Consider the following 89638-nt stretch of genomic DNA (forward strand, 5'->3'; position numbering starts at 1 on the left):
GACGCGCCACCCCTCCGGCGGCGCCGGAGGGCCGACCTCACCTGATCAGACGCGGGCGGTAACCCGGTCCGGGTCGAGCGGGTCGGTGAGGCGGCCCCGGTCGTCGAGCAGGCCCTGCGCCAGCCGGGTCGCCTTCGCGGGAGCCGGTGGCTTCAGACCTGCGACAACATCGAGCGCGCCCAACACGTCGTCGGGCCGAACGGCGGGTGTCGTCTGCCGTACGACCGCGGTCATTATCGCACAGTCCGTCGCGTCGGGGGCAGACGTCGACCCGGGCGTGGGCTTCGGTGTCGACACCGTCACACCGACGAGCGCGGCCCGCACGTCGATCTGCCGCCGCCCCGACGGCGTCACCCGCTCCACGACGACGGTGTCCGCCGCCTCCAACGCGGCGGCGGCACGGCGCAAATCGTCGGAGGAGACGCCGGGCAGCTCGATGCGCCACTCGCTGGCCTCGATGCGCTCCACCAGCGGCGTGCCCTCCGCCACGGTCGCGGCGAGCACGTCGAGACCGTCGGGCAGCGCGGCGTCCAGTGCGGCGGCGAGGTCTGCGGGGTCGAGCGGGCGGGTGAGCCCGATCTCCAGGTATTCGGCCTCGCTCGCAGCCCCGGTGGGCGCGGCCCCGATCCACGACAGCCGTGGGTGCGGGGAGAACCCGTGCGAGTGCGCGACCGGGATCGCCGCCCGCCGCACGGCACGTTCGACGCTGCGCGCGACGTCGCGGTGGGACAGGAACCGCAGCCGACCGCGCTTGGCGAAGCGGATGCGGATGCGCTGGACCGTGGGAGGTGCCGGGTTCGCCGCTTCTCCGGGCCGGACGCGTGCCATGTCAGCAGCCTACGGGTGCTCCTCAGTCGGCGACGGCCAGCGGGTCGAGGACCAGCAGCGAGTCGCCCGCCGCGTCGAACCCGGCGCGCCTGTAGAACGACGCGCTGCTGCCCGTCGGCGCCAGCACCAGGCGCCGGTAGCGCCGCTCGCGGGCGTGCCGGACCGCATGGGCGAGCAGCGCGCCCGCGACCCCGCGGTCGGCGAAGGCACTGAGCACGAACGCGCTCCCGACCTGCCCGATCCGTCCGCTGCGGGCTCCGGGGCGAGGCATGTGCACGATCTCGACGACGTTGATCGAGCCCACCGGTGTCCAACCGCTCTGCTCCGACCCCGCCTCGGCCAGCCAGAACGTCCGCCGCGGCAGCTCAAGACGCCACCACTGCGCGAACGCGGCCTCGAACCCCGGGTCGTCGACCGGACGTCCGGCGCGTTCCTCCAGCCAGGCGCGGCGCAGCCCGGCGAGGGCGGCCTCGTCGCGCTCGTCGGCCATCCGTACGACGAGGTCGGACTCAGGCACCCGGCCTGGGCCCGGTGTTCGCCGGAACGGTCTTCACCGGAGTCAGCGGCAGCAGCGTGGTCCCGCTCGGCCCGACCTCGATGTCCGTGCCCGTCGACGGGCACACGCCGCAGTCGAAGCACGGCGTCCAGCGGCAGTCGTCCTGCTCGCGGGCGGCCAGCGCGTCCTGCCAGTCGTCCCAGAGCCAGTCGCGCTCCAGCCCGGAGTCGAGGTGGTCCCAGGGCAGCACCTCGTCGCGGTCGCGCTCGCGGGTGGTGTACCAGTCGAGCGAGATCCCGAGCGGCTCCAGCTCGGCGGTGCACGCGTCGACCCACCGCTGGTAGGAGAAGTGCTCGGTCCAGCCGTCGAACCGGCCGCCCTCGCGCCACACCCGCTCGATCACCCGGCCGACCCGGCGGTCGCCGCGGGCGAGCAGACCTTCGATCAGCGACGGCTGCCCGTCGTGGTAGCGCATACCGATTTGACGCGAGCTGCGGCCCAACTTGTTCACGGCCCGGCGCAGCTTCCGCAACCGGGCGTCGACGACGTCCGGATGGGCCTGTGCCGCCCACTGGAACGGCGTGTGCGGCTTGGGCACGAACCCGCCGATCGAGATCGTGCAGCGCACGTCGTTGCTGCCCGAGGCGGCCCGGCCGGCGCGGATGACGTTGTGCGCCATGTCCGCGATCTGGACGACGTCGTCGTCCTCCTCGGTCGGCAGCCCGCACATGAAGTAGAGCTTGACCTGCCGCCAGCCCTGTGCGAACGCCTCGGAGACGGTGCGGATGAGGTCTTCCTCCGACACCATCTTGTTGATCACGCGCCGGATCCGCTCGGAGCCACCCTCCGGGGCGAAGGTGAGCCCGGAGCGGCGGCCGTTGCGGCTGATCTCGTTGGCGAGGTCGATGTTGAACGCGTCGACGCGGGTGCTGGGCAGCGAGAGCGAGGTGTTCGTGCCCTCGTACCGGTCGGCCAGGCCCTTGGTGATCTCGGCGATCTCCGAGTGGTCCGCCGACGACAGCGACAGGAGCCCGACCTCGTCGAACCCGGACGTGCGGACCGCCGCGTCGACCATCTCGCCGATCCCGCGCAGTGACCGCTCCCGGACCGGGCGGGTGATCATCCCGGCCTGGCAGAACCGGCAGCCGCGCGTGCAGCCGCGGAAGATCTCGACGCTCGCACGCTCGTGCACCGTCTCGGCCATCGGCACCAGCGGGGTCTTCGGGTAGGGCCAGGCGTCGAGGTCGACGGTGGTGCGCTTCTGCACGGTGCGCGGGACGCGCGGGTTCGTCGGGGCCACCTCGGCGATCGCGCCGTCCGCGTCGTAGACGACCCGGTGCAGCGACGGGACGTAGCAGCCCGGTGTCTCGGCCAGGCGGAGCAGCAACTCTGCGCGACCGCCCGGGCGCCCGGCGGCCTTCCAGGCCTTCACGACGTCGGTGATGTCGCCGACGACCTCCTCGCCGTCGCCGATCGCCGCCACGTCGACGAAGTCCGCGATCGGCTCCGGGTTGAACGCCGCGTGCCCACCGGCGACGACGACCGGGTGGTGCTCGTCGCGGTCGGCGGCGTGCAGCGGGATCCCGGCGAGGTCCAGCGCGGTGAGCATGTTCGTGTAGCCGAGCTCGGTGGAGAAGCTGATGCCGAGCACGTCGAAGGCACCGAGCGGACGGTGCTGGTCGACGGTGAACGCCGGCACGCCCTCCTCGCGCATCAGCGCCTCGAGGTCCGGCCAGACCGCGTAGCAGCGCTCGGCCAACGCGTCCGGCCGCTCGTTGAGGACCTCGTAGAGGATCTGGATGCCCTGGTTGGGCAGGCCCACCTCGTAGGCGTCGGGGTACATCAGCGCCCACCGGACCTGCGCGCCGTCCCAGGGCCTCACCCGGGCGTTCAGCTCACCGCCGACGTACTGCACGGGCTTCGCGACACGCGGTAGCAGTGCCTCGAGTGCGGGGAAGACGGACGGGGCCGCCCCGGTGCTGCTCAGGTCGCCGGTCACGCTGCACCAGCGTAGCCCCGCCGTCGCCCGGGCGTGTCGGGCCCCGTGATCGGTGCACTGCTCGACGCCGGGGAGCGGCGGTGGGACCCTGGCGGCACCGCCTCTCGAGGAATCCGAGATGACCACGTCCGACGCCCGACGGCCCGTGCTTCCCGTCGCGGTGCCGGTCGCGTTCGCCGTGACGGCGGCAGGCGCGGCGCTGCTCCCGTGGTGGCGGGCGGACCGCGGCGCCGTACTGCTCGGCGCGGGACCGCTGCGCGAGTTGCCGCCGGACACCTGGACGGGCGTCGCAGTGAGCGGATGGTGGACCGCCGCGATCGCGGTACCGGCGGGTGTCGCGGTGGTGGCCGCCGCGCTCGCCTTCGGCCGGTCCGCCCGGGCCCGCCAGTTCTCGGACGCCGCCCGGTGGGCTGCGGCGGTCGCCGGCCTCGCGGCCGTCGCTCTCGCGGTGCATGCGCTCGCGGGGTGGGGCACGTCGGGTGCGCCCGGGGCCTGGGTGGCGCTCGCGGCCGGGCTCGCCTCCGTGGCCACCACCTCCGGCGAGTTGCGCGTTCCTGCCCGGCGCGTTGCGCGTTCCTGCCCGTCGAGTCGCGCGTCTCGGCGCACCACGTTCCGCGTCGGCGCCGCGGTGGCCGTCGTCGCCACCGTCGCCGTCCCGCTCGTCGTGGCCCCGACCGGCACCGCGGCGTCGGGCCGGGACGCCGTCGGACCGTTCGTGCCGGTCGCCGCCGTCGGCGCCTTTCCTCTGCGCAGCGGCGAGGCGGGCCTCGCCGCGTCCGACGATCCACGTCCTGTCGTCGCCGACGGTGCGCCGGGCGTGGTCAGCCGGGCCGGCGTCGTCGTCACGGGAGCGCACGGCCGTGCCCGCGTGCTCGCCCGGTCCGACCGCGGCGCTCCGGCGCCGATCGGGGTGGTGGGTGACCGGGTCGTGCGCTGGATCTCATCCGATGCCGTGGCGGTCACCGAGCTACGGGTCGGATCGACGGTGGACGTCGTGGTGCGCGGTGTCTCCGAGGCCGGGCCGCTGGGGGCCGACGGTTCGGTGTGGCTGCGGACGGACGCCGACCCGCTGGGCACCGTGCGCCGCCTCGACGTGGCCGGGCTCGACGGGGAGCAGCGGCTCGCCGCCACCTACCTCCCGGTGGTCACGATCCAGGAACCCGTGCCCCCGGTCGACGTCCGCTCGGTCCTGCCGGTGCGCGGCGGCGGCCTGCGGACCGTCGGGGGCGACCAGCTCGAGATGCTGACCGGCACGGCGAGCGGAATCGCCACGACCCCGTTGGCCGGGTCGCGGTGCGGCACGGCCGGCACCGCAGGCCTGGCGATGGCCGCCCCTGACGGCACCGGGCTGTGGTTCGTCCTGCACGGGCGCGACGGCGCCCGGCTCGCCCTGCTCGATCCGGCCGCGCGCGCTGCGGTGCGGGTCGTTCCCACGGTGCTCCCGGGCGACGTGACCGGGCTGGTCGCACCCGGCGACGGGTCCGTCCTCTTCGTCGCGCAAGACCCGCGTGGAGCAACGCTGTGGCGGCTGGGCGACGCGAAGGCCGCGCTGGCCGGACTGGCTGAGCCACCGGTGAGCTGCCCGCCCACGTTCTGACCGGTGCTCAGCCCCAGGCAGCGCGGCGGGGGTCGCCGGACGTGCTCACCCGGCGCGCCGTCGCGAAGAGCACGACGACCGCGGCGATGGCCGCGGCGACGCCGACGGCCGCGGGAGGCCCGTTCAACGCGATGCCGACCAGAGCCCACAACGCGGCGACGGCATACCCGACGACGGCCGTGGCGTAGGTGACCACGCTGGCGACGATCCCCGCCGCCGCGATCAGGATCAACACCGCCGCGATCGCGGCGAGCGCTCCGTCGCCCGGGAGGCCGAGCCGGACCCCGGTCGCGGCCGTCCCGGCCACGACGGCCAGCGACACCCACCCCGTGTAGAGAGCGACCGGCAGGCGGAACGCGATCCGCTCCGTCGCGTTCGCGGCCCGCTCGCGGCTCAACCGGCCGTACACCCGCGCCAGCACCACGAGCAGCGCCAGGATCAGCACCTCGGCGAGCAGCACGTACCGGGCGGAGAAGGCGAGGATCCACGCCATGTTCAGCACCGCCGAGACCGCGAGCCACCAACCCGTCGCCCGGTGCACGTCACGTGTCCGCTGGGCGGGCAGCAGCTGGTAGACCGCGTAGCCGAGGAAGGCCAGATAGATGGGCCCCCAGATGGCGAACGTCCATCCCGCGGGGAGCACCGGGCTCGGATACGAACGCGCGACGGTCCCGACGTCCTCCCCCGTCGCACCGCTCCCGCCCAGACCGGCGACGACGATCTGGATCACCGCCAGTGCCACCACCGCCAGGCCACGGGTGAGGTCGGTCGAGGCGGAGCGGCGGGTCGTGACGGGCATGCCCCCATTGTCGTGCCGCGCGTCGAGCCGCGGCCACTCCACGTTCCGTTCGCCGGAGTGGTTACCTCAGAAGCAGGATGTCGAGCCGCCTGCTGGCCACCACCATGCCGCCGACGATCATCACCAGGAAGTAGCAGAGGTGGCCGAGCATGCCGAGGTGGACCGCCCCGGTGGTCAGGCCGCGCATCAGTTCGACGGCGTGGAAGAGCGGCAGGACCTCGACGACGAGCTGCAGCCACCGCGGGTAGACCGACAGCGGGTAGAAGGTGGTGGCGAACAGGAACATCGGCAGGATCGCCAGCGTGACGAGGTCGAAGTCCTGCCACGAGCGCATGTAGGTGGTGGCCGCCATGCCGACCGCGGCGAAGCCGAACGCCACCACGAGCGCCGCCGGCAGCGCCAGTAGCGCCCACGGCGACAGGAGCAGCCCGAAGCCGCCCATGACGGCGAGGAACGCGACCGCGTACACCCCACCGCGCACGAGTGCCCAGGCGATCTCGCCCAGCGCGATGTCGATCGGCCCGAGCGGCGTGGCCAGCACCGCGTCGTAGAAGCGGTTGTACTTGAGCTTGAAGAACACGTTGTACGTGGAGTCGAACACCGCGCCGTTCATGGCCGCCGCGGCGAGCAGACCCGGTGCGATGAAGGCGGAGTAGGAGATCGCAGTGCCGTCCGGCCCGGGCAGGGCACCGACCAGCGAACCGAGCCCCTGCCCCATCGCGACCAGGTAGAACACCGGCTCGAAGATCCCGGACACGATCGCCAGCCACGTGCGCCGGGCCGCGGTGGCCGACCGCAGCACCAGGGCGCGTGACCGGCCGGCGTAGCTGCCGGCCGGCAGGAGCCGGGCGAACATCGGTAGCGGCGGCGCGTCCGGGGCGGCCGTACGGCCTCCGACGTCCACCGCGCCGGGTTCGCGCCCGCTCATCGGTACAACCTCCGCCGGAAGCGCACGACCGCGACGGCCGAGCCGACCGCCACGAGCGCGACGAGCACCGCCGTGTGGCCGAGGGCGGGCAGCCACGCCCCACCGCCGAGCGCGGCCGCGCGGGCCAGCTCGGTGCCGTGCCACAACGGCGACAGCCACGTGATCGGCTGCACCCACGCCGGCAAGCGATCGACCGGGAAGAACGTGCCGGAGAACAGCGTCATCGGGATCAGCACGAGCCGGAAGAGCACGGTGAAGGCCGATCCCTCGTCCTCCACCCCGGCGGTGAAGGCCGTGACCGGCGCCCCCACCGCCGCGCCGGCGAGCATCGCGACGAGCAGCGCCAGGACGATCCCGGGCGACCGCACGCCGCCGAAGAACGCGATCACTGCCACGTAGACCGCGCCACAGCCACCGATCTTGATCGTCATCCAGGTGAGGTGCCCGGCCACGACCTGGCCGGGGCCGATCGGCGTGGCCGTCATGGCGAGGTAGTGCCGCTGCCACTTGAGACCGGAGAGCACCGGGTACGTCGAGTCGAACACCGCCGTCTGCACCGCAGAGACGCAGAGCAGGGCCGGCGCGAGCCACACGAGGTAGTCGAGGCCCCCGGTGGCCTGCGCCGCCCGGCCCGTGCCGTCGATGAGCGTGCCGAACCCGACACCGAAGGCGAGCAGGAACAGCAGCGGTTGCAGGATCGACGAGACGGCCGTCGCCCGCCAGTTGCGCCGGTACCACGTCCAGTGGTGCTCGAGGACGAGCAGAACTCCGGCGAGCGGGCCCGAGGCACGGCCGCCGGGAGCTCGCGTGCGGGGCAGGTCGGTGTGCGTCACGGTCGTTCCACCCGTCAGTCCACCAGGCTCCGGCCGGTCAACCGCAGGAACACGTCTTCCAGCGACGACCTCCGGACGAGCGCCGACAGCGGCGTCAGGCCCCGGCGCGCGAGCTCGGCCTGCAGGTGGTCGCCGTGTGAGGTGTAGAGCAGCAGCCGGTCGGGGAGCACCTCGACCCGATCGGCCAGCTGCTCCACGGTCTCCACCGGCGCCGCGGTGCCGGGCGGGAACCGGAGCTCCAGCACCTCGCGCGTGGAGTACCGGGCGATCAGCTCACCCGGCGATCCCTCGGCGACGATCACCCCGGCGTCCATCACCACCAGCCGGTCGCACAGCTGCTCGGCCTCGTCCATGTAGTGCGTGGTGACGATCTGGGTGACGCCCTCGCCCTTCAGCCGGTACAGCCGGTCCCACAGCAGGTGCCGCGCCTGCGGGTCGAGCCCCGTGGTCGGCTCGTCGAGCAGCAGGAGCTCGGGGTCGTTCACCAGCGACCGCGCGATCGTCAACCGGCGCTTCATGCCGCCCGACAGCGACTCGACCGCGGCGTCGCCCCGGTCGCCGAGCTGCGCGAGCTCCAGCAGCTCGACCGCCTTGCGCCGCACGTGCGCCCTGGAGAGCCCGAAGTAGCGGCCGTAGATCTCGAGGTTCTCCCGGACCGTCAGCTCCGTGTCGAGGTTGTCGAGCTGCGGGACGACCCCGATTCGGGCCCGGATCCGCGGGCCGTCGACGTCGGGATCCATCCCCAGCACCGACAACTCGCCGCCCGAGCGCGGCGACACACAGGCGATCATCCGCATCGTGGACGACTTGCCGGCACCGTTCGGGCCCAGGAAGCCGAAGATCTCGCCGGGCGCGACGTCGACGTCGACACCCCGCACCGCTTCGAACCCGCCGAAGCTCTTGCGCAGGCCGCGAGCCTGAACGAGTCCGTCCCCCATACAGGCACGCTAACCCGGGACACCGACAATCAGCGCGGGCGATCCGGCCGTCGGGGCGCCGCGAGCGGACGGTTCAGAGGTTCGGGAACCAGAGCTTGATCTCCCGCGCGGCCGACTCCGGGCTGTCCGAGCCGTGGACGAGGTTGAACTGCGTCTCGAGGCCGAAGTCGCCGCGGATCGTTCCCGGGGTGGCCTTCTCGACGGGGTCGGTACCCCCGGCGAGCTGCCGGAACGCGGCGATCGCCCGCGGGCCCTCGACGACGGCCGCGAGCACGTTGCCCGAGGTGATGAACTCCAGCAGCGACTCGAAGAAGGGCTTGCCGTCGTGCTCGGCGTAGTGCTGCTCGGCGAGCTCGCGGTCCACCGTGCGCAGCTCGAGCGCGACGAGGTCGAGCCCCTTGCGCTCGATCCGGGACAGGACCTCGCCGATCAGCTTGCGCCCGACGCCGTCGGGCTTGACCAGGACCAGGGTGCGTTCAGTCACCCGCGCAGCGTAGCGACGGCCTCGACGCGGCCTCGCCCCGCGTGCATCACGACTCCGATCTGCGCTGCTCGTCGCGAGCGGCCTGCTGGGCGGGAAGCTGGCCGCGCTCGTAGCGGCGCCGGACGTCGCGCGCCATGAGCAGGATCCCGGCCCAGACCGCTGCGAAGATCAGGCCCACGAGCGCCAGCGCGGGAACCAGCAGCCCGCAGGCGATGGTGGCGACCTGCAGCGTCAACGCGACGGGCAGGCCCCACGGGCGACGCTGCACCCCGGACGCGAGCACCATGGCGACCGCCAACCCGCCGATCAGGGTGACACCCAGCGGGGTCGCGCCCGCCCCGAACTTGGGCAGGACGAGCAGCGCGAGCCCGACCACGATGCCTTCCAGCACGAGCACCGCGGCGTACACACCCCGCAGCCCCTTCTTGGTCGGGTCCGGGACCTCCGGGGCAGGCGTGGTCATGCCGGCTCCAGGCCGAACAGCCGCCGCGCCTCCCCCGCCGTGACGACCGAGCCGGTGACGACGACCCCTGCCCCGGAAGCGCCCTCCTCCTCGGCCAGTTCCCGGGCCTGCTCGATCGCCTGGGCCAGCACCGGCTCGACGCTCACCCGGTCCGAGTCGAACACCGACACGGCGAGCGCGCCCAGCTCGTCCGGGTCCATCGTCCGCGACGAGGAGTTCGTCGTGACCACGATCTCCGCGACCACCGGCTCCAGCTCGGCGAGGATCCCGCGCACGTCCTTGTCGCGCATCACCGCGACGACCGCGATCAACCGGGTGAAGCGGAACTCCGTGGTCAACGCTCCGGCCAGCGCCCGGGCGCCGTGAGGGTTGTGCGCGGCGTCGACGAGCACGGTGGCGACGTCCGCGCCGGCGGCGACCCGCTCCAGCCGGCCGGGCGAGCGGACCCCCGCGAACGCCGCGCGTACGGCGTCCGGATCCAGCGGTGACTTCGGACCGGCCCCGGTCAGCGCCTCCACGGCCGCCAGCGCGAGCGCCGCGTTCGACGCCTGGTGCTCGCCGTGCAGCGGCAGGAAGACCTCGTCGTACGAGCCGGACAGCCCCTGCAGGACCATCCGCTGACCGCCGACGGCGATCTCGCGGTCGCGGACGCCGAACTCGGCGCCCTCGCGCGCGACCTGTGCCCCCACCTCGACGCAACGCTCGATCAGCACCTCGGCGACGGCCTTGTCCTGCGCGGCCAGCACCGCCACGGCACCGGGTTTGATGATCCCGGCCTTCTCCCGGGCGATCCCGAGGATGTCCGTGCCCAGGTACTCGGCGTGGTCGAGGCCGATGGGCGTGATGACGGCGACCGTCCCGTCGACGACGTTCGTGGCGTCCCACCGACCGCCCAGACCGACCTCGACGATCCCCGCCTCCACCGGGGCGTCGGCGAACGCCGCGAACCCCATGGCCGTGAGCACCTCGAACTTGCTCAGCGGCACCTCGTTGCCAGCTTCCCTACTACGCGCGTCGACGAGATCGACGAACGGCGCCACGTCGCGGTAGACCTCGACGTAGCGCTCCGGGGTGATCGGCCGGTTGTCGATGTTGATCCGCTCGGTGGCGCTCTGCAGGTGCGGGCTCGTGTACCGGCCCGTGCGCAGCCCGATCTCGCTGAGCAGGGCGTCGACCATGCGCGCCGTCGAGGTCTTGCCGTTCGTACCGGTCAGGTGCACGACGGGGTAGCCGCGCTGCGGGTCGCCCAGCAGCTCGACGAGGTCCGCGATGCGGTCGAGCGAGGGCTCCATCCGTGTCTCGGGCCAGCGCTTGTCGAGCACCGCCTCGACCGCGAGGAACTCCGCGAAACCGGCCACCGACGAGCTGGCCGGCACGACGTCCGGGGTGTCGCCGCCGCGGACGGCGTCGAGGACGTGCCGCAGCACGGCGTCCTCGGCGGCCTCGTCCGGGGCGAGCACGGGCCCCTCCCCCTCGGGCACCTCCTCGCCGGCATCCCGGCGCCCGGAAGCCTGCTCCTCGAAATCCGGATCGCCGAGGTCTCGGCCATGGGAATCTTCGCTGTCGTAGTCGCCGCCGCCGAAGTCCGGGTCGCCGAACCCTCCGTCGCCCCTGCTCATGACGGGCCGGTTCCCGACGGCCCGGTTCCCGACGGTAAGGCCGCCAGCCGCGCCGAGACCCGCTCGATGTCGGCGGCCGCGGCCTCCCGGCGCGCGCGGATGCCGTCGACGATCGCGGCGGGCGCCTTGTCGACGAACTTCGGGTTGCCCAGCTTCTTGTCGGCGGCGTCGAGCTCCTTCTGCGCCGCAGCCAGGTCGCGACCCAGGCGGGCGCGCTCGGCGGAGACGTCGATCGCCCCCGACGTGTCGAGCTCCACGTGCACCGGGCCCCCCGAGAGCACGACCTCCACGGTGGCCGTCGGCGTGAAGCTCTCACCCGGTGGGTCCAGCCGGGCCAGCGACCGTAGTGCCATCTCCGACGCCGCCACGCCGAGCCCGGCGACCCGGGCGGCGACCCGTCGGCTGTCCGGGATGCCCTGCTCGGTGCGGAACCGGCGGACCTCGGTGACCAGCTTCTGCAGGTCGACGATCCGCGTCGCCGCGGTGGTGTCGACCGGCAGACCGACCTCGACCGGCCACGGGGCCACGACCACCGACTCGCCGCCGGTCAGGGCCGTCCACAGCGTGTCGGTGATGAACGGCGCGACCGGGTGCAGCAGTTTCAGCAGCGCGTCCAGGACGTGCCCGAGCACCGCCCGCGTGCCCTCCGCCGTGGCCTCGTCGCGCAGTTGCGGCTTCGCCAGCTCGACGTACCAGTCGCAGAACTCGCCCCACGTGAAGTGGTAGAGCGCCTCGGTGGCCTTGGCGAACTGGAAGTCCTCCAGCAGCGCGTCGACCTGGCCGCGGACCTCCCGCAGCCGCCCGAGGATCCAGCGGTCGGCGTCCGTCGGCTCGGCGGGCAGGGCCGGCTCCGTCGACGCCCCGTTGGCCAGCGCGAAGCGCGTGGCGTTCCACAGCTTGGTGGTGAAGTTACGGGCCGCGAGCACGGCGTCTTCGCCCAACGGCATGTCCGTGCCCGGGTTGGCACCGCGGGCGAGCGCGAACCGCACGGCGTCGGCGCCGAAGCGGTCGAGCCACGCCAGCGCGTCGACGGTGTTGCCCGCCGACTTCGACATCTTCTTGCCGTGCTCGTCGCGCACCATGCCGTGCAGCGCGATGGTGTGGAACGGTGGCGCGCCGTCCATCGCGTACAGGCCGAACATCATCATCCGGGCGACCCAGAAGAACAGGATGTCGTAGCCCGTGACCAGCACGGACGTCGGGTAGTAGCGGCGCAGGTCCACGGTGTCGTCCGGCCAGCCGAGCGTGGAGAACGGCCAGAGCCCGGAGGAGAACCAGGTGTCGAGGACGTCGTCGTCCTGGGTCCAGCCGGCGGGCGGCTCCTCGTCCGGCCCCAGGCAGACGATCTCGCCTTCCGGGCCGTACCAGACCGGGATGCGGTGGCCCCACCACAGCTGCCGGGAGATCGTCCAGTCGTACATGTTGTCGACCCAGGCGAACCAGCGCGGCTCCAGCTCCTTCGGGTGGACGACGACGCGACCCTCGCGCACGGCGTCGCCCGCCGCCTTCGCCAGCGGCGTGACCTTGACGAACCACTGCAGCGACAGCCGCGGCTCGATCGGCTCGTACGGGGCGCGCGAGGAGTGTCCGACGCTGTGCCGGTACGGACGCTTCTCCGCGACGATCCGGCCCTGCGCCCGCAACGCCTCGCGGACGGCGACGCGCGCCTCGAACCGGTCCATCCCGTCGAACTCGGTGCCGGTGCCGGCGATGACGCCGCTCTCGTCCATGATCGAGGGCATCGGCAGGCCGTGCCTGCGGCCGATCTCGAAGTCGTTGGGGTCGTGTGCGGGCGTCACCTTCACCGCGCCGGTGCCGAACTCGGGGTCGACGTGGTCGTCGGCCAGGATCGGGATGCGGCGCCCGACCAGCGGCAGCTCGATCTCCCGCCCGACCAGGTGCCGGTAGCGGTCGTCGTCCGGGTGCACGACGACGGCCGTGTCGCCGAGCATGGTCTCGACGCGGGTGGTGGCCACCACGATCGAGTCGGGGTCCCCCTCGTCCAAGGAGCCGTAGCGGATCGAGACGAGCTCGCCGTCGACCTCCTTGTGCTCCACCTCGATGTCGGAGAGCACGCTGCGCAGGGCGGGCGACCAGTTCACCATCCGCTCGGCGCGGTAGATCAGGCCGTCGTCGAACAGCCGCTTGAACATGGTGCGGACGGCGCGGTTGCTGCCCTCGTCCATGGTGAAGCGCTCGCGCGTCCAGTCGACGCTCTCGCCGAGCCGGCGCATCTGCGACAGGATCGCGCCGCCGTGCTCGGCCTTCCACTCCCACGTGCGCTCGAGGAACGCCTCGCGCCCCAGCTCGCGGCGGCTGGTGCCCTCGGCGACGAGCGCCTTCTCCACCAGCGCGTGCACCGCGATCGAGGCGTGGTCCATGCCCGGCAGGTAGAGGGTGTCGTAGCCCTGCATCCGGCGGCGGCGGATCAACACGTCGATCAGCGTGTGCTCGAAGGCGTGCCCGATGTGCAGGCTGCCGGTGACGTTCGGCGGCGGGATGACGATGGAGAACGGCGGCCTGTCGCTCTTCGGGTCCGCCTCGAAGTAGCCGCGCTCGACCCACCGCTCGTACAGCCCGGCCTCTACCTCGCCCGGGACGAACTGGGCGGGGAGGTCGGTACGCGCGGCGGGGGTGCTGGTCACAGCCCCGAGTCTACGAGCCGGGTACGACAGGTCTGCCTGAGGTCACGACGGGAGCAGGACCGCGTGCAGGCGGTCGAAGCCGAGCACCGGCGCCAGCCGCCGCTCGCGCACCACCGCCAGGTCCAGCAGCCGCACCTCCCCGCTCGTCGGCTCGTACACCCGCCACCCTCCCCCGTCGCGCCGCAGCGCGAGCACGTAGTGCCGCGGGACGAACGACCCGACGAGCAGCGGCACCGGCCGTCTCCGGGTCAGCGCGGCATCCACGTCGTCGATCACCTGCTCGACGTCCGCCGCGGAGGTGTCGTCGACCAGCCGCACCCGGTGGCGTCCGGTCGCCGGCGCGTGGTCGCGCAGCCACCGCACCGCTCCCCACGGGGTCGTGCCCAGGGACTGCGGCCAGAACCGGTTGGTCTCGCCGTGCACCTGCTTTTGACGGGCGTCGTAGCGCGCACCGAAGCCCGCGCCGAGCAGCGACTGCCCCGCGCCGGGCGCCTCCAGCCGCGTCAGCTCCGCAGGGTCCGCCCACGCGGCGAGCGCCAGGAGGACCGCGCTGCCGCAGGTCGTGCCGTCGACCTGATCCAGGACCGCACCGGCGTGCCGCTGCTCGCCGAGCCGGTCCGACAGCAGCGGGCGGCGCTCCACGGTGGACGACTCGCTCGCGACGAGCGCCACGGACCTCGACCGGCGGGGCCGGATCCGCGACAACCCTCTCCCGACCTGCCGCCCGAACCCGGACACCGTGCGCATGGCGCCAACCTAACGTCCGTCGGTCCGCGGCGGACTAGCGTGCGACGTGTGGATCACTTGACCCCGGAGGTCGTCGACTTCCTCTCGGCAGGCACGCGCACCGGCAAGCTCGCGTGGACGGCCGCGGACGGGCGGCCGCTCGTGGCGCCGGTCTGGTTCGTCGTCGACGACGGCGCGGTGCTGTTCAACACGGGCAAGGAAACGGCCAAGGGGCGGGCGATCCGGCGCGACCCCCGGCTGGCGCTCTGCGTCGACCTCGAGGAGCCGCCGTTCGCGTTCGTGCAGGTGCAGGGCATCGCCACGATCAGCGAGGACCCCGAGGACCTGTTGCGCAGCGCGACCGCGATCGGCGGGCGCTACATGGGCCCGGAGCGTGCCGAGGAGTTCGGCAGACGCAACGGCGTGCCCGGCGAGCTGCTGGTGCGGCTCCGGCCGACGAAGGTGATCGCCGTGATGGACATGACGGCCTGACCGCCAGTCGCTCGCGTCAGGGGGAGTTCAGCCCCGGCGCGACTGGTCGTTCGCGGGCTCCCCGCGCTCGTCGTCCGAGCCCCAGCCCTCGGCCAGCTTGCTGATCTTCCCCGCGTAGTCGCGGGCCGCCACCGCCGGGTCGTCCGCCCGACCTGCGGCGACACCCAGGAGGAAGGCCGTCACCGGCGCCCCCGGCCTGCTGACGCCGTGCGCGACGTCCGAGGCCATGTCCAGGACGAGGTCCACGACACCCAGGCTGTCGAGGGTTTCCTCCAGCCCCAGCTCGCGGGTCACGCCCGTGACCCACTCGGACAGGGCTTTCGCATCGCTGCTCGGCATACGACGAACCCTATGCGCGCCCGGCGGTCGGCGCTCGATGCGGACCGCCGGCCCGCCGGTTTCAGTGCCCGAACAGCGCCGGGATCTTGAGCACCAGCTGGTAGAGCCCGTAGCCGAACGGCACCAGCACCCACAGCCAGGCCAGCACCACCACGGCGGGACTGATCGGCCGTCCGGTGTTCTCGGTGTGCGTGGTCATGCGCGCGCCTCCGTCCTGGTGCCGGGCTGCTCCTGAGCCGGCTCGTGGTAGCGCTCGGACACCGGCCGGATCAGTTCGTTGCAGACGAACCCGACGACCAGCAGCCCGACCATGATCGTGAACGACAGCGTGTACCGGCCCGGTCCCGCCACCCCGGCCGCGATCCGGGCGTCGGCGATCGCGTTCACGATCACCGGGCCGAGCACTCCGGCGGTCGACCACGCGGTGAGCAGGCGCCCGTGGATGGCCCCGACCTGGTAGGTGCCGAACAGGTCGCGCAGGTAGGCCGGGACGGTGGCGAAGCCCGCGCCGTAGAACGACAGCAGCAGGATCGCGATGAGCAGGAACAGCACCTTGTTCGTGTTCGTCAGCAGCGTCAGGCCCAGGTAGAGCAGCGCGCCGACGCCGAGGTAGATCCGGTACATGTTCTTTCGGCCGAGGAAGTCCGACGTCGTGGACCAGAGGATGCGGCCCGCGGAGTTGGCCAGCGAGAGCATCGCGACGAACCCGGCGGCGGCCGCGGCCAGCGCCTGCGGGCTCGTGGCGTCGGGGAAGAAGTCGGAGTAGATCGGCGCCGCCCGCTCGAGGATCCCGATGCCGGCGGTGACGTTGAAGCACAGGACGACCCACAGCAGCCAGAACTGCGGGGTGCGGATCGCGTTGCGGGCCGAGACGTTCGCCGTGGTGATGAGCGAGCCGGTCTTGGCGTGCGCCGGGTCCCACCCGGCGGGCTTCCAGTCGGGTGCGGGCACGCGGATGAGCAGCCAGCCGACCGACATGAACACGGCGTAGATCAGACCCATCACCAGGAAGGTCTGACCGATCCCGTCGGGATTGGGATTCGCTCCCGATCCGCCGAACGCGGACAGCAGCTGGTTGGTCAGCGGCGACGCGATCAGTGCACCGCCGCCGAAGCCCATGATCGCGATGCCGGTCGACAGGCCGGGGCGGTCCGGGAACCACTTGATCAGCGTCGAGACCGGCGAGATGTAGCCGATGCCCAGCCCGATCCCGCCGACGAACCCGTACCCCACGACGACCAGCCAGTACTGCCGCAGGTAGAGCCCCAGCGCCGAGATCAGGAACCCGGCGACGAAGCACGACGACGAGACGACCATCGCCCACCGCGGCCCCTTGGAGTCGACGCGCGTCCCGAACAGCGCCGCCGAGAGGCCGAGCATGATGATCCCGAGGGTGAACGGCAGCGCGCTGGCGACCCCGGAGATGCCCAGACCCTTCTCGAGCGGCGGCTTGAACACGCTCCAGGCGTAGGCCTGACCGATCGCCAGGTGGATCGACAGGGCGGCGGGTGGCACGAGCCACCGGCTCCACCCGGGTGGCGCGACGATCCGCTCCCGTTCCAGGAACCCTGCCATCTCGACTCCCGCGATCCTCGACGACCCGATGAACGCGGCTTTACCCTAATGGGTGTGCCGTCAACCACCGGGAAACGCGGGGCGTGACGAACACACGGACGCCGGCCCTGCCTGAGCAGGACCGGCGTCCGGTGTGATGCGGTGTCGGCTACGCAGAGCGCTCGCGGCGCTCGCGACGGGCGGGCTGACGCGGGACGATCGTCGGGTTCACGTTCTCGCGCACCGTCTGCTCGGTGACGACCACCTTGGCCACGTCGTCGCGGCTCGGGATGTCGTACATGACGGGGAGGAGGACCTCCTCCATGATCGCCCGCAGGCCGCGGGCACCGGTGCCGCGCAGGATGGCCTGGTCCGCCACGGCCTCCAGCGCGTCGTCCGTGAACTCCAGCTCCACGCCGTCCATCTCGAACAGCTTGCGGTACTGCTTGACCAGCGCGTTCCGCGGCTCGGTGAGGATCTTGACAAGGGCGTCCTTGTCGAGCGACGTCACCGACGCCACGACCGGGAGCCGGCCGATGAACTCGGGGATCAGCCCGAACTTGATCAAGTCTTCGGGCATCGTGTCGCCGAAGCTCTCCGCCGACTCGAGGTCGTGCTTCGAGCGGATCTCGGCCCCGAACCCCAGCCCGCGGCGGCCGACCCGGTCGCCGATGATCTTCTCGAGACCGGCGAAGGCACCTGCCACGATGAACAGGACGTTCGTGGTGTCGATCTGGATGAACTCCTGGTGCGGGTGCTTGCGGCCGCCCTGCGGGGGTACCGACGCCGTGGTCCCCTCCAGGATCTTCAGCAGCGCCTGCTGGACACCCTCACCGGAGACGTCGCGTGTGATCGACGGGTTCTCCGACTTACGGGCGATCTTGTCGACCTCGTCGATGTAGATGATGCCGGTCTCGGCGCGCTTGACGTCGTAGTCGGCGGCCTGGATCAGCTTGAGGAGGATGTTCTCGACGTCCTCGCCCACGTAGCCCGCCTCGGTCAGCGCCGTGGCGTCGGCGATCGCGAACGGCACGTTGAGCAGCTTCGCCAGCGTCTGCGCGAGGTAGGTCTTGCCACAGCCCGTGGGGCCGAGCATGAGGATGTTCGACTTCGCCAGCTCGACGCCGTCGCCGTCGGCACCTCGGCCCTTGTCGCCGGCCTGGATGCGCTTGTAGTGGTTGTAGACCGCCACCGACAGCGTGCGCTTGGTCTGGGACTGCCCGACCACGTACTGGTCGAGGAACTCGTGGATCTCGGCGGGTTTGGGCAGCTCGTCGAGCTTGACCTCACCGGCCTCGGCCAGCTCTTCCTCGATGATCTCGTTGCAGAGATCGATGCACTCGTCGCAGATGTAGACGCCGGGGCCCGCGATGAGTTTCTTTACCTGCTTCTGGCTCTTCCCGCAGAAGGAGCACTTCAGCAGGTCACCGCCGTCACCGATGCGTGCCATGAGTGCAGACCCCAGTCCCATCCGGCACACCCGATCCGGTGTGCCTGTCGTGACGGTACCCGCCGAACGCGCCCACCGGGGAGCAGACAACTGCTCCGAATCGGCGACGTGTCGGTAGGCGGTCGCCGCCGGAGCCGAACTGCCCCGGCGGCGGTCGAACCGCTCAGCTGACCGGCGTGAGCTTCCGGCTCTGGATGATCTCGTCGATGATCCCGTACTCCTTGGCTTCCTCGGAGGTCAGGATCTTGTCGCGCTCGATGTCGAGGCGGACCTGCTCCGGGGTCTTGCCGCTGTGCTTGGCCAGCGTCGCCTCCAGCAGCTTGCGCATGCGGGAGATCTCGGCCGCCTGGATCTCCAGGTCCGACACTTGGCCGTAGATGCCCTCGGTGGCCGGCTGGTGGATGAGGATCCGCGCGTTGGGCACGGCGAGGCGCTTGCCGGGCGTGCCCGCGGCCAGCAGCACCGCTGCGGCCGAGGCGGCCTGCCCGAGGCAGACCGTGGTGATCTCCGGACGCACGTACTGCATCGTGTCGTAGATGGCCATCAGCGAGGTGAACGAGCCACCCGGCGAGTTGATGTACATCAGGATGTCGCGGTCCGGGTCCGTCGACTCCAGCACGAGCAGCTGGGCCATCACGTCGTTGGCCGACGCGTCGTCGATCTGCACGCCGAGGAAGATGATGCGCTCCTCGAAGAGCTTGTTGTACGGGTTGGACTCCTTGACCCCGTAGCTCGTCCGCTCGACGAAGGACGGCAGCACGTACCGCGACTGCGGCGGCTGGAAACTCATCAGACGCTCCCGTTCCCGTTCGTGCTGGGGCTGGTGGCGTCGGGCAGCTGCCCGGCGCGGTTGATCACGTGGTCCACGAAGCCGTAGTCCTTCGCCTCCTGCGCGGAGAACCAGCGGTCGCGGTCGAAGTCGGCCGTGATCCGCTCGACCGTCTGCCCGGTGTGCTGGGCGATCAGCTCGGCCATCTCACGCTTGTGCCGGCGGAACAGCTCCGCCTGGATCGCGATGTCCGACTCCGTGCCGCCGACGCCCGCCGACGGCTGGTGCATGAGGATCTGGCAGTGCGGCAGCGCGTACCGCTTGCCGGGCGTCCCCGCGGAGAGCAGGAACTGGCCCATCGAGGCGGCCAGGCCCATCGCGTATGTGGCCACGTCGCACTCGATGAACTCCATCGTGTCGAAGATGGCCATTCCGGCCGTGACCGAGCCGCCCGGGGAGTTGATGTAGAGCGCGATGTCGGCCGTGGGGTCCTCCGCCGACAGCAGCAGCATCTGTGCGGCGATCCGGTTGGCGATCTCGTCGTCGACCTGCTGCCCGAGCACCACGATCCGCTGCTGGAGCAGCCGCTCGAACACCGAGTCGCTCAGCGTCATGGACGTCGGCGCGCCGCGCCGCATGCTTACGCCCGCGCCCCGCGGCATCCCGGCGGTCGTGTCCTGCTGGCTCACTTCACCCTGCCTTCTGTGGTGTTCATCGCCGGTTGTCCTGTCCATGCCGACCCTACGCGGACGGCCCGGTCACCGACCGCGCACGGAGGCGTTGTTCGCTGTCGGCAGTACCGCCCGGCATCCCGGGCCCGGTACGTCACGCGTCGGACGCCGCCCGGCCGCCTTCGGGCTGGACGGGCGCCTCCGCCTCGGTCGCGCCGGCACCGTCGGTGCCCGCAGCGTCGTCGGCGGTCTGGTCCGCGTCGGCGGACTCCTCGGCCGTCTCCACGGCAGCGGCGTCGGCCTCCGAGGCGCCCTCGGTGTCGACCTGCTCGGCGTCAGCCTGCTCGGCGTCGGACTCGTCGGACTCGTCGGACTCGTCGGCAGAACCGATCAGGTCCGACAGGTCGACGGGCCCGCCCGACTCGTCGGTGACCGTGGCCGCCGCGACGGCGGCGATCAGCGCCTTGCTCCGGCGCACGTCCGAGTAGACCGCCCCGAGCTGGCCCGCCTCCTGGATGCGCCGGACGAACTCCTCCGGGGGCATCTGGTACTGCTGGGCCTGGTAGATGATCCGCTCGGTCAGCTCCTGGTCGTTGACCGACACCTGCTCCTGCTCGGCGAGGGCGTCGAGGACGAGGCGGGTCTTGACGTTGCGCTCGGCCTCGGTGCGGACGTCCGCGTCGAACTCCTCGCGCGACTTGCCCTGGGCGTCGAGGAACTGGGTGAACCGGTCGTCGTCGTGGTCGAAGGCGTGCACGGCGTCGTGGACGCGCGACTCGACCTCGGCGGTGACGACGCTCTCCGGCAGCGGGACGTCCGTGGCGTCGACGAGCGCCTCGAGGACCTTGTCGCGGGCCTGCGTGACCTGCTCCATGCGCCTGACCTGGCCGAGCCGGGTGCGCAGGTCGTCCGTCAGCTCGTCGAGGGTGTCGAACTCGCTGGCGAGCTGGGCGAACTCGTCGTCCGCCTCGGGGAGCTCGCGCTCCTTGACCGCCGTGACGGCCGCGGTGATCTCGGCGTCCTTGCCCGCGAACTCTCCGGCCACGAGCTGGGAGGTGAACGTCGCCGACTCGCCGGCCGAGAGGCCGCGCACGGCCTCGTCGAGGCCGTCGATCAGCCCGCCCTGGCCCACCTGGTAGGAGAAGCCGCTGGTGGAGGCCTCCTCCACGGGCTCGCCGTCGACGGTCGCCGACAGGTCGAGCAGCACGAAGTCGTCGTCGCCCGCGGGGCGCTCGACGCCGGACAGGGTGCCGAAGCGGCCCCGCAGGTTGTCGAGCTCCTCCTTGACGGCCGCCTCGTCGACCTCGACGTCGTCCACGGTGACCGTGATGCCGTCGAGGTCGGGGAGCGAGATCTCCGGGCGGACGTCGACCTCGGCGGTGAACGCGAGGTGGTCGCCGTCCGCGATCTCGGTGACCTCGATGTCCGGGCGACCGATCGGGTTGACCTCGTCCGCGGAGGTGACGGCCTCCGAGTACTTGGCGGGGATCGCGGCGTTCACGACCTCGTCGAGCACGACGCCGCGACCGAGACGCGCCTCGAGGATGCGGGCGGGCGCCTTGCCCGGCCGGAAGCCGGGGATGCGGACCTGCTGGGCGATCTTGCGATACGCCCGGTCGAAGTCGGGCTTGAGCTCGTCGAACGGCACCTCGACGTTGATGCGGACGCGCGTCGGACTGAGGCGCTCGACGGTGCTCTTCACGGGGGACACTCCTCGGAACTGGTGCAGCGTGGGTCGCGGCCGCGGACGCGCTGCGGCGACGACCACCGACCGGGTAGGTCGCCGGAGCAGGACGCGAGCGCCACCGCCGGCCGGTTTGGTGGCGAGTCTAGGCGGTGTCCTGTGCGCCCCGGTCGGCGGTGCGGCGTTCGCCGCGGGGCCCGCGCAGCACGCAGTCGCCGCAGAGCCCACCGCCGGGGACGCGGTGGAACAGACAGCACGAGCGGCGCCGGAAGGACCACCCGACGTCGGGCGCTTCCGGGGCGCGCACCGTCGCCGTGGCCGCGAGCGGGGGCGTCGCGAGCAGGTGCCGGGCGACCTCGGCGGCGCGCGGAGCGGCGTCGGGGCGGCCGGCGGCGACCAGCTGTCGGGCACTCGCCACGGCCGACGCGACGTTGCCCCACAGCACCCGTTCCGCGACCGGCACGCGTGCCCGGACGGCGACGACCACCGGAGCGAGCACGCCGGTGAGCAGCGTCCGAAGTCCCGACGGTTCCGGGCACGGCTCGACCCGGTCCGCGTCGCCCGGCCACCACAGCCACGGGCCGGCACCGCCGGGGCGCCAGTGCAGGGTCGCGGCGAAGGCCTCAGCGAATGCCTCAGCGAATGCCTCAGCACGATCGCCGGGTCGTCCGGGTGGCGCGGACGCCTCCGGCAGCACCCCGTGCACGGCGACGGCGGCGAAGAGCGGTGCGACGACCTGGGCCGCGAACCCCTGGAAGGCGATCGACGCCGCAACCCGCCCGTCGGTGCCCAGCGCCGTACCGACCGCGGCGATCCGGTCCGCCAGCGGATCGCCCGGGTCCGCGAGCGCGCCGACCGGCACCCACCCCTCCCCCGGCGCGATTCGACCGGTGTCCACGGCGAAGAACGGCCCGATGCCCGCGACGTCGGCGAGCAGGGCGCGCACGTCGGTCACCTCCGTCACACCCCCAGCCTGCCCGGCCACACCGGTGACGGCACGGCCGTTCGGGTGATTGCCTTTCCCCACGCTGCTCTACGCCGGGTACTTGCACATCACGTGCCCCGGTGCGACGTCGCCTCGCTCACTCGTCTTGCGCTGGCCTTTCCGCGTCACTGCATGCGACGCTTGTGGGCGCGAAAACCGCACGCGACGGTGCGTGCGGTCGGACCCGTACCAGGCCTGGCGACATCCCACCGAGGGGTCGTCGGCTGACCTCCGGCCGTCCGGAGGCGGCTCGCCCGCTCGGAAGGCTCGGTAAACCGGGCTCCCCCGATCGGACGAGTTGCTCGGTACACGGGTGCATCCGACACTTCGCACCAACTACACGTCGTCCCGATGCAGGCGTCGGGGTGCACCGAGACGACAGGAGGAACTCTTGGCTGCCACGAGCGACCGGGCCGTTGCCGCGACCGCCGGTATGTACTCCGCCGAGAACGAGCACGACGCATGCGGCGTGGCCCTGGTGGCCGACCTCGCCGGACGACGCGATCATTCGATCGTCCGGAGAGGCCTCACGGCGCTGCTGCGGCTCGAGCACCGCGGTGCCCGCGGCGCCGAGTACAACACCGGCGACGGTGTGGGCATCCTGATCCAGGTCCCCGACGAGTTCCTGCGCGGCGTCGTCGACTTCGCGCTGCCGCCGTCCGGGGAGTACGCGGTGGGCACCGCGTTCCTGCCCACGGACGACGAGCAGGCCGCGACCGCCGTCGCGCGGATCGAGAAGCTCGCCGCCGAGGAGAGCCTGCGGGTGCTCGGCTGGCGCGACGTCCCGACGGACGTCGACAAGGCCGATATCGGCCCCAGCGCACGGGCGGCGATGCCACGGTTCCGTCAGCTGTTCGTCACCGCGGACGGCGACCCGGCGGATGCGCCGCTCACCGGGATCGCGCTCGAACGACGCACGTACTGCCTGCGCAAGCGCACGGAGCACGAGACGGGGATCTACTTCCCCAGCCTGTCGCCCCGCACGCTGGTCTACAAGGGCATGCTGGCCGAGCCGCAGCTCGAGGCCTTCTACCCCGACCTCGCGGACGAGCGGGTCACGAGCGCGCTGGCGCTGGTGCACTCCCGGTTCTCGACGAACACGTTCCCCTCGTGGTCGCTGGCGCACCCCTACCGCTACGTCGCGCACAACGGCGAGATCAACACCCTGCGCGGCAACCGCAACTGGATGGCCGCTCGCGAGGCGCTGCTGGCCACCGACCTCATCCCGGGCGACCTGGCGCGGCTCTCGCCGATCGTCACCCCGGACGCGAGCGACTCGGCGACCTTCGACGAGGTGCTCGAACTGCTGCACCTGGGCGGGCGCAGCCTGCCGCACGCGGTGCTGATGATGATCCCGGAGGCGTGGGAGAACCACGGGGAGATGGACCCGGCACGCCGGGCCTTCTACGAGTTCCACTCCACCCTCATGGAGCCCTGGGACGGCCCCGCGCTGGTCAGCTTCACCGACGGCACCGTCATCGGCGCCGTGCTCGACCGCAACGGCCTGCGCCCGGCCCGCTACTGGGTCACGGAGGACGGGCTGGTCGGGCTGGCCTCCGAGGTCGGAGTGCTGGACGTGCCCCCGGGCGCGGTCGTCAAGAAGGGGCGGCTGGAGCCGGGCCGCATGTTCCTCGTCGACACCGAGGCCGGCCGCATCGTCGACGACGCCGAGATCAAGGGCGCGCTGGCCGCCGAGCACCCGTACGAGGACTGGCTGCACGCCGGCCTGCTGCACCTCGACGACCTGCCCGTGCGCGACCGCGAGGTCTACTCGCACGCGGCACTGAGCCAGCGCCAGCAATCCTTCGGCTACACGGAGGAGGAGCTCAACGTCATCCTCAAGCCGATGGCCACCGCGGGCGCGGAGCCGATCGGCTCGATGGGCAACGACGCGGCGCTCGCCTTCCTCTCGGAGCGGTCGCGCGCGCTCTACGACTACTTCATCCAGCTCTTCGCCCAGGTGACCAACCCTCCGCTGGACGCGATCCGCGAAGAGCTGGTGACCTCGCTGCTCTGTCAGATCGGCTCCGAGCAGAACCTGCTCGCGCCGGGGCCTGCGAGCTGCCGCAAGGTCGTCCTGCCGTTCCCGGTGCTCGGCAACGACGAGCTCGCCAAGATCATCCACATCAACGACGACGGGAACCACCCCGGCTTCGCCTCCTACACCGTCCGCGGGGTCTTCCCGGCCGACGGGGGCGGCGAGGGGCTCGTGCGGCGCCTCGAGGAGATCAACGAAGAGGTCTCCGCGGCGATCGACGACGGCGCGCGGCTGATCGTGCTGTCGAGCCGCGGCGTCGACAAGGACAACGCCCCGATCCCGTCGCTGCTGCTGACCGGAGCGGTGCACCAGTACCTGGTCAGGGCGAAGACGCGCACCCGGGTCGGGCTGATCGCCGAGGCCGGCGACGCCCGCGAGGTGCACCACATCGCGCTGCTGCTCGGCTACGGCGCCGCCGCCGTCAACCCGTACCTGGCCATGGCGACCGTCGAGGATCTCGCGGCCCGCGGCGACATCCCCGGCGTCGACCCGGCGAACGCCGCGAAGAACCTGGTCAAGGCGCTGGGCAAGGGCGTCCGCAAGACCATGTCGAAGATGGGCGTGTCCACGGTCGCCTCCTACACCGGCGCGCAGATCTTCGAGGCCGTCGGGCTCGGCAAGGACGTCATCGACGCCTGCTTCACCGGCACGTCGTCGCGGCTGGGCGGCGTCGGCTTCGACGTCCTCGCCGAGGAGGTGCTGGCCCACCACCGCCGCGCCTACCCGGCCGACGGCGTGCGTGCCAACCACCGCTCGCTGATCACCGGCGGCGAGTACCAGTGGCGCCGCGAGGGCGAGATCCACCTGTTCAACCCGCAGACGGTCTTCCGCCTGCAGCACTCCACCCGCGCGGGCCGCTACGACATCTTCAAGCAGTACACCGAGGCCGTCGACAAGCAGGCGCACCGGCTGGCCACCCTGCGCGGGCTGTTCACCTTCAAGACCGGGCTCCGCCCGCCGGTGCCGATCGAGGAGGTCGAGCCGGTCGAGGAGATCGTCAAGCGGTTCGGCACAGGCGCGATCTCCTACGGCTCGATCAGCCAGGAGATGCACGAGACCCTCGCGATCGCGATGAACCGCCTCGGCGGCCGGTCGAACACGGGTGAGGGCGGCGAGGACTCCGACCGCTACACCCGCGACGCGAACGGCGACCTCCGGCGCAGCGCGGTCAAGCAGGTCGCATCCGGGCGCTTCGGCGTCACCAGCGAGTACCTGGTGAACTCCGACGACATCCAGATCAAGATCAGCCAGGGCGCCAAGCCCGGCGAGGGTGGCCAGCTGCCCGGCAGCAAGGTCTACCCGTGGATCGCCAAGACCCGTGGATCGACCCCGGGTGTCGGCCTGATCTCGCCGCCGCCGCACCACGACATCTACTCGATCGAAGACATCAAGCAGCTCATCCACGACCTCAAGAACGCGAACCCGAGGGCGCGCATCCACGTCAAGCTGGTCAGCGAGCTCGGCGTCGGCACGGTCGCGGCGGGCGTGGCGAAGGCGTACTCCGACGTCGTGCTCATCTCCGGGCACGACGGCGGCACGGGTGCCTCGCCGCTGAGCTCGATCAAGCACGCGGGTGGCCCATGGGAGCTGGGCTTGGCCGAGACCCAGCAGACCCTGCTGGTCAACGGCTTGCGCGACCGGATCGTCGTGCAGACCGACGGCCAGCTCAAGACCGGTCGCGACGTCGTGATCGCCGCGCTGCTCGGCGCGGAGGAGTTCGGCTTCGCGACGGCCCCGCTCGTGGTGTCGGGCTGCATCATGATGCGCGTCTGCCACCTCGACACCTGCCCCGTGGGTGTCGCCACGCAGAACCCGGAGCTGCGCAAGCGGTTCGACGGGCGGCCGGAGTACGTCGTCAACTTCATGCGCTTCATCGCGCAGGAGGTCCGCGAGTACCTCGCCGAGCTGGGCTTCCGGTCGATCGAGGAGGCCGTCGGGCAGAGCGAGGTCCTCGACGTCGACGCCGCCGTGCACCACTGGAAGACCGAGGGGCTGGACCTGCGGCCGATCTTCCACAAGCCCGAGCTGCCCGAGGGCGCGTCCCGGCACTGCACCACGAGCCAGGACCACGGGCTGGAGAAGGCCCTGGACAACACCCTGATCCAGCTCAGCGAGGGCGCGCTGAAGTCGGGCGACGCCGTCCGGCTGGATCTGCCCGTGCGCAACGTCAACCGCACGGTCGGCACCATGCTCGGCTACGAGGTGACCCGGAACTGGGGCGCCGACGGTCTGCCGGACAACACGATCGACGTCACGCTGACCGGCTCGGCAGGCCAGAGCTTCGGCGCGTTCCTGCCGCGCGGGGTAACCCTGCGGCTGGTCGGCGACAGCAACGACTTCGTCGGCAAGGGGCTGTCCGGCGGGCGCATCACGCTGCGCCCTGACCCGGAGGCGTCGTTCGTGGCGGAGGAGAACGTGATCGCCGGCAACGTGCTGCTCTACGGCGCGACGTCCGGGGAGCTGTTCGTCCGCGGCATCGTCGGCGAGCGGTTCTGCGTGCGGAACTCGGGCGCGCTGGCCGTCGTCGAGGGCGTGGGCGACCACGGCTGCGAGTACATGACCGGCGGCACGGCCGTCGTGCTCGGCCGGGTCGGCCGCAACTTCGCGGCCGGCATGTCCGGTGGCGTGGCGTACCTGCTCGACGCCACCCCAGGAATCGATGTGGGCCACCGCGTCAACCTCGAGATGGTGGACATCGACACGCTGGACGAAGACGACCGCAAGGTGCTGCGCGACGCCGTCGAGCGGCACCACGCGGAGACCGGCTCGGCGGTGGCCCACGGGCTGCTCACCGACTGGGACGACGCGGTCGACCGCTTCGTCAAGATCATGCCGAAGGACTTCAAGCGGGTCCTGCAGGCGCGCGAGGCGGCCGAGCGCGACGGCCGCGACCCCAACGTGGCGATCATGGAGGCCGCACATGGGTGACCCGAGAGGGTTCCTCACCACCACCCGGGAGGCGCCCACGCGCCGTCCGGTCGATCTGCGCCTGATGGACTGGCGCGAGGTCTACGAGGAGTTCCCCGACCAGAAGCTGGAGAAGCAGGCCGGGCGCTGCATGAACTGCGGCATCCCGTTCTGTCACCAGGGCTGCCCGCTGGGCAACCTCATCCCCGAGTGGAACGACCTCGTCTACCGCGACGAGTGGCGTGAGGCGATCGAGCGGCTGCACGCCACCAACAACTTCCCGGAGTTCACCGGCACGCTGTGCCCGGCGCCGTGCGAGGCCGCCTGCGTGCTGGCGATCAACAGCGACGCGGTGACGATCAAGCAGGTCGAGCTGCAGATCGTGGACCACGCGTGGCGGGAGGGCTGGGTCGTCCCCCAGCCCCCGCCGGTGAAGACGGGCAAGAAGGTCGCGGTCGTCGGGTCGGGCCCGTCGGGGCTCGCCGCGGCCCAGCAGCTCACCCGCGTCGGGCACGACGTCACGGTGTTCGAACGGGCCGACCGGATCGGTGGGCTGCTCCGCTACGGCATCCCCGAGTTCAAGATGGAGAAGTTCCGTCTGGACCGGCGCATCGCCCAGATGGAGGCCGAAGGCACCGTGTTCCGGCCGGGCACGAACGTCGGCACGGACGTCACCGTCGAGCAGCTGAAGACCGAGTTCGACGCGGTCGTGCTCGCCGGCGGTGCCACGGCGGCCCGCGACCTGCCCGCGCCCGGCCGCGAGTTCACCGGCATCTACCAGGCGATGGAGTACCTCCCGTGGGCCAACCGGGTCCAGCAGGGCGACCTGGACGAGCCGCCGATCACCGCGGCGGGCAAGCACGTGGTGATCGTCGGCGGCGGTGACACCGGCGCCGACTGCCTCGGCACCGCGCACCGGCAGGGCGCGGCGTCGGTCACGCAGCTGGAGATCATGCCGACCCCGCCGGAGAAGCGGACCGAGAACATGCCCTGGCCGACCTACCCCATGGTCTACCGGGTGGCCTCGGCGCACGAGGAGGGCGGCGAGCGGCGCTACGCGGTGAACACCGTCGAGTTCACCGGCGACGCCGACGGCAACGTCGCGACGCAGCGGCTCGTGGAGGTCACCCGCGACGCGAACGGCCGGTTCGTCGCCGTGGAGGGCACCGAGCACGAGATCCCGGCGCAGCTGGTGCTCCTCGCGATGGGCTTCGTCGGCCCGGAGAAGGGCCCGCTGCTCGAGGGCCTGGGCGTGGACCTCGACCCGCGCGGCAACGTCGCGCGCGACGAGAACTTCATGACCAGCGTCCCGGGGGTGTTCACGGCGGGTGACATGGGCCGGGGGCAGTCGCTGATCGTGTGGGCGATCTCGGAGGGCCGCGCCGCGGCGGCAGGGGTCGACGAGTACCTCACCGGACGCACGGTGCTGCCGCGCCCGATCGCCCCGACGGACCGCCCGCTGGTGGCCTGACCGAGAAGGACGACGCGAGGGCCCGGCCGCAGTGCGCGGCCGGGCCCTCGTCGCCGCTACGGGTGGCGCGGGGGATTGCAGCATGGTGGCTTTGCTGCACTCCGACCGCAGCAAAGCCACCATGCTGCGAACACCGACCGGCCCCCACACAGGCGCGCTGGCTCAGCCGTCGCGCTGCAACCCCGTCCGCAGGCGCTCCGCGCCCGCCGTCCCGTAGCGGTCGAGCACCCGCGCACGGATCGCCTTGTCCGTACGCGGGACCGGCTCGACGAAGATCTCGGCGATGTCCGGGAACCGCTCGCGCAGGTCGGCGTCGATCGCCGCGCAGGCCCGTTCCAGCGAAGCCGCGTCCAGGGCGTCGTCGAAGTCGAGGCGGGCGCACAGCAGGATCTGGTCGGTGCCCAGCGTCATCGTCAGCAGGTCGACCACCTGCTCGACCTCCTGCCGCTCGGCCAGAGCGTCGCGCAGGGCGTAGACGGTCTTCCGGTCGGCCTGGCGGCCGATCAGCAGACCCTTGTTCGTGCCACCCAGGATGTAGGCGACGACCGTCAGCAGCACGGCGATCAGCACCGATGCCAGCCCGTCCCAGAACGCGGATCCGGTGAGCTGGTGCAGCCCGACTCCCCCGAACGCGAGCAGCAGGCCGATCAGCGCGGCGCTGTCCTCGAAGAACACAGTCTTGACCGTGGGGTCGTCGGTCTCGCGCAGCCAGCGCAACGGCGTGGTCTCGTCGTTCCGCGCCTCGTTGCGCAGCTGCCGGACGGCTTGGAGCCACGACGTCCCCTCGAGGACGAAGGAGACGCCGAGCACGGCGTAGGCGATCCACGCCAGCGTCTGCTCCTCGCTCTCGCCGAACATCGTCCGGATGCCCTCGTACGCGGCGAAGACGGCACCGGAGACGAAGATGCTGACCGCGGCGATGAGGGCCCAGAAGAAGCGCTCCTTGCCGTACCCGAAGGGATGCTGCCGGTCCGGCTTGCGGTCGGAGCGCCTGAGAGCGGTCAGCAGCAGCACCTCGGTCGCCGTGTCCGCCACGCTGTGCGCGGCCTCGGCGTACATGGCCGCCGAGCCGGTGAAGATCGCTGCGACCAGCTTGAGCACGCCGATCCCGGCGTTGGCTCCCATCGCCACGAGAACGGTCAGCGTGCTCTCGCCGCCGCCCTTCGCGTCCTGCTCGTCCTTCTCGTCCACCACTTGCGAAGGCTAAGTTCGCCGGTGCGACGTCGCACGATCGATGTCCCGAACGGATGAAGATGTCGCCTTTCGGGCGGTCCGCCAACCTTGGGCACAACCACAGGGCGACTCGAGCGTTGATCGTGATGACCGGTGTCGGGGGAACGGGGAGCCTCCCCCGACACCGGTCGACGTTCTCCAGCCGCGACGGGTTCATCGTCGCCTCGCCGGGTATCCGCGGCACATGACGCCGGGCGACGACGTGAATCAGGATCCCACGACGCTGGACTCGGCGATGGACACGGGCAGCGACGTCGGAGAACCGGGCGATCGGCCGGACGACGGGCCGCTGACCGAGGACGAGCGCGATCTGCTCGACCAGCTCACCCACGACCACCGGCCCGACGTCGTCACCGACGCCCCCGAGGACTCGCCTGCCGCTGCTCAGGCGGCCGTCGACGACACGGTTCTGCCGGGCATCGAGCCGACTCCCGGAGCAGATCCCGACGACCCGGCGTTCCGGGCCCCCGACATCAGGGAGTGACGAGAGCGGGGGCCACCGGCGCCGTGGCGACCGGCAGGACGACCGCGACGGGTGCCGGAGCCGGCGCCTCCGTGACCGCGACGACCACCGGACGGCGGCGGGCCCGCAGCCGCTGGACGAGCGCGAATCCACCGGCCGTCAGCACGGCCATGGCCACGCCGGCGGCCAGGCTCAGGAACGGGTTGCCCCCGACGATCGGGCCCAGCAGCATGCCGACGGCGAGCATGTACAGGCTCCACACCGACGAGCTGACCAGCGAACCTGCCACGAAGCGGCGCAGCGGTAGGCCGACGCGGCCGGCGGCCGCGGTGCTCACCAGGCGCCCGCCGGGCAGCAGCCGGGCGCCGACGAGAGCGACGACGGGACGCCGGAAGAGGTTGGCCTTGACCCACTGCGTCAAGCTGCACTCCGCGCGGGCAGCGGCCGGCAGGAAGCGGTTCGAGCTCCGGCCGAGCCAGAAGCAGATCATGTCGCCCGCGACGGATCCAACGACCGCGGCCGCGAAGAGTCCGATGATGCCGCGGACATCGTGGGTCCCGAAGGCGGCGGCGGCGGCGGACATGAGGATGGTCTCGCTGGGCAGGACGGGGACGGGGCCGTCGGCAGCGATCATCACGGCGAGGACGGGCAGAAGCCAGAGGCTGTGCAGACAGGCGTCGAACAGCCTCACGAGATCCACCGTGTGGTCCTCCTCGGTCCGGCCCACCGACGCGGAGCCGGGGGACGTGCGGTGCCGGGTGTGGCGCTTGAAGCGTGACAGACGCTCTTCGGGCGGCACATGGGGGCTTCCCCTGCTTCCACCCTGAGGAAGTCCACCCCTACCCGAGGTGTCTCGCCCGTGACATCTGCAGCGTTACCGTAGCGTTATTTCTTCCCGGGTCTGAGCCGGGGGTCCACACGTTGCCCGGCACAGTCGGCGGCGTCCGACCGTCCCGGATCACCCTGAGCAGGCGCGACGTCCACCGGCGCGTCGACACAGCAGTGTGTGATCCCCACATGAATTAGTGGCGAAGTATGGAGGTCCGGTCTACAGACGTGCCGGGTGACCGGGCTTACGGTCTTCCACCATGGCAAACCAGTCCGACGGCCCGCTGACCGGCCGCACCGCCCTCGTCACCGGCGCCGCCAGCGGGATCGGTGCAGTGGTGGCCAGGCGGATGGCCGCAGACGGCGCCACCGTGCTGGCCGTCGACCGCGACGAGACCGGGGTCAAGGCGCTGGCCCGCGACGTGGCCGGGATCGAAGCCGTCGTTTGCGACCTGTCCGACCTCGCCGCGGTGGACGCGCTGCCCGGCGAGGTGGACGTGCTGGTCAACAACGCCGGGCTGCAGCACGTCTCGCCGGTGCACGAGTTCGACCCCGAACGGTTCTCCCTGATCCTCAAGATCATGTTGGAGGCACCGTTCCGCCTGTCCCGGCGGGTCCTGCCGCACATGTACGACCGCGGCTGGGGCCGGATCATCAACATCTCGAGCGTGCACGGCCTGCGGGCGAGCGCGTTCAAGTCGGCCTACGTCACGGCCAAGCACGGCCTCGAGGGGCTGTCGAAGGTGATCGCCCTGGAAGGCGCACCGCACGGCGTCACGAGCAACTGCGTCAGCCCGGCATACGTGCGGACGCCCCTGGTCGAGAAGCAGATCGCCGACCAGGCGGCCCGGCACGGGATCGGCGAGGACGAGGTCATCGAGAAGATCATGTTGACCCCGGTCGCCGTGAAGCGGCTGGTCGAGCCCGATGAGGTGGCCGAACTGGCTGCGGTGTTCTACGGGCCGGCGTCGGCGTCGATCTCCGGGGCGTCGCTCTCGCTCGACGGGGGCTGGACGGCGCACTAACCGCGATACAGGGCGGATGAACCAGCCCGGGTGCGAGGGGTTCCCGGGCAACATCGGCGAGGCGATCGGGAGAAACGATGACGCGCGCAGCAGGACGACCCGGACCCGACACGGGCTCCGGCACGAACATCGTCAAGGTCGTGGCCGCCAGCATGGCCGGCACGACCGTCGAGTGGTACGACTTCTTCCTCTACGGCGTCGCGGCGGCGCTCGTGTTCCCGGCGGTGTTCTTCCCGGCGAGCGATCCCGCCGTGGGGACGCTCGCCTCGCTCGGCACCTTCGCGATCGGGTTCATCGCCCGCCCGGTCGGAGGTCTGGTCTTCGGGCACTACGGCGACAAGATCGGCCGCAAGAAACTGCTGGTCTTCAGCCTGTTGCTGATGGGTGCGGCGACGTTCGCCATCGGGCTCCTGCCCGGTTACGCGACGATCGGGATCTGGGCACCGACGCTGCTCGTCGTGCTGCGCCTGATCCAGGGGTTCGCCCTCGGTGGCGAGTGGGGCGGGGCCGTCCTGATCGTGAGCGAGCACGGTGACCCCGCCCGCCGCGGGTACTGGGCGAGCTGGCCGCAGGCCGGAGTGCCGCTGGGACAGCTGCTGGCGAACGGGCTGCTCTTCCTACTCGCCGCGGTCCAGACGGACGAGGCGTTCGCGGCGTGGGGCTGGCGGGTCGCGTTCCTCGCCTCCGCGCTGCTGGTGCTGATCGGGCTCTGGATCCGGCTCGCCGTCGAGGAGTCGCCGGTGTTCCGCGAGGCACAGGCCCAGGCGGCCGAGCGGGCAGCTTCGGGCGAGAAGGACTCGATGCCGATCCTCGAGGTGTTCCGGCGCTACCCGCGCGAGGTGTTCACCGCGATGGGCGCCCGGTTCGCCGAGAACGTCTCGTACTACATCTTCACGATCGTCATCTCCACCTACGCGACGCAGCGCCTCGGCCTGTCGAGCCGGTTCGTGCTGGGCGCGGTGCTCATCGGTGCCGTGGTGCACCTGATCACGATCCCGATCTGGGGCGCGCTGTCCGACCGCTACGGGCGCAAGCCGCTCTACCTTCTCGGTGCCGGCGGTGTCGGGGTGTGGGCGTTCGCGTTCATCTGGCTCGTCGACACGAAGAACTTCGCCCTCATCGCGATCGCGGTGGTCGTCGGGCTGGTGCTGCACGGGGCCATGTACGGCCCGCAGGCGGCGTTCCTGTCCGAGCTGTTCGGGACGAAGGTGCGCTACTCGGGCGTCTCGATCGGCTACCAGCTCGCGTCCATCTTCGCCGGGGGCATCGCACCGCTCGTCGCGGTGTACCTCTACACGACCTTCGACAGCGGCTACGCCGTGGCTGTCTACGTGGCGGTCTGCGCGCTGGTCACGATCCTGGCGGTGGCCACGTACACCGAGACCAGCCGTCGTGACCTCGCCGAGGACCACGGCATCGGCGACTCCAAGCCATGGAGCGGCACCCGCTGAGCGCCTCCCCCGCCGACGACCTGAGCGAGAGCGGCCTTCGCCGCTCTCGCTCGGCCGCGGAGCACGTCGATGGCAGGATCGACATCGTGCCCCGCACCGCCCTCGAGCTGCTCCGGTTGCTCGCGGCGGACGCGCCGGCCGAGCAGATCGAGGAGAAGGCCAGGGCGCTGGCCGCGGCCGATCCCGACGACGGCGACGCCGCCCGCGACCTCGCGCTGCGGGTGCGCGCCGGGCTCGACGCGTTCCGGCGGCGCGAAGCCGAGCTGTCCGCGCTCGTCGACACCGCACGTGATCTGGCCTCGCTGCCCGACCCCGGCGACGTCCTCGACGCGATCGTGCGCCGCGCCCGCACGTTGCTGCGCGCGGACGTCGCCTACCTGACCCTGCACGATCCCGAACGCGGCGACACCTACATGCGGGCGACGGCCGGCTCGGTGTCGGCGCGGTTCCAGGCGCTGCGGCTGCCGCTGGGCGCCGGGCTGGGCGGGCTCGTCGCGCAGACCCGCCGCCCGTACTGGAGCGCCGACTACCCCGCGGACGAGCAGTTCCGGCACACGAACGAGATCGACGCGGCGGTCGACGACGAGGGCCTGATCGGGATCTGCGGCACGCCCCTGCTGGTCGGCGACGAGTTCGTGGGCGTGCTGTTCGCCTCGAACCGGACCCGTCGCCGGTTCCACCACGACGAGGTGGCCCTGCTGGGTTCGCTGGCCGCACTCGCCGCCGTCTCGCTGGTCCAGTCCCGCCGCGCCGCCGCGACGGCCGCGACGCTGGCCGCGCTGTCGACCGCGCACGAGGGCATCGCCCAGGCCGCGGCGGCACACGACCGGTTCGTCGGGGTCGTCCTGGCAGGGGGCGGTGTCGACGACATCACGGCGGTGCTCGGCGAGGTGCTGGCCTGCTGGGTGGCGGTGCTCGACGTCGACGGGAGCCGGCTCGCAGCCCACGGCCCGGTGCCGGACAGGCTCGGCCGGAACCCGTCGAACGGGAGCGCGAACGGCAGCGCGGAGGGGTTCGCCGATCCTCTCGCCGACGCGCCCGCGGTCCGGCGCTCCGCGGAGACGGGCCGGCTCGCCGAGGCGGACGGCATGTGGGCGGTCGCCGTGACCGCTGCGGGCCAGCGGCTGGGCACGCTGGTCCTCGGCGGCCGCGGGGGTCTCGACGCGGGGCAGGGCCGCACCGTCGAGCGCGCAGCGATGGTCACCGCGGTGGTGCTGGCGTTCCGGTTGCGGGCGGCCGAGACGGACCAACGGGTCCGCACCGACCTGCTCACGGAGCTCCTCAGCCGCATTCCGGGGGCGGAGCAGACCGCGGTGGACCGGGGCCTCGTCGAGCGTGGCCGGGTGCTGGGCCTGCGGCTGCAGACCCCCCATGTCCTGGCGGTGTGCCGGTGCGACGAACCCCGCCGCCGGGGCATCGCGCTGGCCGCGGGCGCACTCGGCGACGGGCGGGCGTTGGTCGCCGAGCACGGCGACGGCGTCGTCGTGCTGCTGCCCGGCCGCGACGCCTCGGCCGCGGCGACCGACCTCGTCCGGCGTGTCGGCGGTCCCGCGGCGAGCGGGACCGTGACGGTCGGCGCGAGCGGTCCGTTGACGCCGGCGCGCGGACTCGCCACCGCCTACGCCGAGGCGGGACGGACGGCGGACGCGCTCGTTGCGCTGGGGTTGGCGGGAACAGGCGGCTCGGCCAGGGACCTCGGCTTCGCCGGCCTGGTGCTGGGCGCGGGCGCGGACGTCGAGGGCTACCTGGCGCGGGTCCTCGGTCCCCTGCTCGACTACGACGTCCGCCGCGGCAGCGACCTCGCCGGCACGCTGGCGGCGTACTTCTCCGCGGGCGCGAGCCCCCGACGGGCGGCCTCCGCCTTGCACGTGCACGTCAACACCGTGAGCCAGCGCCTCGACCGCGTGGCCTCCCTGCTCGGTGACGACTGGCAGTCCCCGGAGCGCGCGCTCGAGATCCAGCTCGCCCTGCGCCTGCATCGGCTGCGTACCACGCGGCAGGGGTAGCCCTGCACCACGGTGAGGGTCGGCCCTCTGCCCCGGAACGCCCCGGCAGCGAACACTCGCCGGTGCCCGGGAGGAGCAGCACATGGCCGAGTCATCGCATCCACCGCAGTCATCGCCGCTGGCACGGCACGCAGGCGCCGTCGCGCTCACCGCAGGCGTCTTCTTCGCCGTCACCGATCTCGGCCGGTTCCCCCTGGTCGACGACCGCCTGGTGCTCGCCACTGACCCCGTGGTGCTGACGGTCAACGCCGCGTTCTTCTTCGCCTTCGTCGGATTGCTGGTCGCACTCGTCGCCCTGCACGAGCGGCTGGGCCCCGCATGCGGGCGGTTCGGCCTGTTCGCCTTCCTCGTCGCCCTGCTCGGCACGATGACGCAGGGCGGGAACATGTGGTTCGACGCCTTCGCTGCACCCTGGCTCGCGGAGGTGCTGCCGCAGGCCTTCGTCGTTTCGAAGACGACGATCCTGCAGGTCGGCGGGTTGCTCAGCTACGTGCTGCTCGCGCTCGGCTGGGCGCTGCAGGGCGTCGCCTGGCTGCGGGCGCGGGTCGTCCCCGTCGCGGTGTCGGTCGCGGTCGTCGTCGGCGGCTTACTCGCCTACAACTCGGGGATGCCGCCCTACGGCACCCCGCTGGGCCTCGCGGTAGCCGCGCTCGGCGGCTGGCTGATCACCCAGGACCGGCAGCACGCGCGAGCACAGACGCAAGACTCGCGCACACAGACGCAAGACTCGCGTACCTGAGCGCAAGACTCGCGGGACGTACGTGACGACGTGGCGCGAGTCTTGCGTTCCTGCACGCGAGTCTTGCGTTCCTGCACGCGAGTCTTGCGTTTCGGTACGCCTGGGGTCAGGACGTCGGCAGCTCCGCGGCGACGACCGTCCCGCCGCCCGGCGGGCTCGTCACCCGCAGCCGGCCGCCGAGGGCCTCCACACGGTCGGCGAGGCCGCGCAGGCCGGTGCCCGCGGAGGGGTCGGCGCCGCCCACCCCGTCGTCGGCGATCTCGACCCCCGCACCGGTCGCGCTACGGGTGAGCCGGACGGTCACCGCCGTGGCGCCGGCGTACTTCGCCACGTTCGCCAGCGCCTCCGACGCCACAAAGTACGCCGCGAACTCGACCGGCCTCGGCAGTCGGGGGCCGGGCTCGACGACCAGCTCCGTCGGGACCGCCGAGCGTAAGACCAGCGCCTGGAGCGCCGGTTCGAGGCCCTGCTCGAGCGCCGCCGGGTGGATCCCCCGCGCAAGTTCGCGCAGTTCGGCCAGGGACATGGCGAGTTCGGCGCTCGCACCGGCGACCAGTTGCTCGGCGGCGCCCGGGTCGTCCCGGATGCGCCGTTGGATCAGCGAGAGCTGCAGTGCCAAGGTGACCAGCCGCTGCTGGGCGCCGTCGTGGAGGTCGCGCTCGATGCGACGCCGTTCGGTGTCGGCGGCGGTGACGAGCCGCTGCCGGGAGGCCTGGAGCTCGGCGAGCCGCGCGTCGGACTGCGCCTGCAGCAGTCGGTTCTCCAGTGCGATCGTCGCCGCCCCACCGACGGCCTCGACCAGCTCGGGGTCGTCGTCGAGCGACCGGTCGTACACGAGCGCGGCGACCGCCACGCCGTCGCGCGACATCCGCGACACCGATCGGCCGGACGCCGACCTGGGGAGTTCGACCGGCGCGCCGTCGACGTCGACGAATCCGCCGTCCGGCACGGCGTAGGCGATCGCGAACGCCGGGTCGTGCAGCACCCGTGCCAGTGCCGTCTGCAGGTCGGCGGGATGCATCGTGGCGAGCCCGCCGAACAGGTCGGCCAGACCGCCGCGCGCCAGCCGGGACCGCAACAGGCCCGTGAGGAACGCGACCGGCACGAGCACGATCGAGCACACCGTGATCCACAGGAGGAGCGGGTGACGCGTGCCGCCCCAGACGAGGTCGACGGTCAGCAGCACCGACCACAGGAGCAGGCAGAGCGCACCCGCGACGCTCGGCAGCATCGCGCGGCGCCCCGGAGTCGAGGACGCGCGCCAACGCACGGCGACGACGACGGCCGTGCCCACCGAGAGCGCGAGGTAGAGGCCACGCTGCACCGTGTCGACGACCTGGGCGATCTCCGCGTCCGGGACGACGAGCAGGAACGTGGCGGGGTCGTCGGCGAAGACCAGCCAGAGCGGGGCGAGAACGACGATCTCGACGACCACCGCGCCGACGAGCACGCGATCGACGGTCGTCGGCAACCGGCCGCCCGTGCGGTAGGTCAGGAGCAGCGGGATGAAGAAGAGCGTCCACAGGTCGGAGAGCCAGCTCGCGACGGTCGCCGCGAACAGGGACTCATGCTCGGAGAAGAGCGCCGGCAGGAGGAACGCGAAGCCGGTGGCCGTCATCAACATGCCGCTGCGGCTGTCCGGGCGGCGTTGCCAGGCGACCAGGCCACAGGCGGTGAAGGACCCGCCGACCAGGCGCAGGACGACCTCGATGGGATTCACCGGGCCACCGCGGAGCACGAGGGGCGCGAGTACGGCCACCTCGGCCACCGCTGCGGCGGACCAGAGCGCGACCCGGACGCCGCGCCGATGGATCGCCACGGCGACGCGGTCGAACAGCTCGGAACCGCTCCCGGTCCGGGGCCGAACGACCGTGTCGCCCGCCATCGCTCCCGCCGATCGTCGCGAGGCCAGCCGGCCGGCGGCCGGTCCGGCTGGCGGCCGACTCTAGACCGCGCGACGGCCGGGTCGAAAGGCCCGAGGGAGCCGACCGACCGCGCTCAGCGTGCGGCCGGCTCCACCTGACCCGCCGCCTTCGAGGCCGCCGGGGCGGCCCGCCACGCTCCGGGGTCGAGAACGATCACACCGAGGGCGAGGGCGAACCAGAGCACCCCGGTCAGCCAGTCCATGCGCGCGGCGTCCGCACCGGTGAACCCGAGCGCGCCGTAGTGCACACCCTGGGCGATGTGGAACACCAGCGTCATGAGGACGCTGCCGCCGGTGCGGTTGAACAGCCACACGTAGACCAGCGTGATCGCGAAGGTGATCGGGAGAGCGACGGCGGCGAGCTGGCCGGTCACCACCAGCGGCAGGTGCCACAGGGCCACGAAGACGGCCAGGACGAGGCCGGACGCCAGCGGTGAGCGCTGTGCCTGGAGCTGCGGGAGCGCGTAGCCCCGCCAGCCGGGCTCCTCCCCCAGCGGTCCGTCGAGCGGGTTGACGAACCGGACCGCCGCGCCGAGCGCGAGCTGCGACCAGGCCATCGTGGCCAGAACGGGTGCCGGTGCGCCCCAGATCGCCACGTTGGCGACCGCAGCGACGGCCAGGACGGCGAGCGGCGTGCCCACGGCGACCAGCCACCACGTCCAGCCGACCCGCCAGCGGATCATCCGGGCGCCCAGGTCCCGGTAGCCGGCCCGACCCTCCGCGATGCCGATGACGATCAGCGCCGCGACCAGCGGACCGCACGGGAAGAACGCCGTGGGGGCCAGGTCGACCGCGTAGAACGGCCACGACCACCACGACAGGAGGAACGTGAGGCCGAAGAACGCGACGAGACGGTGCCGCCGGGTCCAGGTGACGATGGCTGACATGGCGGCTCCTCTGTTGCGGGACGGTCGCCATGAACTGTCTGGCGGGACGGCGGCCGGCAGTAGCGGGCGGACCCGGGGAACGCGGCAGGGTTGACCCTGTGGTGCGTGCGCCGACGATCGGCGGAGCATCGGGGCATGGCAGTGCGGGTGCTCATCGTCGACGACCACGCGCCGTTCCGGGCGCTCGCGCGCATGGTGCTGGTCGCCGACGGGTTCGACGTCGTGGGCGAGGCCGGCGACGGTCCCGACGCCCTCGTCGCGGCCCACGACCTGCACCCGGACGTCGTGCTGCTCGACGTGCAACTACCTGGGGCCGACGGGTTCGCCGTCGCCGAGGAACTCGCGGCGCATCCGCCCGCCCCGGCGGTCGTGCTGGTGTCGAGCCGGTCGCGGAGCGACTACGGCAACCGGGTCGCCGAGAACGTTGCGCGCGGCTTCATCGCCAAGGACGAACTGAGTGGCGCGGCGCTGCGTCTGGTGCTCGGCGAGGAGACGCGGGCGCCGTAAGCGGGAGAACCGTGCTTGACAGGGCCACAGCGGCTCCCCGACGTTGTCGCCATGTCGCAGACGACCGCTTCCCGGCCGGCCCTCCGGGTTGCGCTCGCCGACGACGCCGCGCTGTTCCGGCAAGGTCTGGCCCTGTTGCTCGCCGACGCCGGCTTCACCGTCACCGCGCGAGCCGCCGACGCGCAGGCACTGCTCCGCGCCGTGCACGCCGACCCGCCCGACGCCGTCGTGGTCGACATCCGGATGCCGCCGACCCACACCACGGAGGGGCTCGACGCCGCCCGGACGCTCGCCTCGACCCACCCCGCCGTCGGGGTCCTCGTCCTCTCCGCACATGTCGAGCCGGGTTACGCGCTCGAACTGCTCGAGTCGGGTGCGCGCGGGGCCGGCTACCTCCTGAAGGAGCGGGTGGCCGACGTCGACGAGTTGGGCGACGCCGTCCGGCGCGTCGCGGCGGGCGGCCTCGTCGTCGACCCCTCCGTGGTCGCCGAACTCGTCGGCCGTCGACGGGCGCACAACCCGCTCGACGACCTGACCGAGCGAGAACGCGAGGTCCTGACCCTCATGGCGGAAGGCCGGTCGAACCAGGCCATCTGCCGACGGCTGTTCCTCAGCCCGAAGACGGTGGAGGCCTACGTGCGGACCATGTTCACCAAGCTCGGGCTCGACGCCGCACCCGACGACAACCGGCGCGTGTTGGCGGTGCTCGCCTTCCTGCGCCGCTGACGGGCAGCGACCCGTGGACGAGGGTTTTCCCTGGACAGCTCGCGGGTCGGCCCGGTGCCGCGGCAGCACCGGGCCGTCGATTCTCGACGGGTCACCCCGAGGAGGAGACCGATGGCCGACTGGCTCGCCGATGTGGCGTCGTGGGCGTGGGCGCGCCACCACAACGTCCTCAGCTGGTACGTGCGCCCCCTGTTCTTCCTGCCCTTCTGCTGGTTCGCCTACCGGCGGAGCGCGACGGGCATGGTGCTCACGTTGATCGCACTGGCCACGTCGATGGCCTGGTTCCCGGCCCCGGCGCGTCCTGACCCCGCGGTCGTCCACTTCCTCCAGGTCGAGCGCGACTACCTGCTCGGGGAGTGGACGCCCGCGAAGATCGCGATATCGCTGATCGTCCCCCTGACCTTCTGCGCACTCGCGGCCGCGATCTGGCGGCGCTCGCTGGTCTGGGCGTTCGTCGTCGTCAACGCGGCGCTGCTGTTCAAGATCGGCTGGAGTTACTGGTTCGACGAGAGCGGAACGGGCGCCGACGCGCTCGTCGTCCCCGCCCTGACGGGCCTCGTCGTCGTCGATTTCGGGCTGCTGGTGGCCGCCCGCCTGCGCCGTCGGAACCGCGCGAGCGACCCGACCGTCGCCCACGGCTAGACCCGGACGCGCCGCGCACAGCGGCCTCCGGACTCCCACCCAACCGCGATCATGTGTGTAGCTGCGGGACGGCCGGGTACCGTCGGGAGAGACGGAGACGATGGTGGGCGCATACGTGGATGCACCTCGTGACGACAGGTCCGGCGGCGACACACCCCGGAACGGGCTTCCTCGAGGCACGACCGCGCGCACGGCCCGGATCGCGGCCCTGCCGCTGGCTTTCGGCGGCCGTGCGGTCGCAGGCTGGGGACGGCGGCTCGCCGGCGCGGATGCCGACGCCGTATCCGCCGCGATGATGGAACGCAACGCCGAGCAGCTGTTCGCCGTGCTCGGCCAGTTGCGCGGCGGCGCGATGAAGGTCGGCCAGGCGCTGGCCGTCTACGAGTCGATGATGCCCGCCGAGCTGGCGGAGCCCTACCGCCGCGCTCTCGTGCGCCTGCAGGCACAGGGGCCGCCGCTGCCTGCGCGCGACGTGCACCGCATGCTCGACGAACAGCTGGGCCGGCAGTGGCGCACCCGGTTGCCCGAGTTCGACGACGTGCCCACGGCCGCGGCGAGCATCGGGCAGGTGCACCGGGCGCGGACCGCGCAGGGGCGGCCCGTCGCGGTCAAGGTCCAGTACCCGGGCGCCGACCAGGCCCTGGAGACGGACCTGCGGGTGCTCGAGCGGTTCGCCCGGCTGTTCACGCTGATCGTCCCGGGGCTCGACGCGCGGGCGGTGATGCGGGAGCTGCGGGCCCGCACGCTGGAGGAGCTCGACTACCGCGCCGAGGCCGACCACCAGCGCGCCTTCGCCGCCGAGTACGGCGGCGGCGAGCACCTGCACGTGCCGGCCGTGATCGCCTCGGCGCCCAAGGTGCTGGTGTCGGAGTGGCTCGACGGGACGTCGCTGGCGAGGATCATCGGGCAGCCGGCCGAGGAAGGCGCCGATCTCCACGCCCACGACCGGCACGGGCACACGATCGTCGAGACGATGTTCTCCTCGCCGGTACGGATCGGATTGCTGCACGCCGACCCGCACCCCGGCAACTTCCTGCTCCTGACCGACGGCCGGCTGGGGATGGTCGACTTCGGTGCGACCGCGGCGATGCCCGGGGGGATACCGCCGGTGCTGGCCCGGACGCTGCGTCACATGGCGGACGGCGAGCGGGAGCAGATGATGGCGCTGCTGCGCGCCGAGGGTTTCATCCACGGCGACATCGGGCCGGACGACGTGCTCGCCTACATCGGGGCGTTGGCCGACCCGCTCCGGGTACCGCGGTTCCGCTTCGACCGGGCGTGGATGGCGGCCCAGGGAGCGCGCGTGGCGGACCTGCGGGGCGCGGCGTACCGGGAGACCGGACGGGCGCTGACCCTGCCGGCGGACCACCTCGTGTTCCTGCGGGTGCTGACCGGCTGGATGAACGTGCTGGCCCAGCTCGACTGCACGGTCGCGGTCCGCGGGATCGTCGAGAAATGGGTGCCGGCGTTCGCCGAAGGGTGATCCTCCGGGTGCAGGGGTAGTCGGGGACATGAGCGACCCGACCGACGACGACCGCACCGACGAGGGCACGATCGACGAGGACAGGGACATCTCCGACGTCGGCCTGGCCCACGCAGGTGACGACGTGCGGACCGGCCAGACCGCCGACGGCTCGGACGCCGACGAGGCCGCCCTCGACGAGGTCTTCCCGGCCGCCGACGACGCCTCGTGACCGGACGGCGTCGCAGCCGCCCGTCACTGGCCCGTTAGTGTGCACCCATGACCGACGGACCCCTCATGTCGGCAGACACCGCACGCGTCGGGTCGGCGGTCGTCCTGACCGTCGGTGGCGAGGTGGACCTGCACACCGCGCCCCAGCTCGTCGACACGGTGGTCGCCGCCCTGCACCCTCCCGGCGGGGGTGTCCCCGACGGTGTCCCGGTCGAGTCGGTCATCGCCGACCTCACCCGAGTGGCCTTCCTCAGCTCCGCAGGGCTCGGCACGCTCGCCGCGCTGGCCACGCGCCTGGGCGACGACGGGATCGCGCTACGGCTGGTCGCCGGCGAGAACAAGGCCGTCACCCGTCCCTGGACGGCCATGCACCTGGGCGACCTGCTGCGCCTCTACCCGGATCTGGACACCGCGCTGAAGAACTGAGCCCGCGCCGCGGGGGTCAGCGGGCCGACTCGAGCGGCAGCGCCTTCGTCGCGATCACGCCGACGACGCACGGCCACGAGACCGGCACCGTCAGGCAGCCCGCACACTGGCCGTCGTCGCGGCGGTGGTGCTCGAGCAAGATCCGACGGGCCCCACCAGGCTGTTCGGCCACGAACCGGATGGCGGCCTCCACCGCGTTGCCGATCTCGTACCCCTCGATCGTCGCCACACCCATGACCGTTGCCCCCATCCTTTGCGACACCGTCGCCGTCTCCGACCCCGACACTGAGGTCCAACGAGCGAGAAGCCCGTTGGCAGCGCCGATCGGTACGCTCGGCGCTATCGACCTTCTGTTGGGTGAGATCGGCGTTGAGGGCTTGACGTCCGTGCGGAGTTACGCCATACCGCTGCACACGCGGTTCCGCGGCATCACCTCCCGGGAGGGCCTGGTCGTCGAGGGCCCGGCGGGATGGGGCGAGTTCTGCCCGTTCCCCGAGTACGGCGACGCCGAGGCGACCGCCTGGCTCGCCGCGGCCGTCGAGCAGGCCACCGTCGGGTGGCCCGCGCCCGTCCGCGACGCGGTGCCGGTGAACGCGATCGTGCCGGCGGTCGGCCCGGAGCAGGCCCACGCGGCTGCGGCCCGGTCGGGCTGCCGCACCGCGAAGGTCAAGGTCGCCGACCACCCGGGGTCGCTGGCCGACGACATCGCCCGGGTGGAGGCGGTCCGCGACGCGCTGGGTCCCGGCGGCGCCGTGCGCGTCGACGCCAACGGGGCCTGGGACGTCGACACCGCCGTCGCGGCCCTCCGCGCGCTGGACCGGGCCGCGGGCGGCCTCGAGTACGCCGAGCAGCCCTGCCGCACGATCGACGAGCTCGCCGCCGTCCGCAGGCGGGTGGACGTGCGGATCGCGGCCGACGAGTCGATCCGGCGCGCCGACGACCCGCTGCGAGTGGCGGTCGCGGGCGCCGCGGACGTCGCGGTGCTCAAGTGCACGCCGCTGGGCGGGGTCGCCCGGGCCCTGCAGGTCGCCGAGGCCGCCGGCCTGCCGTGCGTCGTGTCGTCGGCGTTGGAGACCAGCGTCGGCTTGGCGGCCGAGCTCGCACTGGCGGCTGCACTGCCGGAGCTGGAGTTCGCGTGCGGGCTCGGGACCCTGGCGCTGCTCGACGGCGATCTCGTGCCCGACACGGCCGCGCTGCGTCCGGTGGACGGATGGCTGGCGGTCCCCCGCACTCCCCCGGTCCCCGACCCGGCCCTGCTCGACGCCCACGCGATGACCGATCCCGAGCGGGCTCGGTGGTGGCGCGACCGGCTCACTCGGGTCGCCGAGTTGTCGGCACTGAAAAAATCCTGATCGGTTGCCACAATGCGCCGTGGCTCCGAGCGCGGATCGGCGGGTGTTCTTCGTGGGCGACTCCTTCGTCGCCGGAGTCGGCGACCCCCAGCACCGGGGATGGGTGGGCCGGCTGGCCGAGCGGGCGCACCGGATCGGAGCGCCGATCACGGCCTACAACCTCGGGGTCCGGCGTGACACGAGCGACGACATCATCCGCCGCTGGGCGGACGAGGTCGCGGTGCGTCGGGGCGCGGGCGCCCAGGAGCGGCTGGTCGTCTCGTTCGGGGTGAACGACACGACGGACGACGGCCGGGCCACGCGGGTCGCCCCGGAGTACAGCGTCGCGAACCTGCACACACTGCTCGCCGACGCTGCTGCGGCGGGCCTGCCGGTGCTGATGGTCGGGCCCCCGCCGGTGGCCGACCCGGTGCAGAACCGGCGGATCGCGGCGTTGGACGAGCAGTTCGCCGCGGTCTGCGCGGAGACCGGGGCGCCGTTCGTGACGGTGTTCGCGCCCCTGCGGGACGCACCGGTGTGGATGGACGAGGTCGCGGCAGGCGCCGGCGCGCACCCCGCGGCGGCGGGCTACGACCTGCTCGCGGACCTCGTGGAGCCGGTGTGGCAGGAGTGGCTGCTCTCGGACTGATCACGCCTTGGTGGGCCGTCGCGCCCGCGAGGCCGTGGGTCAGGCGCGACGGCCCCCGCCGAGCAGTCCGCCCAGCAGATCGCCGAGGGGCCCGTTGAGCATGTCACCCAGCCCGCCCTGCTGCTGGCCACCCTGCTGCGGCCGGCCCTGCTGGCCGCCCATCCCCCCGAGGACGCTGCCGAGCAGGTCGCCGATCCCGCCCTGCTGCTGCCCGCCCGCGGCCGCTCCGCCGCCGAGCCGCTTCGCGAGGTAGGCCATGACGATCGGCGCGAGGATGGGCAGGAGCTTGCCCATGAGGTCCTGCGTGGTGGACGACCCGCCGGTCGTGCCGAGCTGCTGGACGACCTGCTGCTGCTGGGCGCCGAAGACGTGGCCGACGATCCGCTCGCCGTCCTTCTCGTCGACCCCGTCGAGGTTCACCCCACCCTCGACCAGGTCGTTGTCGTGCTGGCGGACGGCGGAGGCGAAGGACTCGGCGCCGCCCGGATCCGCGGTGTTGGCCTGGATCCCCCCGAGCAGCGCGGGCAACGCCTGCCGGGTGGCCTCCTCGGCGGTGCCCTCGTCCACGCCGAGGCGGTTGGCGAGGTCGGCCAGCGGAATCCGGGAAAGAATGTCGTCGACAGCAGTCATGAACGTCACGCTAGCGGTTCCGGCTTTCCGGATCGTCGAAAGATCAATTCTCGGTGCCTTCGGTTGCGCCGGGGGTCGAACCATGTGGACCACCCGTCACCCTTCCGCGAAGGAGTAATCACCCGATCGCACTATGCGCACTGTTACCCTTTGCCACAACGAGCGGCGTCGAGCGAGCGGCAATGGCTTGCGAGGAGGCGGTGACGGCGCGTGCGTGAGCAGTTCCGGGTCGACCTTCGCGGCATCGTCGACGTCATCGGGCACCACCTCTACAGCAGCGAGCGCGTGTATCTGCGCGAGCTGGTGCAGAACGCCCGCGACGCCGTCACCGCCCGGGCCGAGCTCGGCCACGACGTCGAGGGCCTCATCGAGATCGAGCCGGCGTGGGGGACGTATCCGCTGATCGTCCGCGACAACGGCATCGGACTCACGGCGGACGACATGCGCAATCTGCTCTCGATGATCGGCAGCACGTCGAAGCGCGACGACTTCGCGATGGCGCGGCGCGACTTCCTGGGGCAGTTCGGGATCGGCCTGCTGTCCGCTTTTCTCGTTGCCGACTCCATCGAGGTCGTGTCGCGCTCGGCCCGCACTCCCGACGCGCCCACGATGCGCTGGGTCGGGTCGAGCGACGGGACCTTCACCATCCAGGAGACCGCACGACAGCTGCCCGGACCGGGTACGGAGGTGTGGTTGCACCCGCGCTACCGCGCCCACCGGTGGTGCGACGACGACGCGGTCCGCGGCTTCGCGAGCGAGTTCTTCGCGTTGCTCGACGTTCCCGTGTGGGTCGGCGACACGCTCGTCTCCCAGCAGGTGCCGCCGTGGAAGCTCACGCCCGACGAGCAGTTCGCCTGGTGCCAGGAGAACTTCGGCTTCGACCCGATGGGCGTCATCCCGCTGGGTTCGTCGTCGACCGACGTGACGGGGGCGGCCTTCGTCCTGCCCTATACGGCCCAGCCCGGCTACCGCACCGGCGACCGGATCTACTCCAAGGGCATGCTCGTCGCCGACACGGACGATCTCGTCGTTCCCCGGTGGGCGTTCTTCTGCCGCGCCGTGATCGATGTCGGCGAGCTGCCGCTGACGGCGGCACGGGAGGGCCTCCAGGAGTCGCGCGCGCTGGAGTTCGCGCGCAGGCGGATCGGGTTCCGGCTGCTCAGCGAGCTGATCCTGGTCCACGGCATGTACCCGAAGGTCTACCGCGACATCGTCTCCCTGCACGCCGACGGACTGAAGGCACTGGCGGTCCAGGAGTCCGACGTCCGCGAGCTGCTGCGTTCCACGCTGCCCTACCGCACCACGATCGGCGACCGCACCATCCAGCAACTCCTCGACAGTCCCGGCCCCGTCCGCTACGTCCGCGAGACGGACACCTACCACGCTCTGCGTGACGTCGCGGTCCACGCGGGCGTGCTGCTCGTCGACGCGAGCGGTGCGCACGAGGCCGATCTGCTGCGGGTCGTCGACGAGGACAAGCACTTCCGTGAGGTCACGGCGCACGACGTGATCGCCCTGGCCCGTCCCGTGCCGCTGGCGGATCAGCGGGCGGTGGCGTTGATCATGAAGGCCGACCGGGCGTTGTACGACGAGAGCGTGTCCGTCCAGGTGGCGAGCTTCGAGCCGGCCGACCGGGCCGCCCTGTGGTGGCCTGCCGACGAGCGCTCCCCCGTCGACGTGCGCGGGGTGCTGGTACTGAACGCGTCGAGCACGGCGGTGAAGCGGCTGCTCGACGCTCGCGCCGACACCGACATCACCGCGCCGCTCAACGCCCTCTTCGTCACCGCCCTGCTGCTCGGTCGCGTCCCACCGACGGACGCGCACCTGGCGCTGCTCCGGACAGCCGTCGCCGACATGATCGAAGCGCGTCCTACCTGATCTCGGCTCTTGTACAATTGTTGACAACCGGACCGCTATGCTCGGTGATGAGCAAGGAGGTCCACCCCGTGACTGCCGAACCCCTCGTCAACCTGGACCGCAGCACTCTGCGGGAACGCGCGCTGGAGGCACTGCGGTCGGCGATCACGTCAGGCCAGTACCGGCCGGGCGATCACCTCGGCGAGGTGGAGCTGGCGACCAACCTGGGGATCAGCCGGGGCACGGTGCGCGAAGCACTGCGGCACCTGCAGCAAGAGGGGCTGGTGACCGCGAGCAACCGCAACATGCTGCGCGTCAGCACGATCTCCCCGCGAGACGTCCGTGAACTGTTCCGCGTGCGCGCAGCGCTGGAGGGGCTCGCCCTCTCGGAGATCATCGCCTCGCCGCAGCGCAAGAAGGCCGTTCTGGCATTGCGTGAGGCGCTGTCCCGCCTCGCCGACACCGACGACGCCGGCGACTTCACGACCCGACTGGAGGCCGACCTCGGCTTCCACCTCCTGCTGTGCGAACTCTCCGGCAACGCGGTGCTCGTCGAGGCATGGCGCTACCTCGAGGGCCGCATCCGCGTCACGATCATGAATTGCGAATCCGTCGACACACCGTCGATGATGGCGCGAACCCGGCACGCCCCGATCGTCGACGCCATCGAGCGCGGCGACGTGGAGGCGGCCAGATCGGTGATCGAGCACCACATGGCGGCGGCGGCTCAGCAGTATGCACCGTCGGACGACGACGCCTGATCGAGCCGCTGGACGCTTGACGTCGGTGGCGATAGTCGATCACTGAGGCGCTGACCTGCGACAACGCCGAGGCGGGTACGAAGCCGCCGTTCGGGTGAGCGTCGCGCAGGGGCGTTGACACCTCTACCGCCATGCCTCACTCTTCTCGTCATCGGTCGACTGTTAACAGTCAACTGTTGGGGATCAGCCGCAGTCGCGCCTTCTTCCCCCGTCCGAGTCCTCCTGATCACCGGAGATCATCATGACCGAACAACAGCCTCCACTGAGGGACCCGCATCTCGCGGAAGTGGCCCAGTGGCACCCCATCGAGGGCACGCCGATGAAGAAGCGGGTCGCGGCCGGCTCCTCGATCGGGGCAATGATCGAGACCTACGACTTCATCGGCTTCGGCATCGCCGCGGCGCTGTACTTCAACACGGTCTTCTTCCCGGCGAACGACCCGCTGTCGGGGACGCTGCTGTCGTTCGCGACCCTGGGCATCGGGTTCGCGGTGCGCCCGCTCGGCGGGATCATCGGCGGCATCCTCGGCGACAAGATCGGCCGCAAGCCCGTGCTCGTCGGCTCGCTGCTCCTGATGGGCGCGGCGACGGTGCTGATCGGCGCGTTGCCCACCTACCAGCAGGTCGGCGTGTGGGCCGGGATCCTGCTGGTGATCGTCCGCGTCATCCAGGGCCTCGCCTTCGGCGCCGAGTGGGGCGGGGCGATCCTGATGACCTTCGAACACGCCCCCTGGCGCAAGAAGGGCCTCTACACCGGGGTCACGCAGGCCGGGTTCCCGGTCGGGCTGCTGCTGGCCAACTTCGCGTTCCTGATCAGCGTCCCGCTCGGTGAGCAGTGGGCCTGGCGCGTGCCGTTCCTGCTGTCCGCGGTGCTGATCATCGTCGGCATCTTCATCCGGCTCAAGGTCGAGGAGTCCCCGGAGTTCGAGGAGCTCAAGGAAGAGGGCGACCTGTCGAAGAACCCGCTCAAGGAGGTTCTGCGCGACGACTGGAAGAACATCCTGCGTGCGTTCTGCCTGCGGATCGCCGAGACCGCCGGCTACGCGGTGTCGGTCACCTTCATGTTGTCCTACATCAACGAGGAGAAGCTGGCCGGGCGGTCGACCACGCTGACCGCCACGATGATCGCCGCCGCGATCGGCATCTTCGCCACCACCTTCTTCGGCGCCTGGACCGACAAGATCGGCCGTCGCCCCGTGTACATCCTGGGCACCGTGATCATGATCGCCTGGGGCATCCCGATGTTCCTGGTGGTCAACACCGGATCCGCGGTCCTGATCATCGTCGCGTTCGTCATCAGCTACTCGGTCTGCCAGAACTCGCTGGCCGGGGTGCAGGGCGCCTGGTTCTGCGAGCTGTTCAACGCCAACACCCGCACCACCGGCGCCTCGCTGGCCTACCAGATGTCCGCGGTCGTCTCCGGGTTCACCCCGCTGATCGCGACCGCGCTCTACATCAGCACCGGCTGGATCGGCCCGGCCGTCCTGTTCAGCTTCTACGGGCTGCTCGGCCTGGTCGCCGCACTGGTGACCCGGGAGACCTGGGGTCGCGCCGAGCGCGACGAGGTCGCCGCCCTCGAGCGCGCTCTCAAGGCCGACGGCGTCGAGCCGGCCCGCCGCACGACCGATTCGACCAGCGGGAGCTGACATGACCACGACCACTTCCCAGGAGACCACCGTGACCACCGCCGTGACCGACCGGGCGCAGCGGATCGAGAAGCTCCGCGCCGCGGCCTACCGGATCCGGTTGAACGCGCTGAACATGGGCGAGGTGCAGGGCCAGGGCTACATCGGCCAGGCACTGGGCGTCGCCGACGTCCTCGCCGTCGCCTACACCGACCAGCTCAACCACCGCCCGGAGGACCCGCACTGGGACGGCCGCGACCGGTTCCTGCTCTCGATCGGGCACTACGCGATCGCCCTGTACGCCGCGCTGGCCGAGGCCGGGATCATCCCGGTCGAGGAGCTGGAGACCTACGGGTCCGACGAGTCGCGGCTGCCGATGTCGGGCATGGCGTCCTACACCCCGGGCATGGAGATCTCCGGCGGCTCGCTGGGCCACGGCCTGACCGTCGCCACCGGGATGGCGCTCGGGCTGCGCCACCTGGGCAACCCCGCCCGTGTCTACAACCTGCTCTCCGACGGCGAGCTCGACGAGGGCTCGACGTGGGAGGCGGCCATGCAGATCGCCCACCACGGCCTCGACAACGTCACCGCGATCGTCGACGTCAACGCCCTGCAGGCCGACGGGCCCACCGAAGGCATCCTGCGCACCGAGCCGGTCACAGACAAGTGGCGGGCCTTCGGCTGGCACGCGATCCGCGTGGACGGCAACGACATCGAAGCCCTCGTCGACGCCTTCGACGAGGCCCGCGCCCACAAGGGCGCACCCTCGGTGATCATCTGCGACACCCGCATCGGCCGCGGGGTGCCGCTGCTGGAGACCAGGGAGAAGGCGCACTTCATGCGGGTCGGCGCCGAGGAGTGGCAGACCACCCGCGACCAGCTCGCCGAGGGATTCAACGCCGCAGGCTCCGCCACCGACACCGAGGGATCCGACCGATGACCACCACCAGCGCCGCTCCGCAGAAGAAGCGGCTGACCACGTCGGCGATGATCGCCTCCTTCGCCGACCCCGGCCAGAAGACCGCGAGCGCCCCGTTCGGGCACGCTCTCGCCAAGCTGGCCCAGGAGCGACCGGAGATCGTCGGGCTCTCTGCGGACCTGGCCAAGTACACCGACATGCACATCTTCCGCGACGCCCACCCGGAGCGGTTCTTCCAGATGGGCATGGCCGAGCAGGCGATGTTCGGCGCCGCAGCCGGCCTCGCCGAGGTCGGGCTCGTGCCCTTCGCGTCCACCTACTCGGTGTTCGCGACCCGCCGCGCCTACGACTTCCTCTGCCTGGACATCGCCGAGCCCAACCTCAACGTCAACATCGTCGGGGCGCTGCCCGGCCTGACCACCGGCTACGGACCCAGCCACCAGGCCACCGAAGACCTCGCGATCCTGCGCGGCTGCCCCAACCTGACCATCGTCGACCCCTGCGACTCGGTCGACATCAGCCAAGCCGTGCCGCAGCTGGCCGACCACAACGGGCCGACCTACCTGCGACTGCTCCGCGGGCAGGTGCCCACGGTGCTCGACGAGTACGGCTACCGTTTCCAGCTCGGCAAGGCCGCCGAGCTGCGCACCGGCCGCGACGTCGTGTTCATCTCCACCGGCCTGATGACGATGCGGGCCCTGCAGGCCGCCGCCCGCCTCGAGGCCGACCACGTCGACGTCGCCGTGCTGCACGTGCCCACGATCAAGCCGCTGGACCGCGAGGCGATCCTGCGCGTGGCCCGCACGGACCGGCTCGTCGTCACCCTGGAGAACCACACCGTCATCGGCGGGCTCTCCGAAGCCGTCGCGTCGACCATCGCCTACGCCGGAGTCGGTTCCCGGGTGGTCCCGATCGCGCTGCCCGACGAGTTCCTCGCCGCCGGCGCCCTGCCCACCCTGCACGACCGCTACGGGTTGTCGACCGACGCGATCGTCAGCAAGGTCAAGGCCGAGCTCGGCGGACTCACCGCCTCGGTCGATCCCGCTCCGCCCACCGTCTGACCGGCCACCGATCAGAGCCGATCGAAGGAGTCGACAATGCACCCCCAGGACGCAGCCGTGCCGGTCCGGTCGATCGACGGCCGGCTCGGCTGCTCCACCATCTCGTTCCGGGCGTGGGACCTGCCCGGAGCGCTAGCCGAGATCTCCGCGCTCGGATTCGGGGAGACCGACCTCGGGTCGCTGCCGGGCACCTGCCAGCACGTTCCCACACCGCTGCCGCCCGAGCTGGTCGACGTGCTCGCCGGGCAGATCCGCGACAGCGGCGTGGCCGTGCGGCTGATCAACGCCGACGTCGCCGACATGGACGACCCGGAGCTCGACGAACCGGAGCTGCGTCGCCGGCTCGGGACCCTCGTGGAGCTGGCACACGCGGTGGGCACGTCGACGATCATGCTGCCCAGCGGTCGGAAGGGCACGACCCCGCGCACCGAGCTGCGCCAAGACATCGCCACAGTGGCCCGCACGGTCAGCACCGCGGCCGGGATCGTCGGCGAGGCGGGCCTGTCGCTGCTGGTGGAGGCTCCGTACTCGAACCGGTTGTGCCGTGATCTCGACCGGGCCGAGATGCTCTACGAGGCCCTCGATCGCGTCGCCGGAGCGGCGCCGGTCGGGGCGGTGCTGGACCTCAGTCACGTCGTCGCCGTGGGCGACGACGAGGTCGACGCAGTCCGCCGGCTCGGCGACCGCATCCGTCACGTGCACCTGCGCGATGCGCTACCCGGCCAGATCAACATCAGCATCGGTCGCGGAAAGGTCGACTTCCCGGCGGCCGTCGATGCGCTGACCGCCGCCGGCTACACCGGCCACTACAGCCTCGAGCTGGAAACCCGCGACATCGACGACGCCGACCGCCCGGCTGAGGCCGGCCGGGCCGGCCGCTACATCACCGCGCTGCTTCAGGCCGCCTGACAGCCCGATCCTGCTCGACCACACCCCTTTCTGGAGGAGACCCATGTCCGTCTCGGACAAGACCGCCGTCGTCACCGGCGCCGGATCGAAGCGCGGCATCGGCCGCGCCACCGCCCACGCCCTCGCCGCCGCCGGCTGGAACATCGCCGTCCTGGACCTCGACGAGGCGGGCGCCAAGGACGTCGCCACCGAGATCGCCGAGCAGCACGGCGTCCAGGCCGTCGGTGTCGGCTGCGACGTCACCGACGCCGCGTCGGTCGAGGCCGCGCTCGCCGTCGTCGAGGGCGCCGTCCCGCCGGTCGGCGCGGTGGTCAACAACGCCGGAATCACCTCGCCGACGCCGTTCCTGGAGGTCACCTCCGAGGAGTGGGAGCGCATCTTCGCGGTCAACGTCCGCGGCTCCTACAACGTCACCCGCCGCCTCGCGCCGGGCCTGGTCGAGCGCGGCTTCGGCCGGATCGTGTTCCTGTCGTCGGTCTCGGCCGAGCGCGGTGGCGGCGTGTTCGGCGGCGTCGCCTACTCGGCGGCGAAGGCCGGCCAGCTCGGGTTCGCCCGCGCACTGGCCCGCGAGCTGGGCCCGAACGGCGTGACGGTCAACTCCGTCGCACCCGGGCTGATCGACACCGACATCACCGCAGGCAAGCTCGTCGGCGAGAAGGAGAAGCAGGTCCTCGCGGGGGTTCCGGTGGGCCGCAAGGGTCGGGCGGCGGACGTCGCCGACCTGATCACCTACCTGTGCCGGGAGGAGTCGGGCTACATCACCGGCGCCACCTACGACGTCAACGGCGGAGCGCACATCCACTGATGCAGAAGCCGGCGCGGCCGACATCCCGTTCGTGGGATGCCGGCCGCGTTCGTGCGCTCGGAGCAATCACTCCGTCACGACCGGATGAACGCGAGCAGGTCGGCGTTGATGGTGTCGGCCTGCGTCGTCGGCATGCCGTGCGGGAAGCCCGCGTACGTCTTGAGGGTCCCGTTCTGGACGAGCTTCGCGGACAGCGGCCCGGAGTCGGCGTAGGGCACGATCTGGTCGTCGTCGCCGTGCATCACCAGGACGGGCACGGTGATCTTCTTGAGGTCCTCGGTGAAGTCGGTCTGCGAGAAGGCGACGATGCCGTCGTAGTGGGCCTTCGCGCCGCCCATCATCCCCTGGCGCCACCAGTTCTCGATGATCGCTTCCGACGGCTCGACACCCGGCCGGTTGAACCCGTAGAACGGCCCCGACGCCAGCGCCCGGTAGAACTCCGAACGGTTCGCGGCCAGCTGGGCCTGCAGGCCGTCGAACACGCTCTTCGGCAGCCCACCGGGGTTGGACTCGGTCTGCACCATCAGCGGCGGCACCGCGCTGATCAGCACGGCCTTCGCCACGCGGGCCTCACCGTGGCGGCCGATGTAGTGCGCCACCTCGCCGCCGCCGGTCGAGTGGCCGACGTGTACCGCGTCGTGGAGGTCCAGGTGCGCGGTCAGCGCGGCCAGGTCGTCGGCGTAGTGATCCATGTCGTGACCGTCGCCGGTCTGGGTCGAACGGCCGTGCCCCCGCCGGTCGTGGGCGACGACCCGGTACCCGTGCTGCAGGAAGAACAGCATCTGCGTGTCCCAGTCGTCGGCGGACAGCGGCCCAGCCGTGGCTGAACACGATCGGCTGACCCGAACCCCAGTCCTTGTAGAAGATCTCCGTGCCGTCGGTGGTCGACACCATGTCGATCAGCAGGTCGGGCCCGTGCCGTTCGCCTGACGACCGCTACGGGGAGCGACGCGCATCGCCACCGAGACCGTGTCGCCCTCGTCGACCCGTTCCGCCTTGCGCACCGCATCTTTGACGGGCAGGACGTAACCGCCGTCCTTGGGCAGCAGCGAGGTCTCCCACTCCGTGCGCCCGATGCGGGCACGCACCGGGACCGCCCCCCAGCCGTACGACGTCCCGGCGGCCTCGGCGCGGACATGGGCGCAGCCGTCCTCGGGGACGGTCAACCAGTAGAACGGAGCCGGCCCCCGCCATTCCCACAACTCGGCGCTGAACTCCAGGTCCACGAGATCACGCTATCGCCCGGCCGCGTTCGCGCACGTCAGTAGGACGCGACGTAGCCGCCGTCGCAACGGACCTGCTCGCCGGTCAGGTAGGAGGCGGGGCCGCTGCACAGGAAGGCTGCGACAGCGCCGAACTCCGCGGGGTCCCCGTAGCGCCCGACGGGGATCGACCGCTGCGACTCGTCGCGGACCTCCTCGAGCGACATGCCCTCCCGTTCCGCTCGCCCGCCGTCGATGGCGGTGGAGCGGTCGGTGTCGAACCGGCCGGGGAGCAGCATGTTGACGGTCACCCCGTCGGCCGCGACCTCGCTCGCGAGGGTCTTGAGGTAGCCGGCGAGGCCCGCGCGCCCGATGTTGGACAGCACAAGGCCGGGCAGCGGGGCCTGAACCCCGCTCGACCCGATGGCGAGGATCCGGCCCCACCCCCGGCTCCGCATTCCCGGCAGGACGGCCGCGACCAGCTCGACCTGCCGCAGTAGCAGGGTCTCCACCGCCGCGCGGACGGCGTCCGTGCTCAGGCCGACGGCGCCACCCGGCGGGGGTCCGCCGGAGTTGAGCACGACGATGTCGAGCGGCCCGACCGCGGCCTCCGCATCGGCGACCAACCCGTCGACCCCGTCGCGGGTCAGGTCGACCGCGAGCCCGGCCGCCCCGGGCAGATCTGCCGCCAGCTCTCGGGCCCGCTCACCCCGCCGCCCGCACAACACGACCCGGGCATCCTCGTGCGCGAGCGCGGTCGCCACCGCGAGCCCCAGCCCGCCGGTGGAGCCCAGAACCAGCGCACGCCGTCCGGTCAGTCGGAGATCCATCAGCCCAGCGTCCCTTCATCGACGTCCGCCGCCAAGACGTACTGGACGACTTCTGCCGATTCAAGAAGAAGGAGGAATTCTCAGTGCACCGCAAGCGCAGTTTGCTTCTCGCCGAGCATATTCCGGCTGCTCAGCGGCATGGAGCGGGCGACGGGAATCGAACCCGCGTAGCCAGTTTGGAAGGCCGCCAACACTCGCCTCTACGTCCTCTACGAGCGTCGACCTGCTCGCGGCCTGGGATCGCGGCAACCAGGAACGCGAGATGGAGAAGCGGACGTGCTCGCTTCGCTTCTCGCCCTGTCGGTCAAGGACTCCGAGGAGATACTTGCCGCCGCCCAGCCGGACGCAGTTGACGCTGACACGCTCGGGGAGAGTGTGGCGTCGTTGAGTGTCGCCTACTCGTATGAGGATCTGCCCCGTTCGGTCCGTGCCAGTAGCCTTCACCGTTGAACGGTCGACGAATCAGGAAGACCATGAAGCTGCGCGCCCACTGGAAGGCCTATCTCGTCGGTGCGGTGGTGCTGGTCGCCGTGCTGGCGATCGGCGGCCCCTTCGTCTACGCCCGCTGGATCGCCCCGGAGGCGGCGGCACCGCTGTCGGTGGGCCCGCCCCCGACCGGGGTGTCGACTGCCGCGCCGGTCGACGACCTGGCGAACGCCTTCACCGTCGGGCCGGGCTCGGAGGCCGGGTACCGGGTCGGCGAGCTGCTGAGCGGGCAGCGGGTCGACGCCGTCGGCCGCACGCCGGACGTGACCGGCTCGGTCCAGCTCGCGGACACCCGGGTCACGGCCGGGGAGATCACCGTCGACATTCGCACCGTGACCAGCGACCAGAGCCGCCGGGACGACTACTTCACCGCGAACATCATGGAGACCACCCGGTACCCGAACGCGGTGTTCACCCTTACGCGGCCCGTCGACCTGGGCGCGGAGTTCGTGCGCGGCGCCCCGGTCACGGTGGACGCGACGGGCACGCTCACGGTGAAGGACGTGACCCGGGAGGTCACCTTCCCTCTCACCGCCTTACGGGACGGCGACACCATCGACGTCAGCGGCGCGGTCCCGGTGACGTTCACCGACTTCGGGATCGAGCCGCCGAACTTCGGCAACGTCGTGCGGGTGGACCCGACGGGCGAGATCGAGTTCCTGCTGATGCTGAGCCCTACAAGCTGAGCGCCGTCCGCAGCCCGGCGATCCCCCGGCGTACACGCCGTCGGCGAACGTGGTGTTCAGCTCCGCCTCACGGTCGCCGTCGGCGCCCTACTCCGCCCACCACACCAAGCACCTGCGCGGAGATTCTTGTCAGCGAGAATGTGCCCAAGAGCCGGCTCGATGGTTCGGCGCGCGTAGCCGCGGTAGCCCCACGTTCCCAGGACCGTCCTCGCCGCCGCCGTTGTCCCCCCGTCCTCGGTGCGGGCAACCAGCCCGCCGTCGCCAAGCTGAAGACCGCTGCCGACTACCGCGGCGTCGGGGCCGCACCGAACGCCGACATGAACCGGTCACGGAACGCATCCATCGGCCAGACCGGGGTCTGGGGGCCGGGCTTGAGGCCCTCGGCCCATCGCCAGTCCGCGATCCGGTCCAGCACCGCACGGTCGCGGGTGACGATCGTGATCGGTACGTCGTGGCTCGGGTTCTCCCCGGTGATGATCGACGCCGGCTGGTGGTCGCCGAGGAACACCATGACGAGCCGGTCGTCCCCGTAGCGCTCGACGTAGGAGAGCACCGTCTCCAGCGAGTACACGGTGGAGTCGCGGTAGGCCTGACGCATCCGGTCGTCGTTCTTCCAGATCTTCTCGGGCGGCTCGCCGCCCTCGACCTGCGCGCGGAAGATCGAGCCGTCGCCGATGGCGTCCCAGTCGACGAGCTTCGGGTACGGCCACCACGGCACGTGGCTCGAGGTCAGCTCGAGCTGCGCCATCAGCGGGCCGCGGTCGGTGCGCCCGTGCTCCCGGTGCTGGAACTGGGCCAGCGCGTACTGGTCGGGCATCGGCGACCAGGCGAAGTCGAGGCCCTGGTAGCCCAGGCCCGGCCCGTCGTGCACGCGGTCGAAGCCGAAGTAGGCGGCCTCGGGCCATGCCCGGTCCGTGCCCGGCATGACGTTCGCGGTCTCCCAGCCGGAGCTCTGGAACGCCTTGGACAGCGTGAGGCGGTCACTGGACACCAGGCTGCGGTAGCGCTGCTGGTTGTCGATCCGCAGGCCGGACACCAGCGTCGCGTGGGCCAGCCAGCTGCTGCCCCCGGAGACCGGGGAGGTGAGCCAGCCGCTGCGCGCCGCGTACCCGCCCGCGGCCAGACGCGCCATGCCGGCCTGCAGCGTGGCGTCGACCTGCGGGGCGTAGCGCGGGTCCTCCACGGCGTTGCGGCCGTAGCTCTCGATGAACGTCAGCAGGACGTCCTTGCCGCGCAGCCCCGCCAGCATCTCCTCCTGCGCAGCGACGGCGGCGGGGGCCAGCGAGTCGCTCGCCGCTTGCGCGGCGAACTCGCGCTCGTCGCGCAGGCTCACGGGGACCTGCTTCGCCTTCTCGTACACCAGCGCCGCCGCGCTGCGGGAGGCCACCGGGACCGGCTCGACGATCTGCAGGCTCAGCGCGAACGCGGCGAGCCAGACGACGGACAGCACGGCGGCCGCGCGGGTCGCGCCGCTGCGGTACCGACCGACGACCCGGCTCAGCCGTCGTGCGGCCAGCGCCATGAGCGCGACGGCGAGGACGGCCAGCAGCACGGCGGCGACCGTGGCGCCGATCGCCCCGGTCGGGCCGAAGGAGCCGTGGAGGAACTCCCGGGCGTTGTCGAGCAGCACCCAGTCGAGGACCGGGTCGAACGGTCGCCCGAGCACGGACAGGAAGCCCACGTCGAGCGCCTTGAGGATCAGCACCACGCCGAGCACGGCGCCGCAGGCGCCGGCGACCCAGGACCGCAGGCGCCGGGGCAGCGCGAGCACGAGGACGACGCCGACGATCGCCTCGACCGGGATGCGTAGCAGGGCCCACGGTGTGATCATCGCGAGCTCGCGAGGGATGACGAGCGCGACGAACACGACCAGCGCGGCCAGGACGGTGAGCACGCGGCCCCCGACGCGACGGAGGGTCGCGACGCGCAGCACATGCAGGCGCTTGAGGAGCCGCGTCCCGCGGTTCCTCGGTGCGTCCGGTGGAGCCGGGGGCTCCTCGATGTGGACGGCGGTCATCGGGCCGGCTCGGACCGCGGTGCGGGCAGGGGGCCGGACAACGCGACCGGTGCGACGGCGCCGTCGTCGGCGCGCACACCGCGTGCCCGCCACAGCCAAGCCACGCCGTGCCCGAACGACCAGCTCACCGCGCCCAGCGTGGCGAGCACCAGCACCACCGCCAGGGTGTGCGGCAGCAGCCCGGCCGCGACGACGACGAGGTTGACTCCCGCGGATGCCGCCACGACCTTCGCCGAGTACCGCGTCGGCAGGGCTCCGCGCAGCCACGGCCGCATCCAGCTCGCGGCGACGTACACGTAGCGCATGGCGCCGATCGCCAGCGCCCACGGAGTCACCGACGCGGTCACGTGGATGCTCAGCACGAGCACCAGGAACGAGTCGACCTCCATGTCGAACCGGGCCCCGAGCGCCGACACCGTCTTGGTTCGCCGGGCCACCTGGCCATCCACGCCGTCGAGGGCCAACGCCACCGCGGCGAGCACGACCAGGGTGACCACTGGTGTGACGCCGCCGGCGATCCCCTGGGCGACGAGCGCGGCCACCCCGCCGACGAGCACCGACCGCGCCAGCGTGATCAGGTCCGCAGGACCCAGGGTCGTCGACCCGGCCCGGCGGGCGGCGCCGGCGAGCAGGATCCACAGCGCCGCCATGTAGGCGGTCCCCACCAGCCATCCCAAGGGGCCGAGGCCAGCGGTGGCGCCCAGCGAGGCGAGCACGGTGAGCTGCGCGGCGGCGCCCAGGGCCAGCTGCCGGTCGACCCGGTGGCGAAGCGGCGGCGTCGGGATCATGAATACCCTTCGTCCAACGGGATGCGATGGGATGGGGGTTAAGGTCAGCGCGGACGATGAGATGCGGCACAGCGTCAGGGCCTACTGAATGGATCGTCCCGGAGCGGGGGTCATTCAGCGAGTCGACATCGACCCGCCGGGACCCGACGACGCGATCGTCCGCACGCTCTACTCCGCACGGCGGTGGCCGGAACCACGTAGCGGGTCTGGTGCGGGAACAGGCAGAACACCGGCCGCCCACGCAGCGCCTCCGAGCCGTGCTCCACGAGACCCACGTTGAGGTAGCCGTACTTGACCGGTCCGGCAAATTTGCCGTCGTGGAAAGGCGCTCGCATCCGCGCGTACTGGCTCGCCGGTGTAGCTCCATGGAAGACCAGGCTCTCGGTCCCACGGCCTCAGATTCGACGCGTGCGGTAGCTGGAGCAGCTGTCGGGACCGTCCTGGCAGCCTGATCATCTGGCTCAAGTCATGATCCAGGAGACAGGGTCTAGCGGTGGGGTGGTCACGCCCTGCTCGCGCTGGTCGCCGCCCTCGCTGGGGCCGTGCTCGGCGGACTGGCCGGGATGCGGTTCCACCGCAAGGTCGACCGTGTGGATGGCGAGGACCGAACCTAGCCCGTGCCCGAACGTATTCCGGCCGGCCGGGGCCGCACTACGGTTCCCCGGTGCTCCCGCAGGCGCTGGTCGACTGGTCGCAGCTGTCAGCGCGGTCCTGAGCCTGGTCGCACTCGTCGTGGCGCTCGCCGCGATTGTCAAGTCCAACCGAGACATCGTCCGCGAGCGGCGGACCACCCACGAGCTCGACGTCCTGCGCGGCATCGCCGAGTCGCTCAAGTTACGAGCGCCGCCGGGCCGGGGCCACGCGCAGCGCCGCCATGTCGTTCAGCGAAAGATAACCACGCCACGATTTGGTGTCATGACTAGTGGTCACCTTTGACTCTGACCACAGCATCTTACGTACTTGCGGGACAAAACCGCAGGTCAACGGCCTGAGCGGGCGACGGGAATCGAACCCGCGTAGCCAGTTTGGAAGGCCGCCAACACCTGTCACTGTGGCCTCTACCTGCGACAGCAGTACCGGCGTCGACGTCACCAGCCGCCTCCGGCCGCTCCGGCCGACTCTATTTCGTGTCACAAGTCGTGTCACGACTCCGCCAAGCGCTGGCCGAGCTCGAGGCCTTCCCTGTCGGGGCCCTCCCCCACCGAGACACCCCGTGTCCAAGCCCTCCCTCCTTGGTCAAGGCGGCGCCCTCCGGGCGCCGCGCGGCCCTGCGCCTGATGCAGTCGCAAGCGCCCACGCGGGGCGTGCGGCCTGCCGTCCGGTCCCTGCGCGGCGCGCGGCTTGCAAGATCTGCCGCCCCTACTGCGCATCCTTGTTCTTGCCAGGATCAACTTTTCTAGCCATTGCTCCGAACGCGGGTGCAACGGCAATTGCGAGAGCAACAAGACTAGCAAGTTCCACAAACTTCGTACGACTCTCGGCGTTAATCTCAGCCGCTATAGCCCATGAAATCACGAGCACTTCGAGGACCAGTAGCGGCCCGCCGTATAGCAAGACTCCAGTAAGGACTCCGCGAAACCACTGAGTCAGATCGACGTCTTCACCGTCGGACGCCTCGACAAGCTCAGCCTCTCGCAGCAGCTCCTCAGGCTCGATGCGGTCAATTAAGTCGAGAACGTCCGAGGGGAGCACGACGTCGTCGACGAGCTTGTCGGATGTCGGCATCTGCAGCGTGGAGAGCTGCGTCGAGTGGCCGCGGAGCTGTCCGGCGAACTCGGTAAAGTTCGAGGTCTGTGTCTCTTGAAGCTCTGTGACCAGCCTGGCGAACGGCGCCGTATCCATCTCATGGAGCTGCTTAGCCAACTCGGCGAGCGGCGCCGTCTGCATATCCTGAAGCTGCTTAGCCAACCCGGCAAACGGCGCCGCCTGCATTCCATTCAGCTGCTTAGCCAATCCGGTGAGCGGCCCCGTCTGCATATCCTGAAGCTGCTTAGCCAACCCGGCGAACGGCGCCGAATCCATTTCACGGAGCTGCTTGGCTACCCCAACCGCCAGCGCCGTCTCCGTCTCCCGGAGCTGCTTAGCCAACCCGGCGAACGGCGCCGAATCCATTTCACGGAGCTGCTTGGCTACCCCAACCGCCAGCGCCGTCTCCGTCTCCCGGAGCTGCTTAGCCAACCCCGCGAACGGCGCCGTCTGCATCTCCTGGAGCTGCTTGGCTAACCCGGAAAACGGCGACCGTCGGGCCACGATCTTCCGCCGGGTGGAGTCCTCGTCCTTGGTCACCCGTTCATGATGCCAACACGCCCTCGCCGGGCGGGCAGGTCTCCGTGATGGCCGGAGCGCATCGCCGGGCGCACGAGTCCGCTGTCGCTGCCCGTGCAGCGCGACCTGTGCAAGGTGCTCGTCGGTGCTGGCAAGAAGCACCCATGGCCAGAAGTGATCCCGTCGAGCCGCTTCGGCCAGCGACCGAGCCAGCCGGTCGCGTACACCCGCGTGGTCCCGTCCCTCGTCGTCGAACTCGACGTCGACACAGCGTTCGAACAGCACCGGTGGCGTCACGCAGCCCGGCTTGTTCGCATGCGGCGCGACCTCACCATGGCTGATCTACGACCCGCACCCTCGACGTAGGTGTCGCACAGCCGGTGCGCAGCCATACACGAGCCGTAACACCTCTAGGGGTCAACGCGAACCACATGCGAGACGGGGCATCGGACGAGAGGCGGGCGCTGTGCAGAGGTCGCCCTTGCCGAAGCTCCTGGAGCGTCCGACATGGTGCTGAAAGACGCTGTCGACGTCTTCCTCTTCGGGCCCGACAACGAAGTCGAGTACGCAAGGCTGCGGCGACCCGAACGTATCTACGCCAGCAAGAGCTTTCCCATGGGTCTACCGCAGTCACGGGACTACGGCCAGCCGACGCGGTGCCTGCGCAAGGTCTTCGACGAGCCTGCCGAGTCCGAGGACTTCAGCCACCTGCCGGACATTGAACGGACGAGGTTCATCGTGGACACCACACCGGGCGGACGGAAGCAGATCCAGATCGAGGTCACTCGCCAGGCCGGCAACATCCGGTGCATCGAGATCCAGAAGGTGCCCACCGACCCCAACGCGACCGAGCTGCAGAGCATCTTGAAGCTCGACCGCGAGGCGTCAGAGCGCTTCATCCTCTTCGCCCGAGCCCTTGAACACATCCCTGTCGAAGGGGTGACCGAAACGATCCGCGTCGAGGACCAGGTCATCCGGGACATCTTCGCGAACCCCGGAGCCGTGGCCGGCCTCTACAACCGGGCCCCGGGGCGCTCCCGGGAGCTGATGGAGGACGACCCCGAGGCCACCGACGTCATCGCCCTGGCGCACCGAAAGGAGATCGTCGAGCACTTCCGTCGACTGCTGTCCGAACCCGACTTCTTCGAGCAGGAGCGGCAGGCGACGCCTGGTAGGCGCAAGGAGGCCGTGTGGCAGCGCTTCCTGGAACAGAATCCGTGGATCCTCGGTATTGGGCTTACGGGTCAGCTTCTGACGTCGTGGAACAACGAGAAGCTTGAGCAGACCGTCGCAGGCTTCTCAGTTTCCGGCCCTGGCAAGCGAACGGATGCGCTTCTCCGCACGACCGGCAGCATCCGGTCGCTTGTCTTCGCTGAGATCAAGCACCACCTGACCGACTTACTAGGTGCGGAGTACCGAACCGGGTGTTGGGCACCGTCTGACGAGTTGGCTGGCGGCGTCGCCCAGGTGCAGCAGACGGTCCACCTCGCGAGTCAGCAGATCGGAACGGCCCTTCGCGACCTCGACGCCGAGGGTGCGGAGACCGGCGATGCCACCTACCTTTACCGACCTCGCACCTTCCTCATCATCGGCAACACTAGGGAGCTGCGGGGATCCGGCGGTGGTCCCATCCCACAGCGCGTCAGCTCCTTCGAGCTCTACCGCCGAAACCTCTACGAGCCGGAGATCCTCACCTTCGACGAGCTGCTTGCCCGTGCCGAGTGACATGTCGCGCTCGCTGAGGGCGAGAGCGTACAGGTGCCCGCCCCACGCTGACCGAGTCTGTTACCACCAATCGCCTGGCACGCCAGGCGCCCGTCGGAGATAACCCGACTCCTTGATCTGCTGCATGTCAGCGGGCAACTCGGTTTGCTGAAAGAACGGGTTACTCGCTAAATCGACCAGTGTCTGCATGACGTCAAGATCAGTGGGTACCGGGGTGTAGCCAAGAAGAGGACGCAATATCGGCATATCGGGGAACACCATCACCCGAGCCACGTGTAGAGCGTTGGACTCGAACTGTGTGGCCATGGTGTCTGTCGCCAGCTCCCTAATCGACAATCTTGAGCGGAAAAGCGAATCCTGTGTTCCGTCGAGCATGGGAAGCATCCACACCTCGCGGCCCCTACCGACCCTGGCCTGGCCTCGCTTGTCACCTCCACCCCTGTTCCATAGAGGCCAGTCGCCGTGAAGCACTCGGAACATCTCGATTAGGGCCCCTTCGAGTTCGACTGCGTACTCTTGTCCATACTCAGGGTTGTCGACGAGCGGACCGCGTGCCGGTATGGCACCGCTGCCACGGCTGCCGTACTGGGAGCGCTCTCGATGGGTGTTGACCTGATCAAACGGCGATTGGACGCAACACGAGAAGCCGAGGCGAGGGTGCTCTTCGAACCACCTTGTAATGCTCTCGCGCTTGCAGTTGTTGGCTGGAAAGTGGATAAGGCCGACGTGTTGAGCAAACCGTTCGGTCAAGTCCACCGCTCTGCCGATGTACAGGATCCGCCGACCTGGAGCCTTGATGTTGGGGTCGGGGTTGAAGAAACAGTAGATACCGGTGCTCGCCCACCCGTAGTTGTCGGTCGGCGAGCACAATTCATCCAAGGCATCACGAAGTGCGGGTGCCTCGGACACCTCGAACACGTCGTGCAAGATTGTCGCGAGCACGGTCCTCCTATCTCTACGCCCACGGTTGCGGGTGCTGCAGCGAGACCGACTCCCGATGCACGAGCAGAGTATCGGCGAGCGGGAATCGGACGCAGCGGGACATCCCTGGGCTCCGACACAAGGGCTTCGTGTACGACGAGCTGCTGCCCTGTTCAGCAGGACATCGGGTTGATTAGAGGCGTCGACTCTTGATTGACAAGTCTTCAGCGGAAGGAATGAGGTCATCGAGGGGAACCTCGGAAGCCAGACGCTCGAGCAATCGGAAGCTTTCTCCAGCGTACTCCTCGAAGATTTCGGCGCTTCTAGTGGCTGAACGAATCCGCGCTCAAGTGATTCTTGCATAGGATCGCTTAAGTGCGTCTCGGAGGCTTCCGGGACAATCGTAGATAGCGAGTCCCAATACAGCACTGCCTGATTGATCGCCGGCGTTGACGCATTAACAAAGGGGTAGTACAGCATTCCTAGCATGCCAGCTCAGTTCCTCTCAAGCTTCTCTTGAGCCCGCTTGAGGCGCACTGCCTGCCGGGCAGAGCCTTATTGGGCGAAGAGGGGCAGCAACGTCGATGGTGCCCGCCACTGCACGATCCGGCCCAACGTTGGGCGCAACACCGCCACCGCCGCCCACAGTCCTGACGTCGCCATGTATCGGCGGTGTCCTGCCACCCGATAACGGTGGTTGTGAAAGGTGGCCGCCGTATCGCGGGCGCACCACCCCCGCCTCGATGCAGCTTCGGGGCCAACCAGCACCTCGTCACGGACCTGCTTCCACACATCCTCAGCGTGACCAGCCAGTCGGCGAACGGATGTCCGGGACGAGGCCGCTACGCGACGATCTACCCCACAGCGGATCCTGCACGTTCCGTGGCTGGCCGTGAGGCTCCGCGGCGATGCCGGTTGAGTCCGCTGGCGGTAGGCGACGAACCTGCGCTGCCGTGTACGAAATCAACTTCTCGTTCGAGCACGGGGCGGGTGTATTCCTGTGGTGCTCCAACCCAGACGACGAGCAGCGTTGGGGTGGTAATCCGGTCGACCCGGCCACGCTGCCGATCAGCGCGGACCTCCGCGCAGAGCTGACCCGGCTGGGCGAGTGGTACAACACCTCGCTGAACTGGGCCTACCCGCCCGACCCGGGGCCGTGGCGCCAACAGGAGTGCGACCGGTTCAACACCGCCGCTACCACTGCTCTCGACCGGCTACGCACGGAGCTCTGCGCGGAGTGGGAGGTCATCCGGAACTTCGCCGACCAGTACGAGGACGCTGACCTCGACCGCTACCTCGCCGATCCCGCCGGCTTCCAACGCCGACCCTCTCCCCCACCGACGGCCACCACCACACCATGACCGCGGTCGACGATCCCGCGGCGGAACTGGCCACCGTGTCCGTGGACCGAACGGTCCGGGTAGCTGCTCCGCGAGCGCCGGGGTGACGGTGCTCATGCCGGCAGCCCGGATAACTCATGCTGTTCCCGTCGTGCGCGACGACACTCTCGGGCGACCCGGGTCGCCCGTCGCTGCCCGACCGCGAGGATCACTCTCAGCTGGGGCGTTGATCGACGGTGATGTCGAAATCGACGTCGGTGCCACGCACCCGGCTGACCGAGACGGTGACGCCGAAGACCCCGAAGTCGGAGACCAGGATGCAGCGGCGGGTGGCGCCGAGCTGCGCCGGCAACGCCGGACAGGTGACCCGGTTCACCTGCGCACCATCAGCGCGCAGTTCGTCGATTACGGTCCGTGCCACCGCCGCACCGCCGACCACCGGTGGCGGCGCGGGACGCGTCGTGGTGGCGGGAGGACGGATGGTGGCCGGCGGTCGGCGGGTAGTCCCCCCGGGGGCGTGGCCTGGTGCTCGTGCGTGGCGCTGAAGTGGTCGTGGGCGCGGCTGTGGTCGTTGTCGTTGGCGCTGGCGCCGAAGCCGGGGCTGGTGAGGACGTCGTCGTGAGGGCCGGCGTGGTGGCGCTGGCGAGCGGGACGGTCAGCGGCGCCGTGCCCTGCAGCGCGGTCGAGCCGGGCGAGGAAGGCGGTGGCTTGGTGCGCGCGGCGTCCACCGCCAGCCAGCCCGTCACGGCGAGGACCGCCACGACCGCGGCCACCGGGCCCACCCGCCACCGGCGCGCCGCGACCCGGACGGCGGGCGGCGGTTCGAGATCCTCCTCGACACGGCCATCCGGGTGCACCACCACGCGGTACTCCCACGCGTCACGCTCATCGACGATCAGCACCCGCACCGGACCGTCGTCGCGGCACACCCGATCTAGGCAGCACCGGACCGGGTCGAGCCCCGCAGGCACCTCCACCGGGCGCCCGTCGACGCTGGCGCCGTCGCCAGTGATGTAGCGGTCATGACCGACACACGCGCCTACCCGCGGGGCGGTTCGATCAGCTCTGCTTTGCCCGAAGAGACCCCTAGGTAAACGCATCTGTAACACCGCGGCTTCGCGAAAGACCGACGTGGACCTTGACGCCAATTACTGGCGGAACCGCACCAGACACACGGTGGCCGAGTTCGGCGAGGCTTGCGAGCCACACCCCACCCCGCACTTGACGTGCGGGCAGCCTGACTGGGGCGACCCAGAGAGATCAATTACTGGGGTCAACGTTGCCGGTCGAGCCACTTGCGAACTCATCAGATCGGTGGGCGCAAACCTGTTGCGACAAGGGTCTCCAACGTGGCAGGCGAGGCCGGCGAGGCCTACGTTGGAGGACGTTGCCGAATCTATTGTGTAGCTCCGTTCCGAGCTGCGCTTCGGCACCCGATCATCGGACACTTCTTGACCGTCAACACCCCCTCGCATGCCCTCCGTGACGACATCGCGAACGGTTCCGTCGCCAGCGGCTCGGCGCGGCCTCTCACCAACAGCGCCACCGAGACGAAGCCGGCCTTCAAGACGACGGAATTCGCCGTCTACCTCGTCGCCGTCCTCGGTGTGCTTATCGCCTCCTGGCTCGTCGGTAACTCCGACGGCCACGGTGACATCTTCCTCGCCGACAAGGCATGGTTCTACATCACTCTGCTGACCGTCGGGTACCTGGTCAGCCGCGGGCTGGCCAAGGCCGGCAGCCGCGCGCACCACGACGCCTGAGCATCGCCCGTTCGCACCTGCGGACCCCAGCCCGTCCAACCTTCGGACGCGTCCGCCGCGGCCCCGACCGGCTCACCGCCGGCCACTTGAAATCTCGAGATGAGGCATTGATGGAGCAGTCACCGAACAACCCCACAACCGACGGACGCGAGAACGAGGGCGACGTCGACGCCGCCCTCAGCGTGGTCGGCGAGAAGGGCCCCCGCGGCCACCAGGGCTCGACCTGTCTCGCCGGCCTCATCGCCGACCGGGCGCGGGAAATAGCCGCCTCGTCGAGGGCCGGCAGTGACCTGGAAAACTGGCTGACTGCTGAGCGCGAGGTGCTGACCCGCTCCTCGGCTCCGACGGGCGAGCGCGGCGACCAGGGTCCCACCGGTCTCACCGGCGACAAGGGTGCAACCGGTGACAAGGGTGCAACCGGTGACAAGGGTGCAACTGGCGCGCAGGGCCCGACCGGTGAGCAGGGCCTCAAGGGCCAGCCCGGTGAGAAGGGCCTGACCGGTGAGCGCGGCGAGCAGGGCCTCAAGGGTCTGCCCGGTGAGGTGGGCGAGAAGGGTCTGCCCGGCGAGCGTGGCGAGCAGGGCCTCACGGGTGCGCCCGGTGAGAAGGGTGAGCGCGGCGAGCGTGGCGAGCAGGGCCTGACCGGTCTGACCGGTGAGCAGGGTCCCGTCGGCCCGATGGGTCTGCCGGGTCTGCCCGGCGAGCAGGGACCGGTCGGCCCGGCCGGCCCGATGGGCCCGATGGGCCCGATGGGCCCGATGGGCTTGCAGGGTCCGATCGGTGAGCAGGGCCCCCGCGGCGAGGTCGGCCCGACCGGTGACCAGGGTCCCGTGGGTGAGCAGGGCCCGGTCGGTGAGCGTGGTGAGCAGGGTCCGCGTGGCGAGGACGGCCTCTCGGGCGCGCGTGGCGAGCAGGGTCTGCCGGGTCTTCCCGGCCCGATGGGCCCGGCCGGTCCCGCCGGCCCTCCCGGGCCGCAGGGCATCCCCGGCCCCCAGGGCCAGCAGGGCTGGGCTCCCGAGCCCGCCGTCCCGGCCAGGCAGGTGACCGGCTGGACCGTTCCGCCCAACGGCGCGCCGACCAAGACGCCGGACGCCGTGCGGGCGTGGACCGAGTTGTTTGGCAGCTTCGCCGGGCTACAGCGTCAGGCGTGGGCCAACGCGCTCACGGCCGCCGGCGTGCAGCGCCCGAACGGCCGCTGACCGACCCGCTGTCCGTGTCGTACCGCCGAGGGGCGTCCTCCTAAGGAGGACGCCCCCTCGGCGCGTTCACCGCCTGTCGTCTCCATCCAAGAGCGCTCAGCTGGCTCGGCAGACCACCAGTCGTTGATCCTCACAGAAGGATCCTCACGCAGGGTTCCATCGCGGCGTCGTCAGCCGTGACCGCACCGGAGGAGTGCGATGAGGTGACTGGGTCCCGTCCCGGAACCCGGGCTGAAGGGTCAGCACGGCGCGGAGATCACCCGGCAAGACGGCGGGGCCACGCCTAACATTGACTCGTTGTCCCGGTCCCCGACGACGTCATGACTGCGCCGCCGAGAGGACCACGATATGTCGGGAGCATCTGAGCTTCACACCAGGGCCGACAAGCGCTTACACCGAGCCGTGCCCGACGCTCCTGCATCGTCGCGTCGGTGCACGTGCTCGACGGCGACGCTGTTCAGCCCGGCCGGGGACATCGTCGTGCTCCGGGTGGCGGGCGAGGTGGACCTGGACAACTTCGCCGTCCTGGACGCCGCCCTCGATGATGTCCTCGAACGGCGCCCCGACCACCTCATCGTCGATCTCACCGGACTGGTGATCTGCAGCTCCCGCGGCATCACCGCGATCGCCCGCACCGCGCAGGTGGCCATCGCCGACGGCACCCGCTACAGCATGAGCGGCGCCTCACCGATGCTCGCGCGGCTGTGGCCGCACTACTGGCCCGATGGCGATGCTCCCCCCATCCACCGGACCACCGCCGCCGCAGTGCTCTCCGCCATCGTGCTACAAGCCGACCAGTGGAAACCGGTGCCGACCGCACCCGAGCAGGCGCGCCCCGTCGCAGACGAGCACCACCCCGACAGCCGACCGGTGAACCTCCTGGACGACCACACCGACCCGCCCAGCCCCACTGACCGCCACCATCCACGCCCCGACGTGCACGACGCTGATCCCTCAGCACTACGACAGGCGCTGCACCGCCACCGCAGCAAGGTGTACCGCAGCGCCCTGCATGCCCTCGGCGCCCCCTACAAGGCTCATCCCCTGGCACCAGACCTCGATGCGCAACTCCGCACCGCGCTCGCCGGTTTCGCCGCCACCCCGCCGGACAACCACAGCAACGGCCGCCCTGGATGGCCGTCTGCCGATACGCCGTGATGCTCGGCGGTCCGCGCCGCCGCCGCTGAGTCGGAAGCTGCCTCGGCGCGCCGGTCTGGCGGCCGCCACAGGGGGGCGTGTACGTCCCGGCCGGTCGACTATGTGGCGGGTGTCTGCCGGCGCAGCTGGCTGCGTGGAGTCCGCCGGCGGGCAGCGGACGGTGATGTGCCTACCGTGCGGCAGTGGGAAAGCCGCCGAAACCGCCACACCGCCCACCCGGGCTGGTGCCGCCGGTGGCGCCGATGGCCGCCGCCCGGGTGACCCGGCTGCCGGTCGGGCCGGGCTGGGTGTACGAACCGAAATTCGACGGCTTCCGCGCCCTGGCCTTCTGCGAGCGCAGCGGGGTGGTGTTGCAGTCGCGGCAGCTGCGCCCGCTCTCGGACGCGTTCCCCGACATCACCACCACCCTGACCACATTGCGCGGACTGGGGAAGGGCGGGGTGGTTCTCGACGGGGAACTCGTCGTGCGGCGGGCGGGCCGGTTGGACTTCGCCGCCCTGCAGGACCGGCTCCGCTCCGGCCCCGGCAGCATCCGCGATCTGGTCGCCGGGCCGCCGACCGCTCATGTGGTGTTCGACCTGCTCGCCCACCGCGGCACCGACCTCCGCCCCTCCCCTACCGCGAACGTCGTGGGTCAGCCCGCCGACCATCGGGTCCCGGTTGATCACGACCCTGCGACGCCGTCGTTGCCGGTCAGTTCGGTCGTCCATCCCTCCAGGCCGAGGGCCTCGAAGAGCTGGCGGACAAAGTGCTCGAACTCGATGGGCGTCATGGCAGTGAGATCGGGGCGGGAGTCGAGGCCGGCGACCAGGTCGACGCCCTCGACGCGCTGGGGCGAAGCGGAGCCCATCGAGCGTGGCCACCTTCGCTCGGCCGATCCGGTTGCGGACCTTCTCCGGCGTGCCCTGCGCCTGCAGCGGGCGAGCGATGGTCGCAGGCGTCGACCAGCTCGCGATCCGGACTCGGGCACACGCGCGCACCTAGCTTCGCCGTCGGGTTTGGACCACACGGCCGAGTGGCACCTGCTGGCAAGGCCACGGATCGAGCGCGCGCGACCCGAGATCCAGGCCCGGTCGGTTGAGACCACATGCCGGCTGGGCCGCCATCTCTGCTCCGACACCCCCGCGCGCCTTCCTCGAGACACCAGCACCGTCCGTGAACGTCGACGTCCGCGGGAGGTGCCACGAGGCCTACGGCACCGTATGCTACGGGTGTCGCCCCACGGGTTGGGTCGATATTCAATGGAGAGGCCTCGGGCTCGTCGGAGAGGCCTCGGGCTCGTCGTCGTAGCCCGGTATCCGCCTCAATTTCGAGTGCGCGGCGCCCCCGACCCCGGCCCGTTACCGCCAGTATTGGTGGTGTCGTGCTTGGGCCTCTCCCTGTGCAAGCCCGGGTGGCGGGGCGGACGGAGAACGACGATGACTGCCAACGACTCGGGTCCAGAGTTCCACCCGCCACCGATGTCCGGGCTCCTCGACGTCGAGGTGGTGTGCGACGAAGCGGGTGAGGCGGTGGTCGTCGTCCAGGGTGAGCTCGACCGGGCCTCGGTGCCCCTGCTGGCCGGGTGCCTGCGGGAGCTTCTCAACACCGGCGGTGCGGGGCGGACGGTGGTGGTGAACCTGGCGGGAACCACGTTCGTCGATGTCGGAGGGATGTGCGCACTGTCCGAGGCCGCGGGGTTGGCGCGGGATCGGGGTTCGCGGCTCCATCTGGCCGGGTGCAGCACACGATTGGTGCGGCTGCTGCATCTGTTCGACGGATTTGACATGGTTCCGTCCGACCGGACCTGACCGGACGGCCGCTGCGCCTGCTGCATCTACATACGAACCCGCCGTGGCTGTGCTCGTGCCCGCCGCGGCGGCAAGTTCGGGGATCCTTCGTCGACCTCCTCGGTGATCCGGGGAGTGAACGCGGTCGCCGTGCGTTCCAGGCCACACGGCGAAGCCGGGACGTGGACGGCCGAGGTCGGCGAGTCAGCATTGGCCGAGTCAGCATCGGCCGAGTCGGGGTCGAGGTGAAACGACCCCGACGTCACCTCACCGGGACCGCGAGGACGTGGCGGGCGAACGCGCGGTCGGTGACGACGCGGCGGGCGACCTCGCCCAGCAGCAGGTTGTGCCCGCGGGCATAGCGGCGCAGGCGGTCGAACGCCGTGTCCACGGTCAACCTCCCCTGCTGGGCGAGGACGCCCTTGGCCTGTTCGAGGACTACGCGACTGTTGAGCGCGGCCTGCAGTTGCTCGGTGACTATTTCGCCGTGTCGGACGGCGCGTTCCTGCAGGATCCCGATCGTCGCGATGTCGGCCAGGGCCTGCCCGAGGCGCAGGTCGGCCTCGGGCAGCGGGCCGGGGCGGGAATGGAACAGGTTCAACCCGCCGATCGCCTCTCCGCGCAGCCGTAGCGGCAGTGCGTGCACCGAACGGTAGGACCCCTTCCCGGCCAGCGCGACGGCCAGCTCCGGCCAGCGGCCGGCGGCGTCGTCGAGGTCGGTCACGGTCACCGGCTCCCCGGTGCGGACGCAGTCCACGCACGGGCCCTGATCGGCCTGGATCTGCATCAGCTCGGTCCAGTCGGACTCCTCACTGGAGGAGGCCACGGTGCGCAGTTGCCCGCGAGGGTCGACGAGCATGATCGCGGCGGCGGCGGCGGACAGCAACTCGACGCTGTGCCCGACGAGCCGGTCGAGTGCGTCGATGACGTCGTAGTCGTCGACGAGGGTGTCGGCCAACTCGATGAACGCCCTCATCAACAGTGCTTCGCGGTCGTTCTGAACGTGACTCACGCTCGACTCCCTTCCAGGGCGTCCAAGGGTATGCCCGGATGGCGGGTTCGCATCCTGGCTCAGTCCATGTCCTGGGTGAACACCAATCGGCGGGCGACGACGTCGCGGGCGACGTCGGCCACCGGCCGGCGGGCGGCGAAGGCGTGCGCGCGCAGACGGACAAACGCGTCCTGCGACGAGATACCGAGCTGAACCAGAATCATCCCGGTGGCCTGGTGCACCTCGGCGCGGTCGTTCCACAACCCGTCACACCCCAGCCCGTGCAACCACGCCTCGTCTGCGCGGGTCATCTGCCGGCCCTCGCCGTCCCCGTCCGCTTGCCACCGGTCGGTGATCCGGCCGTCGGGGTGCTGCCCCTCGGTCACGGGGGGGCCGTCGACGTGAGCGTCACCGGTGTGGGCGGGCACCGCGAGCAGCATGAGGGTGGCGGTGTCGGCCGCGGCGAGAGCGTCGCGCAACTCGTGCCTGCGAAGGGGGCCCGGTGTGGTGCGGTAAAGGTCGAGTACCCCGAGGTTGATCGTGCCCAGCTGTAGCGGCAGCGCGAACAGCGCCCGCACATCGGTCTGTTCGGCGACCGCGCCGGCGAACATCGGCCAGCGGGTGGTCAAGACGTGGTCGTCGATGTCGGGGACCAGCACCGGCCGGCCGGACAGGGCGGCCTCCATGCAGGCGCCCTCGCCCAGGGTGAACTGCAGGTCCTCCAGCGTGGCGGCGGTCGGGTCGGTGGCCGACAGCGTCTCCCGCGATGCCGTCGCGGTCAGCAGCGAGATCGCCGCACCGTCCACATCGAGGCACGCCACGCAGGCCCGGCAGATCTCGGCGGCCGCATGGCGGTCGTCGTGACCATGACCAGCGAGGCGGATCAGCGCCTGGGTCAAAGGACCTAGCTCAGGCGCCACAGCTGCGCCAGCTCCCGACGGGTCGGTGGGCCGGCCGGGCGATGAGCCGATCGTTCGCTGGGCGCTTCATGGGTTGGTGCACGATCCTGTCCGAGGCCGGTAGACCGTGATGGAGCGGCGGGAACACGGCCAGCACCTTGGGTAGGGATAACGGTACCGGTCGGTGGGGCGTCCGTCACATGCAGCACGGCCACCGGCCCAGCGGCGATCCAGCCGGTGCACATGATCAGATCGTGCTGCGGGCACGATGAGTCACGCAGCCGGGCTCGAGGCCGGCCTCCTGCGACGACCGCTCGCGGTCGCCCGAGCGCGGGCCACCGCGTCCCGGTGCCGACGCCGCACCTCGGTCTCGTCGTACGGTGTCCTGCACCGGCATGGGGTGTCGCCGACGGTGACGTCCCCACACGGTCGCAAATCACCACAACCGGGGACACCACGTCGCAAGGCTGCCGGAGTCTGCCAAGCCCGAGGAGATGGCGTCGGGACCTGGGATCGACCCAGAGGTGGAACCCGAGTGGGCGTCGCAGACCTCATGTGGCACCGCCCGGAAATCGACTCGCCGCCGGGGTTGGGAGCGTGTGAGTTCGGCGGGATCGTCCCCTCGTTCCCTTAGCGATGAAGGCACGGCGTCGCAGGTAGTCCGGGGCCAGCTCGTCAGCCGCACGGTCGGACACGGGCAGTAGCAGGTGTGCACGTCGGCTACCAGGATGAGAACGTCGATCCGATTGAGCTCTTGCGGGACGACTTCGAGCAACTCTTCAGACCGCGGCAGTCGATGCCGCCGTCACCAATTGGATCGGCGGGGTCTGGCGGTGATCAAGCAGCCGCCCGGCAACGGCGTCATGGTGAAGCTGCTGTCGTCGTAGGGCCATTCCTCTTCGTCGACCGGTTCGCGGTTGATCGCCCGGCGGACCGGCTCGGGCAGCGGCGCGTCGGCCGGGGGAGGCGGGGGTGCTTGCGCGATCCGGCTGCGGACAGCGGTGACGGCGGCGGAGCGCCGGGTCATGGCCGCGCCGCATGCCGTGCAGGACCGGCCGCCGTTGTTGACGGTCTCGCAGACCGCGCACTGCCACAGCGCGTTCACCGTCCACGCTCCTCGAGCTTGCCGATCAGCCTGCCGAGCAACGCGCGGCCACGGCCGGGCGGTGGTGCGTCGGGCGCCGGGCGGACCGCGTCGGCGACAATCCGCAGGCCCTTGCCCCGCAGCGCGGACCCGCGCGGCGTCGAGAGGGCAGGCATGGGGTCTGGCGACGGGGCTGTAGCAGGGGCGGGTGCCGGGGCGGCGACCGGCGGACCGGGAGGTCCCAGCCGCAGGGGGGCGCGCCCGGGGCTCGGGGCCCGGGTCGGGCGGGGGGTGCGGCCGACGGTCGGCGTCCCGCTGCGCAGCCCCATCAACGTCGCGTGAACCTCGGCGACGGTCGGGCGCGCGGCCGGGTCGGCCAGCAGCATCCGCTCCACCAGCGCGACGACCGGCGGCGGGACGTCGCGCGGCGGGAGCCGGAGCACCGCGCCGTTCAGCACGGCGATCGCCGCCTCGTGATGGGCGGGGTCGAAGGCCGGGAGAGCACCGGTCAGATACTCGGCGTAGATCAGGCCGAGCGCGAAGATGTCCGAGGCTTCGGTGAGGACAGCGGCGGGGGCGCTGCCCTGGATGTAGCTGATCAGCTCGGGCGAGTAGTAGTTCATCGTGCCGACGATCTCCTCGGGCGGCGGCGGGCTGCCGACGATGTAGGAGCTGTCGAAGTCGATGAGCTTGGTCGTGTACCCCAGCTCGGTGCGTTTGATCATGACGTTGCTGGGCTTGAGGTCGCTGTGCACGATGTGGAGATCGTGGAGGATCTTGAGGCTGTGCGCGACGGTCTTGAGCAGCACCAGCTGCGCGGGGAAACCCAACGCCGCCACGTCGCCCGGCTCCAGCCCGGCGACGTCCACCTTCTCGGTCACCTTGTAGTACTTCGCGCCCTCCCGGAAGAAGTCCAGGGTGGCGATCAGGTTGCCGCCGTAGCTGGTCAGCGGGGCCATCGCCGCCTGGATACCACGGTGGTGCGCCTCGAAGGCGGCGCAGCGGACGCGTTTGCGGGCCTTGGTCTTGGCGCTGCCGGGAGCGGCGTCGTCGGGGTAGGTGGGGGCGAGGAACCGCTTGATGAAATAGACCCGGCCGTTGCGTTCGGCGAAGCTCCACTCGCTGAGTCCGGCACCGACCACCCGGAAGTCCTCCAGCAGCCGATAGCCGTGCAGCATGTCCCCGGCCCTCACGGCGTCCCCTCTGTCGTCCTCGCTCCGAGATACCGCTCGTAGTCCGGCTTGTATGCCGCCCACAGCCGCGCCTGGCGCTCCCGCCGGGTCGCGCGCAGCTCCTCGAGTTTCCGTTCATGCTCGCGCAGGTCAACGTCCAGGTCGTCCAGCGGCGTGACCCAGCGCTGCTCGAGTTCGGCGGTGCGCCGCGCGAACAGCTGCCGGAAGGTGTCGTGGTCTGCACCGATGCCCAGCACGGCCATCGCTGCGTCGTCGCCGGTGACCGCGCCGATCGCCGCCTGCACCGCGGCCGACCAGCCCTCGGTGTCCGGGGCGTCCCGCAGCGCCGCGAGCACCAGGTGCTCGAAGTGCATCGGCGAGGGCAGGTACCCGAAGCACCCGTCCGTGGCGGCGATCACGAGGAACGGCGCGGTCAGCTCGACCTTGCGGTGATGGACGACGAAGTCCGTGTCGGCGGACATCGCGTTGCTCACCACCGAGTCCTCGCGGAGGTTGGCCATCGCGTCCCCACGGTCGCGGATGTCGTCCGTGGTCAACTGCCGGGCACCGGCGTCGGGCTCGAAGACATATGCGCGGGAGTCACCGGCCCAGAACAGGTGACAGGACCACCGGTCGCCGTCCGGTTCACGACGTTGCAGGGCGACCGTCGCCATGGTGGTCGGCAGGGCTCGCAGCAGCCGCGAGCGCAGACCGCTCGCGGGTGCCTTGAGTTCCACCAGCCGCTCCTGGAGCGCCGCTCGCACCGACCGCTGCAGGTCCGCGGCCGCGGTCGGTCCGTCCAGGTTCCAGTCCGGGTCGAGCAGCGCCACCATCCGCTGCTCGACGACGTCGCGGGCCACCCGGGACGCGAGGTACGCGCCGGTGCGCGGTCCGTCCGGGGTCTCGTACACCGTGCCGCCCGCACCCCCCATGCCATCGAACACGGCGACGAGCCCGAGCTCGCGACCGTCGCGCCGGATCGGGTCCGAGTCCTCGCCCTGTCCGGGGATCTTCCCCAGGTTGAACCCGAAGGACAGGGCCGGTCCGCCGGTGGCGGGCAGGTCGGCCGCCGGCGCCGGACGCTCCTGCTGCGGCTCGCCGAGCGCCGGATCTGCCGTGTCGCCAGGCTCGGTGTCGGCGGACTCGGGGCCACCGGGCTCGACGTCGACCGAGGCCGCCCCCGAGGCGGCCACAGGGTCAGGGGCGGGCGCCTCGTCGACGGACTCGGACTCGGACTCGGACTCGGAAAGCGGGGTGCCGTCGTTCACACCGAGTTACCGATGGAATCCACGATCGTCCCGTAGTCCACCTCCGACAGGCCACCCCCGGCCTGCGACGGGTGGTGCACCACGTTCTCCCACACGCCGGAGATGTCGCTCCAGCCGGGGCCGTCGGGGGCGAACAGGATCAGCCGCTTGCTGCTGGAGCCGAGGGGGCCCTGCGCGTCCTCCCACAGATCGGTCAGCGCGCTGAAGTCGGCAGGTACCCGTCCGCGCAGCTCCGCGGGGAGGGTCGTCGGGTCGAGCGGGTGGGCGGGCTGATCCGTCCACACCACCACGACCTGCCTGCGCCGGTCGCCGCGGTTGGTCCACGGCGAGTTCACCGCGAGCGCGACCGCCTCCAGGCCCGACTCCGGCGCGTCGCCCCCGCCCTGCGCGATCAGCCCGTTGACGAAGTCGCTGAACCCGCCCTGCTCGGCGGGGAGCCGGAAGAACGGCGACTCCTGCAGCGCCGCTTCCCCGTCGGCGACGAAGTCGCGGAACGCGATGACGCGCACCCGCAGCTCGTCGACGTTCTTGCCCTTGGCGGTGAGGTTGTGCTGCACGTCGTCATAGAAGCGCAGTGCGTTCGCCTTCACGGCGTCGAGGATGGGGGTCATGCTGCCGGTGACGTCGATGCAGAACACGATGTCGACGGCGTAGCTCAATCCACGTGGCGCCGGTGGCGGCGCGGCCAGGCTCGACTGCTCGGCGACGGGCGCCGGAGCGGCCACCGCAGACTCGCCGGCTGCGGAGTCCCCCTCCGCGGAGACCGGCGAACCCACCTCCGCAGCGGACGCCGTCGGAACCGCTGGAGCGGCCACGTCAGGTAGTGCGGTCCCCGAAGCAGGGCCTGACTCGTCCGGCATTCTTCCTCCAACGTGGGTGTTAGGACGCGGCGACGGGCACGCTATTGCCGCGTCCGGGAGCTACCCCTCCCCGATCGAGCTAACCCGCCTTCCTATCGAGGTCTGACGTCGACAGCGGAACGCTCCGGTCGCCGAACCACGTCACCACGATTGACTCGACCAACGGGCCGTCTCCCGCTCAGAGGAACCGGTTCCGGCGCTTACCCCGGCATGTCGGCGTGCTGGCCCACCGTCTGGCGTGGCTCTCGTTCTGCCGGGCTTCGGCCCGGGCCGAAGAAGGTATGCACAGGAAGGCACGGGGTATCCGTACTAGGGCGGCTCGTGACGCGATCCGCGCCAAGCCGAGATCGGCCTCCGGACCCGGGCCATCAGCATCAACTGCCCCCGCAGCCGCGCTGTGGTCCGAGACCGAGGAGATCGCTTCACCCCATGTCCACACCAACCGCGGCGGCGTCCGCCAAGAAGAAGGCGCCCGCGCAGCCCATTCTCGACGGGAAACAACCTGAGTTCCTGATCGTGCACGCCTTCGTGCTGCTCCCGATGCTGGCGCTCATCGCCGCCGTGCCCTTGGCCTGGAGGTGGGGCCTGAGTTGGCTCGATGTCGGGCTCGCCGTCGGCCTCTACTTCCTGTCCGGCTTCAGTATCGCCGCCGGCTTTCACTGCTGCTTCACCCATCGGGCGTTCAAGGCCAACTGGGGCCTGCGCAACGCCCTGGCGATCGCCGGAGGCCTGGCCCTGCAGGTGACCCGGTGACCGCGGCCCGGGCCGCCGACTCGCTGCCGTTCGACCGGGTGGTCGTGATCTTCAATCCGCACAGCACCGGGAAGGCGCCGCAGATGGCGGAACAGCTGCGCGCGGAACTGGCCCGACGCCTGCCCCCCGTCCCGGTGCAGCTGTGCCCGACCGAACGGGCAGGGCACGGGCGGGAACTGGCCAGAGACGCGGCGGGCGCGGGACGTCCGCTCGTGGTGTCGGTGAGTGGGGACGGCGGCTACAACGAGGTCGTCGACGGGGTCATGCAGGCCGACAACCCCGACGTGGTGTGTGCGGTGATGGCCGCGGGCAACGCCAACGACCACCGGCGGACCACCCGCGAGCAGCCGCTCGCTGACGCCATCGTGACCGGCGACGTCCGCCGCATCGACCTGCTCCGTCTCACCAGGGGCACCGGTGCCGATGCCCGCACCCAGTACGCACACTCCTACATCGGCATGGGGTTGACCCCCATCGTCGCGATCGACCTCGAAAAAGGCGGCAAGGGCTCATTACGGGAGATTGTGTCAGTCGTGCGGACCTTCGCCCGGTTCCGGCCGTTCACCATCGAACTCGACGACGGACGACAGCACCGATTTGACAGCCTGCTGTTCGCCAACATCGCGCAGATGGCAAAGTACGCGACACTCAGCGAGACCCGTCAGCCCGACGACGGCCGCTTCGAGATCGTCACCCTGCCGCACACCTCCAAATGGCGAATTCTCGCCATGGCCATCCGAGCGGCGACCCGCGGTCTGGGCCCGCAGCCGACCGCCACCCGGTACGACTTCGTCACCCTGAAGCCGACACCGCTGCAGCTCGACGGCGAGCTGCTCACCCTCGACGCCGGCACCTCAGTGCATGTCGCGATCGCGCCAGCAGCACTGGCGACCATCGGCTGACGGCCCCGCGCCGGTTCTCATACCGTCACACCCTGTAGGAGAAACATGACCACCTCATCCTCCGCCACCGGCAGCTCGCCAAGTCAGAAGCCACAGCAGGCGGCGCCAGCCAGGGCTCGGCTGGCCTACGACCGCACCGGACGCGGCGAGCCGCTGGTCTTGTTGCACGGCCAGGGCTTCTCCCGGCGGTGCTGGGACCCGATCGTCGACGCTCTGGCCGTGGACCGAGACGTGATCGCAGTCGACCTGCCCGGCCACGGCGACTCACCCCGCCAACCCAAGGGCACCGGAAGCGCCCCGCACGACCTGGCCGTCGCCGTCAGCGAGCTGCTCGACGAGCTCAACCTGCCGACCGTGCACGTCGCGGGCAACAGCAGCGGCGGCTGGGTGGCACTCGAGCTGGGCCGGCTGCAACGCGCCCGGACCGTCACCGCCCTGGACCCAGCCGGACTGTGGCGCAAGTCCGCGCCACGGCACATCAGGGTGGCCATGCGGCAGGTCCGACTCACCGCGAAGATCACCCGGCGCGTGGCCCCGAACGCCCCACGCACCCGGCTGTCCCGGGGGCTCGCGTTCATGCAGGCCTCCGGGCACCCGTTCAGCCTGCCCTACGAGCCGGTCAAGACGGCAGTCCACGACATGGCCGCCGCGCCCGGCTTCCGGGAGACCCTGCGCGCCCTCGAGAAGCGACAGTTCGAGGACGGCGCCGCGATCACCGTGCCCGTGACCGTCGCCTTCGGCTCACGTGACCGGGTACTACTGCCCGGCGTCGCCCGCCGCCGCGACCAGCTGCCCGACCAGACACGCTGGGTCACTCTCACCGGCTGCGGGCACGTCCCCATGTTCGACGACCCCGCAGCCACCGCCGACCTACTGTTGCATGCCAGCAACCCCGCCACCGCCAGCACGCTCGGCGAACCCGTCCGGTAACCGGCAGGTCAGCACCAGTGCATCACAGGCTCATCGAACCCCAGGTAGTGGATCGTCCAGACCGTCCCTCCTGATGCACTGGCTGAAGTCACTATCGCTGCGAGTCAGGAGAAATCTCCGGGCGCGGCCTGCCGGCCGACCCGCGTACACGAAGCAGAAGATCGGCGTCTACCAGAGCGAATGTGCACACCTGTCGAACCGCGCCGCTCATGAGACCGCGGCCGGAGGCTTACCGACAGCCGACTAGCCGGTTCTCCCCCACCATGACCGCCGCCCGCAACATGGTCTTCCCCACACTCTGAAGACGGCCGAGTGGCGAGGCGACGACGGCCACATCGTAGTCCGGGGCGACGCTGGCTTCTGGCGGCCCGCTCATCGCAACTCGACTCGATCGAAGAGTTCCGCCTCGACTTGCACCCCTATGTTGCTGGCGGGGCACCCGACTGTTCGACGACCTGCTGGGCGCTACAGCCGTTCGGGGGTGGCAACCTCACGAAACCACTTTCATCGGCCGATCTTTGACCTCGACAGGCACGGTGCGGGTCGAAGCCCTTCCCTGCGCGAAAGCCACCAGTTCACCGATAAGTGACGCACAGCTCGTCGCGACCACGATCGCATCCACAAAATCTTCACGAATCGTCGACTTCGACCTGGAACCGCGTTTGGGTGACCCTCAGCGCTTTTGCCCCTGCTGAGGTCTGGCTGCCTTCCGTGGGGGAACCCCACAGCATCGGCGCCGACCACACGGGTGGGCGCAAGGACGGGGTGCAGTGTGATCAACGTTGAGCACGGCGCACGGGTCGTCAGCTTCTGGGACGACCCGAGCGCTGCGGCCGCGACCGCGATCCGGCGCACTCTGCGGGCGGTGTTCGCCCGATGGCACCTGGACGACGAGACCGCGGCCGATGCGCTGATCGTGGTCGAGGAGATGGTCGCCAACGTCGTCGACCACGCTCGTACGCCGTTCCGGCTGGTGGTCCGTCTCGACGGGGCCGTGCTGCACATTGCTGTCCACGACCACTGCCCGCAGCCGCTACGGATTCAGACACTTGACCCCGAACGGCTCCGCGGCCGCGGTCTGCTCATGATCGCGGCAATTGCCACTCAATGGGGCTCGATCAGCGACGACACCGGCAAGACGGTCTGGGCCGACCTTCCGGCCTGACCTCACATCCGCCGCCTGCCCAGGCCCCTGCTCATCCGCTTATTGAGCTGTCGTCGGCGGCGAAGCGGAGCACTGCCCAGGACATTAGACGGACGGGCGCCTCCGGTGTGGGAGGCGCCCGTGGTGGCCTGTGCGGCCCTACCCCGATTTACAGGGCAGGGATCGGTCAGTTGTTGTCGCGCCGCTGGGCAGCGGCCATGTTCGCCCACGTCTTGCGCTGGAGCGCGAACACGTTGTTTGCGAACGTCGCCCACAGCTGGATCGGGTTGACCACGCCGGCGGCAGTGGGCTGCGAGACGCGGGGTGCCGACGGTGCGGTCCACTCCGACTGCGGCACGGCCCGGGGTGCCGCGGGTGCGGTCCACTCGGCCACCGGACGGATCGGGGTCGCGGGCTCGGGTGCCCAGCCCTCGCGGCCCTGCGGGCCGGGGATGCCCTGCGGGCCCGGGATTCCGGGAGGACCCGCGGGCCCTGCCGGTCCGGCCGGGCCCTGCTCGCCGCGGGGGCCCTGCTCACCGGGCAGACCCGGCAGGCCGTCGGCACCGCGCGGACCCTGCTCGCCGCGCTCACCGGTCGGACCCTGCTCGCCCACCGGACCCTGATCACCGGTCGGGCCGACCTCGCCTCGGGGGCCCTGCTCACTGATCGGGCCCGGCAGGCCCATCGGACCGACGAGCCCCTGCTCGCCGCTCAGACCAGTCAGTCCCTGCTCGCCACGCTCGCCGGGCAGGCCCTTCTCGCCGGGCGCACCCTTGAGGCCCTGCTCGCCACGCTCGCCGGGCGCACCCTTGAGGCCCTGCTCGCCGGGCAGACCCTTGAGGCCCTGCTCGCCGCGCTCACCGGTGTCGCCGGTCAGGCCCTTCTCGCCGGGCTGACCCTTGAGGCCCTGCTCACCGGTCAGGCCCTTGTCCCCGGGCTGGCCCTTGTCTCCGGACTCGCCCTTCTCACCGCTGGGGCCGGGCTTGCCGGAGACACCCGGCTTGCCAGGCAGGCCCTGCTCGCCCCGCGGGCCCGCCTCCGCGACAACTGCGGCCACGGTCACAGTCGCGTCGGCGTCGGCGTCGATCTCTTTGTAGACTGCGGCGTTGTCTGTCGTGTCTACCATTTTGTGCTCCGTATCAAAGAATCGGTACCGGCCGTGAGCCGGCAGTGCGCCAGATCAGGCCGTCGCAGATCAGGCGTCGCAGATCAGGCGTCGCGGTGTGCGCGGACGCCGGCCTTGGCCAGTCCGCGGCTGACCATGTAGCCGATCGCGAGCAGCGTGACGTAGAACCAGGCCTTGTCGGCGAGGAAGACATCACCGCGGCCATCTGAGTCACCGACCAGCGCGGACGCGGCGAGCACACCGACGACGGCAACGAGGAAGACGACGAACTCGGTCGTCTTGACCAGGGCTTCCGCAGCCGCGGCCTCGCCCTGATACACCTCCTCGTCCCCGACGTCCACATCGGCCCGAACCACACCGGAACCGCAATTCACCTACGCATGTGGATACCGACCAACGGCCTCGCGTAGCGGAAGGGGTCGTACGGAGAAGTCCGAGCTGGGAGCCGTACACCACCGCCCCACGCCCGGCCCAGCACGGTGCAGTGGTGCCCACCCTGCCCGTCGCTCCCCCTGTTCCTGCTCAGACGATCGGAGCGAGAACCCCTGCACCGACGACGTCGTGATGATCGACGAGCCCTCGGACATGTGCGGGATAGCGGCCTTGGTCAGCCAGAACAGCGCATAGACGTTCGTCTTCATCACGCGGTCGAACTGTTCGCTGGTGGTGTCGGCGATCGCGCCGTTCTGCGCCATCTGGAACGCGGCGTTGCTGACGAGCACGTCGATCCGGCCGAACTCCCGCACCGCCGCGTCGACCACGCGCTGGCACACGGCCTCGTCGCGGAGATCGCCGGGAACCGTCACGGCCTTTAGGCCCGCGTCCTCGATCAGGCGTACGGTTTCCTGGGGCGTCGTTCTCCTCCGACTCCAGGTACGAGATGAGCACGTCTGCGCCCTCGCGCGCGAACGCCAGTGCCACCGCTCGCCGAGACCTGACGCACGGTTCGGCCGGTGCGCGGGTCCTGAGCGCGACCGGCCGTCGATCCGGGTTGAACTTCGGCCCCAGCGCAAACGCTCTCGGTGTCGGGCCGTACCCGCGTTGCACATGCCGATGGGCGCCTCCCGTGTGGGAGGCGCCCGTGGTGGCCTGTGTGGCCCTACCCCGGATCACGGGGCAGTAGAGCGGTCAGTTGTTGTCGGACCGCTGGGCCCCGGCGATGTTCGCCCAGGCCTTGCGCTGCAGCGCGAACAGGTTGCCCGTCAGCTCTGCCCAGGCCTGAACCGGGTTGACCACGCCAGCCTTCGCAGGCTCCGCAGTAACGCGCGGTGCCGAAGGTGCAGAAGGCGTGGTGGGTGCGGTCCACTCGGCCACCGGGCGGATCGGGGTCGCGGGCTCGGGTGCCCAACCCTCGCGGCCCTGCGGCCCGGGGATGCCCTGAGGTCCCGGGATTCCGGGAGGACCCGCGGGACCGGCCGGACCCACCGGGCCCTGCTCCCCGCGGGGGCCCTGCTCCCCCGGCGCGCCCGGCAGACCGTCCGCTCCGCGCGGGCCCTGCTCACCACGCTCTCCGATCGGACCCTGCTCACCGACGGGACCCTTGTCACCGGTCGGGCCGACCTCACCGCGGGGGCCCTGCTCACCGATCGGGCCCTGCAAGCCCATCGGCCCCATCGGGCCCATCGGGCCGGCCGGGCCGACCGGTCCCTGCTCGCCGGGCAGACCCGGCAGGCCCATCGGGCCGACGGGACCCTGCTCACCGGTCAGACCGGTCAGGCCCTGCTCGCCACGCTCGCCACGCTCGCCGTGCTCGCCCTTCTCACCGGGCGCACCCGTGAGGCCCTGCTCGCCGCGCTCGCCGGGCAGACCCTTGAGGCCCTGCTCGCCGGGCAGACCCTTGAGGCCCTGCTCGCCGCGCTCACCGCGCTCACCGGTCAGGCCCTTCGCACCGGGCTGACCCTTGAGGCCCTGCTCACCGGGCTGGCCCTTGTCTCCGGGCTGGCCCTTGTCACCGGTGGGTCCGGGCTTGCCGGTGACACCGGGCTTGCCGGGCAGACCCTGCTCGCCGCGCGGACCCTGCTCGGCCACCACCGCGGCCACAGTCACCGTGGCGTCAGTGGTGTCGGCGTCGGCGTCGAATGCGCCGTTCTCCGTGTTCTCTGCCATGTTGAACTCCGTATCAAAGAATGCGGTACCGGCCGTCAGCCGGCAGTGCCGCACAATGCGGCCTGACGTGCCCCACGGGTCGCGACCGCGTCAGCGGTGGCGGTGTGGGCCGTGCTCAGCTCAGGCGCGGATCAGGCGTCGCGGTGCCCGCGGACGCCGGCCTTGGCCAGCCCGCGGCTGACCATGTAGCCGATCGCCAGCAGCGTGACGTAGAACCAGGCCTTATCGGCCAGGAAGACATCACCGCGGCCGTCGGAGTCGCCCACCAGGCCGGAGGCGACGAGCACACCGACGACGGCGACCAGGAACACGACGAACTCGGTCGTCTTGAACGCGGCCTTCGTCTCGGCGAAACGATCCACGGAGGCGCCGACGACGGTGCCGTCCTGAGCCTCGTTGCGGAGGACGTGGTTCGGGGTGTTGACAGACAAGAAACTGACTCCATGATCGATTGCACCCGACGCGCAGTCTCGGTTTTAGACCGCAGAATCGTTCGGGCAACAAAACGACACTAGGCGCCTCCCCGGCCCGCTGCCGCTTTGGAGACCCATGTCCCAGACTGTTTAGAGCAGCTGACGTGACCCGGCCAACAGCCGGATTACGGAATGCGCGAAGATCAGCCGAGCCGACACGACCAAAACCCTCAAACATGACTTGCGATACAGATCAGATTACACGAGCACAGTCGTGACCTGGCGTCGTAAACGAGCCAGGTGCGGCGGACCGCGCACCCCGGACCCTCCGTTGGAGATGCGCGTTGCAGTCGACCCGTTTCGGCTCGCCCCGAGGCGCAGCAGTTCACCGCGACAGACAGTTTCCGGCCTGTGATCAGCTCCGTCCGGATCTCGCATAGCGGCGACAAGTCGTCTGGGCAGCAATCCGCCTGGACTCCGAGAACGACCGGACGGTGATCAGCACTCTTGTTCCGGCGTTCTCACGTCCAGCACGCGACGGTGGGGAGCGAGGGCAGGCGGAGTCGGCTTCGCGTCACCTGTCCGAGCGGGCTCGGGGATCGCGCATCCGCGGAACGGCGACCGAGAATCGGCGGGGCGCGACCGGCTGGTTGTGGCGTCCCAGCGGAGATGCCTCGGAGTCCCATGGTCGGAGCCCCGGGTTTGGCCTCGAATCCGAGTACGCGGCGCGGCGCGGCGCCCCGGCCCCTGGCCCCCGTCACCACTGACTTGATGGTGGCGTGCCGGGCCTCTCCCCCCCGTACCGGCCCCATCGCAAGGTAGACGGGCAAACGGCGATGACCAACAACAACTGTGCCCGCCGCCGCAACACGCCGTCGTCGAGGTTTGAGCCACTGGAGGTCGACGTCGTGCGCGACGACCCGGACGAGACGGTGATTTCTGATCCGGGGAACTGGACCGGCCGGGTGCCGCAGCTGGCCCGGATGTTTACGGGAAGTCGTGGACAAAGGTGACTCGGGCCCGACGGTCGTGCTGGACCTGGTCGGTAGGGGCTTCATCGACCTCGGCGGTATGCGCCTGCAAATCCAGCCGCCGGCTGGGCGGCCGCTCGAGACATAGCACTTCACCCGCCGGCTGCAGCGCCTCGTTTCTCCGGCTGCTCCGTCTCACCGATCTGTTCGACGACGTCGATTCGGTCGTGTCCGGACAGACCGCAGTCCCGGACGCCCGCACGGATGGGGCGGTAAGAGTGCTAACCAGTGCGTTGCAGGCATCTCGCCGCAGCTGAATCCACCGGCGCGTCGGCCATCAACTGGCGGCGCAGCCAGCCCAGAGTTCGCGTCAGCATCCGCGACACATGCATCTGGGAGATCCCCACCTGTGCCCCGATCTCCGACTGGGTCAGACCGTCGAAGAACCGCAGCACGAGAATCCGCCGTTCCCGCTCCGACAGTGCCGCCAGGAGTGGGGCCAGCGCCTGGCGGTACTCGACGAGATCGAACTCCCCCTCGTGCAGCCCCAGTGCACTACCGAACCGGAGCCGACCGCTCCACCCCTCCGCGTCCCGATCCGGTTCGTCGAGAGAACCGGGGCGCCCTACACCCTGGGCCGCCAACCCCTCGATGACGACCTCGAGATCCACGCCCAGCAACTCGGCGATCTCACTCGGCCGGGCCGAACGACGATTGCGCTGTTCCAACTCCGCCCCGGCCTGGTAGATCCGCGCCTGCAGCGCCCGCAACCTGCGTGGAACCCGGATCGCATGGGCCCGGTCCCGGAAGTGCCGCTGCACCTCCCCGCTGATGGTGGGCACCGCGAAGGACAGGAAGTCGAACCCGAGCCCGGGGTGGAACCGGTCCACCGCCAGCACCAAGCCCACCGACGCCACCTGTTCGATGTCGTCGGGGTTCTCCCCTCGGTTGCGGAACCTGCGGGCGATGTTGCGGGCCACCGGTAGATAGCCGGCGATCAGCTCGGCCCGCAACCGCTCACGGTCCACGTGACCTTCGGGCAGCGCCGCGCGCCGTGCGTGCAGCGGAGCCAGGTGGTCGTACTCGGATCGGCGCTCCGCCTGATCCGCAGCACCCGTCGCTGTCCGGTCGGAGGCGGGACCGGCGCGGTCCCCACAATGAATACGCATCAGCCGTCGGTCTCTCCGGTTTGTCGTGAACGAACTGGAGGCGACCGAGGTCTGGGGACGCTGTCTCAAGGGAGCCCGTTCCCGTCGTGGCTGAAACCCGGTGGCTGATCCCAACCCTGGCCACCTGCCTTGCGCGGGACACCCCCCACCCGCAAGATCACCAGCTCGGGCGGGCGGCGGCGGAGCCCACCACGGCTGGACACAGATCGGGTTGCCGGGCCGGGGTCTGGGGCGCCGTGCATTCCGGAGTCGCGGCGAGTGGTCGGCCGCCTGCTGGCCGCGATGAAGCTCGGCGGTCGTCATCCCCGCCACCACCCAGCTGCGGGCCGCGGACCTGCGCGACCGGCTGGACCGCGGCGGCGCCCGGCACGTCGTCGCCGCGGCGTCGGCCACCGACGCCTTCGCGGAGCTGCCGGGCGACTACACCCGTATCGCGGTCGGCGGGCCTCCGGCAGGTGTCGCCGCGCCGAGGGTCGTCGCGAGGGTGGCGGTGACGCGTTCACCGGACCACGGCGTCCCGCACGAGGCCGACGACGGGGTCGACGAGTAGGACGACCGCGAGGCCGGGCTTGGCCCGCCACCCCTGATGGAGCACGTTCAGGCTGAGCAGGACGATCTATTGGAGGTTGGTGTGCCGGGCCTGCAGATGAGGACGGCCGTCGCGGCTCCGGACGCAGTGGCAGCCCGCTCCGCCTAGTTGGCGTGGGCGTACCGGCCGATCGGCCGGTTACAGCCCTTTGCGGACGGGCCTACCTACGATGCGATGGTCAAGGAGCTGCACACAGGACGGCGGTTGCCCTCGCGCTCATGACCTGCCTCGGCATCAAACTCACCGACCCGACCCGACCCGACCCGACCCACGCCGCCTGCTGAGCACGAACGTCCGGATCAGCGAGCCAGCCTGCCAAATCTCCAGCTCATACGCGGTTGCCCGGCCGACGTCCCCGCCTGACCGGTCAATCGAGCTGAGGAGCACTTCTGCAAGGTCATCGGCATCGTCTGGATCGGCGTCCGTCGAGAACCTGCTTACGACCTCGCCATGGTGTCGCAGAACGAAGTCGAGAAGCCGTACGTCTCCGCTCGTTATCGCAGAGGCCGGGCGGGCCTCCGGTTGGACCGACGCGGGGATCGTCTAACGCGTATCACGGCACTGACATCGCGGCTCCCGTGACGATGAGCTACTGGGCGCCTGGCGGATTTGGATCGAGTGGCATCGCCCGACCGCCTGACCGACGCGCGGCGTCATGGCGATCACTATGAACTCTGACGGTGCGCGGTGACGGAAGATATGAGGATCCTGTGACTACCCCATTACCGTCTGGCCGAGAGGGTGAGTGCACAACTAAGCTCCGCGTGCCGGGTCGGGCGACCGATCCCCTCCGTCGCCCGGTCTGGCGCTACCTCGGACGCGCCGAGGTCTGAGCGGCCCGGTCCCCGCCGTGGTTCCCCTCCAACCAGCCGAGACCGGGCCGCCGACAAGATAGCTCGTGAGCCGATACATCAGAGGTGACACCCGTCACCGCTGAGCCTGGGCCGGGTTCGCACACGTGCGGGTGTCTCAATTTGTGACGCGACATGTGCCGATCAGGTCTCATGATGGCGTCGGCGCTGGACTGTCCCCTTCGTCCAGCGCCGACACTCTTCGCAGCCTGAGCTTCCCCCCGAACGCCGGACACCTCCGGTGTGGGCTCAGTGATCTTGATCTGAGCCGGTGTAGAGGGTCTCGAAGGTGATCGGGCTACGCATTCCAATGCTGGATTGGCCCCGTGTTCCGCAGGTGATGGGCGGATCTGGACACACGCCGCTGTATCGTCCCAGCTCAGCGTGTGGGGGCAGGTCCGGAACTGGTGAAAGTCCTGGACACACGTTCGATCGATGTTCGGACCCGTG

84 protein-coding genes and 3 pseudogenes are annotated in these 89638 nt (G+C 70.9%); 38 read left to right on the plus strand and 49 right to left on the minus strand.

From position 1 onward, the window contains the following. Positions 1-45: 45 nt before the first annotated feature. The 3 genes from RM445_RS18730 to RM445_RS18740 are packed head-to-tail and all read right to left on the minus strand — an operon-like array spanning position 46 to position 3323. The gene (locus RM445_RS18730; protein WP_311557934.1) at positions 46-828 is read right to left on the minus strand and encodes a TIGR03936 family radical SAM-associated protein; all 783 of its coding nucleotides are present in this window, start codon (positions 826-828) and stop codon (positions 46-48) included. 22 nt (positions 829-850) lie between these two features. Next, complete coding sequence (locus tag RM445_RS18735) at positions 851-1345, minus strand: GNAT family N-acetyltransferase (protein WP_311557935.1); 495 nt, start codon at positions 1343-1345, stop codon at positions 851-853. Then, a complete protein-coding gene (locus tag RM445_RS18740; RefSeq protein WP_311557936.1) occupies positions 1338-3323 on the minus strand; it encodes a TIGR03960 family B12-binding radical SAM protein in 1986 nt (661 codons plus the stop codon). The genes RM445_RS18735 and RM445_RS18740 overlap by 8 nt, the downstream gene beginning before the upstream one ends. Before the next feature lie 118 nt (positions 3324-3441). Between RM445_RS18740 and RM445_RS18745 the strand changes: the two genes are divergently transcribed. Then, positions 3442-4920 carry a hypothetical protein gene (locus RM445_RS18745; protein ID WP_311557938.1) on the plus strand — a complete coding sequence of 493 codons (1479 nt, stop codon included), beginning with the start codon at positions 3442-3444 and terminating at the stop codon, positions 4918-4920. A 7-nt stretch (positions 4921-4927) separates the two neighbouring features. Here RM445_RS18745 and RM445_RS18750 read toward each other — a convergent pair whose 3' ends face one another. The 9 genes from RM445_RS18750 to RM445_RS18790 all read right to left on the minus strand — a co-directional run bounded on the left by RM445_RS18750 (position 4928) and on the right by RM445_RS18790 (position 14376). Beyond that, the gene (locus RM445_RS18750; protein ID WP_311557939.1) at positions 4928-5719 is read right to left on the minus strand and encodes a tryptophan-rich sensory protein; all 792 of its coding nucleotides are present in this window, start codon (positions 5717-5719) and stop codon (positions 4928-4930) included. A gap of 61 nt (positions 5720-5780) precedes the next feature. After that, the gene (locus RM445_RS18755; RefSeq protein ID WP_397469359.1) at positions 5781-6647 is read right to left on the minus strand and encodes an ABC transporter permease; all 867 of its coding nucleotides are present in this window, start codon (positions 6645-6647) and stop codon (positions 5781-5783) included. Beyond that, positions 6644-7480 (minus strand): ABC transporter permease, encoded by an 837-nt coding sequence (locus tag RM445_RS18760; RefSeq protein ID WP_311557940.1) that lies wholly within the window; start codon positions 7478-7480, stop codon positions 6644-6646. The genes RM445_RS18755 and RM445_RS18760 overlap by 4 nt, the downstream gene beginning before the upstream one ends. 14 nt (positions 7481-7494) lie before the next feature. Continuing rightward, positions 7495-8418 (minus strand): ABC transporter ATP-binding protein, encoded by a 924-nt coding sequence (locus tag RM445_RS18765; RefSeq protein ID WP_311557942.1) that lies wholly within the window; start codon positions 8416-8418, stop codon positions 7495-7497. 73 nt (positions 8419-8491) lie between these two features. Then, the gene (gene ndk, locus RM445_RS18770) at positions 8492-8902 is read right to left on the minus strand and encodes a nucleoside-diphosphate kinase (protein WP_311557944.1); all 411 of its coding nucleotides are present in this window, start codon (positions 8900-8902) and stop codon (positions 8492-8494) included. Between the two features lie 46 nt (positions 8903-8948). Continuing rightward, positions 8949-9365, minus strand: a complete 417-nt coding sequence (locus RM445_RS18775) for a DUF4233 domain-containing protein (RefSeq protein ID WP_311557946.1) — start codon at positions 9363-9365, stop codon at positions 8949-8951. Next, positions 9362-10984, minus strand: a complete 1623-nt coding sequence (locus tag RM445_RS18780) for a bifunctional folylpolyglutamate synthase/dihydrofolate synthase (RefSeq protein ID WP_311557948.1) — start codon at positions 10982-10984, stop codon at positions 9362-9364. The genes RM445_RS18775 and RM445_RS18780 overlap by 4 nt, the downstream gene beginning before the upstream one ends. Then, positions 10981-13629 carry a valine--tRNA ligase gene (locus RM445_RS18785; protein WP_311557949.1) on the minus strand — a complete coding sequence of 883 codons (2649 nt, stop codon included), beginning with the start codon at positions 13627-13629 and terminating at the stop codon, positions 10981-10983. The genes RM445_RS18780 and RM445_RS18785 overlap by 4 nt, the downstream gene beginning before the upstream one ends. Positions 13630-13671: 42 nt before the next feature. Further along, positions 13672-14376 (minus strand): hypothetical protein, encoded by a 705-nt coding sequence (locus tag RM445_RS18790; protein ID WP_311557950.1) that lies wholly within the window; start codon positions 14374-14376, stop codon positions 13672-13674. A gap of 48 nt (positions 14377-14424) precedes the next feature. Here RM445_RS18790 and RM445_RS18795 point away from each other — a divergent pair, with 48 nt between their 5' ends. Further along, positions 14425-14847 (plus strand): PPOX class F420-dependent oxidoreductase, encoded by a 423-nt coding sequence (locus tag RM445_RS18795; protein WP_311557951.1) that lies wholly within the window; start codon positions 14425-14427, stop codon positions 14845-14847. A 27-nt stretch (positions 14848-14874) separates the two neighbouring features. On the opposite strand, the gene RM445_RS18800 is transcribed toward RM445_RS18795, so the two are convergent. The 8 genes from RM445_RS18800 to RM445_RS18835 all read right to left on the minus strand — a co-directional run bounded on the left by RM445_RS18800 (position 14875) and on the right by RM445_RS18835 (position 22278). Beyond that, positions 14875-15186: a DUF6457 domain-containing protein gene (locus RM445_RS18800; RefSeq protein ID WP_311557953.1), complete on the minus strand. Its 312-nt coding sequence runs from the start codon at positions 15184-15186 to the stop codon at positions 14875-14877. A gap of 61 nt (positions 15187-15247) precedes the next feature. Continuing rightward, the gene (locus tag RM445_RS18805; RefSeq protein WP_311557955.1) at positions 15248-15385 is read right to left on the minus strand and encodes an MFS transporter small subunit; all 138 of its coding nucleotides are present in this window, start codon (positions 15383-15385) and stop codon (positions 15248-15250) included. After that, complete coding sequence (locus RM445_RS18810; protein ID WP_311557956.1) at positions 15382-16761, minus strand: OFA family MFS transporter; 1380 nt, start codon at positions 16759-16761, stop codon at positions 15382-15384. Before RM445_RS18810 ends, RM445_RS18805 begins: the two co-directional genes overlap by 4 nt. A gap of 148 nt (positions 16762-16909) precedes the next feature. Then, positions 16910-18190, minus strand: a complete 1281-nt coding sequence (gene clpX / locus RM445_RS18815; RefSeq protein ID WP_311557958.1) for an ATP-dependent Clp protease ATP-binding subunit ClpX — start codon at positions 18188-18190, stop codon at positions 16910-16912. A 163-nt stretch (positions 18191-18353) separates the two neighbouring features. After that, the gene (locus RM445_RS18820) at positions 18354-18980 is read right to left on the minus strand and encodes an ATP-dependent Clp protease proteolytic subunit (RefSeq protein ID WP_311557960.1); all 627 of its coding nucleotides are present in this window, start codon (positions 18978-18980) and stop codon (positions 18354-18356) included. Continuing rightward, positions 18980-19621, minus strand: coding sequence for an ATP-dependent Clp protease proteolytic subunit (locus tag RM445_RS18825; protein WP_397469362.1), 642 nt, complete (start codon positions 19619-19621; stop codon positions 18980-18982). The genes RM445_RS18820 and RM445_RS18825 overlap by 1 nt, the downstream gene beginning before the upstream one ends. Positions 19622-19784: 163 nt before the next feature. Then, complete coding sequence (gene tig, locus RM445_RS18830) at positions 19785-21332, minus strand: trigger factor (protein ID WP_311557961.1); 1548 nt, start codon at positions 21330-21332, stop codon at positions 19785-19787. A 127-nt stretch (positions 21333-21459) separates the two neighbouring features. Then, positions 21460-22278 carry a (2Fe-2S)-binding protein gene (locus RM445_RS18835; RefSeq protein ID WP_311557963.1) on the minus strand — a complete coding sequence of 273 codons (819 nt, stop codon included), beginning with the start codon at positions 22276-22278 and terminating at the stop codon, positions 21460-21462. A 454-nt stretch (positions 22279-22732) separates the two neighbouring features. Between RM445_RS18835 and gltB the strand changes: the two genes are divergently transcribed. Next, positions 22733-27265 (plus strand): glutamate synthase large subunit, encoded by a 4533-nt coding sequence (gene gltB / locus RM445_RS18840; RefSeq protein WP_311558056.1) that lies wholly within the window; start codon positions 22733-22735, stop codon positions 27263-27265. Then, entirely contained in the window at positions 27258-28715 is a 1458-nt protein-coding gene (locus tag RM445_RS18845; RefSeq protein WP_311557964.1) for a glutamate synthase subunit beta, read from the plus strand. The genes gltB and RM445_RS18845 overlap by 8 nt, the downstream gene beginning before the upstream one ends. 162 nt (positions 28716-28877) lie before the next feature. On the opposite strand, the gene RM445_RS18850 is transcribed toward RM445_RS18845, so the two are convergent. Beyond that, on the minus strand, positions 28878-29906 hold the full coding sequence (locus tag RM445_RS18850; RefSeq protein WP_311558057.1) for a cation diffusion facilitator family transporter: 1029 nt from the start codon (positions 29904-29906) through the stop codon (positions 28878-28880). A 226-nt stretch (positions 29907-30132) separates the two neighbouring features. Here RM445_RS18850 and RM445_RS18855 point away from each other — a divergent pair, with 226 nt between their 5' ends. After that, positions 30133-30432: a hypothetical protein gene (locus tag RM445_RS18855; protein WP_311557966.1), complete on the plus strand. Its 300-nt coding sequence runs from the start codon at positions 30133-30135 to the stop codon at positions 30430-30432. On the opposite strand, the gene RM445_RS18860 is transcribed toward RM445_RS18855, so the two are convergent. Then, entirely contained in the window at positions 30422-31111 is a 690-nt protein-coding gene (locus tag RM445_RS18860; RefSeq protein ID WP_311557968.1) for a DedA family protein, read from the minus strand. The genes RM445_RS18855 and RM445_RS18860 overlap by 11 nt on opposite strands. A gap of 388 nt (positions 31112-31499) precedes the next feature. Between RM445_RS18860 and RM445_RS18865 the strand changes: the two genes are divergently transcribed. From RM445_RS18865 to RM445_RS18880, 4 genes are all read left to right on the plus strand, one after another. After that, complete coding sequence (locus tag RM445_RS18865; RefSeq protein ID WP_311557970.1) at positions 31500-32264, plus strand: 3-hydroxybutyrate dehydrogenase; 765 nt, start codon at positions 31500-31502, stop codon at positions 32262-32264. Positions 32265-32341: 77 nt separating this feature from the next. Next, entirely contained in the window at positions 32342-33715 is a 1374-nt protein-coding gene (locus RM445_RS18870) for an MFS transporter (RefSeq protein WP_311557972.1), read from the plus strand. Positions 33716-33801: 86 nt separating this feature from the next. Then, positions 33802-35721 (plus strand): helix-turn-helix domain-containing protein, encoded by a 1920-nt coding sequence (locus RM445_RS18875; protein ID WP_311557974.1) that lies wholly within the window; start codon positions 33802-33804, stop codon positions 35719-35721. Between the two features lie 82 nt (positions 35722-35803). Then, a complete protein-coding gene (locus RM445_RS18880; protein ID WP_311557977.1) occupies positions 35804-36460 on the plus strand; it encodes a hypothetical protein in 657 nt (218 codons plus the stop codon). Positions 36461-36566: 106 nt separating this feature from the next. Here the strand turns inward: RM445_RS18880 and RM445_RS18885 are convergent, their stop codons facing one another. Further along, positions 36567-38345, minus strand: coding sequence for a sensor histidine kinase (locus RM445_RS18885; protein ID WP_311557979.1), 1779 nt, complete (start codon positions 38343-38345; stop codon positions 36567-36569). A 113-nt stretch (positions 38346-38458) separates the two neighbouring features. Next, positions 38459-39271, minus strand: a complete 813-nt coding sequence (locus RM445_RS18890) for a CPBP family intramembrane glutamic endopeptidase (protein WP_311557981.1) — start codon at positions 39269-39271, stop codon at positions 38459-38461. Between the two features lie 135 nt (positions 39272-39406). On the opposite strand from RM445_RS18890, the gene RM445_RS18895 reads away from it, so the two are divergent. The 6 genes from RM445_RS18895 (at position 39407) to RM445_RS18920 (ending at position 43265) form a co-directional block, all read left to right on the plus strand. After that, positions 39407-39778: a response regulator gene (locus RM445_RS18895; protein ID WP_311557983.1), complete on the plus strand. Its 372-nt coding sequence runs from the start codon at positions 39407-39409 to the stop codon at positions 39776-39778. Positions 39779-39829: 51 nt separating this feature from the next. Then, on the plus strand, positions 39830-40504 hold the full coding sequence (locus tag RM445_RS18900) for a response regulator transcription factor (RefSeq protein ID WP_311557985.1): 675 nt from the start codon (positions 39830-39832) through the stop codon (positions 40502-40504). Between the two features lie 111 nt (positions 40505-40615). Then, on the plus strand, positions 40616-41146 hold the full coding sequence (locus RM445_RS18905; RefSeq protein WP_311557987.1) for a hypothetical protein: 531 nt from the start codon (positions 40616-40618) through the stop codon (positions 41144-41146). Between the two features lie 115 nt (positions 41147-41261). Then, entirely contained in the window at positions 41262-42629 is a 1368-nt protein-coding gene (locus RM445_RS18910) for an ABC1 kinase family protein (protein WP_311557989.1), read from the plus strand. Between the two features lie 28 nt (positions 42630-42657). After that, a complete protein-coding gene (locus RM445_RS18915) occupies positions 42658-42840 on the plus strand; it encodes a hypothetical protein (RefSeq protein WP_311557991.1) in 183 nt (60 codons plus the stop codon). Between the two features lie 47 nt (positions 42841-42887). After that, positions 42888-43265 (plus strand): STAS domain-containing protein, encoded by a 378-nt coding sequence (locus RM445_RS18920; protein ID WP_311557993.1) that lies wholly within the window; start codon positions 42888-42890, stop codon positions 43263-43265. Between the two features lie 16 nt (positions 43266-43281). On the opposite strand, the gene RM445_RS18925 is transcribed toward RM445_RS18920, so the two are convergent. Next, positions 43282-43500 (minus strand): hypothetical protein, encoded by a 219-nt coding sequence (locus RM445_RS18925; protein ID WP_311557995.1) that lies wholly within the window; start codon positions 43498-43500, stop codon positions 43282-43284. Between the two features lie 151 nt (positions 43501-43651). Between RM445_RS18925 and RM445_RS18930 the strand changes: the two genes are divergently transcribed. Then, positions 43652-44617 carry an o-succinylbenzoate synthase gene (locus RM445_RS18930; protein ID WP_311557997.1) on the plus strand — a complete coding sequence of 322 codons (966 nt, stop codon included), beginning with the start codon at positions 43652-43654 and terminating at the stop codon, positions 44615-44617. A 19-nt stretch (positions 44618-44636) separates the two neighbouring features. Further along, positions 44637-45245, plus strand: coding sequence for a DUF459 domain-containing protein (locus RM445_RS18935; RefSeq protein WP_311557998.1), 609 nt, complete (start codon positions 44637-44639; stop codon positions 45243-45245). Between the two features lie 39 nt (positions 45246-45284). On the opposite strand, the gene RM445_RS18940 is transcribed toward RM445_RS18935, so the two are convergent. Beyond that, the gene (locus RM445_RS18940; RefSeq protein ID WP_311558000.1) at positions 45285-45875 is read right to left on the minus strand and encodes a DUF937 domain-containing protein; all 591 of its coding nucleotides are present in this window, start codon (positions 45873-45875) and stop codon (positions 45285-45287) included. Positions 45876-46085: 210 nt separating this feature from the next. Between RM445_RS18940 and RM445_RS18945 the strand changes: the two genes are divergently transcribed. From RM445_RS18945 to RM445_RS18975, 7 genes are all read left to right on the plus strand, one after another. Next, on the plus strand, positions 46086-47753 hold the full coding sequence (locus RM445_RS18945) for an ATP-binding protein (RefSeq protein WP_311558001.1): 1668 nt from the start codon (positions 46086-46088) through the stop codon (positions 47751-47753). Between the two features lie 68 nt (positions 47754-47821). Beyond that, positions 47822-48493, plus strand: coding sequence for a GntR family transcriptional regulator (locus tag RM445_RS18950; RefSeq protein WP_311558002.1), 672 nt, complete (start codon positions 47822-47824; stop codon positions 48491-48493). A gap of 241 nt (positions 48494-48734) precedes the next feature. After that, a complete protein-coding gene (locus RM445_RS18955; protein WP_311558004.1) occupies positions 48735-50138 on the plus strand; it encodes an MFS transporter in 1404 nt (467 codons plus the stop codon). Between the two features lies 1 nt (position 50139). Next, the gene (locus RM445_RS18960; protein ID WP_311558005.1) at positions 50140-51057 is read left to right on the plus strand and encodes a transketolase; all 918 of its coding nucleotides are present in this window, start codon (positions 50140-50142) and stop codon (positions 51055-51057) included. Then, positions 51054-52097, plus strand: a complete 1044-nt coding sequence (locus RM445_RS18965) for a transketolase family protein (RefSeq protein ID WP_311558006.1) — start codon at positions 51054-51056, stop codon at positions 52095-52097. Before RM445_RS18960 ends, RM445_RS18965 begins: the two co-directional genes overlap by 4 nt. A 36-nt stretch (positions 52098-52133) precedes the next feature. After that, positions 52134-53006: a sugar phosphate isomerase/epimerase family protein gene (locus RM445_RS18970; RefSeq protein ID WP_311558007.1), complete on the plus strand. Its 873-nt coding sequence runs from the start codon at positions 52134-52136 to the stop codon at positions 53004-53006. 43 nt (positions 53007-53049) lie between these two features. Next, positions 53050-53811 (plus strand): SDR family NAD(P)-dependent oxidoreductase, encoded by a 762-nt coding sequence (locus tag RM445_RS18975; protein ID WP_311558008.1) that lies wholly within the window; start codon positions 53050-53052, stop codon positions 53809-53811. A gap of 74 nt (positions 53812-53885) precedes the next feature. Here RM445_RS18975 and RM445_RS18980 read toward each other — a convergent pair. From RM445_RS18980 to RM445_RS18990, 3 genes and pseudogenes are all read right to left on the minus strand, one after another. Continuing rightward, a pseudogene (locus tag RM445_RS18980) lies at positions 53886-54705 on the minus strand (alpha/beta fold hydrolase). A 5-nt stretch (positions 54706-54710) separates the two neighbouring features. Further along, positions 54711-55037, minus strand: coding sequence for a DUF1905 domain-containing protein (locus tag RM445_RS18985; RefSeq protein ID WP_311558009.1), 327 nt, complete (start codon positions 55035-55037; stop codon positions 54711-54713). Positions 55038-55072: 35 nt separating this feature from the next. Next, a complete protein-coding gene (locus tag RM445_RS18990; protein WP_311558010.1) occupies positions 55073-55843 on the minus strand; it encodes an SDR family oxidoreductase in 771 nt (256 codons plus the stop codon). 473 nt (positions 55844-56316) lie between these two features. On the opposite strand from RM445_RS18990, the gene RM445_RS18995 reads away from it, so the two are divergent. Further along, positions 56317-57015: a YceI family protein gene (locus RM445_RS18995; RefSeq protein WP_311558011.1), complete on the plus strand. Its 699-nt coding sequence runs from the start codon at positions 56317-56319 to the stop codon at positions 57013-57015. A gap of 283 nt (positions 57016-57298) precedes the next feature. On the opposite strand, the gene RM445_RS19000 is transcribed toward RM445_RS18995, so the two are convergent. The 4 genes and pseudogenes from RM445_RS19000 to RM445_RS19015 all read right to left on the minus strand — a co-directional run bounded on the left by RM445_RS19000 (position 57299) and on the right by RM445_RS19015 (position 62106). Beyond that, positions 57299-59032, minus strand: coding sequence for an alkaline phosphatase family protein (locus tag RM445_RS19000; RefSeq protein ID WP_311558012.1), 1734 nt, complete (start codon positions 59030-59032; stop codon positions 57299-57301). After that, positions 59029-59820 carry a CDP-alcohol phosphatidyltransferase family protein gene (locus RM445_RS19005; RefSeq protein ID WP_311558013.1) on the minus strand — a complete coding sequence of 264 codons (792 nt, stop codon included), beginning with the start codon at positions 59818-59820 and terminating at the stop codon, positions 59029-59031. The genes RM445_RS19000 and RM445_RS19005 overlap by 4 nt, the downstream gene beginning before the upstream one ends. A 116-nt stretch (positions 59821-59936) precedes the next feature. Next, a pseudogene (locus tag RM445_RS19010) lies at positions 59937-60212 on the minus strand (dehydrogenase); the annotation flags it as partial. Between the two features lie 967 nt (positions 60213-61179). After that, positions 61180-62106, minus strand: a complete 927-nt coding sequence (locus RM445_RS19015) for a hypothetical protein (protein ID WP_311558014.1) — start codon at positions 62104-62106, stop codon at positions 61180-61182. 93 nt (positions 62107-62199) lie between these two features. On the opposite strand from RM445_RS19015, the gene RM445_RS19020 reads away from it, so the two are divergent. Next, positions 62200-62451 (plus strand): hypothetical protein, encoded by a 252-nt coding sequence (locus RM445_RS19020; protein WP_311558015.1) that lies wholly within the window; start codon positions 62200-62202, stop codon positions 62449-62451. A 141-nt stretch (positions 62452-62592) separates the two neighbouring features. After that, the gene (locus tag RM445_RS19025) at positions 62593-63810 is read left to right on the plus strand and encodes a Shedu immune nuclease family protein (protein ID WP_311558016.1); all 1218 of its coding nucleotides are present in this window, start codon (positions 62593-62595) and stop codon (positions 63808-63810) included. Positions 63811-63870: 60 nt separating this feature from the next. Here RM445_RS19025 and RM445_RS19030 read toward each other — a convergent pair whose 3' ends face one another. Next, positions 63871-64752 carry a GIY-YIG nuclease family protein gene (locus tag RM445_RS19030; RefSeq protein ID WP_311558017.1) on the minus strand — a complete coding sequence of 294 codons (882 nt, stop codon included), beginning with the start codon at positions 64750-64752 and terminating at the stop codon, positions 63871-63873. 932 nt (positions 64753-65684) lie between these two features. Here RM445_RS19030 and RM445_RS19035 point away from each other — a divergent pair. Next, complete coding sequence (locus RM445_RS19035; protein WP_311558018.1) at positions 65685-66092, plus strand: hypothetical protein; 408 nt, start codon at positions 65685-65687, stop codon at positions 66090-66092. Positions 66093-66285: 193 nt separating this feature from the next. On the opposite strand, the gene RM445_RS19040 is transcribed toward RM445_RS19035, so the two are convergent. Further along, positions 66286-66492 carry a hypothetical protein gene (locus RM445_RS19040; RefSeq protein ID WP_311558019.1) on the minus strand — a complete coding sequence of 69 codons (207 nt, stop codon included), beginning with the start codon at positions 66490-66492 and terminating at the stop codon, positions 66286-66288. Between the two features lie 928 nt (positions 66493-67420). On the opposite strand from RM445_RS19040, the gene RM445_RS19045 reads away from it, so the two are divergent. The 3 genes from RM445_RS19045 to RM445_RS19055 all read left to right on the plus strand — a co-directional run bounded on the left by RM445_RS19045 (position 67421) and on the right by RM445_RS19055 (position 70191). Beyond that, complete coding sequence (locus RM445_RS19045; RefSeq protein WP_311558020.1) at positions 67421-67834, plus strand: hypothetical protein; 414 nt, start codon at positions 67421-67423, stop codon at positions 67832-67834. 110 nt (positions 67835-67944) lie between these two features. Beyond that, entirely contained in the window at positions 67945-69033 is a 1089-nt protein-coding gene (locus RM445_RS19050) for a collagen-like domain-containing protein (RefSeq protein WP_311558021.1), read from the plus strand. 402 nt (positions 69034-69435) lie between these two features. After that, positions 69436-70191: an STAS domain-containing protein gene (locus RM445_RS19055; RefSeq protein ID WP_311558022.1), complete on the plus strand. Its 756-nt coding sequence runs from the start codon at positions 69436-69438 to the stop codon at positions 70189-70191. Positions 70192-70360: 169 nt separating this feature from the next. Here the strand turns inward: RM445_RS19055 and RM445_RS19060 are convergent, their stop codons facing one another. Next, on the minus strand, positions 70361-70588 hold the full coding sequence (locus tag RM445_RS19060) for a hypothetical protein (RefSeq protein WP_311558023.1): 228 nt from the start codon (positions 70586-70588) through the stop codon (positions 70361-70363). Between RM445_RS19060 and RM445_RS32420 the strand changes: the two are divergent. Further along, positions 70479-70748, plus strand: a pseudogene (locus tag RM445_RS32420) (ATP-dependent DNA ligase); the annotation flags it as partial. The gene RM445_RS19060 and the pseudogene RM445_RS32420 sit on opposite strands and share 110 nt — an antisense overlap. 107 nt (positions 70749-70855) lie before the next feature. Here the strand turns inward: RM445_RS32420 and RM445_RS19065 are convergent. Beyond that, on the minus strand, positions 70856-71041 hold the full coding sequence (locus RM445_RS19065) for a hypothetical protein (protein WP_311558024.1): 186 nt from the start codon (positions 71039-71041) through the stop codon (positions 70856-70858). A gap of 568 nt (positions 71042-71609) precedes the next feature. On the opposite strand from RM445_RS19065, the gene RM445_RS19070 reads away from it, so the two are divergent. Then, positions 71610-71981: an STAS domain-containing protein gene (locus RM445_RS19070; protein ID WP_311558025.1), complete on the plus strand. Its 372-nt coding sequence runs from the start codon at positions 71610-71612 to the stop codon at positions 71979-71981. Positions 71982-72222: 241 nt separating this feature from the next. On the opposite strand, the gene RM445_RS19075 is transcribed toward RM445_RS19070, so the two are convergent. From RM445_RS19075 to RM445_RS19100, 6 genes are all read right to left on the minus strand, one after another. Next, positions 72223-72972, minus strand: a complete 750-nt coding sequence (locus RM445_RS19075) for a GAF and ANTAR domain-containing protein (RefSeq protein WP_311558026.1) — start codon at positions 72970-72972, stop codon at positions 72223-72225. A 59-nt stretch (positions 72973-73031) separates the two neighbouring features. Continuing rightward, entirely contained in the window at positions 73032-73850 is an 819-nt protein-coding gene (locus RM445_RS19080) for a GAF and ANTAR domain-containing protein (RefSeq protein WP_311558027.1), read from the minus strand. Between the two features lie 805 nt (positions 73851-74655). Further along, the gene (locus RM445_RS19085; RefSeq protein ID WP_311558028.1) at positions 74656-74955 is read right to left on the minus strand and encodes a hypothetical protein; all 300 of its coding nucleotides are present in this window, start codon (positions 74953-74955) and stop codon (positions 74656-74658) included. Next, positions 74952-76127, minus strand: a complete 1176-nt coding sequence (locus RM445_RS19090) for a protein kinase domain-containing protein (RefSeq protein ID WP_311558029.1) — start codon at positions 76125-76127, stop codon at positions 74952-74954. Before RM445_RS19090 ends, RM445_RS19085 begins: the two co-directional genes overlap by 4 nt. After that, complete coding sequence (locus RM445_RS19095; protein WP_311558030.1) at positions 76124-77299, minus strand: PP2C family protein-serine/threonine phosphatase; 1176 nt, start codon at positions 77297-77299, stop codon at positions 76124-76126. Before RM445_RS19095 ends, RM445_RS19090 begins: the two co-directional genes overlap by 4 nt. A gap of 71 nt (positions 77300-77370) precedes the next feature. Further along, the gene (locus RM445_RS19100) at positions 77371-78150 is read right to left on the minus strand and encodes a vWA domain-containing protein (protein ID WP_311558031.1); all 780 of its coding nucleotides are present in this window, start codon (positions 78148-78150) and stop codon (positions 77371-77373) included. 513 nt (positions 78151-78663) lie between these two features. Here RM445_RS19100 and RM445_RS19105 point away from each other — a divergent pair. The 4 genes from RM445_RS19105 (at position 78664) to RM445_RS19120 (ending at position 81984) form a co-directional block, all read left to right on the plus strand. Beyond that, a complete protein-coding gene (locus RM445_RS19105; protein ID WP_311558032.1) occupies positions 78664-78987 on the plus strand; it encodes a hypothetical protein in 324 nt (107 codons plus the stop codon). Further along, on the plus strand, positions 78984-79889 hold the full coding sequence (locus RM445_RS19110; RefSeq protein ID WP_311558033.1) for a diacylglycerol/lipid kinase family protein: 906 nt from the start codon (positions 78984-78986) through the stop codon (positions 79887-79889). Before RM445_RS19105 ends, RM445_RS19110 begins: the two co-directional genes overlap by 4 nt. Positions 79890-79934: 45 nt before the next feature. Further along, a complete protein-coding gene (locus RM445_RS19115) occupies positions 79935-80819 on the plus strand; it encodes an alpha/beta fold hydrolase (RefSeq protein ID WP_311558034.1) in 885 nt (294 codons plus the stop codon). Between the two features lie 772 nt (positions 80820-81591). Beyond that, the gene (locus RM445_RS19120) at positions 81592-81984 is read left to right on the plus strand and encodes an ATP-binding protein (protein ID WP_311558035.1); all 393 of its coding nucleotides are present in this window, start codon (positions 81592-81594) and stop codon (positions 81982-81984) included. Between the two features lie 166 nt (positions 81985-82150). Here the strand turns inward: RM445_RS19120 and RM445_RS19125 are convergent, their stop codons facing one another. The 5 genes from RM445_RS19125 to RM445_RS19145 all read right to left on the minus strand — a co-directional run bounded on the left by RM445_RS19125 (position 82151) and on the right by RM445_RS19145 (position 85626). Then, on the minus strand, positions 82151-83089 hold the full coding sequence (locus RM445_RS19125) for a collagen-like domain-containing protein (RefSeq protein WP_311558036.1): 939 nt from the start codon (positions 83087-83089) through the stop codon (positions 82151-82153). An 83-nt stretch (positions 83090-83172) separates the two neighbouring features. Next, positions 83173-83445, minus strand: a complete 273-nt coding sequence (locus RM445_RS19130) for a hypothetical protein (RefSeq protein ID WP_311558037.1) — start codon at positions 83443-83445, stop codon at positions 83173-83175. 18 nt (positions 83446-83463) lie between these two features. After that, the gene (locus RM445_RS19135) at positions 83464-84138 is read right to left on the minus strand and encodes an SDR family oxidoreductase (RefSeq protein WP_311558038.1); all 675 of its coding nucleotides are present in this window, start codon (positions 84136-84138) and stop codon (positions 83464-83466) included. Positions 84139-84217: 79 nt separating this feature from the next. Beyond that, on the minus strand, positions 84218-85195 hold the full coding sequence (locus RM445_RS19140; RefSeq protein ID WP_311558039.1) for a collagen-like domain-containing protein: 978 nt from the start codon (positions 85193-85195) through the stop codon (positions 84218-84220). Between the two features lie 131 nt (positions 85196-85326). Then, positions 85327-85626, minus strand: a complete 300-nt coding sequence (locus tag RM445_RS19145) for a hypothetical protein (RefSeq protein WP_311558040.1) — start codon at positions 85624-85626, stop codon at positions 85327-85329. 818 nt (positions 85627-86444) lie between these two features. Here RM445_RS19145 and RM445_RS19150 point away from each other — a divergent pair. Further along, complete coding sequence (locus RM445_RS19150; protein ID WP_311558041.1) at positions 86445-86621, plus strand: hypothetical protein; 177 nt, start codon at positions 86445-86447, stop codon at positions 86619-86621. A 239-nt stretch (positions 86622-86860) separates the two neighbouring features. Here the strand turns inward: RM445_RS19150 and RM445_RS19155 are convergent, their stop codons facing one another. After that, positions 86861-87607, minus strand: coding sequence for a sigma-70 family RNA polymerase sigma factor (locus tag RM445_RS19155; protein WP_311558042.1), 747 nt, complete (start codon positions 87605-87607; stop codon positions 86861-86863). Between the last annotated feature and the right edge of the window lie 2031 nt (positions 87608-89638).

The organism is Pseudonocardia charpentierae (assembly GCF_031845345.1).
Lineage (GTDB): Bacteria > Actinomycetota > Actinomycetes > Mycobacteriales > Pseudonocardiaceae > Pseudonocardia > Pseudonocardia charpentierae.

Bases quoted from the DNA above. Each gene is read 5' to 3' on its own strand.
- RM445_RS18745 (WP_311557938.1), top strand. From the start codon at position 3,442: ATGACCACGTCCGACGCCCGACGGCCCGTGCTTCCCGTCGCGGTGCCG.
- RM445_RS18990 (WP_311558010.1), bottom strand. From the start codon at position 55,843: ATGGATCTCCGACTGACCGGACGGCGTGCGCTGGTTCTGGGCTCCACC.
- RM445_RS18755 (WP_397469359.1), bottom strand. From the start codon at position 6,647: ATGAGCGGGCGCGAACCCGGCGCGGTGGACGTCGGAGGCCGTACGGCC.
- RM445_RS18870 (WP_311557972.1), top strand. From the start codon at position 32,342: ATGACGCGCGCAGCAGGACGACCCGGACCCGACACGGGCTCCGGCACG.
- RM445_RS18900 (WP_311557985.1), top strand. From the start codon at position 39,830: ATGTCGCAGACGACCGCTTCCCGGCCGGCCCTCCGGGTTGCGCTCGCC.
- RM445_RS18780 (WP_311557948.1), bottom strand. From the start codon at position 10,984: ATGAGCAGGGGCGACGGAGGGTTCGGCGACCCGGACTTCGGCGGCGGC.
- gltB (WP_311558056.1), top strand. From the start codon at position 22,733: ATGTACTCCGCCGAGAACGAGCACGACGCATGCGGCGTGGCCCTGGTG.
- RM445_RS19140 (WP_311558039.1), bottom strand. From the start codon at position 85,195: ATGGCAGAGAACACGGAGAACGGCGCATTCGACGCCGACGCCGACACC.
- RM445_RS18905 (WP_311557987.1), top strand. From the start codon at position 40,616: ATGGCCGACTGGCTCGCCGATGTGGCGTCGTGGGCGTGGGCGCGCCAC.
- RM445_RS19025 (WP_311558016.1), top strand. From the start codon at position 62,593: ATGGTGCTGAAAGACGCTGTCGACGTCTTCCTCTTCGGGCCCGACAAC.
- RM445_RS18975 (WP_311558008.1), top strand. From the start codon at position 53,050: ATGTCCGTCTCGGACAAGACCGCCGTCGTCACCGGCGCCGGATCGAAG.
- RM445_RS18940 (WP_311558000.1), bottom strand. From the start codon at position 45,875: ATGACTGCTGTCGACGACATTCTTTCCCGGATTCCGCTGGCCGACCTC.
- RM445_RS18810 (WP_311557956.1), bottom strand. From the start codon at position 16,761: ATGGCAGGGTTCCTGGAACGGGAGCGGATCGTCGCGCCACCCGGGTGG.
- RM445_RS18730 (WP_311557934.1), bottom strand. From the start codon at position 828: ATGGCACGCGTCCGGCCCGGAGAAGCGGCGAACCCGGCACCTCCCACG.
- RM445_RS18955 (WP_311558004.1), top strand. From the start codon at position 48,735: ATGACCGAACAACAGCCTCCACTGAGGGACCCGCATCTCGCGGAAGTG.
- RM445_RS18800 (WP_311557953.1), bottom strand. From the start codon at position 15,186: ATGCCGAGCAGCGATGCGAAAGCCCTGTCCGAGTGGGTCACGGGCGTG.
- RM445_RS19005 (WP_311558013.1), bottom strand. From the start codon at position 59,820: ATGATCCCGACGCCGCCGCTTCGCCACCGGGTCGACCGGCAGCTGGCC.
- RM445_RS19150 (WP_311558041.1), top strand. From the start codon at position 86,445: ATGACCAACAACAACTGTGCCCGCCGCCGCAACACGCCGTCGTCGAGG.
- RM445_RS18915 (WP_311557991.1), top strand. From the start codon at position 42,658: ATGAGCGACCCGACCGACGACGACCGCACCGACGAGGGCACGATCGAC.
- RM445_RS18845 (WP_311557964.1), top strand. From the start codon at position 27,258: ATGGGTGACCCGAGAGGGTTCCTCACCACCACCCGGGAGGCGCCCACG.
- RM445_RS18855 (WP_311557966.1), top strand. From the start codon at position 30,133: ATGACGCCGGGCGACGACGTGAATCAGGATCCCACGACGCTGGACTCG.
- RM445_RS18885 (WP_311557979.1), bottom strand. From the start codon at position 38,345: ATGGCGGGCGACACGGTCGTTCGGCCCCGGACCGGGAGCGGTTCCGAG.
- RM445_RS19070 (WP_311558025.1), top strand. From the start codon at position 71,610: ATGACTGCCAACGACTCGGGTCCAGAGTTCCACCCGCCACCGATGTCC.
- RM445_RS18895 (WP_311557983.1), top strand. From the start codon at position 39,407: ATGGCAGTGCGGGTGCTCATCGTCGACGACCACGCGCCGTTCCGGGCG.
- RM445_RS18925 (WP_311557995.1), bottom strand. From the start codon at position 43,500: ATGGGTGTGGCGACGATCGAGGGGTACGAGATCGGCAACGCGGTGGAG.
- RM445_RS18750 (WP_311557939.1), bottom strand. From the start codon at position 5,719: ATGCCCGTCACGACCCGCCGCTCCGCCTCGACCGACCTCACCCGTGGC.
- RM445_RS18970 (WP_311558007.1), top strand. From the start codon at position 52,134: ATGCACCCCCAGGACGCAGCCGTGCCGGTCCGGTCGATCGACGGCCGG.
- RM445_RS18880 (WP_311557977.1), top strand. From the start codon at position 35,804: ATGGCCGAGTCATCGCATCCACCGCAGTCATCGCCGCTGGCACGGCAC.
- RM445_RS18965 (WP_311558006.1), top strand. From the start codon at position 51,054: ATGACCACCACCAGCGCCGCTCCGCAGAAGAAGCGGCTGACCACGTCG.
- RM445_RS19060 (WP_311558023.1), bottom strand. From the start codon at position 70,588: ATGTCGGGGAACGCGTCCGAGAGCGGGCGCAGCTGCCGCGACTGCAAC.
- RM445_RS19000 (WP_311558012.1), bottom strand. From the start codon at position 59,032: ATGACCGCCGTCCACATCGAGGAGCCCCCGGCTCCACCGGACGCACCG.
- RM445_RS18765 (WP_311557942.1), bottom strand. From the start codon at position 8,418: ATGGGGGACGGACTCGTTCAGGCTCGCGGCCTGCGCAAGAGCTTCGGC.
- RM445_RS18890 (WP_311557981.1), bottom strand. From the start codon at position 39,271: ATGTCAGCCATCGTCACCTGGACCCGGCGGCACCGTCTCGTCGCGTTC.
- RM445_RS18790 (WP_311557950.1), bottom strand. From the start codon at position 14,376: ATGCGCACGGTGTCCGGGTTCGGGCGGCAGGTCGGGAGAGGGTTGTCG.
- RM445_RS18775 (WP_311557946.1), bottom strand. From the start codon at position 9,365: ATGACCACGCCTGCCCCGGAGGTCCCGGACCCGACCAAGAAGGGGCTG.
- RM445_RS18995 (WP_311558011.1), top strand. From the start codon at position 56,317: ATGAAGCTGCGCGCCCACTGGAAGGCCTATCTCGTCGGTGCGGTGGTG.
- RM445_RS18825 (WP_397469362.1), bottom strand. From the start codon at position 19,621: ATGCCGCGGGGCGCGGGCGTAAGCATGCGGCGCGGCGCGCCGACGTCC.
- RM445_RS19135 (WP_311558038.1), bottom strand. From the start codon at position 84,138: ATGTGCAACGCGGGTACGGCCCGACACCGAGAGCGTTTGCGCTGGGGC.
- RM445_RS18820 (WP_311557960.1), bottom strand. From the start codon at position 18,980: ATGAGTTTCCAGCCGCCGCAGTCGCGGTACGTGCTGCCGTCCTTCGTC.
- RM445_RS18865 (WP_311557970.1), top strand. From the start codon at position 31,500: ATGGCAAACCAGTCCGACGGCCCGCTGACCGGCCGCACCGCCCTCGTC.
- clpX (WP_311557958.1), bottom strand. From the start codon at position 18,190: ATGGCACGCATCGGTGACGGCGGTGACCTGCTGAAGTGCTCCTTCTGC.
- RM445_RS19115 (WP_311558034.1), top strand. From the start codon at position 79,935: ATGACCACCTCATCCTCCGCCACCGGCAGCTCGCCAAGTCAGAAGCCA.
- RM445_RS18960 (WP_311558005.1), top strand. From the start codon at position 50,140: ATGACCACGACCACTTCCCAGGAGACCACCGTGACCACCGCCGTGACC.
- RM445_RS19125 (WP_311558036.1), bottom strand. From the start codon at position 83,089: ATGGTAGACACGACAGACAACGCCGCAGTCTACAAAGAGATCGACGCC.
- RM445_RS19065 (WP_311558024.1), bottom strand. From the start codon at position 71,041: ATGGGCTCCGCTTCGCCCCAGCGCGTCGAGGGCGTCGACCTGGTCGCC.
- RM445_RS18805 (WP_311557955.1), bottom strand. From the start codon at position 15,385: ATGACCACGCACACCGAGAACACCGGACGGCCGATCAGTCCCGCCGTG.
- RM445_RS18920 (WP_311557993.1), top strand. From the start codon at position 42,888: ATGACCGACGGACCCCTCATGTCGGCAGACACCGCACGCGTCGGGTCG.
- RM445_RS19050 (WP_311558021.1), top strand. From the start codon at position 67,945: ATGGAGCAGTCACCGAACAACCCCACAACCGACGGACGCGAGAACGAG.
- RM445_RS19105 (WP_311558032.1), top strand. From the start codon at position 78,664: ATGTCCACACCAACCGCGGCGGCGTCCGCCAAGAAGAAGGCGCCCGCG.